The sequence below is a fragment of the Streptomyces laurentii genome (assembly GCF_040635425.1).
GTDB classification, from domain to species: Bacteria; Actinomycetota; Actinomycetes; order Streptomycetales; family Streptomycetaceae; genus Streptomyces; species Streptomyces laurentii.
In genome coordinates this window covers 1-106,573 of sequence record NZ_JBEYHT010000023.1, presented here as the reverse complement: position 1 = coordinate 106,573, position 106,573 = coordinate 1, and the positions used below count along the sequence as shown (strand labels likewise).

General features: G+C 72.5%; 86 protein-coding genes, 1 tRNA gene, 1 rRNA gene and 1 other RNA gene. 51 read left to right on the top strand and 38 right to left on the bottom strand.

Translation table 11 applies throughout. The features are described 5' to 3' along the window. Positions 1–139 precede the first annotated feature (139 nt). Positions 140–256, top strand: a 5S ribosomal RNA gene (rrf, locus tag ABZ693_RS17125). A 108-nt stretch (positions 257–364) separates the two neighbouring features. Here the strand turns inward: rrf and ABZ693_RS17120 are convergent. Genes ABZ693_RS17120 through ABZ693_RS17100 form a run of 5 tightly spaced genes read right to left on the bottom strand, consistent with a single transcriptional unit; the run spans position 365 to position 5,697 of the window. Continuing rightward, a complete protein-coding gene (locus tag ABZ693_RS17120) occupies positions 365–1,660 on the bottom strand; it encodes a DUF58 domain-containing protein (RefSeq protein ID WP_359877403.1) in 1,296 nt (431 codons plus the stop codon). Between the two features lie 12 nt (positions 1,661–1,672). Then, complete coding sequence (locus ABZ693_RS17115) at positions 1,673–2,656, bottom strand: AAA family ATPase (RefSeq protein WP_359877400.1); 984 nt, start codon at positions 2,654–2,656, stop codon at positions 1,673–1,675. Beyond that, positions 2,653–3,849: a DUF4350 domain-containing protein gene (locus ABZ693_RS17110; RefSeq protein WP_359877398.1), complete on the bottom strand. Its 1,197-nt coding sequence runs from the start codon at positions 3,847–3,849 to the stop codon at positions 2,653–2,655. Before ABZ693_RS17110 ends, ABZ693_RS17115 begins: the two co-directional genes overlap by 4 nt. Further along, the gene (locus tag ABZ693_RS17105) at positions 3,846–4,529 is read right to left on the bottom strand and encodes a DUF4129 domain-containing protein (protein ID WP_359877396.1); all 684 of its coding nucleotides are present in this window, start codon (positions 4,527–4,529) and stop codon (positions 3,846–3,848) included. The genes ABZ693_RS17110 and ABZ693_RS17105 overlap by 4 nt, the downstream gene beginning before the upstream one ends. 4 nt (positions 4,530–4,533) lie before the next feature. Then, entirely contained in the window at positions 4,534–5,697 is a 1,164-nt protein-coding gene (locus tag ABZ693_RS17100; RefSeq protein ID WP_359877393.1) for a hypothetical protein, read from the bottom strand. A gap of 535 nt (positions 5,698–6,232) precedes the next feature. Here ABZ693_RS17100 and mtrA point away from each other — a divergent pair. From mtrA to ABZ693_RS17070, 6 genes are all read left to right on the top strand, one after another. Then, positions 6,233–6,910 (top strand): two-component system response regulator MtrA, encoded by a 678-nt coding sequence (gene mtrA, locus ABZ693_RS17095; RefSeq protein WP_197990047.1) that lies wholly within the window; start codon positions 6,233–6,235, stop codon positions 6,908–6,910. A 1-nt stretch (position 6,911) separates the two neighbouring features. Further along, on the top strand, positions 6,912–8,909 hold the full coding sequence (gene mtrB, locus ABZ693_RS17090) for an MtrAB system histidine kinase MtrB (RefSeq protein WP_359877390.1): 1,998 nt from the start codon (positions 6,912–6,914) through the stop codon (positions 8,907–8,909). Continuing rightward, positions 8,899–10,776 carry an LpqB family beta-propeller domain-containing protein gene (locus ABZ693_RS17085; protein ID WP_435842444.1) on the top strand — a complete coding sequence of 626 codons (1,878 nt, stop codon included), beginning with the start codon at positions 8,899–8,901 and terminating at the stop codon, positions 10,774–10,776. Before mtrB ends, ABZ693_RS17085 begins: the two co-directional genes overlap by 11 nt. A gap of 106 nt (positions 10,777–10,882) precedes the next feature. After that, positions 10,883–11,725 carry a ComF family protein gene (locus ABZ693_RS17080; RefSeq protein WP_359877387.1) on the top strand — a complete coding sequence of 281 codons (843 nt, stop codon included), beginning with the start codon at positions 10,883–10,885 and terminating at the stop codon, positions 11,723–11,725. Positions 11,726–12,020: 295 nt separating this feature from the next. Beyond that, complete coding sequence (gene hpf / locus ABZ693_RS17075) at positions 12,021–12,701, top strand: ribosome hibernation-promoting factor, HPF/YfiA family (protein WP_359877385.1); 681 nt, start codon at positions 12,021–12,023, stop codon at positions 12,699–12,701. 257 nt (positions 12,702–12,958) lie between these two features. Beyond that, positions 12,959–13,714, top strand: a complete 756-nt coding sequence (locus tag ABZ693_RS17070) for a response regulator (protein ID WP_359877382.1) — start codon at positions 12,959–12,961, stop codon at positions 13,712–13,714. 87 nt (positions 13,715–13,801) lie between these two features. Here the strand turns inward: ABZ693_RS17070 and ABZ693_RS17065 are convergent, their stop codons facing one another. Together ABZ693_RS17065 and ABZ693_RS17060 are read right to left on the bottom strand one after the other, a co-directional pair. Next, on the bottom strand, positions 13,802–14,983 hold the full coding sequence (locus tag ABZ693_RS17065; RefSeq protein ID WP_359877379.1) for a winged helix-turn-helix domain-containing protein: 1,182 nt from the start codon (positions 14,981–14,983) through the stop codon (positions 13,802–13,804). Between the two features lie 100 nt (positions 14,984–15,083). Next, positions 15,084–15,680, bottom strand: coding sequence for a GNAT family N-acetyltransferase (locus tag ABZ693_RS17060; RefSeq protein WP_359877376.1), 597 nt, complete (start codon positions 15,678–15,680; stop codon positions 15,084–15,086). A 252-nt stretch (positions 15,681–15,932) separates the two neighbouring features. Here ABZ693_RS17060 and secA point away from each other — a divergent pair, with 252 nt between their 5' ends. Continuing rightward, positions 15,933–18,734, top strand: a complete 2,802-nt coding sequence (secA, locus tag ABZ693_RS17055) for a preprotein translocase subunit SecA (protein WP_359877374.1) — start codon at positions 15,933–15,935, stop codon at positions 18,732–18,734. Positions 18,735–18,994: 260 nt separating this feature from the next. Here the strand turns inward: secA and ABZ693_RS17050 are convergent, their stop codons facing one another. Continuing rightward, positions 18,995–19,444: an Rv3235 family protein gene (locus tag ABZ693_RS17050; protein WP_359877371.1), complete on the bottom strand. Its 450-nt coding sequence runs from the start codon at positions 19,442–19,444 to the stop codon at positions 18,995–18,997. Positions 19,445–19,679: 235 nt separating this feature from the next. On the opposite strand from ABZ693_RS17050, the gene ABZ693_RS17045 reads away from it, so the two are divergent. Beyond that, positions 19,680–20,186 carry a DUF6912 family protein gene (locus ABZ693_RS17045; RefSeq protein WP_359877369.1) on the top strand — a complete coding sequence of 169 codons (507 nt, stop codon included), beginning with the start codon at positions 19,680–19,682 and terminating at the stop codon, positions 20,184–20,186. Between the two features lie 120 nt (positions 20,187–20,306). After that, positions 20,307–20,963: an HAD family hydrolase gene (locus ABZ693_RS17040; protein ID WP_359877366.1), complete on the top strand. Its 657-nt coding sequence runs from the start codon at positions 20,307–20,309 to the stop codon at positions 20,961–20,963. Positions 20,964–21,060: 97 nt separating this feature from the next. Here the strand turns inward: ABZ693_RS17040 and ABZ693_RS17035 are convergent, their stop codons facing one another. Beyond that, positions 21,061–21,624, bottom strand: a complete 564-nt coding sequence (locus ABZ693_RS17035) for a DJ-1/PfpI family protein (RefSeq protein WP_359877363.1) — start codon at positions 21,622–21,624, stop codon at positions 21,061–21,063. A 467-nt stretch (positions 21,625–22,091) separates the two neighbouring features. On the opposite strand from ABZ693_RS17035, the gene ABZ693_RS17030 reads away from it, so the two are divergent. Continuing rightward, positions 22,092–27,095, top strand: a complete 5,004-nt coding sequence (locus ABZ693_RS17030; RefSeq protein ID WP_359877360.1) for an NAD-glutamate dehydrogenase — start codon at positions 22,092–22,094, stop codon at positions 27,093–27,095. 147 nt (positions 27,096–27,242) lie between these two features. On the opposite strand, the gene ABZ693_RS17025 is transcribed toward ABZ693_RS17030, so the two are convergent. From ABZ693_RS17025 to ABZ693_RS17015, 3 genes are read right to left on the bottom strand one after another with little or no spacing between them, the layout of a single operon-like run. After that, positions 27,243–28,616: a glycosyltransferase family 87 protein gene (locus ABZ693_RS17025; protein WP_359877357.1), complete on the bottom strand. Its 1,374-nt coding sequence runs from the start codon at positions 28,614–28,616 to the stop codon at positions 27,243–27,245. 26 nt (positions 28,617–28,642) lie between these two features. Further along, complete coding sequence (locus ABZ693_RS17020) at positions 28,643–29,512, bottom strand: ABC transporter ATP-binding protein (RefSeq protein ID WP_359877355.1); 870 nt, start codon at positions 29,510–29,512, stop codon at positions 28,643–28,645. Beyond that, on the bottom strand, positions 29,505–30,365 hold the full coding sequence (locus tag ABZ693_RS17015; protein ID WP_359877418.1) for an ABC transporter permease: 861 nt from the start codon (positions 30,363–30,365) through the stop codon (positions 29,505–29,507). Before ABZ693_RS17015 ends, ABZ693_RS17020 begins: the two co-directional genes overlap by 8 nt. 291 nt (positions 30,366–30,656) lie before the next feature. Here ABZ693_RS17015 and ABZ693_RS17010 point away from each other — a divergent pair, with 291 nt between their 5' ends. Further along, positions 30,657–31,262, top strand: coding sequence for a TetR/AcrR family transcriptional regulator (locus ABZ693_RS17010; RefSeq protein WP_359877353.1), 606 nt, complete (start codon positions 30,657–30,659; stop codon positions 31,260–31,262). A 21-nt stretch (positions 31,263–31,283) separates the two neighbouring features. Here the strand turns inward: ABZ693_RS17010 and ABZ693_RS17005 are convergent, their stop codons facing one another. The 4 genes from ABZ693_RS17005 to ABZ693_RS16990 form a co-directional block, all read right to left on the bottom strand. After that, positions 31,284–32,198, bottom strand: coding sequence for a carbohydrate ABC transporter permease (locus ABZ693_RS17005; RefSeq protein WP_435842443.1), 915 nt, complete (start codon positions 32,196–32,198; stop codon positions 31,284–31,286). Then, positions 32,195–33,463 (bottom strand): carbohydrate ABC transporter permease, encoded by a 1,269-nt coding sequence (locus tag ABZ693_RS17000; RefSeq protein WP_359877414.1) that lies wholly within the window; start codon positions 33,461–33,463, stop codon positions 32,195–32,197. The genes ABZ693_RS17005 and ABZ693_RS17000 overlap by 4 nt, the downstream gene beginning before the upstream one ends. Positions 33,464–33,627: 164 nt before the next feature. After that, on the bottom strand, positions 33,628–34,992 hold the full coding sequence (locus ABZ693_RS16995) for an ABC transporter substrate-binding protein (RefSeq protein ID WP_359877350.1): 1,365 nt from the start codon (positions 34,990–34,992) through the stop codon (positions 33,628–33,630). A gap of 313 nt (positions 34,993–35,305) precedes the next feature. Continuing rightward, positions 35,306–38,725, bottom strand: coding sequence for an FHA domain-containing protein (locus tag ABZ693_RS16990; RefSeq protein WP_359877411.1), 3,420 nt, complete (start codon positions 38,723–38,725; stop codon positions 35,306–35,308). Positions 38,726–39,311: 586 nt separating this feature from the next. Between ABZ693_RS16990 and ABZ693_RS16985 the strand changes: the two genes are divergently transcribed. The 4 genes from ABZ693_RS16985 (at position 39,312) to ABZ693_RS16970 (ending at position 45,204) form a co-directional block, all read left to right on the top strand. Further along, complete coding sequence (locus tag ABZ693_RS16985) at positions 39,312–41,093, top strand: serine/threonine-protein kinase (RefSeq protein ID WP_359877348.1); 1,782 nt, start codon at positions 39,312–39,314, stop codon at positions 41,091–41,093. 185 nt (positions 41,094–41,278) lie between these two features. Further along, positions 41,279–42,541 carry a serine/threonine-protein kinase gene (locus ABZ693_RS16980; protein WP_359877346.1) on the top strand — a complete coding sequence of 421 codons (1,263 nt, stop codon included), beginning with the start codon at positions 41,279–41,281 and terminating at the stop codon, positions 42,539–42,541. Between the two features lie 126 nt (positions 42,542–42,667). Beyond that, positions 42,668–43,783 carry a peptide chain release factor 2 gene (gene prfB / locus ABZ693_RS16975; RefSeq protein WP_359877344.1) on the top strand — a complete coding sequence of 372 codons (1,116 nt, stop codon included), beginning with the start codon at positions 42,668–42,670 and terminating at the stop codon, positions 43,781–43,783. A gap of 635 nt (positions 43,784–44,418) precedes the next feature. Beyond that, positions 44,419–45,204 (top strand): LPXTG cell wall anchor domain-containing protein, encoded by a 786-nt coding sequence (locus ABZ693_RS16970; protein WP_359877343.1) that lies wholly within the window; start codon positions 44,419–44,421, stop codon positions 45,202–45,204. A gap of 222 nt (positions 45,205–45,426) precedes the next feature. Here the strand turns inward: ABZ693_RS16970 and ABZ693_RS16965 are convergent, their stop codons facing one another. Beyond that, a complete protein-coding gene (locus tag ABZ693_RS16965; RefSeq protein WP_359877340.1) occupies positions 45,427–45,612 on the bottom strand; it encodes a hypothetical protein in 186 nt (61 codons plus the stop codon). A 226-nt stretch (positions 45,613–45,838) separates the two neighbouring features. Between ABZ693_RS16965 and ftsE the strand changes: the two genes are divergently transcribed. The 6 genes from ftsE (at position 45,839) to ABZ693_RS16935 (ending at position 51,151) form a co-directional block, all read left to right on the top strand. Next, positions 45,839–46,528, top strand: a complete 690-nt coding sequence (gene ftsE / locus ABZ693_RS16960; RefSeq protein ID WP_359877339.1) for a cell division ATP-binding protein FtsE — start codon at positions 45,839–45,841, stop codon at positions 46,526–46,528. A gap of 19 nt (positions 46,529–46,547) precedes the next feature. Further along, entirely contained in the window at positions 46,548–47,468 is a 921-nt protein-coding gene (gene ftsX / locus ABZ693_RS16955; RefSeq protein ID WP_359877336.1) for a permease-like cell division protein FtsX, read from the top strand. A gap of 110 nt (positions 47,469–47,578) precedes the next feature. Then, complete coding sequence (locus ABZ693_RS16950; RefSeq protein WP_435842442.1) at positions 47,579–48,901, top strand: S41 family peptidase; 1,323 nt, start codon at positions 47,579–47,581, stop codon at positions 48,899–48,901. Between the two features lie 18 nt (positions 48,902–48,919). Further along, on the top strand, positions 48,920–49,462 hold the full coding sequence (smpB, locus tag ABZ693_RS16945; RefSeq protein WP_359877332.1) for an SsrA-binding protein SmpB: 543 nt from the start codon (positions 48,920–48,922) through the stop codon (positions 49,460–49,462). A gap of 119 nt (positions 49,463–49,581) precedes the next feature. Then, positions 49,582–49,950: a transfer-messenger RNA gene (gene ssrA / locus ABZ693_RS16940) on the top strand. Between the two features lie 568 nt (positions 49,951–50,518). After that, positions 50,519–51,151 carry a hypothetical protein gene (locus ABZ693_RS16935; RefSeq protein ID WP_359877330.1) on the top strand — a complete coding sequence of 211 codons (633 nt, stop codon included), beginning with the start codon at positions 50,519–50,521 and terminating at the stop codon, positions 51,149–51,151. Positions 51,152–51,256: 105 nt separating this feature from the next. Here ABZ693_RS16935 and ABZ693_RS16930 read toward each other — a convergent pair whose 3' ends face one another. After that, the gene (locus ABZ693_RS16930; RefSeq protein WP_359877328.1) at positions 51,257–51,649 is read right to left on the bottom strand and encodes a DUF6415 family natural product biosynthesis protein; all 393 of its coding nucleotides are present in this window, start codon (positions 51,647–51,649) and stop codon (positions 51,257–51,259) included. Between the two features lie 442 nt (positions 51,650–52,091). Here ABZ693_RS16930 and ABZ693_RS16925 point away from each other — a divergent pair, with 442 nt between their 5' ends. Beyond that, entirely contained in the window at positions 52,092–53,417 is a 1,326-nt protein-coding gene (locus ABZ693_RS16925) for an NsdA family TPR-like regulatory protein (protein WP_359877326.1), read from the top strand. Positions 53,418–53,436: 19 nt separating this feature from the next. Here ABZ693_RS16925 and ABZ693_RS16920 read toward each other — a convergent pair whose 3' ends face one another. The 3 genes from ABZ693_RS16920 to ABZ693_RS16910 all read right to left on the bottom strand — a co-directional run bounded on the left by ABZ693_RS16920 (position 53,437) and on the right by ABZ693_RS16910 (position 56,189). Next, a complete protein-coding gene (locus tag ABZ693_RS16920; RefSeq protein WP_359877324.1) occupies positions 53,437–54,450 on the bottom strand; it encodes an NAD-dependent epimerase/dehydratase family protein in 1,014 nt (337 codons plus the stop codon). Between the two features lie 75 nt (positions 54,451–54,525). Further along, positions 54,526–54,891, bottom strand: coding sequence for a hypothetical protein (locus ABZ693_RS16915; protein WP_359877322.1), 366 nt, complete (start codon positions 54,889–54,891; stop codon positions 54,526–54,528). Between the two features lie 44 nt (positions 54,892–54,935). After that, on the bottom strand, positions 54,936–56,189 hold the full coding sequence (locus ABZ693_RS16910; RefSeq protein ID WP_359877319.1) for an MFS transporter: 1,254 nt from the start codon (positions 56,187–56,189) through the stop codon (positions 54,936–54,938). 83 nt (positions 56,190–56,272) lie between these two features. On the opposite strand from ABZ693_RS16910, the gene ABZ693_RS16905 reads away from it, so the two are divergent. Continuing rightward, positions 56,273–57,232, top strand: a complete 960-nt coding sequence (locus ABZ693_RS16905) for a LysR family transcriptional regulator (RefSeq protein WP_359877317.1) — start codon at positions 56,273–56,275, stop codon at positions 57,230–57,232. A 6-nt stretch (positions 57,233–57,238) separates the two neighbouring features. On the opposite strand, the gene ABZ693_RS16900 is transcribed toward ABZ693_RS16905, so the two are convergent. After that, the gene (locus tag ABZ693_RS16900; RefSeq protein WP_359877315.1) at positions 57,239–57,613 is read right to left on the bottom strand and encodes an anthrone oxygenase family protein; all 375 of its coding nucleotides are present in this window, start codon (positions 57,611–57,613) and stop codon (positions 57,239–57,241) included. 82 nt (positions 57,614–57,695) lie between these two features. Here ABZ693_RS16900 and ABZ693_RS16895 point away from each other — a divergent pair, with 82 nt between their 5' ends. After that, positions 57,696–58,241, top strand: a complete 546-nt coding sequence (locus tag ABZ693_RS16895; protein ID WP_359877314.1) for a GNAT family N-acetyltransferase — start codon at positions 57,696–57,698, stop codon at positions 58,239–58,241. 29 nt (positions 58,242–58,270) lie between these two features. On the opposite strand, the gene ABZ693_RS16890 is transcribed toward ABZ693_RS16895, so the two are convergent. Continuing rightward, positions 58,271–59,098 carry an MmyB family transcriptional regulator gene (locus ABZ693_RS16890; protein ID WP_359877312.1) on the bottom strand — a complete coding sequence of 276 codons (828 nt, stop codon included), beginning with the start codon at positions 59,096–59,098 and terminating at the stop codon, positions 58,271–58,273. Between the two features lie 425 nt (positions 59,099–59,523). On the opposite strand from ABZ693_RS16890, the gene ABZ693_RS16885 reads away from it, so the two are divergent. The 3 genes from ABZ693_RS16885 to ABZ693_RS16875 all read left to right on the top strand — a co-directional run bounded on the left by ABZ693_RS16885 (position 59,524) and on the right by ABZ693_RS16875 (position 64,448). Continuing rightward, complete coding sequence (locus ABZ693_RS16885) at positions 59,524–61,884, top strand: HelD family protein (protein WP_359877310.1); 2,361 nt, start codon at positions 59,524–59,526, stop codon at positions 61,882–61,884. 515 nt (positions 61,885–62,399) lie between these two features. Then, entirely contained in the window at positions 62,400–63,809 is a 1,410-nt protein-coding gene (locus ABZ693_RS16880; protein WP_359877307.1) for an NAD-dependent malic enzyme, read from the top strand. A 357-nt stretch (positions 63,810–64,166) separates the two neighbouring features. Beyond that, positions 64,167–64,448 (top strand): HU family DNA-binding protein, encoded by a 282-nt coding sequence (locus ABZ693_RS16875; protein WP_331910766.1) that lies wholly within the window; start codon positions 64,167–64,169, stop codon positions 64,446–64,448. A gap of 302 nt (positions 64,449–64,750) precedes the next feature. Here the strand turns inward: ABZ693_RS16875 and murA are convergent, their stop codons facing one another. Next, complete coding sequence (gene murA, locus ABZ693_RS16870; protein WP_359877303.1) at positions 64,751–66,091, bottom strand: UDP-N-acetylglucosamine 1-carboxyvinyltransferase; 1,341 nt, start codon at positions 66,089–66,091, stop codon at positions 64,751–64,753. A 317-nt stretch (positions 66,092–66,408) separates the two neighbouring features. On the opposite strand from murA, the gene ABZ693_RS16865 reads away from it, so the two are divergent. From ABZ693_RS16865 to ABZ693_RS16825, 9 genes are all read left to right on the top strand, one after another. Continuing rightward, positions 66,409–66,969, top strand: coding sequence for a YqgE/AlgH family protein (locus tag ABZ693_RS16865; RefSeq protein WP_359877301.1), 561 nt, complete (start codon positions 66,409–66,411; stop codon positions 66,967–66,969). Positions 66,970–67,258: 289 nt separating this feature from the next. Further along, the gene (locus ABZ693_RS16860; RefSeq protein ID WP_359877299.1) at positions 67,259–67,546 is read left to right on the top strand and encodes a DUF3039 domain-containing protein; all 288 of its coding nucleotides are present in this window, start codon (positions 67,259–67,261) and stop codon (positions 67,544–67,546) included. Positions 67,547–67,792: 246 nt separating this feature from the next. Continuing rightward, positions 67,793–69,622, top strand: a complete 1,830-nt coding sequence (locus ABZ693_RS16855) for a beta-N-acetylhexosaminidase (RefSeq protein ID WP_359877296.1) — start codon at positions 67,793–67,795, stop codon at positions 69,620–69,622. Positions 69,623–69,866: 244 nt separating this feature from the next. Next, positions 69,867–70,754, top strand: a complete 888-nt coding sequence (locus ABZ693_RS16850; protein ID WP_359877293.1) for an FAD binding domain-containing protein — start codon at positions 69,867–69,869, stop codon at positions 70,752–70,754. Beyond that, positions 70,751–72,196: a (2Fe-2S)-binding protein gene (locus tag ABZ693_RS16845; protein ID WP_359877290.1), complete on the top strand. Its 1,446-nt coding sequence runs from the start codon at positions 70,751–70,753 to the stop codon at positions 72,194–72,196. The genes ABZ693_RS16850 and ABZ693_RS16845 overlap by 4 nt, the downstream gene beginning before the upstream one ends. A 17-nt stretch (positions 72,197–72,213) precedes the next feature. Next, the gene (locus tag ABZ693_RS16840) at positions 72,214–74,478 is read left to right on the top strand and encodes a molybdopterin cofactor-binding domain-containing protein (protein WP_359877409.1); all 2,265 of its coding nucleotides are present in this window, start codon (positions 72,214–72,216) and stop codon (positions 74,476–74,478) included. A gap of 467 nt (positions 74,479–74,945) precedes the next feature. Beyond that, positions 74,946–75,368, top strand: a complete 423-nt coding sequence (locus ABZ693_RS16835) for a hypothetical protein (protein ID WP_359877288.1) — start codon at positions 74,946–74,948, stop codon at positions 75,366–75,368. Between the two features lie 10 nt (positions 75,369–75,378). After that, positions 75,379–77,721, top strand: coding sequence for a hypothetical protein (locus tag ABZ693_RS16830; RefSeq protein WP_359877285.1), 2,343 nt, complete (start codon positions 75,379–75,381; stop codon positions 77,719–77,721). A gap of 44 nt (positions 77,722–77,765) precedes the next feature. After that, entirely contained in the window at positions 77,766–78,407 is a 642-nt protein-coding gene (locus ABZ693_RS16825; RefSeq protein WP_359877282.1) for a hypothetical protein, read from the top strand. A gap of 13 nt (positions 78,408–78,420) precedes the next feature. On the opposite strand, the gene ABZ693_RS16820 is transcribed toward ABZ693_RS16825, so the two are convergent. Next, positions 78,421–78,804 (bottom strand): hypothetical protein, encoded by a 384-nt coding sequence (locus ABZ693_RS16820; RefSeq protein ID WP_359877280.1) that lies wholly within the window; start codon positions 78,802–78,804, stop codon positions 78,421–78,423. A gap of 98 nt (positions 78,805–78,902) precedes the next feature. Beyond that, positions 78,903–78,977: transfer RNA gene (locus ABZ693_RS16815), tRNA-Cys, on the bottom strand. Between the two features lie 215 nt (positions 78,978–79,192). On the opposite strand from ABZ693_RS16815, the gene ABZ693_RS16810 reads away from it, so the two are divergent. The 5 genes from ABZ693_RS16810 (at position 79,193) to ABZ693_RS16790 (ending at position 84,402) form a co-directional block, all read left to right on the top strand. Further along, positions 79,193–80,662: an MFS transporter gene (locus tag ABZ693_RS16810; protein ID WP_359877278.1), complete on the top strand. Its 1,470-nt coding sequence runs from the start codon at positions 79,193–79,195 to the stop codon at positions 80,660–80,662. A gap of 123 nt (positions 80,663–80,785) precedes the next feature. Then, positions 80,786–80,980 carry a hypothetical protein gene (locus ABZ693_RS16805; protein ID WP_359877275.1) on the top strand — a complete coding sequence of 65 codons (195 nt, stop codon included), beginning with the start codon at positions 80,786–80,788 and terminating at the stop codon, positions 80,978–80,980. Beyond that, a complete protein-coding gene (locus ABZ693_RS16800; protein WP_359877272.1) occupies positions 80,977–81,384 on the top strand; it encodes a type II toxin-antitoxin system death-on-curing family toxin in 408 nt (135 codons plus the stop codon). Before ABZ693_RS16805 ends, ABZ693_RS16800 begins: the two co-directional genes overlap by 4 nt. Before the next feature lie 105 nt (positions 81,385–81,489). After that, a complete protein-coding gene (locus ABZ693_RS16795; RefSeq protein WP_359877407.1) occupies positions 81,490–83,280 on the top strand; it encodes a DEAD/DEAH box helicase in 1,791 nt (596 codons plus the stop codon). Positions 83,281–83,760: 480 nt separating this feature from the next. Next, on the top strand, positions 83,761–84,402 hold the full coding sequence (locus ABZ693_RS16790; protein ID WP_359877269.1) for an IclR family transcriptional regulator: 642 nt from the start codon (positions 83,761–83,763) through the stop codon (positions 84,400–84,402). Between the two features lie 160 nt (positions 84,403–84,562). On the opposite strand, the gene ABZ693_RS16785 is transcribed toward ABZ693_RS16790, so the two are convergent. Continuing rightward, positions 84,563–85,246: a DUF998 domain-containing protein gene (locus ABZ693_RS16785; RefSeq protein ID WP_359877266.1), complete on the bottom strand. Its 684-nt coding sequence runs from the start codon at positions 85,244–85,246 to the stop codon at positions 84,563–84,565. 119 nt (positions 85,247–85,365) lie between these two features. Next, complete coding sequence (locus ABZ693_RS16780) at positions 85,366–86,382, bottom strand: winged helix-turn-helix domain-containing protein (protein WP_435842439.1); 1,017 nt, start codon at positions 86,380–86,382, stop codon at positions 85,366–85,368. A gap of 94 nt (positions 86,383–86,476) precedes the next feature. Between ABZ693_RS16780 and ABZ693_RS16775 the strand changes: the two genes are divergently transcribed. Together ABZ693_RS16775 and ABZ693_RS16770 are read left to right on the top strand one after the other, a co-directional pair. Further along, positions 86,477–87,577 carry an alpha/beta hydrolase gene (locus tag ABZ693_RS16775; protein ID WP_359877261.1) on the top strand — a complete coding sequence of 367 codons (1,101 nt, stop codon included), beginning with the start codon at positions 86,477–86,479 and terminating at the stop codon, positions 87,575–87,577. An 86-nt stretch (positions 87,578–87,663) separates the two neighbouring features. Beyond that, positions 87,664–88,467: a S16 family serine protease gene (locus ABZ693_RS16770; RefSeq protein ID WP_359877258.1), complete on the top strand. Its 804-nt coding sequence runs from the start codon at positions 87,664–87,666 to the stop codon at positions 88,465–88,467. Here the strand turns inward: ABZ693_RS16770 and ABZ693_RS16765 are convergent. Further along, positions 88,400–89,734 carry an MFS transporter gene (locus ABZ693_RS16765; RefSeq protein WP_359877255.1) on the bottom strand — a complete coding sequence of 445 codons (1,335 nt, stop codon included), beginning with the start codon at positions 89,732–89,734 and terminating at the stop codon, positions 88,400–88,402. The genes ABZ693_RS16770 and ABZ693_RS16765 overlap by 68 nt on opposite strands. Positions 89,735–89,797: 63 nt before the next feature. On the opposite strand from ABZ693_RS16765, the gene ABZ693_RS16760 reads away from it, so the two are divergent. Next, positions 89,798–89,929: a hypothetical protein gene (locus ABZ693_RS16760; protein ID WP_359877253.1), complete on the top strand. Its 132-nt coding sequence runs from the start codon at positions 89,798–89,800 to the stop codon at positions 89,927–89,929. A gap of 18 nt (positions 89,930–89,947) precedes the next feature. On the opposite strand, the gene ABZ693_RS16755 is transcribed toward ABZ693_RS16760, so the two are convergent. The 7 genes from ABZ693_RS16755 to ABZ693_RS16725 form a co-directional block, all read right to left on the bottom strand. Next, entirely contained in the window at positions 89,948–90,145 is a 198-nt protein-coding gene (locus ABZ693_RS16755) for a hypothetical protein (RefSeq protein ID WP_359877250.1), read from the bottom strand. A 125-nt stretch (positions 90,146–90,270) separates the two neighbouring features. Further along, positions 90,271–90,933 (bottom strand): ArsR/SmtB family transcription factor, encoded by a 663-nt coding sequence (locus ABZ693_RS16750; RefSeq protein WP_359877247.1) that lies wholly within the window; start codon positions 90,931–90,933, stop codon positions 90,271–90,273. Positions 90,934–91,018: 85 nt separating this feature from the next. Then, positions 91,019–92,008, bottom strand: a complete 990-nt coding sequence (locus ABZ693_RS16745) for a glycine betaine ABC transporter substrate-binding protein (RefSeq protein WP_359877244.1) — start codon at positions 92,006–92,008, stop codon at positions 91,019–91,021. After that, on the bottom strand, positions 92,005–92,886 hold the full coding sequence (locus tag ABZ693_RS16740; protein ID WP_359877241.1) for an ABC transporter permease: 882 nt from the start codon (positions 92,884–92,886) through the stop codon (positions 92,005–92,007). The genes ABZ693_RS16745 and ABZ693_RS16740 overlap by 4 nt, the downstream gene beginning before the upstream one ends. A gap of 74 nt (positions 92,887–92,960) precedes the next feature. Then, positions 92,961–94,205 carry a betaine/proline/choline family ABC transporter ATP-binding protein gene (locus ABZ693_RS16735; RefSeq protein ID WP_359877405.1) on the bottom strand — a complete coding sequence of 415 codons (1,245 nt, stop codon included), beginning with the start codon at positions 94,203–94,205 and terminating at the stop codon, positions 92,961–92,963. 109 nt (positions 94,206–94,314) lie between these two features. After that, positions 94,315–94,962, bottom strand: a complete 648-nt coding sequence (locus tag ABZ693_RS16730; RefSeq protein WP_359877238.1) for an ABC transporter permease — start codon at positions 94,960–94,962, stop codon at positions 94,315–94,317. 18 nt (positions 94,963–94,980) lie between these two features. After that, on the bottom strand, positions 94,981–95,460 hold the full coding sequence (locus ABZ693_RS16725) for an Lrp/AsnC family transcriptional regulator (RefSeq protein ID WP_359877235.1): 480 nt from the start codon (positions 95,458–95,460) through the stop codon (positions 94,981–94,983). A gap of 121 nt (positions 95,461–95,581) precedes the next feature. On the opposite strand from ABZ693_RS16725, the gene hppD reads away from it, so the two are divergent. Beyond that, on the top strand, positions 95,582–96,727 hold the full coding sequence (gene hppD / locus ABZ693_RS16720) for a 4-hydroxyphenylpyruvate dioxygenase (RefSeq protein WP_359877232.1): 1,146 nt from the start codon (positions 95,582–95,584) through the stop codon (positions 96,725–96,727). A 216-nt stretch (positions 96,728–96,943) separates the two neighbouring features. Here the strand turns inward: hppD and ABZ693_RS16715 are convergent, their stop codons facing one another. Then, positions 96,944–98,398: a hypothetical protein gene (locus tag ABZ693_RS16715; protein WP_359877230.1), complete on the bottom strand. Its 1,455-nt coding sequence runs from the start codon at positions 98,396–98,398 to the stop codon at positions 96,944–96,946. 97 nt (positions 98,399–98,495) lie between these two features. Here ABZ693_RS16715 and ABZ693_RS16710 point away from each other — a divergent pair, with 97 nt between their 5' ends. Next, positions 98,496–99,893: an FAD-binding oxidoreductase gene (locus ABZ693_RS16710; RefSeq protein ID WP_359877228.1), complete on the top strand. Its 1,398-nt coding sequence runs from the start codon at positions 98,496–98,498 to the stop codon at positions 99,891–99,893. A 176-nt stretch (positions 99,894–100,069) separates the two neighbouring features. Here ABZ693_RS16710 and ABZ693_RS16705 read toward each other — a convergent pair whose 3' ends face one another. Next, complete coding sequence (locus tag ABZ693_RS16705) at positions 100,070–100,561, bottom strand: SsgA family sporulation/cell division regulator (RefSeq protein ID WP_359877225.1); 492 nt, start codon at positions 100,559–100,561, stop codon at positions 100,070–100,072. 299 nt (positions 100,562–100,860) lie between these two features. On the opposite strand from ABZ693_RS16705, the gene ABZ693_RS16700 reads away from it, so the two are divergent. The 4 genes from ABZ693_RS16700 to ABZ693_RS16685 all read left to right on the top strand — a co-directional run bounded on the left by ABZ693_RS16700 (position 100,861) and on the right by ABZ693_RS16685 (position 106,483). Then, the gene (locus tag ABZ693_RS16700; protein ID WP_359877223.1) at positions 100,861–102,441 is read left to right on the top strand and encodes an RDD family protein; all 1,581 of its coding nucleotides are present in this window, start codon (positions 100,861–100,863) and stop codon (positions 102,439–102,441) included. Positions 102,442–102,767: 326 nt separating this feature from the next. Next, positions 102,768–103,301: an RDD family protein gene (locus ABZ693_RS16695; RefSeq protein WP_359877221.1), complete on the top strand. Its 534-nt coding sequence runs from the start codon at positions 102,768–102,770 to the stop codon at positions 103,299–103,301. A gap of 346 nt (positions 103,302–103,647) precedes the next feature. Continuing rightward, complete coding sequence (locus ABZ693_RS16690) at positions 103,648–106,026, top strand: immune inhibitor A domain-containing protein (RefSeq protein WP_359877218.1); 2,379 nt, start codon at positions 103,648–103,650, stop codon at positions 106,024–106,026. A 154-nt stretch (positions 106,027–106,180) separates the two neighbouring features. Then, entirely contained in the window at positions 106,181–106,483 is a 303-nt protein-coding gene (locus tag ABZ693_RS16685; RefSeq protein ID WP_359877215.1) for a hypothetical protein, read from the top strand. Positions 106,484–106,573 lie beyond the last annotated feature (90 nt).

Here is a 106,573-nt window from a genome sequence, read left to right as displayed (position 1 = left end):
CGGATGTGGAAGCCCAGTAATGGGTGGAGCTGACCGGTACTAATAGGCCGAGGGCTTGTCCTCAGTTGCTCGCGTCCACTGTGTTTGTTCTGAAGTAACGAACTCGCCTTTTCTGGCTGGAGTTCCAACTTCATAGTGTTTCGGTGGTCATAGCGTTAGGGAAACGCCCGGTTACATTCCGAACCCGGAAGCTAAGCCTTTCAGCGCCGATGGTACTGCAGGGGGGACCCTGTGGGAGAGTAGGACACCGCCGAACTCCTTTTGGGGAAAGCCCCGCACCTTTATGGTGCGGGGCTTTTCTGCGTTTACGGGCTTTTCGGGAGAGGAGGGTGCTCCCTGGCGGGAGCCCTCTCCTCGACATCCGTCAGAGACGGCCGGCGGCCTTCAGGGCCAGATAGGCGTCCGCGAGAGCGGGAGCGAGCGCGTCGGGAACCGCGTCCACGACGGTGACGCCATGGCGTTGCAGCTGTTCCGCCGTACGGAGGCGCTGAGCCTGGGACTGTGTCGCCGCGGCGGCCTCGTAGACGCCCTCGACCGTGCCGCGGGACGCGGCCATACGGGCGATGTGCGGATCGGCCGGAGAGGCCACCAGGACCGTGTGGCGCTGGGTGAGCCGCGGGAGGACGGGCAGCAGGCCCTCCTCGACCGGGGCGGCGTCCAGACCGGTGAGCAGGACGACGAGGGAACGGCGCGGGGCACGGGCCAGCGCGGTGGCCGCGAGGCCACGGGCGTCCGTCTCCACCAGCGACGGCTCCAGCGTGGCGAGAGCGTCCACCACCGCGGGCAGGACCTCGCGGGCGGAGCGGCCCTGGACCTGGGCGCGCAGCCGGCGGTCGTACGCGATCAGATCCACCCGGTCGCCGGCGCGGGACGCCAGCGCGGTGAGCAGAAGCGCGGCGTCCATCGCCGCGTCCAGACGCGGGACGTCGCCGACCCGGCCCGCCGAGGTACGGCCGGTGTCGAGGACGATGAGGAGATGGCGGTCCCGTTCGGGCCGCCAGGTGCGGACGGCGACCGTCGACTGACGGGCCGTGGCCCGCCAGTCGATCGAGCGGGTGTCGTCGCCGGGGACGTACTCGCGAAGGCTGTCGAACTCGGTGCCCTCGCCCCGGGTGAGGACGCTCGTGCGGCCGTCCAGCTCGCGCAGCCGGGCCAGACGCGAGGGCAGATGTTTGCGGCTGGTGAACGGCGGCAGCACCCGGACCGCCCACGGCACCTCGTGACGGCCCTGCCGGGCCGCGAGACCCAGCGGGCCGTACGAGCGGACGGTGACGTGCTCGGCGCGACGGTCGCCGCGGCGGGTCGGGCGCAGGACCGTCGTGACCCGGCGGCGCTCGCCGGCCGGCACGGACAGCTTCTGGCGGGCCGGGTCCTGGGCGGCACTCGGCGCCCACGCGTCGCGGATCAGGGCCCGTAGCCGGCGGCGCGACGGATTGGTGACCGTGAGCTGGACGTCTACACCGTCACCCAGTCGAACGGACGTATCACCGCTTCGGGTGAATCGGAGCGTTCGCACGGGCGCGGCCATCGCGTAATCGCACAGAATTGCCAGCGAGAGCGGGGCGTTCACCGCCAGCATCCCCGTCCAGCTGGGCGCGAGGATGCCGACGGGAAGCGACCCCAGGGCGGCGAGCAGGGCGGTTCGTCCGGTGAGGGCCATGGGGCGCCGTTCTCAGCGGGGGACGGGGACGTGGGCGAGGATCGAGGTGAGGACGGAGTCCGCGGTGACGCCCTCCATCTCGGCCTCGGGCCGCAGATGGACGCGGTGCCGCAGGGTGGGCAGCGCCAGGGCCTTCACATCGTCCGGGGTGACGTAGTCCCGGCCGGTCAGCCAGGCCCAGGCACGGGACGTGGCGAGCAGGGCGGTGGCTCCTCGGGGGGAGACGCCGAGGGTGAACGAGGGGGATTCACGCGTGGCACGACAGATATCGACGACGTAGCCGGCTATCTCGGCCGAGACGGACACCTTGGCCACGGCCTCCCGGGCGGCCGCCAGATCTTCGGGTCCGGCGACGGGGCGCAGACCGGCGGCCTTCAGGTCGCGGGGGTCGAAGCCCTGGGCGTGGCGGGTGAGGACGGCGATCTCGTCCTCGCGTGAGGGCAGCGGGACCGTCAGCTTCAGCAGGAAGCGGTCGAGTTGGGCCTCGGGCAGCGGATAGGTGCCCTCGTACTCGACCGGGTTCTGGGTCGCGGCGACGAGGAACGGATCGGGCAGCGGGCGGGGCACGCCGTCCACGGTGACCTGGCGTTCCTCCATCGCCTCCAGGAGGGAGGACTGGGTCTTCGGGGGCGTCCGGTTGATCTCGTCGGCGAGCAGCAGATGGGTGAAGACCGGGCCGGGCTGGAAGGAGAACTCGGCGGTCCGGGTGTCGTAGACGAGAGAGCCGGTGACGTCACTGGGCATCAGGTCGGGGGTGAACTGGACGCGCTTGGTGTCGAGTTCGAGCGCCGAGGCGAGGGCCCGCACCAGCAGGGTCTTGGCGACGCCGGGGACGCCTTCGAGGAGGACGTGCCCCCGGCAGAGCAGGGCGACGACGAGACCGGTGACGGCGGGATCCTGGCCGACCACGGCCTTCCCGATCTCGGCGCGCAGGGCCTCCAGCGAGGCGCGGGCGGCATCCGAGTTCGGCACGGTCTCGGGGGTCGGGGCGCTCATGAGGTGCGTACCTCTCTTTCGAGGGCGTCGAGTTGGTCCGCGAGGCGGATGAGGGCGGCGTCGTCGGCGGGAACCGGGCCGAAGAGCAGGTCCCCGGCGTCGGCCGGGCCGGCCGGGAGCCGGGTGGAGAGGGCAGGGAGAAGGAGTTCGGGGGAGTGGGCGTCCTGGGAGGGGACGCCGAGGAGCGGGGCGATCCGGGTGCGGGTCGCGGTGCGCAGGACGGTCGCCGCGCGGTCGCGGGCGTCGGCCTTGCGGTAGAGGCGGGCGCGGCCTTCGGTGGCCTCGGCGGCGCGGACGGCGACGGGAAGCCGTTCGGTCACCAGGGGGCCGAGGCGACGGCCGCGCCAGAGGGCGGCGAGCAGGGCCGCGACGGCGAGCTGGAGGGTGCCCCACAACCAGCCGGAGGGGACCAGTTCGAGGAAGCCGGCCATCGGGTCGTCGTCGGCCGCGGCATCGTCGGGCACGTCGGTGAACGAGGGGAGGTACCAGACGAGATGCGGGCGGGAACCGAGGAGTTGCAGGGCGAGGGAGGCGTTGCCGTGCTGGGCGAGACGCTTGTTGGTGAGGAGGTCGGCCGAGCCGAGCAGGACGGTGTCGGCGGTGCCCGGGCCCGGGACGCGGACCAGGGTCGGCAGGCCGTCGGAGAGGTAGCAGGCGTCGGCGGTGGCCGTGCCGGTCCGGTAGCGCGTGCCGCCGAGGTCGGCGTCGCCGGCGCGGGTGGCGGCGGGCAGGGCGCAGCCGGGCTCCAGCGGGGACACCGAGGTGCTCGTCCCGGTGCGGACGCCGGGGGCGAGGACGGCGAGGGACGGGGCGTCCGGGCCGAGGAGGACGGTGCGGCCGGCCGAGCCGGTCATCGCCGCGCGCAGGTCGGACAGCTGATCCTCGGTGAGCAGATCCGGGCCGGCGACCAGCAGGGTGGTGTCGGCGCCGGTGGCGGCGGTCGCCTCGGCGAGCGTGCCGGCCACGTCGACGGTGACGCCGCGGTCCCGGAGGAGTTCGGCCACGGCCCGGCTGCCGCCGGGCGCGGTGGAGCGCGGGTCGAGGCGCCCGTTGTGGTCGGCCGTGTGGACCGTGGCGAAGAGCAGGCCGCCGAGCAGCAGCAGGGCGACGATCAGGAGCGGGACGCGGGCGCGGGTCCACAGCGTCCGGGGGGTGAGCGAGGTCGAGGTGGGGCTCGTGGCGGTCCGGCTCATCGCGGCGCCCGCGTGAAGGAAGCGCCGGCGCCGGCGTCGGCGAGGGACGGCTTGGCCCGCTCCAGGGCGGTGTCCAGCTGCTCGACGCGCCGGTACGCGGATTCGTCGGCGCTGCGGCCGCCGTATGTCACGTCGTCGAAGGCCCGGGCGGCGGAGCGCAGCCCGTCGGCGTGGGCGGGCAGCGAGCGGCCGGCCTCCGCGGCCGCCTCGTCGGCGGTGCGGCCGGGGCGCGGGTCGAGCAGGGTGCGTTCCTCGAGGGAGCGGACGATGGCCCGCATGCGTTCCTGGACGGCCTGGTTCCACTGGCCCGCCGAGGCGTGCCGGGCGGCCGCGGTGCGGTGTTCGGCGGCGGTGCGGGCGCGCTCGCCGAAGAGGACGTCGCCGCCGGACGACGGCGTACGCCGGGGTGTGCCGAGGCGCCACCAGAGGGCGGCGGCCAGGGCGAGCACGACCAGGACGACGGCCACGATGCCGACGACATCGCCGGGGCCCGCCCCGGTGACCGAGTCGAACAGGTCGCCGACCCACTCCCAGAAGCGGTCGATCGCCCGCTGGAGGAAGCCGGGATCGTTCTCGTGGTACATCGGTTGGGACAGTTCCCGCTCCGCCGCCTCCTGGGCGGGGACGCGCGGGATGTCCACCGGAACTCCGCTGCCGGACGTGCCCCCCGTGGCCGTCACCCCATCAGCCGCCGTAGCCGGGGAGGCCGGCCGCGCGGCCGAGTTCGACGTCCAGTGCCTCGCGGCGGATGCGCTGGTCGATGTAGAGGAAGACGGAGACGCCGGAGACGATCGGGTAGACGAGCGCGTTCGTGACGACGCCGCCGATGCCGGTGAGGATCAGGAAGGACCAGTCCTTCTCGAAGGCGCCGGCGTTGGCCAGGTCGGCGAGGCCCTCGACCGAGAAGGCCATCGCGAGGGCGGTGAACGGGATCGCGAGGATCACCGCGACCAGGGCCATCAGCAGGTTGATGAGGACGGTGATGCCGAAGACGCGCCACCAGGCGCCCTGCACCAGCTTCGCCGACCGCTTCATCGACGCGATGACGCCCTGCCGCTCCAGCATCAGGGCGGGCGAGGCGAGGGCGAAGCGGATCCACAGCCAGACGACGACGCCGAGGGCGACGAACATGCCGAGCAGGGTGAGGCCGTCGCTCCCGAGGAGCAGGCCGGGGAGGATGCCGACGAACATGACGACGGCGCATATCAGCGGGACCAGCAGGCTCAGCCCGAGCAGCGGGAGCAGCCGCGGCCGGGCCTCCCGCCACGCGGTGGCGAGGTCGATCGGCTTGCCGAGGACGGCACGGCTGATGACGACGGTGAGCAGCGCGGCGCTCAGCAGCGTGGCGACCGCCGCGATCAAGGAGGCGGGGGCCATCCCGATCGCACTGGTCCGCGCCGCTTCGAGGGTCTGGTCCATGGCCTCGGCGGGGCTCGCCGCGGGATCCAGCGGCTGCTGGTCCGGGATCAGATAGCGCTGACAGAGGATCTGCGCGACCTGCATGATCGCGGCGACGGCTACGGAGACGGTGAGGACGGTCCGCCAGTAGCGGCGCAGGGTCGTCACGGCGCCGTCGAGGATGTCGCCCAGCGTCAGCGGACGGAGCGCGATCACACCCGGCTTCGCGGCCTGGGGCACGTTCCACTGGCCGTACGGCGGCGGTCCGCCCCAGCCCGGGCCGGCCTGCGGCGCGGCCGGGATCGGCGGCGGGGTGCCGGGGGCGGGAGCGGCCGGCGGCTGCCACTGGCCGGCGGGCGGCTGGTTCCGGGACCACTGCGGCGTGGAGCCGGTGGCGTCGCCGTCGGAGGAAGAGGACCCGGGCGAGGCCCAGCCCGGAGTGTCGTTCACGGTCGTCCACCTCGATATCGCTCGCGGTGCCGGATCGCCGAACCGGCTCTGTCACAGCGCCCGCCCGCCCGACGGGGCGGCGGACCGGGAGCCATCGTGCCACGCGCGGCCCTCGCCCCGGGTGGCCTGGGCCTGACCTGGGCGGCTTCTCCCGCTTTCGGGACGCCGTCCCCTCTACGCGCGGGCATGTTCGCGGGGCCGCGTACGTACGAGAGAGGGGAGACCGGTCGTCGTGGGCCCGGGGACGGGCCCGCGTCGAGGCTCCGGACGGGCGTCCTGAGGTCGTCCCTCCGCGCTCCGGGCCGGTCTCCCCGGAGGGACGAGGGGCGGTGAAGGCGGTCCTCCCATGGGCCGTGCGGGGAGCCGCGGGGTACGGTGCAGGGCGGCACGGGGGCCACGGGGGTGACATCCCTGTCTGACATCGACACCGACAGACACCGGCGGTTCTTCGCGGGCCATCACGGACGTCGCCGCAGGTCGGTGAGGTATCTCACCAGTCGCCTAGGGACTGATACGGAAATGGGATGATGTCGATATGAAGGGACGCGTTCTTGTCGTCGACGACGACACGGCACTCGCCGAGATGCTCGGGATCGTGCTGCGGGGTGAAGGTTTCGAGCCGTCGTTCGTCTCGGACGGAGACAAGGCACTCGCCGCTTTCCGTGAGGCCAAGCCGGATCTGGTGCTGCTCGACCTGATGCTGCCCGGCCGGGACGGCATCGAGGTGTGCCGGCTGATCCGGGCCGAGTCCGGGGTGCCGATCGTCATGCTCACGGCCAAGAGCGACACGGTCGACGTCGTCGTGGGTCTGGAGTCCGGGGCCGACGACTACATCGTCAAGCCGTTCAAGCCGAAGGAGCTCGTCGCCCGTATCCGGGCACGGCTGCGGAGGTCCGAGGAGCCGGCGCCGGAGCAGCTGACCATCGGCGACCTCGTCATCGACGTGGCCGGGCACTCCGTGAAGCGGGACGGGCAGTCCATCGCCCTGACGCCGCTGGAGTTCGACCTGCTGGTCGCGCTGGCCCGCAAGCCGTGGCAGGTGTTCACCCGTGAGGTGCTCCTGGAGCAGGTGTGGGGCTACCGGCACGCCGCCGACACCCGTCTGGTCAACGTGCACGTCCAGCGGCTGCGCTCGAAGGTCGAGAAGGACCCCGAGCGCCCGGAGATCGTCGTGACCGTACGGGGTGTCGGATACAAGGCAGGACCGAGCTGACATGAGCCAGGGCAGTACTGCTCCGGACAACGGGGACCGGGCGGTCCGTGCGGGGCGGACTGCCGGACCGGGGCGAGGGAGCCGGCCGCTCGGCCGTCTCCTGCAGGACGGCACGCCGGGCGCGCCCGTGTTCCGGCTGCTCGCCCGCTGGGTGCGCAGGCCGCTGCTGCCCGCCGTACGGCTGTGGCGGCGCAACCTCCAGGTGCGGGTCGTCGCGGGCACCCTCCTGATGTCGCTGGGCGTGGTGCTGCTGCTCGGCCTGGTCGTCATCGGCCAGGTCCGCAACGGCCTGCTCGTCGCCAAGGAGAAGGCCGCGCAGAGCCAGGCGGCCGGCGGGTTCTCCGCCGCGCAGGACCGGGCGGCGACCACGCAGCCCCAGCCGGGCGGCGAGCAGGACGGCGGCGGCCGCGCGGGACCGTCGGTGAACTGGCGTTCCACGCTCGTCGAACAGCTCGCGAGCGGTGGCCAGAGCGCCTTCAACGTCGTCGCGCTGTCCCTGGAGACCGGGGAGACCGCCAGCCGCGGCGCCCGCGCCTCCGGCGAGGTCGACCCGACCACGAGCATCCCCGCCGAACTGCGGCACAGCGTCGCCCAGGGCACCAACATCTTCCAGACGTACGCCCGCATCCACTACACCGGCGGCAAGCTCAGCGAGCCGGGCCTGGTGGTCGGCAAGCGGCTCAACGACGCCGACGGCACCCCGTACGAGCTGTACTACCTCTTCCCGCTCAGCCAGGAGGAGGACTCCCTCGCGCTGGTCAAGACCACCCTGGCGACCGCCGGGCTATTCGTCGTCGTGCTGCTCGGGGCCATCGCGTGGCTGGTGGTCCGCCAGGTCGTCACGCCCGTGCGGATGGCCGCCGGGATCGCCGAACGGCTGTCGGCCGGCCGCCTCCAGGAGCGGATGAAGGTCACCGGCGAGGACGACATCGCGCGCCTCGGCGAGGCGTTCAACAAGATGGCGCAGAACCTCCAGCTGAAGATCCAGCAACTGGAGGAGCTGTCGCGGTTGCAGCGGCGTTTCGTCTCCGACGTCTCGCACGAGCTGCGCACCCCGCTGACGACCGTACGGATGGCCGCCGACGTCATCCACGAGGCGCGGGTCGACTTCGACCCGGTCACCGCGCGCTCCGCCGAGCTGCTCGGCGACCAGCTCGACCGCTTCGAGTCGCTGCTCGCCGACCTGCTGGAGATCAGCCGCTTCGACGCGGGCGCGGCGTCCCTCGAAGCCGAGCCGATAGACCTGCGCCAGGTGGTACGGCGGGTCATCGGCGGCGCCGAGCCGCTGGCCGAGCGCAAGGGCAGCCGGATCGTCGTCGTCGGCGACGAGCAGCCGGTGGTGGCCGAGGCGGACGCCCGCCGGGTCGAGCGGGTGCTGCGCAACCTGGTCGTGAACGCGGTCGAGCACGGCGAGGGCCGGGACGTCGTCGTCCGGCTCGCCGCCGCGGGCGGGGCCGTCGCCATCGCCGTACGCGACTACGGCGTCGGCCTGAAGCCGGGCGAGGCGACCCGGGTCTTCAACCGGTTCTGGCGGGCCGACCCGGCCCGCGCGCGGACCACCGGCGGTACGGGCCTCGGCCTGTCCATCGCCGTCGAGGACGCGCGGCTGCACGGCGGCTGGCTCCAGGCGTGGGGCGAGGCGGGCGGCGGTTCGCAGTTCCGGCTGACGCTGCCGCGCACCGCCGACGAGCCGCTGCGCGGGTCCCCGATCCCACTGGAGCCGGAGGACTCGCGGCGCAACCGGGAGCAGGCGGCCGCGCTCGGCGCCGGCGCCGGTTCCGGGACGCGGCTCACCGAGGTGCCGGCCCAGTCCGGTGCGGGCCGCGGGCCCGTACCGCCGCGGCTGCCGTCCGTACCGCGGCCGACGGCCGACCCGACGGCTCTGCCGGGCAGCGGTGCCCGGGTGGTCGCACGGCCCGCGGGGGCGGCGGACGACGACGCAGGCGAGGCGAGGGCGCCGGGGCGCGCCGAGCGGGAGGACACGACAGGTGGGCGCTGACCTTCGAGGGAAGCGGAAGGCCCGGGGGCGGGGACGGTCGGCACGCGGCGCGGTACTGGTGGCGTGCGGAGCGCTGCTCGCGTCGGCCTGCGCGGGCATGCCCGACAGCGGCGACGTCGAGGCGGTGAAGGCGTCCAACGCGGGGGACTCGCAGGTCCGGGTGTACGCGGTCGCGCCGCGTGACAACGCCGACCCGGAGGAGATCGTCGACGGCTTCCTGGAGGCCATGACCAGTGACGACCCCGGCTTCGCGACGGCCCGGAAGTACCTGACCAAGCGGGCCGCCCAGTCCTGGAAGCCGGAGCAGAGCATCACGGTGCTCACCAACGCGCCCCACCGCGGGCAGGCCGACCGGCCCGGCGACCCCGACAACGAGGGGCGGACGTTCCCGCTCACCGGGCGGCGGATCGCGCAGGTCGACGTCCGGCACGCGTACCGGCCGGAGGTCCCCTCCGCCTTCGACACGGGCATCCACGTGGTGCAGCAGCCGGTGGGCGACGGCAAGACCAAGGAGTGGCGCATCGACAGCCTGCCGCCGGGCCTGGTGCTCGGCGAGGCGGACTTCCTGCGCAACTACCGGGCGGTCAACAAGTACTACTTCGCCTCCGACGAGAACTGGGTCGTCGCCGACCCCGTCTACATCCGGCAGCGCCAGGACCCGGTCACCCGCATGGATCCGGTCACCCAGACCGTCAAGGCGCTCCTGGAGGGCCCGACGAAGTGGCTGGGGCCGGCCGTCGACTCGCGCTTCCCGTCCGGTACGGAGCTGGCCCGGGACGTCCGCTCGCTCGCCCCCGACGACCAGTCGAAGCTGAGGATCCCGCTCAACGGCAAGGCCGACCGCGTGAGCGGGGTGGTCTGCAAGGGCATGGCGGCGCAGCTGCTGTTCACGCTCGGCGACCTGACCTCGGTACGGGTGGAGCAGGTCGAGATCCTGGGCAGTGGCGGCACGTCGCTGTGCCTGCTGACCAAGGGGCAGGCGGAGCAGGAGTACTCGCCGGTCCGCGAGCCCGGCCGGGGCGAGAACCCGTACTTCGTCGACGACCGCCAGCGGCTGATGACGCTGGAGGCGGGCGGCCGGCAGCCGGACAAGCCGGCCGGGGTGCCCGGACCGTTCGGCAAGGGCACGGTGCAGCTGGGCCCGGTGGCCGTGAACCGCACGGAGGACCGCGCCGCCGCGGTCCTGGACAACGGGCACGAGCTGCGGGTCGGCTCCCTCACCTCGGACGAGGAGCTGCCCGAGGCGGTCGTGACCAGCGTCGCGCCGCGGCTGGAGGACCGGCTGTCCGCGCCAAGCTGGGACGGCCGGGGCGATCTGTGGGTCGCCGACCGCAACCCGGTGAAGCCGCGGCTGTGGCTGGTGCCGGGCGGCCAGGGCGAGCGGGTCGAGGTCGGCACGCCCTGGCTGCGCGACGGCACTCGTATCGAGTCGCTGCGGGTCTCCGCGGACGGGGTGCGGATCGCGCTGCTCGTGACCCGGGACGACCGCACCACCCTCCAGATCGGGAGGGTGGGGCGCGGCGTCGTCGACGGGCACGAGGAGATCACCGTCAAGGACCTCCAGGACGCGGCACCCCGGCTCGAATCGGTCACGGCCGTGTCCTGGGCCGGACCCAGCCGGCTCGTCGTGGTCGGCACGGAGGCCGGCGGGGTGCAGCAGGTGCGGTACGTGCAGACGGATGGCTCCACGTCGGCCACGTCCGTGCTCCCGGGCCTGAACGGGGTCACCTCGGTGGCCGCGCCGTACGCCGACCAGAGCGCGCCGGTGGTCGCGGACTCCGGCAACGACGGCGTCGTGCGGCTCGTGCCGGGCGCGAACTGGCAGCCGGTGGCGAAGGGCGGCCGGGTGCCCGTCTATCCGGGCTGACGTCCGGCCCGCGCTTTTCCACAGCCCCCGCGGCCCGTCACGGCCCTTGGCCGTCCGTTGTCCACAGGGGTGGCCGGGCGGGCGGCGCGAGGAGGACAGTGGGGCCGTGCGCGGATGGTGGCGCGAGGTCGCCGGACTGGTGCTGCCGGTCTCCTGCGAGGGCTGCGGGAGGCCGCGTACGGCGCTGTGCGCGGCGTGCGCGGACACGCTGACCGGGCCGGGGCGGACGGGGCCCGGCCGGGTGCGGCCGGCGCCGGAGCCGCGCGGGCTTCCGGTCACGTACGCGGCGGTGCCGTACGAGGGCGTGGCGCGCGCCCTGCTGCTCGCCCACAAGGAGCGCGGCGCGCTGCCGCTCGCCGGACCGCTGGGCGCGGCGCTCGCCGGGGCCGTCACGGCCGTCGCGGGGGCCGCGGGCGCGTCCGGATCCGGTCCGCTGCTGCTCGTACCGGTGCCGTCCTCGCGGCGCTCCGTACGGGCACGTGGCCACGATCCGACGCGGCGCGTCGCGCTCGCGGCGGCCGGACGGCTGCGGCGGGCGGGACGGGCGGCGCGGGTACTGCCGGTGCTGCGGCAGCGTCGTACGGTGGCCGACCAGGCGGGCCTCGGCGCGGCGGAGCGGCGCGCGAACCTGGCGGGCGCCCTCGACGTCGCCCCGGGCGGCGCGTGGCTGCTGCGCGAGGCGGCGCGGACAGGCGGACGCGTGGTGCTCGTGGACGACCTGATGACCACCGGCGCGACCCTCGCCGAGGCGGCGCGCGCACTCGCGGCGGCGCGTCCCGCCGGACACCCCCCGTTCACCATTCCGGGATTCGCGGGCAGCCCGGAAGAAGCGGCAGCGCACCCCCTATTCGAACGCCTGACGGCTGCCGTACTCGCATCATCTCCGGCCTCGTTCGAATTAAACCGGAACTCTCCGAGAACCCGCGACGTTGCAGGTGGTGAGAGGTGAAAGTGCTCGAATGGCGGTAACTGGCCGCACCGGGTGCCGACACCCGTCCGAACGAGCTATGTTCGGTTGTGAGGAATGGCGAATGCCACGGCCTCACCGAATGCACGAGTGCGCCTCCAGAACGGGAGTTCATGAGGAATTCACCTCGGGCCGGTGGGGTGGGGTGCTTGTCGACTGGGGAGGAGGAAGGGCGAGTCGCCAAGTCCGGGGCTCCGGCAAACGCCGGGGTCTGGTGCAAAGGGAGAAGCTCGCCGGCCAAGGAGCCGTACCGAGCGATCCGGGAACGGAGTTCTGCGTGGACATCGTCGTCAAGGGCCGCAAGACAGAGGTGCCCGAGCGGTTCCGGAAGCACGTGGCCGAGAAGCTGAACCTGGAGAAGATCCAGAAGCTCGACGGCAAGGTGATCAGCCTCGACGTCGAGGTGTCCAAGGAGCACAACCCGCGGCAGGCCGACCGGTCGGACCGCGTGGAGATCACCCTCCACTCCCGAGGCCCGGTGATCCGGGCGGAAGCGGCGGCCGCGGACGCGTACGCGGCGCTCGACCTCGCTCACGACAAGCTCGAGGCGCGCCTGCGCAAGCAGCACGACAAGCGGTTCACCCGCCGGGGCGCCGGCCGGCTGTCGGCCGCGGAGGTCCCCGATGTGGTGCCCGGCGCCGCCCAGTTCAACGGCAGCGGCGAACTCGTCGTCGAAGAGGGCGAGAACGTGCCCACCACGATGATGGGCTCGATCGAGGTCCAGGGCGAAGGACCGCTGGTGGTCCGCGAGAAGACCCACAGCGCCGCACCCATGAGCCTCGACCAGGCGCTCTACGAGATGGAGCTGGTCGGGCACGACTTCTACCTCTTCGTCGACTCCGACACCAAGCAGCCCAGCGTCGTCTACCGGCGGCACGCCTACGACTACGGCGTCATCCACCTCGAGAGCGACCCGCTCGCCGAGGGCGGTGGCGCGGGAGGCGCGCTCGGCGGCTGATCCCTCGCCCCGGTCCGTCCGCGGACCGAGGAACCGCGGACGACCACCACACGAACAGTGCCCCCGAGAGCGCCCCGCGCGCTCCGGGGGCACCCCTGTGCGACCGTGCGTGACCCCGCGGGAGCACGGGATCATCGTGTTGTCGCCGCGGCATGAAATCATGGCGGGCACGTCAACCGGTGCTCCCCGAGCAGTGGTTGGGGAAAATTCGCGATTCAGCACACGACTTCAGGCCACGGCCTTCAGGGGGAGGAACGATGGCGGACCGCTTCGGGCCGGTGCACGGCGGGCGACAGCCAGGAAGCACGAGTGCCCCGGAGGGATCGGATTCGGCCATCGGAGCGTCACGGGACGAACCGATCCGGGTCCTCGTCGTGGACGATCACGCGCTTTTCCGCCGGGGCTTGGAGATCGTCCTGCGGCAGGAAGAGGACATCGAGGTCGTCGGCGAGGCCGGTGACGGCGCCGAGGCCGTCGACAAGGCGGCGGATCTGCTGCCCGACATCATCCTCATGGACGTCCGGATGCCCCGGCGGGGCGGTATCGAGGCCTGCACCTCCATCAAGGAGGTGGCTCCCAGCGCCAAGATCATCATGCTGACGATAAGCGACGAGGAGGCGGACCTCTACGACGCGATCAAGGCGGGCGCGACCGGTTATCTCCTCAAGGAGATCTCCACCGACGAGGTCGCCACCGCGATCCGCGCCGTCGCCGACGGCCAGTCGCAGATCAGCCCGTCGATGGCGTCGAAGCTCCTCACCGAGTTCAAGTCGATGATCCAGCGCACCGACGAGCGGCGGCTGGTGCCGGCGCCCCGGCTGACCGACCGCGAGCTGGAGGTGCTCAAGCTCGTCGCGACCGGCATGAACAACCGGGACATCGCCAAGGAGCTCTTCATCTCCGAGAACACCGTGAAGAACCACGTCCGCAACATCCTGGAGAAGCTGCAGCTGCACTCCCGGATGGAGGCCGTGGTCTACGCGATGCGGGAGAAGATCCTCGAGATCCGCTGACCCGGGGAAGACCGGGGGTGGGCCCGGGGCGGCACGGAAGGCGCCGGCCGCCTTCCGGTCTCCCGGGCCCCGGTCTCCCGGCCGGGCTCAGCCGAGGGCCTTCACCAGTGCCGGCGCGAGCTCCGGGGTGTCCACCCGCTCCACGGCGACCGCGTCGCAGCCCACCCACTCGGCCGCCTCGCGCAGCGCCCGCGCCACCGCCGGCACCGCCTTCGGGCCGTCCAGGGACACCTGCCGGGCCACCAGGGTCCGGCCGTCGCGCGCCGGGTCCACCCGGCCGACCAGCCGGCCACCGGCCAGGACGGGCATCGCGAAGTAGCCGTGCACCCGCTTCTGCCGGGGCACGTACGCCTCCAGGCGGTGGGTGAAGCCGAAGATCCGCTCGGTGCGGGCCCGCTCCCAGATCAGCGAGTCGAACGGCGAGAGCAGCGTCGTACGGTGCCGGCCGCGCGGCTCGGTCGCGAGCGCCGCCGGGTCGGCCCAGGCGGGCTTCCCCCAGCCCGCCACGCTCACCGGCACGAGCCCGGAGTCCGCCACCACCGCGTCGAACGCCTCGCCCTTGATCCGGTGGTAGTCGGCGAGGTCCGCGCGGGTGCCGACGCCCAGCGCCTCGCCCGCCTGCCGGACGAGCCGGCGCAGGCATTCCGTGTCGTCGAGGTCGTCGTGCAGCAGCGCGGCCGGGACGGCGCGCTCCGCCAGGTCGTACACCCGCTTCCAGCCGCGCCGCTCGGTGACCACCACCTCCCCGTACATCAGCGCCCGCTCGACGGCGATCTTCGCGTCGGACCAGTCCCACCACTCGCCCTTGTTCTTGGCGCCGCCCAGCTCGGTCGCGGTCCGCGGGCCCTCGGCCCGCAGCTGCGCGATCACCGCGTCGTACGCGGCCGGGGACAGCTCGTGGCCCCAGTGCGGGCGGTCGCGGTAGGCGCGGCGGCGGAAGGCGAACAGCGGCCACTCCTCGGCCGGCAGGACGCACGCGGCGTGCGACCAGTACTCGAAGGCGTGCCCGTCGGTCCAGTACGCGTCCTCGACGCTGCGGCGGCCGACGGCGCCGAGGCGCGCGTACGGGATCAGCTCGTGCGAGCGGGCGAGGACCGAGATGGTGTCGAGCTGGACCTGGCCGAGCCGGCGCAGCATCCCGCGCACTCCGGCCCGCCGGTCGGGGGCGCCGAGGAATCCCTGGGCGCGCAGGGTGATCCGGCGGGCTTCGTCGGCGGTCAGGTCGGCGGCGGGGCGCGGGGCGGCCGGGGTGGGCGTCGCGGTCGTCATGGTCGGCACCCTAGAGGGCGGCACCGACAGCGCGGCAGGCCCCGGCGGGGAATCCGCCGGGGCCTGCCGGGACCGGGAGGGAAGCGGGCCGGGAGACCGCTCAGGAGGCGGCGGAGGGCTCCGGCGGGATCGGCGCGGGCAGGTACGGCAGCGACGACGGCAGGCCCAGGTCGGAGGGGAGCAGCGAGCCGAGCCAGCAGTCGCGGGCGGTGTCGTTGTTGACGATGCCGGCCCGTTCGACGCCCTCGATCGTGAAGCCGGCCCGTTCGGCCACCGCGCGCGAGGGGGCGTTGCCGACCTCGGCGCGCCAGACGAGACGGTGGACGCCGAGCCCGGTGAAGGCCCAGTGGGCGAGGGCGCCGACGACCTCGGTCGTATAGCCCCGGCCGCGGTGCCCGGCGGCGGTCCAGTAGCCGATCTCCCGGACGCCGGGCCCGCAGGCGTGCAGTCCGACGGCGGCGATCAGCGGTCCACCCGCCAGCGGTTCGACGGCGAACGGGAGCTGCCCGTCCTGGCGCCAGCCGTCCGGCGCGATCCGGGTCACGAAGAACTCGGCGTCCTCGCGCGTGTACGGGGTGGGGACGGCGGTCCAGCGCTGGATCTCGGGGTCCTGGCAGATCTCGTACACCAGATCGGCGTCGTCCGGGGTGAAGGGGCGCAGGCGCAGCCGGGCCGTGGTCAGGGTGATGGGCTCCATGACGGAATTCTGGTGACCCGTCCCGAGCCGTGCGAACGGTTTTCGGAAGTGGCGGCACCTTCGGGTGGTCCCGCGCGTTCTCCCTGTCGGGAGCCGTCATGGGCGGAAGCCGGGGTTCCGGCCCTGCGGGCCTCCCTCCGCGAGCGCTGTCTCGCTTACGATGGCCGTTGCGGTGGGGACCACCTGCCGTGCCCGCGCCCGAGTCATGACAAGACCCAGTGCCAGGCCCGACCGGCAAGGAGACCAGCCTCAGTGTCCGTCTTCCAGAAGCTCATGCGTGCAGGCGAAGGCAAGATCCTGCGCAAACTGCACCGCATCGCGGACCAGGTCAACTCCATCGAAGATGACTTCGTCAATCTCTCCGACGCCGAGTTGCGGGCCCTCACCGACGAGTACAAGCAGCGGTACACCGACGGCGAGAGCCTGGACGACCTGCTCCCCGAGGCGTTCGCGACCGTCCGCGAGGCGGCCAAGCGCGTCCTCGGCCAGCGTCACTACGACGTGCAGATCATGGGCGGTGCCGCCCTCCACCTCGGGTACGTCGCCGAGATGAAGACCGGTGAGGGCAAGACCCTCGTCGGCACCCTTCCCGCGTACCTGAACGCGCTGTCCGGCAAGGGCGTCCACCTGATCACGGTGAACGACTACCTGGCCGAGCGCGACTCCGAGATGATGGGCCGCGTCCACAAGTTCCTGGGCCTGGAGGTCGGCTGCATCCTGGCCAACATGACCCCGGCGCAGCGCCGTGAGCAGTACGCGTGCGACATCACGTACGGCACGAACAACGAGTTCGGCTTCGACTACCTGCGCGACAACATGGCGTGGTCCCAGGACGAGCTCGTCCAGCGCGGCCACAACTACGCGTGCGTCGACGAGGTCGACTCGATCCTCGTCGACGAGGCCCGTACGCCGCTGATCATCTCCGGCCCGGCGGACCAGGCCACCAAGTGGTACGGCGACTTCGCCAAGCTGGTCACCCGCCTCGTCAAGGGCGAGCCCGGCAACCCGCTCAAGGGCATCGAGGAGACCGGCGACTACGAGGTCGACGAGAAGAAGCGGACCGTCGGCATCCACGAGTCCGGCGTCTCCAAGGTCGAGGACTGGCTGGGCATCGACAACCTGTACGAGTCGGTGAACACCCCGCTCGTCGGTTACCTGAACAACGCCATCAAGGCCAAGGAACTGTTCAAGAAGGACAAGGACTACGTCGTCATCGACGGCGAGGTCATGATCGTCGACGAGCACACCGGCCGTATCCTCGCCGGCCGCCGTTACAACGAGGGCATGCACCAGGCCATCGAGGCCAAGGAGGGCGTGCCGATCAAGGACGAGAACCAGACCCTCGCCACGATCACCCTCCAGAACTTCTTCCGCCTCTACGACAAGCTCTCCGGCATGACCGGTACGGCCATGACCGAGGCGGCCGAGTTCCACCAGATCTACAAGCTGGGCGTCGTCCCGATCCCGACGAACAGGCCCATGCAGCGCATGGACCAGCCGGACCTGATCTACCGGACCGAGGTCGCCAAGTTCGCCGCCGTCGTCGACGACATCGCGGAGAAGTACGAGAAGGGCCAGCCGGTCCTCGTCGGCACCACCTCCGTCGAGAAGTCCGAGTACCTGTCGCAGCAGCTCAGCAAGCGCGGCATCCCGCACGAGGTGCTCAACGCCAAGCACCACGAGCGCGAGGCCACGATCGTCGCGCAGGCCGGCCGCAAGGGCGCCATCACGGTCGCCACGAACATGGCCGGCCGCGGTACGGACATCAAGCTCGGCGGCAACCCCGACGACCTCGCCGAGGCCGAGCTGCGCCAGGCGGGCCTCGACCCCGTCGAGCACGTCGAGGAGTGGTCGGCGGCGCTGCCGGGCGCCCTGGAGCGCGCCGAGAAGGCCGTGAAGGCGGAGTTCGAGGAGGTCAAGGAGCTCGGCGGGCTGTACGTGCTGGGCACCGAGCGCCACGAGTCGCGCCGTATCGACAACCAGCTGCGCGGTCGTTCCGGCCGTCAGGGCGACCCGGGCGAGTCCCGCTTCTACCTGTCGCTGGGCGACGACCTGATGCGTCTGTTCAAGGCGCAGATGGTCGAGCGTGTGATGGCCATGGCCAACGTGCCGGACGACGTCCCGATCGAGAACAAGATGGTCACCCGGGCCATCGCCTCCGCGCAGGGCCAGGTCGAGAGCCAGAACTTCGAGACGCGCAAGAACGTCCTGAAGTACGACGAGGTGCTCAACCGGCAGCGCGAGGTCATCTACGGCGAGCGCCGCCGCGTCCTGGAGGGCGAGGACCTGCAGGAGCAGGTGCGCCACTTCATGGACGACACGATCGACGACTACATCCGCCAGGAGACCACCGAGGGCTTCGCCGAGGAGTGGGACCTGGACCGGCTGTGGAACGCGTTCAAGCAGCTCTACCCGGTCAAGGTCACGGTCGACGAGCTGGAGGACGCGGCCGGCGACCGCGCGGGCATCACGGCGGAGTTCATCGGCGAGTCCGTCAAGGACGACATCCACGAGCAGTACGACGCGCGTGAGAAGCAGCTCGGCTCGGACATCATGCGTGAGCTGGAGCGGCGCGTGGTCCTGTCCGTCCTCGACCGCAAGTGGCGCGAGCACCTCTACGAGATGGACTACCTCCAGGAGGGCATCGGCCTGCGCGCGATGGCGCAGAAGGACCCGCTGGTCGAGTACCAGCGCGAGGGCTTCGACATGTTCACCGCGATGATGGAGGGCATCAAGGAGGAGTCCGTCGGCTACCTGTTCAACCTGGAGGTCCAGGTCGAGCAGCAGGTCGAGGAGGTCCCGGTGCAGGACGCGGCCGCGCAGGACACCGCCGCGGCCGGTGCCGCCCGTCCGGAGATCCGCGCCAAGGGCCTCGACGCCCCGCAGCGCCCGGACCGGCTGCACTTCTCCGCGCCGAAGGTGGACGGCGACGGCTCGGTGGTCGAGGGCGACTTCGCCTCCGAGGGCGAGAGCGTCCCCGCGGGCGACGGCATGACGCGCGCGGAGCGCCGCAAGGCGCAGAAGAGCGCGGGCGGACGCCGCCGCAAGAAGTAAGGCCGTCCGCGGGTCCCGAGGGCCCGGTGCGTACGTGACGAGGGGGCCGGTCGCCCGGTGGGGCGGCCGGCCCCCTCGCGTATGCCCGGACGCGCCGGACCATGTGCCCGGACGCGGCGGACCGGATCCGCCGGCCGGGCCCCGACGGGCCCGTCCGGTGCGCTCGATCGGGTGGGGAGGGTGTCAAGGGCGGGCGAGGGCGTCCGCCTCCCCACGCCACCCCGCCGCCACCCTCGCCTCCCCCCCGCCCGGCGTGGGCCTCAGCGCGTCCCCGACAGGCCGTCCATCGCCAACGCGGAGCAGCGCCAGCGGAGGTCGGCGCCGCGGTCGAGGCGGAAGGCGAGCGCGCGGAAGCGGTCGCCGGTGGCGACGGTGGCGAAGACCTCGAGGGCGTCGGAGCCGGCGGCGGGCCGGCGGCAGTGGCAGCGGTGGAGCGCGGGGCGCCAGTCGGTGGAGCGGAACGGGGGCTCCGGGGCCAGCCGGACGAGTTCGTCGTACGCCTCGCCGGCCGCGTAGCCCAGCATGCTGTGCACCGGGCGGTCGCCGCTCAGGACGGCCAGCAGGCGCTCGGCGAACAGGATGTGCGGCGGCGCGGTCCGCCGGGGCGCCGTTCCCGCCCGGCCGCGCGGTCCGGTCCCGGCGCGGCCCGCGGGTCCGGTGGGGCCGGCGGGACCGGAAGGGCCGCGGGTGCGCCGGGTGTGTGTGCTCATGGGATCCCCGTTCGTCGCGGTGAGTGACCGGCTTCTACCGGGCGGTAACCCGGCTGGGGATCTTGTACGGGCGGTCCGGAGGGAGCGGCAAGCAGGCCGAGGACCGCTCGCGGTCACCCAGGGTGATTCACCTATCCGAGCGAACCGTACGACCGGTGGCGGTCTCGGCCCCGGCCTCCGGGCAGGTACCGCGCACGTATCCTGAGGGCATCTCCGACTACGAAAGCGGCCAGCCATGCGCGTGTACGTCCCTCTGACCCTCCCCGGTCTCGCACAGGCGCACAAGGCGGGCGAGCTCGGCCCCGGGCCGCTCACCGCCTACGCCGTCACCCCCGCCCTGCGGGAGTGGTACGTGAGCGACGACATCGAGGAGCTCGAGTACGCGGCCCTCAACCGGGCCGCCGCCGCCTCGCTGCGGCTGCTCGCGGGCGACCCGGCGGCCGCCCGGCGGCGCGTGGTCGTCGCGGTCGACGTGGCCGACAAGGACGCCGTCGTCGACCCGGACCGCGGGCTGGACGCGGGCGCGCTCGGCGAGGTCCGGATCGCCTCCGCCGTACCGCTGGCCAAGGCCGCCGCCGTGCACGCCGACGCCGACGACGCCGAGGCGGACGTCGCGGCCGCGGCCGGCGCGCTCGGTGCCGCCGACCAGGGCGACGACGACGCGCAGTTCACCGTCGACGGGGCCGAGGACCACGAGCTGCTCTGGTTCGGCGTCCAGGAGATCCCCGCGCTCCTCGGCTGAGTCACTCCTCGGCCGCGCCCCGTCGGGCCGGTCCCCTCGCGCCGGTCCCGTCGGGCCGGGTGCCCGGCCGAGCGAAACGGCCGGTCACAGTGTCGGAGCGGGCCGGTACCGTGGACGTCCATGGGGAAGCACACGAAGCATCTGGTCTGGGACTGGAACGGCACACTGCTCGACGACATCGGCGCCGTCATCGGGGCGACCAACGCGTCCTTCGCGGAAATCGGGTTCGAACAGATCACTCTGGAGCAGTACCGGGAGCTGTACACGGTCCCGGTGCCGAAGTTCTACGAGCGGCTGATGGGGCGACTGCCCACCGAGGACGAGTGGAACATGATGGACGGCGCGTTCCACCGCCACTACTGGGAACGCGCCGAGGCCTGCGGGCTCACCGAGGGCGCGGCGGACCTGCTCGCCGCCCGGCAGGAGTCCGGGTTCACCCAGTCGCTGCTCTCCCTCGCGCCGCACGAGGAGCTGATACCGATCGTGCGCCGGCACGGGATCGCGGAGCGCTTCGTACGGATGGACGGCCGTACCGGCGGCCCCTCGGGGAAGTCGGGGCACATGGTGCGCCACCTGCAGGCCCTGGGCGACGTGTCCGCGGACCGGGTCGTCGTGATCGGCGACGCGGCGGACGACGCCGTGGCGGCCGCGCACGTCGGCGCGAAGGCGGTCCTGTACACCGGCGGATCGCACAGCAGGGCGTCCCTGGAGAAGGTCGGCGTCCCGGTCGTGGACTCGCTCGCCGAGGCCGTGGCCATCGCCGACGAGCTGGTCTGAGGCCCGCCGAGGGGCCGTACGGCCCCTGACGCGCCATGGCCCCCCGCCGCCCGGGTACGGGACGGCGAGGGGCCATGGCCGGTACGGGGTACGGGGGCTACGCCTCCGCCGCCGTCGCGCGCAGGACCTTCAGGAACTCCCGCATCCACGTCGGGTGGTCCGGCCACGCCCGGGAGGACACCAGCCGGCCGTCCACCACCGCCGCCGTGTCCTGGAAGCTCGCGCCCGCCGCCTGCATGTCCGGCTCCAGGGCCGGGTACGAGGTGACGCGCCGCCCCTCCAGGCTGCCCGTGACCGCCGTCAGGAGCGGTCCGTGGCAGATCTGCGCGACCGGCTTGTCCGCGTCGAAGAACGACTTGAGGATCTTGCGCAGCTCGGGGTCGTTGCGCAGATACTCCGGGGCCCGGCCGCCCGGGATCACCACGGCCGTGTACTCGCCCGGGTCGACCTCCGAGAAGGCCAGATCGGCGGGCCAGGTGTAGCCGGGCTTCTCGGTGTACGTGTCGTAACCCGGCTCGAAATCGTGCACGACGAACCGCAGCTGCTTGCGCGCCGGGGCCGCGATGTCGACTTCGTACCCTTCCTCGAGCAGTCGCTGGTACGGGTACATCACCTCCAGCGATTCCGCCGCGTCCCCCGTCACGATCAAGATCTTCGCCATGGCGGCTCCCACGTCCCGTCTCGTATGGCCGATGCCCGGATGACAGATTCCCGGGCCCTGACGACGCCTTCCCGGGCGGATCCCGGGGGCCGGATGCCGTCGGAGCCCCGGGGAACCATGCGTCGCTGTCCAGATCGTCAAACTTCCGGCCCTGGTTTTGTACACATAAGGCTCATGACGGTCGGGGGGGCGAGAGCGATAGGCTTTCGTCGTGATCAGCGCGATACGCCGAGGGGGCAGCGGAGCCCCCGGCTGCCGCCCGGTCCGCCACAGCGGCCGGGTCGACGGTGCGTTCGCCGATCCTCTCCGTCCGGGCGCGACACCCGCCGCACACGTCGTGGCCGAGAAACGCCCGGACATCTCTCATCGCGGCACAACGTCATCGTCGACCGGTACCACCGCGGCGTGGCGTTGTGTCCTTTCTTCCACCGACGTCACGCAATGGCGCGCGACAGGAGTCAGAGGACATGCAGACCAAGCTGGACGAAGCCAAGGCCGAGCTGCTCGATCGGGCCGCCCGGGTAGCTGAGAACAGCCCGGTCGGGGGGCTACTTCCGACAGGGCCGGAGAAGGGCCGTCGTCCGGACCACGCGACGCTGCTCGACTACCTCCAGCGCTACTACCTGCACACCGCTCCCGAGGACCTCACCTACCGCGACCCCGTCGACGTGTTCGGCGCCGCGCTCTCGCACTACCGCCTGGCCGAGAACCGTCCCCAGGGCACCGCGAACGTGCGCGTGCACACCCCGACGGTCGAGGAGAACGGCTGGACCTGCAGCCACTCCGTCGTCGAGGTCGTCACCGACGACATGCCGTTCCTCGTCGACTCGGTGACCAACGAGCTGTCCCGCCAGGGCCGCGGCATCCACGTCGTGATCCACCCGCAGGTCCGCGTCCGCCGCGACGTGACCGGAAAGCTCATCGAGGTCCTGGCCAAGGACCCGCAGGAGGCCAAGGGCGCCAAGAACGGCAAGGGTGCCAAGGGCGCCAAGGCCGAGCAGGCGCACGATGTGCTCAGCGAGTCCTGGATCCACGTCGAGATCGACCGCGAGACCGACAAGGCCGACCTCAAGCAGATCACCAGCGACCTGCTGCGCATCCTGTCCGACGTCCGCGAGACGGTCGAGGACTGGGAGAAGATGCGCGAGGCCGCGCTGCGCATCGCCGAGGGCCTGCCCGAGGAGCCCACCGCCTCCGACCTGCGTCCCACCGAGGTGGAGGAGGCCCGCGAGCTGCTCCGCTGGCTCGCCGACGACCACTTCACCTTCCTCGGCTACCGCGAGTACGCGCTGGTCGACGGTGACGCCCTGTCCGCCGTCCCCGGCACCGGGCTCGGCATCCTGCGCGCCGACCCGCACCACAGCGGCGACGACAACCACGCGCACCCCATCTCGCCGTCCTTCAGCCGGCTGCCCGCCGACGCCCGCGCCAAGGCGCGCGAGCACCGCCTGCTGATCCTGACGAAGGCCAACAGCCGCTCGACCGTGCACCGCCCCTCGTACCTCGACTACGTGGGCGTGAAGAAGTTCGACGCCGACGGCAACGTCGTCGGCGAGCGCCGCTTCCTCGGCCTGTTCTCGTCGGCCGCGTACACCGAGTCCGTGCGCCGGGTGCCGGTCATCAAGCGCAAGGTCCAGGAGGTCCTCGAGGGCGCCGGCTTCGCGCCGAGCAGCCACGACGGCCGCGACCTGCTCCAGATCCTGGAGACGTACCCGCGCGACGAGCTGTTCCAGACCCCGGTCGACCAGCTCCGCACCATCGCCACCAGCGTCCTGTACCTCCAGGAGCGCCGCCGGCTGCGCCTCTACCTGCGCCAGGACGAGTACGGCCGCTACTACTCGGCCCTCGTCTACCTGCCGCGCGACCGCTACACCACGCGCGTCCGGCTGCGGATCATCGACATCCTCAAGGAGGAGCTGACCGGCACCAGCGTCGACTTCACGGCCTGGAACACCGAGTCGATCCTCTCCCGTCTGCACTTCCTCATCCGCGTCGAGCCGGGCACCGAGCTGGCCAAGCTCACCGAGGCCGACGTCGACCGCATCGAGGCCCGGCTCGCCGACGCCACCCGCTCCTGGGCCGACGGCTTCGCCGAGGCGCTCAACGCCGAGTGCGGCGAGGAGCGCGCCGCCGAGCTGCTGCGCCGCTACGGCAACGCCTTCCCCGAGGGCTACAAGGCCGACCACTCGCCGCGCGCCGCCGTCGCCGACCTGGTCCACCTCGAGGACCTGGTGGGCAGCGGCAAGGACTTCGCGCTCTCCCTCTACGAGCCGGTCACCTCCGGCAGCGGCGAGCGCCGGTTCAAGGTCTACAAGACCGGCGACCAGATCTCGCTGTCCGCCGTCCTGCCGGTCCTCGGCCGGCTCGGCGTCGAGGTCACCGACGAGCGTCCGTACCAGCTGCGCTGCTCCGACGGCTCGGACGACGCCTGGATCTACGACTTCGGTCTGCGGATGCCCGCGGCGACCGCCAACGGCGGCGGCCTCGGCGACGACGCGCGCGAGCGCTTCCAGGAGGCCTTCGCCGCCACCTGGACCGGCGCCGCCGAGAACGACGGCTTCAACTCGCTCGTCCTGTCCGCCGGGCTCACCTGGCGCGAGGCGATGGTGCTGCGCGCGTACGCGAAGTACCTGCGGCAGGCCGGTTCGACGTTCAGCCAGGACTACATGGAGGACACCCTCCGCAACAACGTCCACACCACGCGGCTGCTGATCAACCTCTTCGAGGCCCGCATGGCGCCGGAGCGCCAGCGCGCCGGCACCGAGCTGATCGACGGCCTCCTGGAGGAGCTGGACGGCGCCCTGGACCAGGTCGCGTCCCTCGACGAGGACCGCATCCTGCGGTCCTTCCTCACCGTCATCAAGGCCACGCTGCGGACCAACTTCTTCCAGAAGACCCCGGAGGGCGTCCCGCACGCCTACGTGTCGATGAAGTTCGACCCGCAGGCCATCCCGGACCTGCCGGCCCCGCGCCCGGCCTTCGAGATCTGGGTGTACTCGCCGCGCGTCGAGGGCGTCCACCTGCGCTTCGGCAAGGTCGCCCGAGGCGGTCTGCGCTGGTCCGACCGCCGTGAGGACTTCCGTACGGAGATCCTCGGCCTGGTCAAGGCGCAGATGGTGAAGAACACCGTCATCGTGCCGGTCGGCGCCAAGGGCGGCTTCGTCGCCAAGCAGCTCCCGGACCCGTCCGTGGACCGCGACGCGTGGCTGGCCGAGGGCGTCGCCTCGTACAAGATGTTCATCTCCGCGCTCCTCGACATCACCGACAACCTGGTCGGCGGCGAGGTCGTGCCCCCGGCGGACGTGGTCCGCCACGACGAGGACGACACCTACCTGGTCGTCGCCGCCGACAAGGGCACCGCGAGCTTCTCCGACATCGCCAACGGCGTCGCCGAGTCGTACGGCTTCTGGCTGGGCGACGCGTTCGCCTCCGGCGGCTCGGCCGGCTACGACCACAAGGGCATGGGCATCACCGCCCGCGGTGCCTGGGAGTCGGTCAAGCGCCACTTCCGCGAGCTGGGCCACGACACCCAGACCGAGGACTTCACGGTCGTCGGCGTCGGCGACATGTCCGGTGACGTCTTCGGCAACGGCATGCTGCTCTCCGAGCACATCCGTCTGGTGGCCGCCTTCGACCACCGCCACATCTTCATCGACCCGACCCCGGACGCGGCCACCTCGTACGCCGAGCGCCGCCGCCTCTTCGAGCTGCCCCGCTCGTCCTGGGCCGACTACAACCCGGCGCTGCTGTCCGCGGGCGGCGGCGTCCACCCCCGTACCGCCAAGTCGATCCCGGTCAACGCGCACATGCGGACCGCGCTCGGCATCGCCGACGGCGTCACCAAGATGACCCCGGCCGAGCTGATGCAGGCCGTCCTCCACGCGCGCGTCGACCTGCTGTGGAACGGCGGCATCGGTACATACGTGAAGTCCTCGGCCGAGTCGAACGCCGACGTCGGCGACAAGGCCAACGACGCCATCCGCGTCGACGGCCGGGACGTGCGCGCCCGCGTCGTCGGCGAGGGCGGCAACCTCGGCGCGACCCAGCTGGGCCGCATCGAGTTCGCCCGGTCCGGCGGCCCCGAGGGCGACGGCGGCAAGATCAACACCGACGCCATCGACAACAGCGCCGGTGTGGACACCTCCGACCACGAGGTCAACATCAAGATCCTGCTCAACGGCCTGGTCACCGAAGGTGACATGACCGTGAAGCAGCGCAACAAGATCCTCGCGCAGATGACCGACGAGGTCGGCGCCCTGGTGCTGCGCAACAACTACGCGCAGAACACCAACCTGGCCAACGCCGTGGCCGAGGCGTCCTCCCTGCTCCAGGCCCAGCAGCGGTTCATGCGCCGGCTCGGCCGGGACGGCGCGCTCGACCGCGCGCTGGAGTTCCTGCCCAACGACCGGCAGATCCGCGAGCTGCTCAACGGCGGCCGCGGCCTGAGCCAGCCGGAGCTGGCCGTCCTGCTCGCGTACACCAAGATCACGGTGGCCGACGAGCTGATCGGCACGAGCCTGCCGGACGACCCCTACCTGCGCGGGCTGCTGCACGCGTACTTCCCGACGCTGCTGCGCGAGCAGTTCACCGAGGCCGTCGACAGCCACCCGCTGCGCCGGGAGATCGTCACCACGGTGCTGGTCAACGACACCGTCAACTCCGGTGGCTCGTCCTTCCTGCACCGGCTGCGCGAGGAGTCCGGCGCCTCGATCGAGGAGATCGTGCGCGCGCAGACCGCGGCCCGCGCGATCTTCCGCCTGAACGAGGTCTGGGACGCCGTCGAGGCGCTCGACAACAAGGTGGCCGCCGACGTCCAGACCAAGATGCGGCTGCACTCGCGCCGGCTCGTCGAGCGCGGCACCCGCTGGCTGCTCAACAACCGGCCGCAGCCGCTGCAGCTCGGCGAGACCATCGAGTTCTTCGCGGAGCGGGTCGAGCAGGTCTGGCAGAAGCTGCCGACGCTGCTGCGCGGCGCCGACCAGGTCTGGTACCAGTCGGTCCTGGACCAGCTGACCGAGGCCGGCGTGCCGGAGGAGCTCGCGGTCCGCGTGGCCGGCTTCTCCTCCGCCTTCCCGACGCTCGACATCGTCGCGATCGCGGACCGCACCGGCAAGGACCCGCTGGCGGTCGCCGAGGTCTACTACGACCTGGCCGACCGGCTGAGGATCACCGGCCTGATGGACCGGATCATCGAGCTGCCGCGCGCCGACCGGTGGCAGTCGATGGCCCGTGCCTCGATCCGCCAGGACCTGTTCGCCGCGCACGCCGCGCTCACGGCGGAGGTCCTGACGGCCGGCGAGGGCGAGGCCACGCCGGAGGAGCGGTTCGCCGCCTGGGAGTCCGAGAACACGGCGATCCTGGGCCGGGCGCGCACGACCCTGGACGAGATCCAGGGCTCGGACGCCTTCGACCTGGCGAACCTGTCCGTCGCGATGCGGACGATGCGCACGCTGCTGCGTACGCACAGCTGATCGCCGGATCGCCGGATCGGTGATCGGCTGATCCGCGCAGATGAGTGAGAGGGGGCGCCCCCGCCGGTACGACCGGTGGGGGCGCCCCTTTTTCGCACAGCATATGCGCGCGCTGTTCCGTGTCCGGGGTTACGCGTGCGTCCGGGGTTACGCGTGCGGGGGCACCGCCGACGTCCACAGGCGGCGGGCGGCGAGCGCGGCGGCCGCGACCAGCAGGCCGTTGCGCAGCAGCATGACGACGACGCCCGTCCAGGTACCGGTGACGACGTCCATGTACAGCACCGGGTACGCCAGCACGCTGAGCAGCGCGGCGGGCAGCAGCAGCACCGCGACCGGCCGCATCACGGTGGCGCGGGAGGTGAGGCAGACGGCGGCGAGGCCGAGCAGCCAGATCAGGTACTGGGGACTGATCACCCGGCTGGTGACGGTGAACAGCAGCACCGCCGCGAGCGCCGCGTCCGCCGGGGTGGCCGCCGTCCAGTCGCGGGCCCGCAGCCGCCACAGCAGCAGCCAGATGAAGGCGAGCGCGGTGAGCAGCAGGGCCAGGTGCCCGAGGGTGGACACGTAGGGGCCGACGTACTCGAAGGAGCCGTAGCGCAGTTCGACGAAGCCCCGCCACAGGCCGGTGACGCGCGCGAGGGCGATGCCGGTGCCGACGGTCGACTCGATCTGCACGCCCCGCCCGCTCTGCTGCCGCAGGAAGTCCAGGGAGCCGGTGAAGAACATCGCGAGCGTGGCGAACAGCGCGAGGGCCGTGAGGGCGGCGGCGGCCCATGCCTCGCGAGTGGTGCGTCCGCGCGGGGTGCCGATCAGGGCCAGCGCCGGCCACACCTTGACCATCGCGCCGAGCCCGGCGAGCACGCCGGCGGCGCGGTGCGCGGAGGGTTTGCGGGACTTCAGCGCGAGCAGGGCGAGGACGGCGAGGGCGGTCGTCATCACGTCGTAGCGGGCGAGCGGGAGGTGCAGCAGGAGCGGCAGGCCGAGCACCCAGTACCAGGCGCCGTGGGTGAGGCGGGCGCTGTCGGCGTGGGCCAGGGCGAGCACGACGACGGCGTCGGCGAGCAGCGTGAGCAGGACGAAGGCCTGGAAGTACGTGAGCCAGGGCAGCACGCCGGGCGCCATCACGACCAGGGCGGCGCCCGGCGGGTACTGCCAGGTGACGTCGCCGGGCGGGAAGGTGCCGAGCGCGAACAGGCCGTACCAGTAGTGGTAGAGCGCGTACACCTCGCTGGCGACGCCGCCGATGCCGAGCCGGTCGCGCCACAGCAGGAACAGTATCCCGGCGCGGGTCAGCGCCCAGACGGCGGCGAGCGCGAGCAGCGGGCCGCGGCCGACGGTCACGAACGTGGCGGAGGTGAAGGTCTCCGACTCGAACGGGGAACGGGTGAGGCCCGGCGGCGGGGTGGCGGAGGCGGTACGGGTCGCCGGCGGGCCGACGGCGGGGGCACCGCGCGCGGCGTCGTGCGGGGCGTCGTCCGTGGCGTGGGGCGGGGCGTCGTGCGGAGAGGGCTCGTTCGTCATCCCTCCGCACTTTAGGGCGCTATGCCCTATTTACGGCCGGTCTTGCCCGCCGCGCCGGTGAATTCCTCGTACGCCGCCACGACCTCGCGCGCGGGGCCGTCCCTCCGCAGCGTGCCCGCCTCCAGCCACAGCGCCCGGTCGCAGGTGTCGGTGATGGTCGAGTTCGAGTGGCTGACCAGGAAGACCGTGCCCGCCTCGGCGCGCAGCTCGTCGATCCGCTGCCGGCTGCGCCGCCGGAAGCCCGCGTCGCCGGTGGCCAGGGCCTCGTCGATGAGCAGGACGTCGTGGCTGCGGGCGGCGGCGATGGAGAAGCGGAGCCGGGCGCCCATGCCGGAGGAGTAGGTGCGCATGGGGCGGGAGATGGCGTCGTCGCGCTCGTTGACGCCGGAGAACTCGACGATGCCGGCGTAGCGGGCGGCGATCTCGCGGCGGCTCATGCCCATGGCGAGCCCGCCGAGGATCACGTTCCGTTCACCCGTCAGATCGCCCATGAGCGCCGCGTTGACGCCGAGGAGCGAGGGACTGCCCTGGGTGTACACGCGGCCCGCGCTCACCGGCAGCAGGCCCGCGATCGCCTTGAGCAGGGTCGACTTGCCCGAGCCGTTGGAGCCGATGAGGCCGATCGCCTCGCCCCGGAAGGCGGCGAAGCTGACGCCCTTGACCGCGTGGACCTGGCGGGTGCCGGGGGCCTTGGTGGCGGCAGTAGTGGCGCGGCGGCGGGTGGCGATACGGCTGAGCGCGGCGGTGGCGCCGCCGCGGCCGCCGGCCCGGCCGCCCTGGACGGTGTACGTGACGTGGACGCCGTCCGCGACGACGGTGGGGGTGCGCTCGGGCGTCGCCGCGCGGGCCTGGGGAGCGTACGAGGTGGGCGCGGTGTGCGCGGTGCGGTCAGCCACGGCCGTAGGTCTCCTCTGCCTTCCAGAAGTAGACGAATCCGCCGGCGAAGGCGAGCGCCGCCCAGCCCGCCGCGAGCGCCCACACGTGCGGCGGGAGCTGGGAGGCGTGGAAGCTGTCGACGAACGCGAAGCGGAGCAGGTCGATGTAGACGGCGGCGGGGTTGGACCGGAGCGCCACGATCACGCCGTGCGGCAGGTCGCGGCCCTGGGTGAGGTGCGGGATCGACCACATGACCCCGGAGGCGTACATCCAGCTGCGCAGCACGAACGGCATCAGCTGCGCGATGTCCGGCGTCTTCGCCGCGAGCCGCGCCATGGCGAGCGCGAGACCGGTGCCGAAGAGGGTCTGGCACAGCAGCGCGGGGATCGCGAGCAGCCAGCTCGCGCGCGGGAACTCGCCGAAGCAGAACAGGATCGCCACCAGCGCGCCGAGCGAGAACAGGAGTTGCTGGAGCTGCTGGAGGGCGAGCGCGATGGGCAGGCTGGCGCGCGGGAAGTGCAGGGCGCGGACCAGGCCCATGTTGTCGCTGATGGCGCGGGTCCCCGTCATGATCGTCTGCGAGGTGAAGGTCCACGCGAAGACGCCCGTGAGCAGGAACGGGACGTAGTCCGGGATGCCGCGCTTGACGTTCATGAGGACGCCGAAGATCGCGTAGTAGACCGCCGCGTTGAGCAGCGGGGTCATCACCTGCCAGATCTGGCCGAGCCGCGCCTGGCTGTACTGGGCGGTCAGCCTGGCCGTGGCGAAGGCGGTGATGAAGTCCCGCCGGGACCACAGCTGCCGTACGTACGCGGGGAGCGAGGGGCGCGCGCCGCTGATGGTCAGGCCGTGGCGCAGGGCGAGGGCGCGCAGCTCCTCGGAGGTGAGGGGCGCGCCCGGCGCGGTGGCGGCGGGTCCGGCGGTGGCTCCGGCGGTGGTGCCGGCGGTGGTGCCGGGGGCGGCGGGCGGGGGTGGCGCGAGGGTCCGAGTGGTCACGGGATCCCCTTCGTTCCTGGGGTGGGGGCGCTGGAGGGGTGCGACAGGGCGACGGGACGGGTCCGTATCGTCGCTACGTGGAGCGTAGGGCTGCATGCGTCGGAACGCAACCGTATCGTCGATACGTAGACGTCTTTCGGGAGGAACCCGCTGGTTAAGATCCTGGGTATGACGACAGCCCCGGGAACCCCACGCCGCGCACCCGCGGGAGCCGCCGTGCTCCGCGAGGACGTGACCGACGCGATCCGGGCCGCCGTCTTCGCGGAACTGGCCGCGGTCGGCTTCTCCCGGATGTCCATCGAGGGCATCGCGCGCCGCGCGGGCGTCGGCAAGACCGCCGTCTACCGGCGCTGGAAGTCCAAGCTCTCGCTCGTCGTCGACGTCGTCGGCGCCGTCGCCGTGCAGGGACTGCCCGCCCCCGACACCGGCTCGCTGTACGGGGACGTCCGCGCCCTCCTCGAAGTCGCCTCGCACGCGCTGCGCCACCCGGTCGCCTCGCAGGTCATCCCCGACCTGCTGGTCGAGGCCGTCCGGCACCCCGAGATCGCGGACACCCTGAAGGCCGCCCTGCTCGACAGCCAGCAGGGCGTGGTGGCGCAGATCGTCCAGGCCGCCGCCGGGCGCGGCGAACTGCCCGCGGACACCGACCCCGACCGGGCCCTGGACCTGGTGCTCGGCCCGCTGTACTGGCGCCTGGTGGTCGTCCGTACGGAGCCCCCGCGGGGCTACCTCGACGACCTCGCGCGCGCGACGGTGGCCGCGCTCACCGCGTAACCCCAGGGCTCACCCTCGGGGCTACTTCACCGCGCCCGCCATCACCCCGGACACGAACTGCCGCTGGAACGCGAAGAAGACCACCAGCGGGATCACCATCGACACGAACGCGCCCGGCGCGAGCACGTCGATGTTGTTGCCGAACTGCCGGACCTGCTGCTGGAGCGCCACCGTGATCGGCGGCGACTGGGCGTCCGCGAAGATCAGCGCCACCAGCATGTCGTTCCACACCCACAGGAACTGGAAGATCCCCAGCGAGGCGATGGCCGGCCCGCCCAGAGGCATGACCACCCGCGCGAACAGGCGCAGCTCGCCCGCCCCGTCCAGCCGGGCCGCCTCCAGGAGTTCGCGGGGGATCTCGGCGAAGAAGTTCCGCAGCAGGAAGATCGCGAACGGCAGCCCGTAGGCCGTGTGGAACAGCACCACGCCCAGCGTCGTCTCGAAGATCCCGAGCGTGCCGAACAGCTTCGACACCGGGACGAGCGCCACCTGCACCGGCACCACGAGCAGTCCCACCACCAGCAGGAACCACCAGTCGCGGCCCGGGAAGTCCAGCCAGGCGAAGGCGTAGCCGGCGAACGAGCCGATGACGATGACGAGCAGCGTGGCCGGCACGGTGATCAGGATCGTGGAGCCGAGGGAGCCGGTGATCGTGTCGTTCGCGAGCAGGTCGCGGTAGTTCTCGGTGGTCAGCCGCGCCGGGGCGGTGAACACCTGCCACCAGCCGCTCGCGGCGATGTCGGACGGCGAGCGGAGCGAGGAGAGCAGCAGCCCCGCCGTCGGCATCAGCCAGAACAGCGCGACCAGGACGAGGAAGATCCGGACCGCGCCCGAGGCGGTCCGGGCCGCGATCCGCGCCGCGGTCCGGGACACGCGCCGGGGCTGGGTGGCGGGCTCGACGGCGGCGGGCGCGGTGGTGGCGGACGGGGAGGTCACCGGCGGCTCTCCTTTCGCATCCGGCGGATGTTGACCGCCATCACCGGCAGGACGAGGAGCAGGAGCAGCACGGCGATCGCCGAGCCGACGCCCAGGTCCGCGCCCGTGCCGAAGGACGAGCGGTACAGCTGGAGGGCGAGGACGTTCGCGTCGTCGAGCGCCGAGCCCGGCGCGATGACGAAGACCAGGTCGAAGACCTTCAGGACGTTGATCATCAGGGTGACGAGGACGACGCCGAGCACCGGCGCGAGCAGCGGGACCGTGATCCGGCGGAACACCTGCCACTCGTTCGCCCCGTCGACCCGCGCCGCTTCGAGGAGCTCGCGCGGCAGGCCCGCGAGCCCGGCCGCGATCAGCACCATCGCGAACCCGGCCCACATCCACACGTAACTGCCGATGATCGCCGGGGTGACGAGCGTGGGGCCGAGCCACGCCACCCCGTCGTACTGCTCGCGGAAGTTGCTCGCGGGCAGCCGCAGGACGGCGCCGTCGGCGGCGGCCGGCAGCCGGAAGGTGCCGTCCGCGGCCGCCGTGGTCCGTGCCACCACCCGGCCGTCCTTCACCGCCTCGATCCGCAGTCCGTCGAGGCCGAGTTCCTTCGGGTCGACGGCGTTCGGCCGTCCCCCACCGCCCCGGGTGAAGTCCAGCCACGCGACCCCGCTGATCTCCCCGTGGGGGGAGTCGGCGGGAGTACGGGCAGGGCGCGCGTCCTTCGGCATCTGCGCCGGAGCCACCCCGACGAGCGGCAGCAGGGCCGGCCGCCCGGCGCGGACCGGCGCCTTGGTCTCGTACGCCCCGCCGCCCGCCGCCTTCAGCGGATGCGCCGGCAGCGGCCGGGCGCGAGGGAAGGACGACGACTCGGCGAAGGTGTCGTGCACGCCCACCCAGACGGCGTTCGCGACGCCGCGGTCCGGATCCTGCTCGTACACCAGCCGGAAGATGATCCCGGCGGCGAGCATCGAGACCGCCATCGGCATGAAGACGACCAGCTTGAACGCCGTGCCCCAGCGGACCCGTTCGGTGAGCACCGCGAAGATCAGGCCGAGCGCGGTGGCCACGGTCGGCGCGACGACCACCCAGATCAGGTTGTTGCGGATGGCCGTACGGATCGTGCCGTCCGTGAAGAGCGTGACGTAGTTGCCGAGGCCGGCGAAGGAGTCGCCGCTCTTGTCGAAGAAGGAGCGCTGCACCGAGTAGCCGATGGGGTAGACGACCAGCGCGCCGAGCAGGACGAGGGCGGGGAGGAGGAAGACGGCGGCGGTCAGCGCGGAGCGGGGGCGGAGGGACCGCCGCCCGGACCCCGCGGGTGTGCCGCGCCGGGGGGATCCGGAGGATCCGGCGGAACCGGCGGTCCCCGTGGACCCGCCGGGGCCGCCGGTTCCACCGGACGAGGGGGGAGCGGTGGTGCCGTGCGCGCGGTCCACCGGGATCAGTCCTTGTACGCCTTGGCGGCCTCGGCCTCCAGCGCGGCCTGGGCGCCGGCCACGTCCTTCGGGTTCTTCAGGAAGTCCTGGAGCACCTTCCACTCGCCCTTGCCGGGCGTCCCGCCGAACGACTGCGGCATCTGGTCCGACATGTCGAAGCGGAAGTCGTCGCCCGCCCCGATCAGCGCCGTGGCGATGGTCCGCTGGACGTCGTTCGGGTACGCGGCCTTGTCCAGCGACTTGTTGGGGGAGAGGAAGCCGCCCTCGGCCGCCCAGATCTTCGCCGCCTCGGGCGAGGCCAGGAAGGTGAGGAGCGCCTGCGCGCCCTTGCCGTCCTTCAGCGCCACGGCCGCGTCGCCGCCGGTCACCACGGGCGCCGGGCCGCCGCCGACCGCCGGGAACGGGAACACCTTGGCGTCCGTGCCGATCTTCGCGCTCATCGCCGCGATGTTGACGGCCGAGAAGTCGCCCTCGAACACCATCGCCGCCTTGGACTGGTCGCCGCCGGTGAAGGTCTGGGTGACGGAGACCGGGAACTCGGTCTGCAGCGCGCCGTTCGTGCCGCCCGCGAGCAGCGACGGCTTGCCGAACAGCTCGGCCAGCGTGGTCAGCGCCCGGGCGACGGACGGGTCGGTCCACTTCAGCTCGTGGCGGGCCAGCCGGTCGTACTTCTCCGGTCCGGCCTGCGAGAGGTAGACGTTCTCGAACCAGTCGGTCAGCGTCCAGCCGTCCGCGCCGCCCACCGACACCGGGGTGACGCCGGACGCCGAGATCGTCTCGGCCGTGGAGATCAGGTCCTTCCAGGTCTTCGGCTCGCTCGCGCCCGCGTTGTCGAACGCGGCGGAGTTGTACCAGACCAGCGACTTGTTGGCGGCCTTGAAGTACACCCCGTAGGGGGTGCCGTCGACCGCGCCGAGGTCCTGCCAGCCCTTCCCGTAGTGGGCGGCCAGCTGGGCCTTGGCCTCCGGCCCCAGCGGCTTGAGCCACTTCTGCGCCGCCGCCTGCCGGATCGCGCCGACCTGCGGCAGCATCGCCACGTCGGGCGGGGAACCGCCGGCGATCTTCGTGCCGAGGAAGTTCACGATCGGGTCCTGGGCCGGCACGAACGTGACGGTCGCGCCCGTACGCTTCTCGAACTCCTTCAGGACCTTGGTGAAGTTGGCCTGCTCCGGACCGGTCCAGACGGCGGCGACCTCCAGCTTCTCGCCCTTGAGGGACGGCAGCGTGAGCCCGGTGCCGGCGGAGCCGCCGCCCGCGCTCGCGGAGGGGCGGTCGCCGTCCGAGCCGCCGTCCCCGCCGCCGCACGCCGTCGCGGCGAGGGCGGCGAGCGCCGTCACCGCGGCCAGTCGAAGAGTTCTGCCCTGACGCATCCGAGCCCCGTCTCTCCCGCGCTGTCTGGTCCGTGGGGTCCGGTTCTACGCCCGGTGACCGGGGCCCGCAATACCGCCTTCACTGTCAAGTACGCGATCGTGATGGGCTCGTGACGTGACGTCAGGTCAGACGGGGTCGGGATGCGGCGGGGTGAGGGGGGCGCGGTGGGGCGCGGTGGGGACGCGGGAGGGTGACGGCGAGGCGCCCCCGGGCGCACGCGGGGGCGTGCGACCGGGGCGTACGGACGGCGTGGACGCGCGCGTACGGGCCGGGGCGGCCGGCGGGTGCGGTCCGGGTTCGTGCGGGCGCCCGTCAGGCGGGCGCCGGGGACGTCAGCGGGGGTATGGGCGTGGCGTCGACCGACCGGGCGGCCCGGTCCAGGGCGCTGGCGAGGAGCGCCAGGTCCGTCGGGCCGTTGCCCAGCTCGCGGACCGGGCGGCGGGCCGGCGGGTCGCCCATCCGCTCCCACTCCACCGGGACGACGATGGGCCGCTGGGTCGCCGTCCGCGGGATGCGCCCGGTCACCCGGCCCGTCTGGAACGGGGTCACCCGGCCGTCCGGATGCCCGAGGCGTCCCCGGCCCGGCTGCGGACCGTCCGGGCCGCCGACGGGTGCGGCGGGCGGCGCGTCGAGCACGATCCGCAGCCGCGCGCCGTGCGCCAGCTCCGTGTCGGCCGTCCGCTCCGGCCGCGCCGAGGCCGCGATCAGATGGACGCCGAGCCGCGCCCCTCCCCGCGCCACGGCCTCCAGGGCCCGCATCACCGATCCGGCCGCGGGCCGGCCCGGCGCGCCGAGCGGGGGCGCCACGAGCGCGTCGTAGTCGTCCACGATCACCATCAGCCGCGGCAGCGCCCCGGCCCCGTCGACGGGCACCCCGGCCCCGGCCGCGGCGGTACCGCCCGCGGGCCGGGCGAGCCGCCCACTGACCGTGTCGCCGAGGCTGCCGTCTCCGCCGGTGCGGTACGTGCGGCCGCTGGCCTGGTCGTAGAGGTCGCCGGTGGAGGGGCGGGGCAGCCGTCCGCTGGGTGTGTCGCCGAGGCTGCCGTCTCCGCCGGTGCGGTACGTGCGGCCGCTTGCACGGGCGTGGAGATCGGCCGCCCCGGCCCGGGGCAGGCGCCCGCTCGGGGTGTCGCCGAGGGCGCCGGAACCACCGGCGGGCCCGGGGGTGGCACCCGTACGGGAATCCCCGGGGCGCGCGTCCGGAATCCGCGCCGTCGCACGCGCCCCCGACGGTGCGGACGTGAGAGAGGAGGAGGCGGAGGGGAGCGACTCGGCGGCGCTCGGCGCGCGCGGGCCGACCATCCGGCCGGCCGAGCGCCGGTCGGCGAAGTCCGTGTCCCCGAGCAGCTCGGCACGCCGCTTCAGCTCCGCGCCCAGCGCCTGCGCGAACTCGCGCATCCGCACCGGATCGGAGGCGACCAGATACTCGGTGACGTGCGGCAGCTCCGTACACGCCGCCAGACCCTCGCCGCGGTCGCCGCCCGCGCCGTCGACCAGGAGCAGCCCCAGCCGGTCCGGGCGGCCGCCGGCCGCGAGGGAGGCGGCGATCGAGCGCAGCAGCTCGGTGCGGCCGCTGCCCGCCGGGCCCTCGATCAGCAGATGCGGGCCCTCCTTCGTGAGGTCCACGGCGGCCGGCCCGTGCGGACCCGCGCCCAGCACCGCCGTGCCCTCCGCGGCCGAGGCCCAGCGGGCCATCAGGGACGCGGGGGTGGCCCGGGCCAGGCCCAGTTCGTCGAGGAGCCGGGACGACGGCGGCAGCGCGGCGGCGGTCCGGCCGCCCGCCCCGCCGGAGAGCGTCTCGGTGCGCAACGGCGCGAGGGCGCGGCCGAACCGCTCCGCCCAGGCGACCGACACCGCGTCGAGCACGCCGACCGTGCCGTGCCCGGCGACCCGCCCGCCCGCCGTCCGCAGCAGCCGCAGCGCGGTCGCCACGTCCCCGCTGAGCAGGGTGGCCGCCCCGCACTCGCGGAAGGCGAGGGAGGCCGCGCACGCCGCCTCGTACGTCGCCGCGACCGGGGAGGCCGGGGACGCGGCCGGCGCCTCGGCCAGACAGATCAGATGGATGCCGGCGGCGGCGCCCGCCCCGGCGAGCCGCGCCGCCGTCTCGCGCAGCGCGGAGGAGCCCGGGTCGCCGTCGACGACCACGACCGTCACCGGCCCGGTGTGCCGGGCGGCGGCCTCGGCGATCGTGGTCCGGTCGGCACTCGGCCAGGCCGGGCCGAGCGGCCCGTCGTCGAGCCGCCGGGTCAGTTCGGTCAGCCGCGCGTGGGCCTGGTCGCGGTCGTACGCGAGGAGCAGCCGGCAGTCCTGGCCGTGCGCCGGACGGGTGTGCGGCAGCCAGCCGAGCCAGCCCCAGTCCCGCCGCCGCTCCTCCAGGGGGCGGTTCCGGTCGGCGCTGACCAGCACGATCTCCAGGTCGCCGGGGGAGTGCAGGGCGGCGAGCTGGGCCACCACCGAGCGGGCCAGGCCGGCCAGCCGGAGCGCGGGACCTGCGAGGCCCAGCGCGCCGGCCTCGCGCAGCCCGACGGTGACGGGCACGCCGGACAGCTCGGCCCGGTCGGTCGTGCCGAGCCGGACCACCAGGGCCTCGGGATGGTCCAGGCCCCGCTCCCACAGGCGCGGGCCGGGGCCGAGCGCGGTGAGCAGGACGGCCGCCGGGTTGGGCCAGCTGTCGGACGGGGCGCCGCCGGGGCCGCCCGGGCCGCCGGTGAGGCCCTCGGGGAAGGCGGGCACCGGCGCCACTCCGTACTCCGCCTCCGGCTCCTCCCGGCCGCCCGCGAGCCGCCGCGCCCAGGCGCCGAGGCCGCGCTTGCGGGTCTGCCGGGTCCGGGCGTGGGTCTCGATCTCGCCGTGCGGTTCGTCGGACTCCGTCACGCGCGTGTGGCCGTCCGCGTCGGCGTGCCCGTGCCCGTCGGCGTCGACGGGGGTGCCGTCGAGACGCCGGTTGCCGCCGTGCGTGGGCGACTCGGAGGCCGCCGCCCCGCCGGAGGGCTCGTACGGCGGCTCGTAGGCCGGGTGACCGACGGGCGCGCCGCCGGCACCGGTCGGATCCGCCGGGGTCCCGGCGCGGGCCACCCGCAGATGGCCGTCGCCGTCCGAGGCGGTGGCCAGGGTGTCGTCCGGGCCGCCCGCCGGGCCGGTCAGGCGCAGCGCGGACTCGCCGACGCGCAGCAGCGCGCCCGGCGCGAAGCGGACCGGCCGCGGGCCGACGGGGGTGCCGTCGAGGAGCGTGCCGTTGGTGGAGCCCTGGTCCTCGACCGTCACCCGGCCGCCGGGGGAGACCGTCACGGTGCAGTGGGTCCGGGAGACGTCGGGGTCGTCGAGCGGTACGTCCGCGTCCACAGAACGGCCGATTCTGATCGCTCCACCGTGCAGCAGATGGACACCGCCGGCGTCCGGACCCGCGACCACGTGGAGCCGGGCCGGGATGCCCGCGTCGGCGTGCTCGTCCGGTCCGGGCGGGCCCGGTACGTGGAGGGACAGCACGGCGCCGTCGACCAGCGGCGGTTCGCCGAGCAGACAGCGGCGGGTGTCGAGCCGCTCCCCGCCCGCGTACAGCACGGCCGTTCCGGACGAGGGGGTCTCCGGGCCGGAGACGGCCGTGGCGAGCGCGGAGGCCACGGCGGCCAGCTCGGTTCCCGCGGGGGCGGTGACGAGCACGTCGCAGGTGCGCCCCGCGCCGTGGTCGGCGTGGCCGGCGTGCGGTGCGAGGACGGTCAGCCGGATCTGCATCGCCGTCAGCGGTCCCTTCTGCGCGGCGCGCCGGGCAGGGGAATCACCCACTCGCTCCCCCCACCCGTCGCGGACGCGTCGTCCGGTCAGGTCGGCACGGTGCGCGGGCTCCCTACCCTCGACACGACGTGCTGTACGCATCCTCGCACCTGCCACTGACAACCCGCCCCCGGGTGGCCATCAAACGATCTTGTTCGGTCGTCGATGGGCCGGAATGCGCCTGGTTACGTACGTACGCGGTCCTGACCGGGGCGGTCGATCCAGGGCCGCACCGAGGCCCGCCCCGGCACCCGCGCCGGGGCCCGCCGCCGTCCGGGCCACCGATCCCGGGGCACGTATCCGGCAACCTTGGTTCCGTTTCCGGCGTCTTGCCGAGCGGACACGGGTGTCCCTCCGGGGCCCCACCCGCCGGGCGTCGCGGGCCCGGCCATGATCCGCCGGACAGGCCCTAAAGTGGGGCGGACACCCGGACGAGCCCCGGACACGTCGTCCCGGACGAGTCCCGGGCGGGTCATGGAACACACAGCGACCACGGGGGCACACGGCGACAGCCCCCGGGGACCACGATCAGCAGGGAGCGCGTGACGTGCGGCCTATCGGCAGCAAGTACCTGCTCGAGGAGCCGCTCGGCCGCGGCGCCACGGGCACCGTCTGGCGAGCCCGCCAGCGGGAGACGGCCGGCGCCGAGGCGGCGGTGCCGGGCGAGCCCGGCGAGACCGTCGCGATCAAGGTCCTCAAGGAGGAGCTCGCCAACGACGCGGACATCGTGATGCGCTTCCTGCGCGAGCGCTCCGTGCTGCTGCGGCTCACCCACGCCAACATCGTGCGCACCCGCGACCTGGTCGTGGAGGGCGACGTCCTCGCCTTGGTCATGGACCTCGTCGACGGCCCCGACCTGCACCGTTACATCCGTGAGAGCGGCCCGCTCACCCCGGTCGCCGCCGCGCTGCTCACCGCGCAGATCGCCGACGCGCTGGCCGCCAGCCACGCCGACGGCGTCGTCCACCGCGACCTCAAACCCGCGAACGTGCTGCTCCGGCAGGACGGCGACGCCCTGCACCCGATGCTCACCGACTTCGGCATCGCGCGCCTCGCCGACTCCCCGGGCCTGACCCGCACCCACGAATTCGTCGGTACGCCCGCGTACGTGGCGCCGGAGTCCGCCGAGGGCCGCCCGCAGACCTCCGCCGTCGACATCTACGGCGCCGGCATCCTGCTGTACGAACTGGTCACCGGACGGCCCCCGTTCGGCGGCGGCACCGCCCTGGAGGTGCTGCACCAGCACCTCACCGAGGAGCCGCGCCGCCCGTCCACCGTGCCCGCCCCGCTGTGGACGGTCATAGAGCGCTGCCTGCGCAAGAACCCGGACGAGCGGCCCAGCGCCGAGAACCTCGCCCGCGGCCTGCGCGCCGTCGCCGCCGGCATCGGCGTGCACGCCACCCCCGACCAGATCGAGGCCGCCGAGGGCGTCGGCGCGCTGCTCGCGCCCGACCCGGCCCCCGCGCCGGTCCCGGGCAGCCCCGCCGCGGCCGATCCGGCCGGCGCCACCCAGGTGCTGCCCACCGGTTCCGCCGCCCCGGCGGGCATCGGTCAGCAGGGCGCGTACGACCCGGCCGCGCCCACCAGCGTGCTGCCCGCAGGCGGTCCGGCCGGTGCGGCCGACCCGACCGCCGTGCTCCCCGCGGGCGGCCCCGGCGCCGATCCGACCCGGGCCATGCCGCCCGTACCGCAGGATCCGCCGGGCGAGCAGCCACACCCCTGGCAGAGCCAGCTGCGCGCGGCCCGCGACCGCAACGAGCCGACGCAGATGCAGTACCTCGACCCGAGCGAGGACCCGTTGCGCCGGCGCCCGCAGCGCCGCCCCCAGCAGCCCCCGCACCCGCCGCAGCAGTACCAGCAGCCGCAGCCGCAGCCGCAGCAGTACCAGCAGCCGCAGCAGTACCGGCAGCAGCCTCCGCAGGCCCCGCCGCCGGCGCCGTACCAGCAGCAGCCGCATCCGCCGCAGCAGTACGCCCCCCAGCCGCCGCCGCAGCAGCAGTACGCGCCGCCGCAGCCTCCGCCGCCCCCGGCGCCCGCACCCGCCCCCGCGCCCGCCCGCGCGCCGCGCGAGCCCCGTCCGCCGCGGCAGCGCAGCGCCAACCCGATGCGCATCCCGGGCCTCGGCTGCCTGAAGGGCTGCCTCTTCACGATCGTGCTGTTCGTGGTCGCGGGCTGGCTCGTCTGGGAGCTGACCCCGCTCCAGGACTGGATCGCCCAGGGCAAGGGCTACTGGGAGGCGATCGGCGACGGCATCTCCTCGCTGACCGACTGGATCTCGTCGCTCACCGAGAGCACGGGGACGGGCGGCGGCGGTACCGCCGGGCAGTGACACCCTGGCCTCTCGGAACCCCTCGTTCCACCGGTAACCGAAGGTAACCGGCGGGGCGGGGTGCCCGGAGAAGGGCCAGGTCATCGACATGTCGACTTCCGCGGGGTGTTTTCCCCTCGGAAGTGCCGGCCGGAGTCCTCGGACGCGTAACTTTGTCGCGAACCGCAGCCGCTGAGGGAGCAGTCTTGGCACGGAATATCGGCAGCCGCTACACGGCCCACCAGATCCTCGGCCGGGGCAGCGCCGGCACGGTGTGGCTCGGCGAGGGCCCCGAGGGCCCCGTCGCCATCAAGCTGCTGCGCGAAGACCTCGCCGCCGACCAGGAACTCGTCGGCCGCTTCGTCCAGGAACGCACCGCCCTGCTCGGGCTCGACCACCCGCACGTCGTCTCCGTCCGCGACCTCGTCGTCGACGGCAACGACCTCGCGCTCGTCATGGACCTGATCCGCGGCACCGACCTGCGCACCCGTCTCGACCGCGAACGCCGGCTCGCGCCCGAGGCCGCCGTCGCGATCATCGCCGACATCGCCGACGGCCTCGCCGCCGCGCACAAGGCCGGCGTGGTCCACCGGGACGTCAAGCCCGAGAACATCCTGCTCGACATGGAAGGCCCGCTGGGCCCCGGCGGCGCCCACCCGGCGCTGCTCACCGACTTCGGCGTCGCCAAACTCATCGACACCCCCGGCCGCACCAAGGCCACCCGGATCATCGGCACCCCCGACTACCTCGCCCCCGAGATCGTCGAGGGCCTGCCGCCCCGCGCCGCCGTCGACATCTACGCGCTCGCCACGGTGCTGTACGAACTGCTCGCCGGGTTCACGCCGTTCGGCGGCGGCCACCCCGGCGCCGTACTGCGCCGCCACGTCACCGAGACCGTCGTCCCACTGCCCGGCATCCCCGAGGAGCTGTGGCAGCTGATCGTCCAGTGCCTGGCCAAGGCCCCGGCCTCCCGGCTGCGCGCCTCCGAGCTGGCGACCCGGCTGCGGGACGTCCTGCCCACCCTCAAGGGCATCCCGCCGCTCGACGTCGACGAGCCGGACGCGGACCCGGCGGCCGAGGCGGCCGGCGGCGGTGCGGAGGACCCGTACCCCACCCAGCCGGGCGGCGGCGAACCCGCCCCGCGCCGCGCCGCCGTCCCGCTGGTACCGGGCGCCTCGACCGACTCCAACCGCGACACCCACACCTCCATGCGGGTCCCCGGCCCCGACGAGCTGTCCGGCGGCCCCCTCGGCACGGCCCGCGCCCCGCGCTCGGCGAGCGCCCGCCGGCCCGGCTCGGCCCGGCACAAGTCGGAAGCGGTCCGCAAGCGCCGGATCACGCTGGGCGTCGCGGCCGCCGTGCTCGCGGCCGTGCTCGGGATCGGCGGCTACCTGGCGTCCTCCGGGGACGGGGACGCGGACGCGCCGCCGCAGGACTCGCGGGAGACGACGCAGGGCGCGCAGCCGTAGGGGCCCCGCCATGGCGGCCTTCGGGGCTCGCGGGGGCCCTGGTCCGCGCCGTCCTGGCGCGGTCCGTGCGGCACCCGCGCGAATCCGTGGGTCCGGCTTCGCGCCGTGAGCCGTTACGCTGGACGCGTGGCAGTCGTCGATGTATCCGAAGAGCTGAAGTCCCTCTCCTCGACCATGGGGTCGATCGAGGCCGTCCTGGACCTCGAGAAGCTGAGGGCAGACATCGCCGTGCTCGAAGAGCAGGCCGCGGCCCCGTCCCTGTGGGACGACCCGGAGGCGGCGCAGAAGATCACGAGCCGTCTCTCGCGCCTCCAGGCCGAGGTCCGCAAGACCGAGACCCTGCGCGGCCGCATCGACGACCTCGCGGTCCTGTTCGACCTGGCCGAGGAGATGGACGACGCGGAAACCCGCGTCGAGGCCGAGGCCGAGCTGGTCAACGTCCGCAAGGCGCTCGACGAGATGGAGGTCCGCACCCTCCTGTCCGGCGAGTACGACGAGCGCGAGGCGCTGGTCAACATCCGCGCCGAGGCCGGCGGCGTCGACGCCTCCGACTTCGCGGAGCGCCTCCAGCGCATGTACCTGCGCTGGGCCGAGCGCCACGGCTACTCGACCGAGATCTACGAGACCTCGTACGCGGAAGAGGCCGGCATCAAGTCGACCACCTTCGTGGTCAAGGCCCCGTACGCGTACGGCACCCTCTCCGTCGAGCAGGGCACCCACCGCCTCGTCCGCATCTCGCCCTTCGACAACCAGGGCCGCCGCCAGACGTCCTTCGCGGGCGTCGAGGTGCTCCCGGTCGTCGAGCAGTCCGACCACGTCGACATCGACGAGTCCGACCTGCGCATCGACGTCTACCGCGCGTCCGGCCCCGGCGGCCAGGGCGTCAACACCACCGACTCGGCGGTGCGCATCACGCACCTCCCGACCGGCATCGTGGTCTCCTGCCAGAACGAGCGCTCCCAGATCCAGAACAAGGCGAGCGCCATGAACGTCCTCCAGGCCAAGCTCCTCGAGCGCCAGCGCCAGGAGGAGCGTGCCAGGATGGACGCGCTCAAGGGCGACGGCGGCAGCTCCTGGGGCAACCAGATGCGCTCCTACGTCCTCCACCCGTACCAGATGGTCAAGGACCTGCGCACCGACCACGAGGTCGGCAACCCGCAGTCCGTCCTCGACGGCGAGATCGACGGCTTCCTGGAGGCCGGCATCCGCTGGCGCAAGCAGCAGGATCACGCGGAGGCGTAACCAACGCCGACGCATATGCCCGTGTACGACCCGGGGCCCCGCTCATCGATTGAGCGGGGCCCCGGCGCGTACCCGGGCGTAGGACCCTCTGCGAGCCTCCTCCTTGCCCCCGTCCGCCCCGGCCACGAGCCCTTCGTCGAGACGAGCTTCACCAACGTCCGCGGAGGTTCGAGGGTCCACTCAGGGGTCGTCAAGCTGGACGCCCTGAAGGGCGTGCGACTACGAGATGGCGAATACATGACGTGGGCCGGAAAAGTCCCCATGGTGCGGACGCGGGAGCAGATCGACGCTCAGCGCAAGTGCCGTTGACGGCCGACGCGTTCGGAGATTCGCGGGCGCAAGCGGTGGAGTGATCGAACTGGCGCTTTGTCGACAAGGTAACTGGCCTGATAGGGGCTGGAGTTCAGGTTTACGTCACAGTTGCATCGCCGCAGGGCGGGCGGATCGGGATCTTTCCGGCATCGCACGCGCAACGGCCTTGACGCGTTCTTGGAAACTCGGAAGGGTGGCACGCGGCACGCGTGTACCGGGGCGTGTGTGGACGGGGGCGGGTCCGGTTACACGTGATCGCCCCCAGTGCCCGGGCCCCGGCCGCGGCTCCACAGACAAAATGAGCTACTGGGGGTAGCGAGCATATGACGAAGAAGACGCGGATCCGCATCGCGCGGATCGCGGCCGGTGCGGTGATCGCGGCCGGTGCGTCGCTGACGGCGGCCGGTGTCGCGTCGGCGACCGGGGTGGGGGTCGGCTTCACCTCCGAGGTGACCGGCGACGAGCCGCCCACCTGTGAGATCGACCCGACGCTCTGCGAGACGACTCCGCCGACGAACCCGCCGACCACGCCGCCGGAGACCACTCCGCCGACGACGCCGCCGACCACGCCGCCGCCGACGACTCCGCCGACCACTCCGCCGACCACGCCGCCGCCGACGACTCCGCCGACGACTCCGCCGACCACGCCGCCGCCGACCACTCCGCCGACCACGCCGGGTAACCCGGGCGGCGGCAACAACGGTGGCAACAACGGCACCGGTGGCAACAATGGCAACGGTGGCCAGAACGGCAATGGCGGCAACCACGGCAATGGTGGCAACACCGGTGGCGGCCAGGACAACACCACCGGCAGCGGCACCGGCGGCAACAGCAACACCGGCAACGGTGGCGACAACGCCGGCGACGCCAACTGCACCGTGACCGTCGACGGCGCCGAGTGCGCCGGCGGTACCGGTGGTGGCAACGACAACAACGCCAACAACGCCGGCTCGCAGCCCGTCGAGCAGGGCCAGGCCAAGGAAGAGCTGGCCGAGACCGGTGCGGCGGAGACGTCGTTCCTGATCATCGGCGCCGCCACCATGATCGCCGGTGGCATCGGCTTCCGCTTCCTGCCGCGCCTCGTCGGCGGCGGCCGCGCCGCGGTCTGAGCCGTACGAGATCTACCGGCCTAGAGGGCCGATAGGCCCATAAGGGACGCGAAGGGCCGGGGTGCTTCACCAAGCACCCCGGCCCTTTCCCGTATCCCGGACGTCCCCGCGTACGTCCCTCCGCGTCTTCTTCGCACGCCGTCCACGCGGCGCGCCATACGCGCGCACACGCCTCTCGCGCGCCTCCGGCGCTCCCAGGTGCCTCTTCGCACCTCTACGGGCTTACAGCCCGCGCACCGCCACCAGCAGAGCCATCGCCGCCACCAGGGCGACCACCACCGCCAGCAGCATCGCCGGCGTCAGCCCCGTGGGCTGCGGCAGGCGCTCGCGGTTCGCGCGGCAGACGGGGCAGCGGCCCTCCGCGACGGGCGCCGCGCAGTTGGCGCACACCAGTCGGTCATAGGTCATGCGCTCTCCTCCTCCCGCACCGGGCTCCTGTCTCGAAGAACGCTCGGGGCGACCCCGGCGTTCCCTCTACCACTGTGCCAGCTCCGGCGCGTTTCGGCGCGCCCCGGGCCGGTCCGCCTGGAAGGACGAAAAGGATAAAGGACACAAGCGCGGTCCGCGACTGCGCGGGCCATGCCCGTTCGCGTATGGTCACGCACACCTACTCCCGGCCGACCGTGGTGCATTCGTGATCCGATTCGACAACGTCTCCAAGTCCTATCCGAAGCAGAACCGCCCCGCGCTCCGGGACGTTTCCCTGGAGATCGAGAAGGGGGAGTTCATCTTCCTCGTCGGTTCCTCCGGCTCCGGAAAGTCGACCTTCCTGCGACTGATCCTGCGCGAGGAGCGCGCCAGCCAAGGGCAGGTGCACGTCCTGGGCAAGGACCTCGCCCGCCTCTCCAACTGGAAGGTGCCGCATATGCGCCGCCAGCTGGGAACGGTGTTCCAGGACTTCCGTCTGCTGCCCAACAAGACCGTCGCCGAGAACGTCGCCTTCGCGCAGGAGGTCATCGGCAAGCCGCGCGGCGAGATCCGCAAGGCCGTCCCCCAGGTGCTCGACCTGGTCGGTCTCGGCGGCAAGGAGGACCGCATGCCCGGCGAGCTCTCCGGTGGTGAGCAGCAGCGTGTCGCCATCGCCCGGGCCTTCGTGAACCGCCCCATGCTGCTGATCGCGGACGAGCCCACCGGCAACCTCGACCCGCAGACCTCGGTCGGCATCATGAAGCTGCTCGACCGCATCAACAGGACAGGTACCACCGTCGTCATGGCGACCCACGACCAGAACATCGTCGACCAGATGCGCAAGCGCGTCATCGAGCTGGAGAAGGGCCGACTCGTCCGCGACCAGGCGCGCGGCGTCTACGGCTACCAGCACTGACGGGCGGGAGAACAGTCATATGCGCGCTCAGTTCGTGCTCTCGGAGATCGGTGTCGGTCTCCGCCGCAACCTCACGATGACCTTCGCCGTCATCGTCTCCGTCGCCCTCTCGCTGGCCCTCTTCGGTGGCGCCCTGCTCATGCGCGAGCAGGTCAGCACGATGAAGGACTACTGGTACGACAAGGTCAACGTCTCCATCTTCCTCTGCAACAAGAGCGACGCGGCCTCCAGTGCCAAGTGCTCCAAGGGCGCGGTCACCGCGCAGCAGAAGAAGCAGATCGAGGCCGATCTGAAGGAGATGACGGAGCTCGTCGAGACGGTCCACCACGAGACGGCCGACGAGGCGTACAAGCACTACAAGGAGCAGTACAGCGACACGGCGATCGCCTCCGTCGTCACCCCGGACCAGATGCAGGAATCCTTCCGGGTGAAGTTGAAGGACCCGGAGAAGTACAAGGTCATCGCCACCGCCTTCGCGGGCCGCGACGGCGTCGAATCGATCCAGGACCAGCGGTCGATCCTGGAGACCCTCTTCAACATGATGCGCAGCGTCAACTACGCCGCTGTCGCGCTCATGTTCCTGATGCTGATCATCGCGTTGATGCTGATCATCAACACGGTCCGGGTGTCCGCGTTCAGCCGCCGCCGTGAGACCGGCATCATGCGTCTGGTCGGCGCGACCAACTTCTACATCCAGATCCCGTTCATCATGGAGGCCGCCTTCTCCGGCCTCATCGGCGGTCTTTTCGCGTGCGTGCTGCTGCTCGGCGGGCACTACTTCCTCGTCGACCACGGCCTCGAACTGGCCCAGCAGATGCCGCTCGTGAACTTCGTCGGCTGGGACGTCGTCCTCGCCCAGCTCCCGCTGGTACTCGTCATCGGACTGCTGATGCCGTCCATCGCCGCGTTCGTCGCGCTGCGCAAGTACCTGAAGGTCTGATTCCCGCGCCCTGGGAGCCACAGGGGCATCAGCGTCCACCGATGGCGTCGTCCGGCCAAGGGCCGTTCGGCGCCATCGGTTTGTCCCCGGACAGGTCCTAGAGTGGCCGCATGCGTGCCGGTGCCGACTCCGAGTTCTGTCGACGGCCCCGCGGAGTTCTCCGTGGGGCCGCCTTGACGCTGGTGTTCGCCGGGGTGATCGGTACGGCCGCCGCCACCGGCTCCCTGCCGCGCCGCCCGGACGCCCAGGAGCCGCCCGCCGCGGCCGGGGCGGGGACGGAGGCGGGAGTGGGTACGGGAGCGGGCGCCGCCGGGTTCGCGGACCGGTCCCCGTCCTCCCGTACGGCCCTCGGCGTCGCCGCGTTCGACCCCGGCTCCGCAGCCCAGGGCCCCTCGCCCTCCCCCACCCCCGTCGACCGGGACGCGCTGGCCCGCGCCACCGCCGACGCGGTCGCCGACGGCAAGTCCGGCAAGCAGGCGGCCGAGGAGTTCGTCTCGCGCAGCGGTGACCGCTGGAGCGCGGTGTACGACCCGCGTGAATACGCCGAGTTCGAGCAGACCCTGGACGGCTCGTACACCGGGGTCGGGTTGTCCGCCCGCCGGTCGGGCGCGGACGGGGTCGAGATCAGCCGGGTGAGGCCCGGCGGCCCCGCCGACCGTGCCGGACTGCGCGCCGGCGACCGGATCACCGCCGTCGACGGGCGGCCGGTCGCCGGCCGTTCCGTCTCCGAGGTCGTCTCGCTGCTGCGCGGCGAGGGCGTCACCGGCTCCACCGTCACTCTCGGCGTCGTCCGCGACCGGGCCACCTGGACCCGGACCCTGCGCCGGGCCCGGCTCACCACGGACCCGGTCACTGTCCGCCGCCTCGACGACCGCGCTGTCCTCGTCCGCGTGACCGCCTTCACCAAGGGAACGGGCGAGCGGATACGTACGGCCGTGCGCTCCGCCCCGGCCGGCACCGGGATCCTGCTCGACCTGCGCGGCAATTCCGGCGGCCTGCTCGCCGAGGCCCGTACCGCCGCCTCCGCCTTCCTCGACGGCGGTCTGATCGCCACGTACGACATGGACGGCACCCAGCACGCCGTGTACGCGGAGGGCGGCGGCGACACCGCGCGGCCCCTGGTGGCACTGGTCGACGGCGGCACCATGAGCGCGGCCGAGCTGCTGACCGGCGCCCTGAAGGACCGCGGCCGGGCCGTCACGGTCGGCTCGCGCACCTTCGGCAAAGGCTCGGTGCAGATGCCGAGCGAGCTGCCCGACGGCTCGGTCGCCGAGGTCACCGTCGGCCGGTACCGCACTCCCGCCGGGCACGCCGTCGACGGCGAGGGCATCACCCCGGACGTACTGGTGCAGCAGGCGGCGGGCACGCGGGCGGAGCGCCGGGCCGAGGAGCGGGCCCGCACGGTATTGAGTGGCCTCGGAGGGGGCTCGTAGTGCGAAAATGGCAGCACTATGGCTAAGGGACTCGTCAACGTGCAGGGCAAGCCTGCGAAGAAGAAGACCCAGGACAAGGGGCCGGAGCGCAAGCTCATCGCGCAGAACAAGAAGGCGCGGCACGACTACCACATCCTGGACACCTACGAGGCCGGTGTGGTCCTCATGGGTACGGAAGTGAAGTCGCTCCGGATGGGGCGGGCGTCGCTGGTGGACGGATTCGTCCAGATCGACGGCCATGAGGCGTGGCTGCACAACATCCACGTCCCCGAGTACGTCCAGGGCAGCTGGACCAACCACTCGGCGAAGCGGAAGCGCAAGCTGCTGATGCACCGCGCCGAGATCGACAAGCTGGAGCAGAAGGCGTCCGAGACCGGTCACACGATCGTGCCCCTGGCGCTGTACTTCCTGGGCGGCCGGGTGAAGTGCGAGATCGCGCTCGCCCGGGGCAAGAAGGAGTACGACAAGCGGCAGACGCTGCGCGAGCAGCAGGACACCCGCGAGGCGAGCCGCGCGATCTCAGCCGCCCGGCGCCGTCAGCGGGCCGCCAAGCTGGGGTGACGCCCCTGGGTGACGCCCAGGAATACGCTGGCACCCGCGTGCGTTGGTCACGTACGATGGGCCGTGCACCCCACAGAGGGCGCACGATTTGAGCAGTTTTTAATTGAATACAGCAACATGGGGATGATCGGTTTCGACAGCGGATGTCGAAGCAGGGGAAGCGTGTCGAGGAAGCGGCAATGATCTCGTTAACCACGCGCCGAAACCTATAATCGCCAACACCAAGCGCGATTCCTTCGCCCTCGCTGCCTAAGTAGCGACTTGCGAAGTGTCAGCCCGGGGCTGTTCCCGACCCGGATCCTGGCATCATGAAGGGAACTAAACCTTGATCCCGGTCACGGGGTGAAGAGGGAAATCAAACAGTGACTGAGCCCGTTCCGGACTTGTCTGGGTGATCCGGAGGGCTGAGAAAATCGCACCAGACTGCACACGGAGAAGCCCTGGTTCCGCACCGTTGGACGCGGGTTCGATTCCCGCCATCTCCACTCATCCCATGTGGGCGAAGGCCCGGTGGTCCCCAGGACCGCCGGGCCTTCGTCATGTCCGGGGGCCGTTTGCCCGCGGGTCCGTCCCGCTCCCGCCCGGGGTGCCCTGCGGCCGTACCTCGGCCACGCCGCCGGGCCCGCCTTCCGTGTCCTCGGCCCCTGGGGGCCTGCGGGCCGGGTGCGGACCCGACGCTCCCGGTCATCAGGGAGACCGTCCGTGGGTGGCTGAGGTGCCTCCGCACCCCGTCGTGCACGCGGCGGCGCCGCTGGGGCCGGCGTTCCGGGGTTGCCGTCGAAAGAAGGGGGGAGTGGAGACGCGGCTGTCGGGGGCCCGCTGTTCTTTAATAAGGGGCACGCGCTCTGGCCTGCGGCTTCCGGGGCGATGTGTCAGGAAAACCCGAACACTACTAGACGGTAACGTTAGGAATCACAAACACACACTTCTCCTCTCTCTGAGGCCGCGCGCGGGGTATCGAAGGTTCGATCAGTCGGGCGTCATGTGTCAGTGGATCGCTGACGCAGGTTCGTCGAATGTCATGGTTTCGCTGACGTTTCCTCGTATAGTGCGCTCATGGCCAGCGCACGTCAGGACGCAGGACGCCGTCGTCGGATCCGGGTGCCTCAGGACCTCGAAAAGGTCGTGGAGGAGGCAGGCAAGGTCTGCCGCCCTGGTGAAGACGTGGACGTCACGATCAGGAAGAGGAGCCCGTACAGAATGCTGGCGACTGATCCCATGGAAGACGTGTTCGAGAATCAGACCGAGTCCATGCATGTCGTGGTCTCGCTGGGCTTCATCTCCCGGTTCCCGCGGTACAACCTGCCGAGCCTTTCCAAGGACCTGTTCTGGACCATCGTCGGATTGCTGGCCGAGAAGGACGATCACGGCCAGTACGTCCACATCAACCGGCACGGCGAGATCGCGGTCACTCAGGATCAGCTCGCCCGGATGCTCGGGGTCAAGAGGCCCACCATCAACGTGGCCATAGGGCATCTGATGGCCCGGAACTTCTTGTGGAAGACAGCCCGGGGCAAGTACCAACTGCACCCTCTCCTGCTGTACTTCGGCAGCGCTACCCGGCAGGACGAGGCGATCGGCTACGCCAAGGCTCATTTCGAAGACAAGGCGCTTCCCGTCGTACCGGAGCCGGGGGCTGTGATCGCCCACGAGCTCACCAAGGACGGAGTTACCGACCTCCGTGCCTGACGGTGGTGACCCTTCAGAGCTCTCGGGTCCCGGAGCGACTGCTCCGGGATCCGAGAGACGCAGATCGTCAGGGGAGGGTGGGCGCCGCAGATGGTCGTACGACTGTCAGGCCGGCGGGGCCGGTGTGGCTTGCGCCGGACCCGTGTGGGGAGAGTGGCCCGTGCTTCGCTGCCGCTGGGTCTGGAAGACGTATCGCATCAGCCAGGAAACGCTCTTGGCGAGAAGGCGGAGTATGGCTGCCGGGTCGCCGTGCTGGTCACGGAGCAGGCCGCGGGCGTGGCCCACGGTGGCGGTCGCGATGTCCCGGGCCCGGGAGTCGGCGAGGTGTTTCGCGTACTCCTCGGCCGGATCGACGAGCAGCCGAAGGTAGATGCGGAGCCGCTTGCGGACCTCGTCGGCTGCCGGACCGGTCGGGCGCCCCTGGGCGAGCGCGAGTGCCAGTTCCACGTCGCGGCTCATGTCCATCCAGGTCGGGTTCGCTTCGGTCGGGGGGTTCACCACCCGGCCTCCTTTTCCGTCCGGGGGAGCCCCGCGTCTTCGGATGCGTCCCAACGAGCCAGGAACCTGGCCCATCCGTGTCCGGCGCGCTCCAGGAGATGCGCGGACGGCCGGCCGCAGGGCTCGTGTCCGTCCGGCGCGCGAGTCGGTGGTGGGGGCGCGGGTGGGGCGGGCTGGGTGTTCATGCCGGTGTCTCCATCGTGGGTGAGTACCGCTGACCGCGTCTGCGGGGAACGCGGTCTGCCGAGGCTGCGCCAGAGTCCTCCCGGCCCGGGTGTCGTCGCCATACCGCCGGAGGTGTCGTCCGGGTGCACCGGAGGGTGGCGGGGGCGTCACCTGGGTAGCGCGCAGATGTCATCCGGCCGGGTTCCGTTGTGCCGTGCGGGCATCGACCGGTAGGGATCGAGCGGGGATATTCGTCCCCTGATCCGAGGGAGCGAGCGTGACGACCGATCCGGCGACGCTTCTACGCGTGCTGGTCGCCCAGCGCCAGTGGCGATACCGCGACTTCGCCACGGTCTTCGGCCGAGCAGCCGAGCGCCTGGGCTTTCGCGGCCTGACGGTTTCCGAAGCGCAGTTCCGGCGCTGGACATCGGGCCGGGTCAAGACGCTGCCGGGTCCGGAGGCGTGCCGAGTCCTGGAGGACCTGTTCGGCCTGGAAGCAGCGGCCCTCTTCGGCCCGCCACCGGAGTTCCCGGCGGCTGCGACGGAGGCTCCCACCCCGTTCGACATCGAGAGTGAAATCGCCATGACCGCTCGGGACGCCGCCGACGAGGCAGGCTCCGCAGCCGCACAGTCCGTGTCCGACACCACCATCGATCAACTCAGAGACGATCTGGCCGCCCTTGCCCGCGCCTACTCGGCCACGTCGCCGTTCGAGGCGTTCCGGCGGGCCAGGCAACTGCGCGCCGGCGCCGAGCACCATCGTGGTCTGACACAGGTTCCGGCGCAGCAGCAGGAACTGCTGATTCTCTGTGGACAGTCGTGTTCCCTGTTGTCCACCGCCGCGTTCGACCTCGGTGTACTGGACGAATCCGCGCGGCTCGCGCGAGCGGCTGTCCTGTACGGGGAGACCGCACGCTTTGATCCGTTGCGGGCGTACGCGACCGGCAGTCTGGCCGTCTGCGCCTACTTCGCCGACCGCCCCGGCGACGCGGTCCGGCACGTCCGGACCGCCCTGGCCTTCGGAGGCTTGGGCGACACCGCCCGTCGTCGTCTGTTGTCGATCGAAGCCCGCGCCCACGGACACCTCGGCGACCGGAAGCGCGCCGTCGGCGCTCTGGCGGCCTCCCTCCAGCAGGACACCGGAGCCCGAGACCTCCTCCACGACGACGTCGGGGGCGAGTTCGGCTTCCCCGAGGAGCGGCTGGTGATGTCCAACGGGACCACGGCCCTCCTCGTCGGCGACACCGAAGGGGCCGAGAAGTCGGCGCGGCGGGCCCTGGAGATCGTTGTGGCGCGGCCGGCGGCGCGCCGCCCCGTGACCGTCCAGGGGAAGGCCGCCGCCGACTTGGCGTCCGCACGCGTTCTACGCGGGGACTTGGATGGAGCGGCGGAGTCCCTGGAGACCGTGTGGGAAATTCCGGGGGAGTGGCGCAGCGCCGGTCTGCTGCAACGGGTCGTCGGCCTGCGGGTGGCACTCACCGCCCCCGCGTTCCGCGGAGCCCGGCTCGCCACCGAACTCGGGGAGCGTATCGAGGACTTCAGAAGCCGATCCGCCCCGCGAACGCTCGGCACCGATCGGGGTCTGCTCGCGCTCGAATCCTGACAGTTCGGTTCCGTAGTCGTCAGCCGAGGGCCGCGAGGACAGCGGCCTCCTTCTCCGGCCCGATGCCGTGCTCCGCCCACCGAGGGTGTTCCACCGGCCGGCCGTCCGCCCGCAACCACGCCCATGTGTCGGCGATCGTGTCAGCGAGCGGACGGCACTGGAGACCAGCCGCGACGGCACGGGACGGATCGACCGACCACACCCCGGCATGGGTACGCCACAGCGGCAGCTCGGTCCACTGCTTCACCCCGTGCGCGGACAGCGCCGTCGGCGCTGCCCACACCGGGGTTCCGTCGCCTCCGGTGATCGCGAGGCAGGTGGCGAGAAAGTCGGCGAAGGTCATGCCGGTGGGATGGGCGATGTTGAAGGCTCCTCCGCTGACGGCGGCGGCCTGATCGAGTGCGAAGGAGGCGACGTCACGGACATCCACGGGCTGGATCACCCGGCCGGCCGGTGCGGGGGCGATCATCGCGCCGCCACGCCGGGCACGGGAGAGCCAGAAGGGAAGCCTGCCGACGTATTCGCCGGGGCCGAGGATGACGCCGGGCCGCAGCAACACCGCGTCCTCGCCGAAGGCGCGGAGAACGGCCGCCTCGCCACCTGCCTTCTGGAATCCGTACTTCGTCGGCGATCCGTCGGGACCCGTGTGACCGAACGTCTCGTTGGCGTCGGGCGGGCACACGAGGACGGGAGAGTCCTCAGTCAGGGGCAGGTGCGGCCAGCCCTCGTAGACGGACACGGTGGAGACGTGAACCCACCGGGTGGCCACCGGCCGCAGTGTGTCGACGGCGAGAGCCACGTCCCGAGGCGGGAACTCGCCACTGGAGGTATCCACCACCGCGTCCCAGGGGCCGGATTCCGCGAGTCGTTTGAGATCGTCCCGGCTGGTCCGGTCTCCCCGGACGGTCTCCGCGCCCTCGACCACGCCGGAACGGCCACGGTTGAACACCGTCACGGCCGCCCCGCGGCGCAGTGCCTCTTCCACGACCGCGCGGCCGAGGAACCACGTACCGCCCATTACCAGAATCCGCATGGGGCGACCCTGCCACGGCCGATCCCGGGCGCACCATCCCGACCTGCGTGTGGGGTTGCGCCGTGACGCAGGTGGTCAGGAGAGGGGCGGTGACGACTCCTCGGCGGCCTCGTCATCCCGGCGCAGCTCGGCGAGAATCGCCGCGTTCTTCTCGTGGCTGGTGCCGGTGATGGTCGCGGCGTGAGCGTGGACGGCGGCCGAGAAGGCCGCATCGACGGGGGCAGGCCCGGCTGCTCCTCCGGCGAGGAGCGGCAGGAGCCCGGCGGGCGCGAGGGCGGCGACCGGCTGACCGTAGCGGGTGAGGGAGGTGACCTGGCCGGTGTGTTCGGCGAGCGTGACCAGCTTGGAGAGCTGAGCTCCAGCCTCGGTCAGCGGGACGGACGGCAGCGTGCCCGGGGGAGGGGCGGCATCACCGGAGGTACGGGTCGAATCTTCGCTCACGGCTCTTTTTCTATCGCGCTCGCACTCGGGCTCCCGTTCCCCGCTCAGGCGCGGGACCGGGCCGTGACGCGGGCCGTCAGGGCGAGGGCCGCCGCCACCGGCGGGAGGAGGAAGCCGTACGTGGGGGAGGGGGCGTGGTCGACGAGCCAGCCGCCCGTGGCCGAGCCGATCGCGATGCCGCCGAGGAGGGCGGTCACGGCGAGGGTCATGCCCTCGTTGAGGCGGCCCTCCGGGGTCAGCCGCTGCACCGTGCCCATGCCCGTGACCATCGTCGGCGCGGTCGCCATGCCCGCCAGAAGCAGCGCGCCCGCGAGGGCGGGCAGCGAGCCGGTGAGGGCGGCGGCCGGCAGGGGCAGGGTCATCAGGGCGGTCATCGCGGCGAGGCAGGCCGCGAGCGGGACGGCGCGCCGGACGCGGCCGTAGACCAGTCCGGCCACGCAGGAGCCCGCCGCCTGGAGGGCCAGGACAGGACCGGCGCCCGGACCGTCGACGTACGCGAGCGTGGAGACCTCCATCGAACCGAAGACCGCGCCCGTGGCCAGGAACATCGCGAGCAGCGCCGGCATCCCGGGCGCGCGCAGCGGCGACGGGCCGGCGGTGGCCGTGCGCGGTGCGACGGGCGGTTCCGTGGCGCGCTGCGCGGCGAACAGCAGCGTGCCGGTGAGCAGCAGCGCCGAGCCGGTCAGGGCGCCGGCCGCCGGGAACAGCGCCGAGCACAGGAGCGCGGCGAGCACCGGGCCGAGCATGAAGCACAGCTCGTCGGCGGCCTGCTCGAAGGCGTTGGCGGTGTGCAGGGAGTCCGGGTCGTCCTTCAGCAGGTGTGCCCAGCGGGCCCGGGACATGCCACCCAGGTTGGGGGCCGTGGACGTGAGCAGGGTGGTGGCGACGAGGGCCCAGGCGGGCGCCCGTTCGTGGACGCACGCCACCAGGGTGAGCTGCCCGAGGACCGCCCAGAGGACGGCGGGCAGCGCCACCCGGGCCTGCCCGTACCGGTCGACGAGCCGGGCGATCCACGGCGCCGTGAGCCCGCTCGCGACCAGGCCGGCGGCGCTGACCGAGCCGGCCAGGGCGTACGAGTCGTAGGAGCGGGCGATCAGCAGGACGATGCCGACGCCGAACATGCCTACCGGCAGCCGGGCGATCAGGTTGCCGAGGACGAAGGCACGGGTGCCGGGGAGGGCGAACAGACGGAGGTACGGGTTGGCGGGGGCGGGGCGGTCCGCGGGCTCCCGGTAGCGGGGGGCGAGGGCCGGGCCGGTGGGCGTCAGCGTCACATCGGGCATCGTCGCGTCGGGCATGGGGAAAGGCTCGGTCGGCGCGGTCCGGCCGGTCCAACACCAATCCGGTGGTGATTCACGCACTTCTGTTGTTGACTGCCGCGGTGGCCTCCGTGAACGACCTCGACCCCCGGCTCCTGCGCGCCTTCACCGCCGTCGCGGCGGAACTCCACTTCACCCGCGCCGCCGCCCGCCTGTACGTCGCCCAGCAGGCGCTCAGCCGGGACATCCGGCGGCTCGAACGCGACCTGGGCACCGAGCTGTTCGTCCGGTCCACCCGGCAGGTCCAGCTCACCCCCGACGGCACCCGGCTGCTCCCGTACGCGCACCGGGTGCTGGCCGCCCACGACGAACTCGCCGACGCCTTCCGCGGCGCGCCCCGCCCGCTCCTCGTCGACCTCAACACCGAGGGCCTCGCCCACGACCGGGTGCTGGCCCGCGCCCGGGAACTCGCCCCGGACGTCGAGCTGATGCCCCGCTTCGAGAGCGGACTGACCGGCGCCGTACGGGAGATCCTGGCCGGCCGGCTCGACGCCTCCTTCGGGCGGTACGGCGGCCTGACGCCGGATCTGCGGGCCCGCCTGGGGACGCAGTTCGTGCGGTACGTGCCGATGGCCGTCCTGCTGCCCGAGGGCGACCCGCTCGCCGGGCTCGACGAGGTCCCGCTCGGCGCGCTCGCCGGCCGCCGGGTCTACGCGGGCGCCGGCAACGACCGTACGCCGGAGTGGACCGACCTGGCCGCGCGCCTCTTCGCGGGGCGGGGCATCGAGGTCGCGCCGCCCGCGCCGCTGGTCATCGGCAAGGAGGAGTTCCGGCGGATCATGATCAAGGCCCCCACGCCCGTGCTCGCCGGCGTCGACTTCCCCTCCATGCCCGGCAGCGTGCTGCGGCCGCTCGTCGACCCCGTACCGCTGTCACCGGTGAGCCTGGTGTGGCGCAAGGGGCTGCGCCATCCCGGCCTCGACCCGCTGCGCCGCGCCGCCGCCGAGCTCGGGGCCCGGGAGGGCTGGCTGACCCGCCCGGCCGGGGCCTGGCTGCCGGAGGGGGAGCCGGGGCTGCCGTAGCGCCGCTCATCGGCTCTCGTAGTCCAGGTGACGGGCGGAGGCCCCGGGCCCTGTCCGGCGGGTGGCGAAGGCGCCCAGCAGGCAGCCGAACGCGGCCACCGTCAGCACCGTACGGACGTCGTTCCAGAACACCCACGGCACCTCGAACGCGGCCCGTGCCCGCACCGGGTCCGCGGTCGCCGCGAGGGCGTCGTCGAGGGGGACGTTCGCGGCCGACGTGACCAGGAGGACCGCCGCGTACAGGACGAACGCCGCCGGCGTCCACCCGCGCGCCCGCCCGGCACGTCCGTGCTGCCAGGCGGCCGCCCCGGTCAGGAACAGCGCCCCGAAGAAGGGGGTGAAGAACACCGGGTTCTGGATCAGGTCGTTGATGTTCCGCATCACCTCGGCATATGCCTGGTCGTCGCTGCGCGCCTCGCACCCGTATACGCGCGCGTCTCACGCGTGCGTCTAGGGTGCGCGGATGAACCCCATAAAGATCAGGCCCGCCGTTCCCGACAGCCCCGCCGACGCCGCCGCGCTCGCCGCCGCCGTGCTGCGCAACCGGACCTACATGCGGCCCTGGGAGCCGTATCGGACCGAGGCGTACTACACCCCCGCCGGGCAGGCGGAACGCCTCGCCGACGGCGGCCGGCGCTGGTTCGCGGTGGACGAGACGGAGGACCGGGAGACCGGCGGGCGGATCGCCGGCGTGGCGACGCTCTCCGGGATCGTCCTCGGGCCCTTCCGGAGCGGCTCGCTCGGCTACTGGGTCGACCCCGCGTACGGCGGCCGGGGCCTGGCCACCGCGCTGACCGAGGAGGTCTGCCGGGCCGCCCGTGAGGACCTGGGCATGCACCGGGTCGAGGCTGGCACCCTGCTCGACAACCACGCCTCCCAGCGAGTCCTCACCAAGTGCGGCTTCGAACGCATCGGCACCGCGCCCCGCTGCCTTCACATCGACGGGGAATGGCGCGACCACCACCTCTTCCAGCGGATCCTGCACGACGACCCGCCGCCGCGGGGCTGAGCCGGTCCGAGGCCGGAGGGCCGCCGGTCCTACGTCCGGGCGCGCAGCATCGGCGCGCGGGCGTGGGACTTCCGGGGGCCCGGGCGGAAGATCATGATCAGCAGCCGTGCGCCCGGCGCGGTGAGCGGCTGCGCCGCGCAGATCGAGACATGCCCGGCACCCCGCAGCGCGTGATGGATCGGGCGCTCGTCGCCGTCCGGATGGATGTGCGCCCCGCCCGCCTCCCACAGCGGCCCGAGATCGGGATCGGCCCGCACCTCCCGTTCGATCTGCCGCAGCGTCGCGTCGTCGCGGCGCGCGGCCAGCGCGGCGTGCAGCTGCGGCAGCACCAGCGGCGCCCAGCCCTCGCGCCAGTCGACCAGGATCGTGTCCCGGGCGGACGTGTCGAGCAGCATCCAGCGCATCATGTTCGCCGGGGGCACCCCGCCCGGGTACATCTCGGCGAAGTGCCGGTTGTGCGCGAGCAGGTTCCAGGAGGCATCGGTCACGTACGCCATGTGGGTGATGCCATCCACGGCCTCCTGCCACACGCCCGGCACCTCGAGCCCGGACGACGGGTGCAGCGGCCCGGGCGGGTCGCCGATCCCCGCGTACCGGCACAGCGACACCCACTCCTGCTCGTTCAGCCCGAAGAGCCGGGCGACCTGCCGCAGGTAGTCGGCGGGCGGGTTCGGATAGCGGCCCGTCTCCAGGCGGTTGTACGTGTCGACGGCGCGGTTGGTCAGCTCGTCGACCTGCTGCTGCGACAGCCCGCGGGCGCGCCGGCCCCGGCCGGTCGGGCGGGAGAGGCCATGGGCCTCGGGGGCGATCAGCTCGCGGCGCTCCTTGAGCAGGGCACGCAAGGCCGTCTTGTTCATCGCACCCCCGTGTGCCCCGGTCGTTCCGGGTCTGAATTCGTAGGAAAAACGATTCGTAGATATTAAACCGTTCAACGTTCATGCTGTGGGTGCCCCCGGCTTGACCTGCGGGGACACCTGACAACCGGACCGGCGACCCCCCGAGCCGCTCCGGTTCCGGCCGGCCCGGGCGACTCCCCCGTACGCCCGGGCCGGCCCTTTTCTCTGGGGCTCGGTTCTCCTCCGGGGCGCCGGTGCCGAGCCCACAGGGCCGTACACGCCCGGCCCCTCGCCCCTTGGGTACGGACGGCATCGCGCCCCGCTCCCGTCACCCTGCCTCCCGCGCCCGCGCTTCCTCCCGCGTGCCGACCGGGCCCAGGACTGACACGGCGCCCCGGGTGGCGTACGCTCGACGGCTGCCAAGTGCACGTCAGAAGGGGGCCCCGGTGGCCGCGCAGGAAGCCGTCGACACGGTCAGAGACCGTGAGATCGGTGTCGAACAGGAACATCTGGATCAGGTCTACCGCCGCCTGGAAGAGAAGATCCACGAGGCGGAGTTCCTGATGAACGACGCGGCCCAGCGGGGCCATGTCGGCACACCAGGCGCACTCGCCGAGCGTGACGCCCAGGTCTTCCGGGCCGGCATCCATCTCAACCGGCTCAACAACGAGTTCGAGGACTTCCTCTTCGGCCGGATCGACCTCCTCTACGGAAAGGACGGCGAGAAGGGGCCCGACGGCGCGTACACCTCCGTCGAACCCGCCGAGGACGCCCTCCGCGCCGACGACTCCGGCACGTACGCGGAGATCGGCGAGACCCTGCACATCGGCCGCATCGGCGTCCTCGACGCCGACTACGCCCCGCTCGTCATCGACTGGCGCGCCCCCGCCGCCGCCCCCTTCTACCGGTCCACCCCGGTCGACCCGGGCCGGGTCGTGCGCCGGCGCGTGATCCGCTCCAAGGGGCGCAAGGTCCTCGGCGTCGAGGACGACCTGATGCGCCCCGAGCTGACGGCCACCCTCGACGGCCACGAGCTGGCCGTCATCGGCGACGGCGCCCTCATGGCCGCGCTCGGCCAGGCCCGCAGCCACACCATGCGGGACATCGTCTCGTCCATCCAGGCCGAGCAGGACCTGGTCATCCGCGCCCCCGCCGCCTCCGTCACGTACGTCGAGGGCGGCCCCGGCACCGGCAAGACCGCCGTCGCCCTGCACCGCGCCGCCTACCTGCTCTACCAGGACCGGCGCCGCTACTCCGGCGGCATCCTCATCGTCTCGCCGACCCCGCTGCTCGTGTCGTACACCGAAGGCGTGCTGCCCTCGCTCGGCGAGGAGGGCCAGGTCGCCATCCGGGCCCTCGGCTCGCTCGTCGACGGGGCCGAGGCCGACGCGTACGACGAACCCGCCGTCGCCCGGGTCAAGGGCTCCTCGCGGATGCTCGCCGTGCTGCGCAAGGCCGCCCGCGGCGCCCTGGAGACGCCCGCGCCGAAGGCCGTACAGGCGGAACTCGGGGACGAGGAGGACGAGGGCGGCACGGCCGCGCCCCAGGGCACCCCGACGCTTCTGCGCGTCGTCGCCTTCAACCGCCGCCTGGAGCTGAACGCCGACGAGCTCAAGCGCATCCGGCACAACGTGCTCGGGGGCACCGCGCCCGTCAACCTGCTGCGCCCGCGCGCCCGCCGGCTGCTGCTCGACGCGCTGTACACCAAGTCCGGCGCCGCCGGCCGGCACAGCGACCCCCAGCTCGCCGCCGAACTGCGCTCCTCCTTCGACGAGGACGTGTCGACCGAGGACTCCTTCCTCTCCTTCCTCGACGCCTGGTGGCCCGAGCTCACCCCGCGCCGGGTCCTGGACGCCATGGCCGACGAGAAGCGGCTCGGCCGCTGGGCCCGCCGCGTCCTCAACCCCGGCGAGACGCGCCGGCTCGCCCGCTCGCTGCGCCGCCCCGGCCTGTCCGTGCACGACGTGGCGCTGCTCGACGAGCTGGCCACGCTGCTCGGCACCCCGGCCCGGCCGCGCAAGAAGCGCGAGTACGACCCGCTGGACCAGCTCACGGGCCTGGAGGAGCTGATGCCGGTACGGGAGGAGACCCAGCGCGAGCGCGCCGAACGGCTCGCGGCCGAGCGTGTCGAGTACGCCCACGTCATCGTCGACGAGGCGCAGGACCTCACGCCCATGCAGTGGCGCATGGTCGGCCGCCGCGGCCGGCACGCCACCTGGACGGTCGTCGGCGACCCGGCCCAGTCCTCCTGGTCCGACCCCGACGAGGCCGCCGCCGCCCGCGACGAGGCCCTCGGCACCCGGCCGCGCCGCCGCTTCGAGCTGACCGTGAACTACCGCAACCCGGCCGAGATCGCCGAGCTGGCCGCGAAGGTGCTGGCGCTCGCGATGCCCGGCAAGGAGTCGCCGCGCGCGGTGCGCTCCACGGGCGTGGAGCCCCGCTTCGTCGCGCTGGCGGAGCCGGGGACGGCCGCGATGGCCGCCGCCGTACGGGCGGAGGCCGAGCGGCTGCTCGGCGAGGTCGACGGCACTGTCGGCGTCGTCGTCGCCATGGACCGCCGCAAGCAGGCGGCGGGCTGGCTCGGCGGGCTCGGCGACCGGGTGGTGGCGCTCGGCTCCCTGGAGGCCAAGGGTCTGGAGTACGACGCCACCGTGGTCGTCTCGCCCGCCGAGATCGCCGACGAGTCGCCGGCCGGCCTGCGCGTCCTGTACGTGGCCCTGACCCGGTCCACGCAGGCCCTCACGGTGATCGCCGGCGAGCGCGACCTGCCGGACGCGGACGGTGTGCCGGATCTGCTCCGGGACTGAGTGGCCGGAGCGGCCGGAGCGGCCCGTACGCGCGCGGGGCGAGGGAGAACCCGCCCCCGCGCGCGTACGCCCGCCAAGGCCGCTTCCCGGCCCGTACCGCACCCGCTCCTGCGGCCGTCCGGGGCCGGTTCGACGTCAACGCGCGCTTCGGGAATCACGTACCAGGGTGGTTTGTTAGCCTTGTCGTGGCACCGGCTCGATCCAAGCCCCCGGGCCCAACCTTCGTCCCTTAGAGGGACCACTTGCCGCGAGGCGAGCATGGCGGGTCGGTGCCACTTGAACTCGATACATCGACACGTCGATCCGTCGATACACAGTCGAGGCCCCTGTCACCTCCAGGTGACCGGGGCCTCTTCTGTTTCCCTCCGGTCTCTCGTATGGTGGAAAAAGATTTCCGAAAACGAAATGACCGCATTACCTGCTACTGGCAGGTAGGTGCGACGATCGGAGGACGCCGCCGGGCGACCAGTCCGTCGGCGTGGCAGCACGACCAGGGAAAGCAGAGGAACACGGTCATGGCAACGGCGCCCAGCGTCTCGTACTCGATGACGGTCCGCCTGGAGGTGCCCGCGAGCGGCACGGCGGTCTCCCAGCTCACCACGGCGGTGGAGACCCACGGTGGCTCCGTCACCGGCCTCGACGTGACCGCCTCCGGCCACGAGAAGCTGCGTATCGACGTCACGATCGCCGCGACCTCGACCGCGCACGCCGAGGAGATCGTCGAGCAACTGCGCGGCATCGAAGGCGTCGTGCTCGGCAAGGTCTCCGACCGTACGTTCCTGATGCACCTCGGCGGCAAGATCGAGATGGCGTCCAAGCACCCCATCCGCAACCGTGACGACCTGTCGATGATCTACACCCCGGGCGTCGCCCGCGTGTGCATGGCCATCGCGCAGAACCCCGAGGACGCCCGTCGCCTCACCATCAAGCGCAACTCCGTCGCAGTCGTGACGGACGGCTCCGCCGTCCTCGGCCTCGGCAACATCGGCCCGAAGGCCGCGCTGCCGGTCATGGAGGGCAAGGCGGCCCTCTTCAAGCGCTTCGCGGGCATCGACGCGTGGCCGCTGTGCCTGGACACCCAGGACACCGACGCGATCGTCGAGATCGTCAAGGCGATCGCCCCCGGCTTCGCGGGCATCAACCTGGAGGACATCTCCGCGCCCCGCTGCTTCGAGATCGAGGCCCGGCTGCGCGAGGCCCTCGACATCCCGGTCTTCCACGACGACCAGCACGGCACCGCCATCGTCGTGCTCGCCGCGCTGACCAACGCGCTGCGCGTGGTGGGCAAGGACATCAGCGGCGTACGGGTCGTCATGTCCGGCGCCGGCGCCGCCGGTACGGCCATCCTCAAGCTGCTCATCGCGGCCGGCGTCAAGCAGGCCGTCGTCGCCGACATCCACGGTGTCGTGCACGCGGACCGCGCCGACCTGGTCGACGCCGCCCCGGACTCGCCGCTGCGCTGGATCGCCGACAACACCAACCCCGAGGGCGTCACCGGCACTCTCAAGGACGCCGTCGTCGGCGCCGACGTGTTCATCGGCGTCTCCGCCCCGAACCTCCTCGACGGCGACGACATCGCCCGTATGGCGGACGACTCGATCGTGTTCGCGCTCGCGAATCCGGACCCCGAGGTCGACCCGGCCGCGGCCCGCCAGACGGCCGCCGTGGTGGCCACCGGCCGCTCGGACTTCCCCAACCAGATCAACAACGTGCTGGTCTTCCCCGGTGTCTTCCGCGGCCTCCTGGACGCCCAGTCCAAGGCCGTGAACACCGAGATGATGCTCGCGGCCGCAACGGCGCTCGCCGACGTCGTCACCCGGGACGAGCTCAACCCGAACTACATCATCCCGTCGGTCTTCAACGACAAGGTCGCGGGAGCCGTCGCCGGAGCCGTCCGCGACGCCGCGCGGGCGGCCGACGCCTGACGGGTACGCCGCCGGGCCCAGGGGTGCGTGTCGCGGGTCGCCGCACCCCAAACCCGCCTTTAGGGTGGTAGTTCGGCTCCGCCGCGTCGTCACCGGCGTGCGGAGTGGACGTGACGTCACCAGGGCGGGAACCGGCGCTTTTCGTGTGACCCCAGAGGGTGCCGGATTGGCGTTCCCGCCGCTGGTGGGGGCAGGATGCGGTCTGGGCGCGTGGTCTGGGACCGGACCCGGGTCCAGGGAGTGTCCGAGGGCCCTGGCAGCATCGGCTTCGCAGTGCCCACTCATGCGGCCCCGGCCGCATGGACCGCCTCACAGGCAACCCGCCTCACAGGCAAGAAGAAACACGGGAGTAACGAAATGAACCGCAGTGAGCTGGTGGCCGCCCTGGCCGACCGCGCCGAGGTGACCCGCAAGGACGCCGACGCCGTTCTGGCCGCGCTCGCCGAGACCGTCGGCGAGGTCGTCGCCAAGGGCGACGAGAAGGTCACCATCCCCGGCTTCCTGACCTTCGAGCGCACCCACCGTGCCGCTCGCACCGCCCGCAACCCGCAGACCGGCGACCCGATCAACATCCCCGCCGGCTTCAGCGTGAAGGTCTCCGCGGGCTCGAAGCTCAAGGAAGCCGCCAAGGGCAAGTAAGGCCTGGAGGCAGCGCGCCGAGGGCCACTGAGGCCGCCGACCACCGTGGAAGCGGCCCAGGCGGGCCCTCAGGAGCGCTCAGGCAAGCGAAGAGGGCGGCCACCCTGTCAGGGGGTGGCCGCCCTCTTTTCCGTCCCTGAGAAGCCCGGGAAGCTCCCGGAGGCCTCAGGGCCCGGGCCCCGTCCAGGAGTGCCCCCGAGGCGCCCTGGGAATCCCCCGGAAAGCCCACCGCCCGGCCTCGCGCGCCGAAGGGCGGTGCGAGGCCGGGCGGATACAGGGCGGATACGGGGGAGGGGCAGGCGTCAGACCAGCGCGCTGCCCGGCAGCTCGACCTTGGCGCCCAGCTCCACGAGCTTCTCCATGAAGTTCTCGTAGCCGCGGTTGATCAGGTCGATGCCGTGCACCCGGCTGGTGCCCTGCGCCGCCAGGGCCGCGATCAGGTACGAGAAGCCGCCGCGCAGGTCGGGGATGACCAGGTCGGCGCCCTGGAGCTTGGTCGGGCCGCTGACGACCGCCGAGTGCAGGAAGTTGCGCTGGCCGAAGCGGCAGGCCGAGCCGCCCAGGCACTCGCGGTACAGCTGGATGTGGGCACCCATCTGGTTCAGCGCCGAGGTGAAGCCGAGCCGCGACTCGTACACCGTCTCGTGCACGATCGACAGGCCCGACGCCTGCGTCAGCGCGACCACCAGCGGCTGCTGCCAGTCGGTCTGGAAACCGGGGTGCACGTCCGTCTCGAGCGCGATCGCGTTCAGCGAGCCGCCCGGGTGCCAGAAGCGGATGCCCTCGTCGTCGATCTCGAAGGCGCCGCCGACCTTCCGGTACGTGTTGAGGAAGGTCATCATCGAGCGCTGCTGCGCGCCGCGCACGTAGATGTCGCCCTCGGTCGCCAGCGCCGCCGACGCCCAGGACGCCGCCTCCAGGCGGTCGGAGAGGGCGTGGTGGTTGTAGCCGCCGAGCTGGTCGACACCGGTGATCCGGATGGTCCGGTCGGTGTCCATGGCGATGATCGCGCCCATCTTCTGCAGGACGCAGATGAGGTCCTCGATCTCCGGCTCCACGGCCGCGTTGGACAGCTCGGTGACGCCCTCGGCGAGGACGGCGGTGAGCAGGACCTGCTCGGTCGCGCCCACGGAGGGGTACGGGAGAGCGATCTTGGTGCCGCGCAGCCGCTGCGGGGCCTCCAGGTACTGGCCGTCGGCGCGCTTCTCGATCGTGGCGCCGAACTTGCGCAGCACGTCGAAGTGGAAGTCGATCGGCCGGCCGCCGATGTCGCAGCCGCCCAGGCCGGGTATGAAGGCGTGGCCGAGGCGGTGCAGCAGCGGGCCGCAGAAGAGGATCGGGATCCGGGAGGATCCGGCGTGCGCGTCGATGTCGGCCACGTTGGCGGACTCGACGTGCGTCGGGTCCATGATCAGCTCGCCCGGCTCGTCGCCGGGGCGGACGGTCACACCGTGCAGCTGGAGCAGCCCGCGGACCACGCGGACGTCGCGGATGTCGGGCACGTTGCGCAGTCGGCTCGGCCCGCTGCCGAGAAGTGCGGCGACCATCGCCTTGGGCACGAGGTTCTTCGCGCCTCGGACGCGGATCTCGCCCTCCAGCGGGGTGCCGCCGTGGACAAGCAGGACATCGTCAGTGCCGGTCATGAATCTCGCGTTCCGGGTCGTAGGTCGGATGGGCCAGTCAAAAGAGTAAGGGGCGTGGAGACCCCACTCGGGTGGGTGAGGGGGGCCCGCGAATGTAATGAATTCGGCACAACACCCTCTGTTCTCGTGATCTTGCGGAGTGTTACCGTCCGCTTCTTCCGGTTCCTCCTCCGGGGGCACGTGACGGCGCACGGCTGACCTGCGGTGGCGTACGCCTGCCCCGGACCGGCCCGGGCAACCCCCGCGCGTCCCCGCGATCCCCGCGCATCGCCGCGATCCCCGAACGCGGGCGGCTTGGATGCGGGATCATGTCCCGCATGACGGAGGTGTCCTCGCTCACAGGCCGGCTGCTCGTCGCCACCCCCGCGCTCGCGGACCCCAATTTCGACCGCGCGGTGGTCCTGCTGCTCGATCACGACGACGAGGGCTCCCTCGGCGTGGTCCTCAACCGGCCCACCCCTGTGACGGTCGGCGACGTCCTCGCCGCCTGGGCCGGACTCGCCGGCGAACCCGGCGTCGTCTTCCAGGGCGGCCCCGTCTCGCTCGACGCCGCCCTCGGCATCGCCGTCATCCCCGGCGACGAGGGCCCGCTGGGCTGGCGCCGGGTGCACGGGGCGATCGGGCTCGTCGACCTGGAGGCCCCGCCCGAGCTCGTCGGCCCGGCCCTCGGCGCCCTGCGGATCTTCGCGGGGTACGCGGGATGGGGCCCGGGCCAGCTGGAGACCGAGCTGCGCGACGGCGCCTGGTACGTGGTCGAGTCCGAGCCCGGCGACGTCTCCCACCCGCGCCCGGACACGCTGTGGCGCCAGGTGCTGCGGCGGCAGCGCGGCGAGCTGGCGATGGTGGCCACGTACCCGGACGACCCGTCCCTCAACTGAGGCGTCCTCCAACTGAGGCGTCCTCGTCGACCGCTGTCGGAGGACGCGGTTCCGGGTGATCGCGGCCGGCGCGTCCTGGAGGTTCGCGAAACCTTTCGGGGGTGGATCGCACGGTGAGGATCGGTCGTAGCCCTTGGTGATGAACCGTGGCGATGGCAGGACGGCGCCCCGGGCGGAGAAAGGGGCGCACGGAAGCGCGACGGCTCGCCGGGAGCGGGGCGTTCGCCCGCTCGGAGGGGCGCACGCGGGCGGGTCTGGGGGCGCCCCGTACCCAGTACCCTTGGGTCCCATGAGCACTCTCGAGCCCGAGCGCGGGGCAGGTACGGGGATCCTCGTCGAGCCGACGCCGCAGGTGTCCCGCGGCGACGGCGACCACGAGCGCTACGCCCACTACGTCCAGAAGGACAAGATCATGGCGAGTGCCCTCGAGGGCACTCCCGTGGTGGCACTGTGCGGCAAGGTCTGGGTGCCCGGCCGCGACCCCAAGAAGTACCCGGTGTGCCCGATGTGCAAGGAGATCTACGACTCCATGGGCGCCGGCGGCGACAAGGACAAGGGCGGCAAGGACAAGAAGTAGTCCTCCGACGCCAGGCCGGACCGGCCGCGAACGGCCCTCGGCGGGCGCCCCTGAAGGGGTGCGCCCGCCGGGGGCCGTTTGTCATATGCCGTCGAGGCGGGGTGCGGGCGCCGTCCTATGCCGCCGATGCGGGACGCGGGTGCACTTGTGGCCGCCCCGGGAGCGCCCCTACGCTCACGCGTGTTGTGCAGTGCGGAACGCCCGTTGCGCATGATGCAACGACTCGTGTGGCGGAGGACGGACCCGATGAACGCTCACCCCCCGTACCGTGACCTCGACCTGATCCCGGCGCCCCGGGAGGCGGCCCGCCGGGGCGGCGCGCCAGGAGCGTTGGACGCCTCGGGCGCACCGGGGTACGTCACCCTCGACGAGCGCACCACCGTCGACGCCGGCCCCGGCACCCACCGCACCGCCCGCTGGCTGCGCGCCGTGCTCGGCGCCGCGACCGGGCTGCCGCTGGCCGACGGCGCGGGACCGCACGCGATCCGGCTGCGGATCAGCGCCGACGTGGAACGGGAGCACGGTCCGGAGGGGTACGTCCTGTCCGCGGACGGCTCCGTCGCGGACGCGGCCGTCGTCATCGAGGGCGGCGGCCCGGCCGGGGTGTTCTGGGCGGCCCAGACGCTGCGTCAGCTGCTCGGCCCCGAGGCCCACCGCGCGGCGCGCGTCGCGCCCGCCGGGCACGCCTGGGACCTGCCGTCCCTCACCGTCACCGACGCCCCCCGCTTCCGCTGGCGCGGCCTCATGCTCGACGTCGCCCGCCACTTCATGCCCAAGACCGATGTCCTGCGCCAGCTCGACCTGATGGCCGCGCACAAACTGAACGTCCTGCACCTCCACCTCACCGACGACCAGGGCTGGCGCGTCGAGATCGAGCGCCACCCCCGGCTCACCGAGGTCGGCTCCTGGCGGGCCCGCAGCAAGTGGGGCCACCGGGAGTCGTCGCAGTGGAACGAGACCCCGCACGGCGGCTTCTACACGCACGACGACATCCGCGAGATCGTCGCCTACGCGGCCGACCGGCACATCACGGTCGTCCCCGAGATCGACCTCCCCGGCCACTCGCAGGCCGCCATCGCCGCGTACCCCGAACTCGGCAACGGCGACGTCGTCGACACCACCGCCCTGCCCGTCTGGGACACCTGGGGCGTCAACCCGAACGTCCTCGCCCCCACCGACGCCGTCCTCCGCTTCTACGAGGACGTCTTCGAGGAGATCCTCGGCCTCTTCCCGTCGCCCTACGTCCACATCGGCGGCGACGAGTGCCCCAAGGACCAGTGGAAGGCGTCGCCCACCGCGCGGGCCCGGATCGAGGAGCTGGGCGTCGGCGACGAGGACGGTCTCCAGGCGTGGTTCGTCCGGCACTTCGACCGCTGGCTCGCCGCGCGCGGCCGCCGGCTCGTCGGCTGGGACGAGATCCTGGAGGGCGGCCCGGCCGCCGGGACCCCGCTCGTCCCCCTGGCCGAAAGCGGCACTGCGGCCGAGAGCGGCGCCGTGACCGAAGGCGGCACCGTGACCGAGAGTGGCGCCGACGCCGGTCCGGGCGGGACCACCGGGCTCGGCCTCACCCCCGGCGCGACCGTCTCGTCCTGGCGCGGCTACGCGGGCGGGATCGCCGCCGCCGAGGCCGGCCACGACGTGGTCATGTGCCCCGAGCAGCAGGTCTACCTGGACCACCGTCAGGACCCGGGCGAGGACGAGCCGATGCCCATCGGATACGTCCGCACCCTGGCCGACGTCTACCGCTTCGAACCCGTCCCGCCCGGCCTGTCCGAGGCAGCCGCCGCGCACATCCTGGGCACTCAGGCCAACGTGTGGACCGAGGTGATGGAGAACCGGTCCCGGGTCGACTACCAGACCCAGCCCCGGCTCGCCGCCTTCGCCGAGGTCGCCTGGTCCGAGCTGCCCGCGCCCGACGCCCGTGACCTGGCCGGATTCGAGCGCCGGATGACCGCCCACTACCGGCGCCTGGACGCCCTCGGCGTGGAGTACCGCCCGCCCGGCGGACCGCGCCCCTGGCAGCGTCGCCCCGGCGTGCCGGGTCGCCCTCTGGAGGGAACGCCCCCGAACGTGTGAGACCCGCCCGCGCGGCGACCCGACGCGCCCCGCCCGGCGCCGCCGTGACACGGTGAAACGCGGCTCCGGCCCGTTCCGCGCGCCGTCCCGCGCGGAACCTCTCATTCACGGACCCTCGCGACGTACGGTTCGGAAGATGTGCCAGAGTTGCCACGTCCAGGCCGTGAGCACGTACCGTACGCCCACACAGGCGTGACAGCCGGGACGATCGGGGAACTCCGGGACACCGGGAAGGGGCAGCGGGTTGACCACGCACGCACCACAGACGGCACCACACACGGCGCGGTCCGTGACGTTGCCCGCCTCGCTCGACGAGGCCGTGGCGGCACTCACGGCCATGCCGGCCGCCGTTCCCGTGGCCGGCGGCACCGACCTCATGGCCGCCGTCAACCACGGCCGGCTGCGCCCCGCCGGACTCGTGGGCCTCAGCCGTATCAACGAGATCCGCGGCTGGCAGTACCAGGACGGCCACGCGCTGCTCGGCGCCGGCCTCACCCACGCCCGTATGGGCCGCCCCGACTTCGCGGCCCTCATCCCGGCGCTGGCCGCCGCCGCGCGCGTCGCCGGCCCGCCGCAGATCCGCAACGCCGGCACCCTCGGCGGCAACATCGTCTCCGCCTCGCCCACCGGCGACTCGCTGCCCGTGCTCGCCGCCCTGGAGGCCGACCTGGTCGTCGTCGGCCCGCTCGGCACCCGCGAACTGCCCGTCAGTCACCTGCTGGCCGGCCGCGACATGCTGGCACCCGGCGAACTGGTCGCCTTCGTCCGCGTCCCGCTGCTGCACGCCCCGCAGGTCTTCCTCAAGGCCACCGGCCGCACCGGCCCGGCCCGCGCCACCGCCTCCGTCGCCGTCGTCCTCGACCCGGCGCGGCGCGGGGTGCGCTGCGCGGTCGGCGCGATCGCGCCGATGCCGCTGCGGCCGCTGGAGGCGGAGCAGTGGATCGCCTCGCTGGTGGACTGGGACGGCGAGCGGGGGCTGGCGCCGGAGGCGCTGACGGCGTTCGGCGAGTACGTGGGCGCCGCCTGCGTGCCGGACCCGCAGGGGGACGAGAAGGTGCCGCCGACCGTACTGCACCTGCGGCGGACGGTCGCCGCGCTGGCCCGACGGGCACTGGGGAGGGCGCTGTCGTGAGTGACGCACACAAGGACCACACGGACCACACGGAATACGCGGGTCACACGGACCACACCGGTCACACGGAATACGCGGGTCACCCGGACTACCCGGGGCACGCGAACCACCAGCCCCCTACGGGTGGGTGGGAGCCGGTTCCGCAGGGCGAGGGGTACGACGGAGACGCGACCGCGTTCGTCCAGCTGCCGCCCGAGTTCATGCTGGAGGGCACGCCGCTGGAGGCCCCCGGCCACGGCTACGTGCCGCCGATGATCACCCCGCTCACCCCGCTCGCCCCCCTCACGCCGACGACGCCGCTGACCCCGTTCACGACGCCGGACCAGGCCGGGGACCCGATGGCGACCGGCAGCTGGGAGGTCCAGCCGCCGGTGGTCGCCGAGCAGACGGCGCCCGAGACCTGGGGGACGCAGGCGGCCGGACCGGCCACCTACCCGGGGGCGACGGACACGCTGCCGGGGGGCGCGCCCGCGCCGTGGGCGGAGCACGTACGGGAGCAGCCGACACCGGAGCACGTACGGGAACAGCCGGCACCGGAGTACGTCCCGGAGCCCGTACGGGAGACGACGCCCGAGCCGGTGATCGAGCAGATGCCCGAGCAGATGCCCGCGCCGATGCCCGCGCCCGAGCCGGTCACCGCCCCCGTACCGGACACCGTGTTCGTACCGGAGCAGGCGCCTCCGCCGGCCCCGGTACCGGACGCGCCGCTTGCGGCCGACGTGCTGGACGTGCCCGACGCACCCGACGTCCTCGACCTGCCCGACGTACCCGAGGTGCTCGACGTACCGCCCGAGGCGCCCGTCGTACCGGAGGCGCCCGACGCGCCCGCCGTCCTGCCGCCGATGGGCAACGACGAACACCCCCACACCTCCTACGTGCTGCGCGTCAACGGCACCGACCGCCCCGTCACCGACGCCTGGATCGGCGAGTCGCTGCTCTACGTCCTGCGCGAGCGGCTCGGCCTCGCCGGCGCCAAGGACGGCTGCTCGCAGGGCGAATGCGGCGCCTGCAACGTCCAGGTCGACGGCCGGCTCGTCGCCTCCTGCCTGGTCCCGGCGGCGACGGCGGCCGGCAGCGAGGTACGGACCGTCGAGGGCCTGGCGGAGCACGGCGAACCGTCCGACGTCCAGCGGGCCCTCGCCAAGTGCGGCGTGCAGTGCGGTTTCTGCATCCCCGGCATGGCGATGACCGTCCACGACCTGCTCGAAGGCAACCACGCCCCGACCGACCTGGAGACCCGGACGGCCCTGAGCGGCAACCTGTGCCGCTGCTCCGGCTACCGGGGCGTCCTCGACGCCGTCCGCGAGGTCGTCGCCGGACGCGCCGCCCACCCCGACCCGCAGGCCGCCGACGGCCACGGGGCGGCGGGCGGCCACGCCGGCGACGACGCCGCCCGCATCCCGCACCAGATCCCCCACCCGTACGACGGAGGCACGGCGTGAGCAGCGACCCGACGACCATGGATCCCGAGGGCGGGCACGTCCACGGGATCGGCGTCTCGCTCCCGCAGGCCGACGCGCGGGCCAAGACCGAGGGCACCTTCCCGTACGCCTCCGACCTCTGGGCCGAGGGCCTGCTGTGGGCGGCGATCCTGCGCTCCCCGCACCCGCACGCGCGGATCGTGTCGATCGACACGTCGGGGGCGACCGAGATGCCGGGCGTACGGGCCGTGGTCACCCACGCCGACGTGCCCGGCGCCTCCACGTATGGCCGCCGGGTCGCCGACCGCCCCGTCTTCGCCGGCGAACTCGTCCGCCACCACGGCGAGGCCATCGCCGCCGTCGCCGCCGACCACCCGGACACGGCCCGGCTCGCGGCGGCCGCCATCGCCGTCCAGTACGAGGTCCTCGAACCGGTCACCGACCCCGAGGCGGCCTTCGCCGCGGAGCCGCTGCACCCCGACGGCAACCTGATCCGGCACATCCCGCTCCGCTTCGGCGACCCGGACGCCGCCGGCGAGGTCGTCGTCGAGGGCCTGTACCGGATCGGCCGTCAGGACACCGCCACGGTCGGCGCGGAGGCCGCGCTCGCCGTACCGCGCCCCGACGGCGGCGTCGAGATCTACACCGCCTCGACCGACCCGCACACCGACCGCGACCTCGCCGCCGCCTGCTTCGGCCTGCCGCCCGAGCAGGTCAAGGTGGTCGTGACCGGCGTCCCCGGCGCCACCGGCGACCGCGAGGACCCCGGCTTCCAGATCCCGCTCGGCCTGCTCGCGCTGCGCACCGGCTGCCCGGTCAAGCTCACCGCGACCCGCGAGGAGTCCTTCCTCGGCCACGCCCACCGGCACCCCACCCTGCTGCGCTACCGCCACCACGCCGACGCCGAGGGGCGCCTGGTCAAGGTGGAGGCCCAGATCCTGCTCGACGCGGGCGCCTACGCCGACTCCTCGTCGGAGTCGCTGGCCGCCGCCGTCTCCTTCGCCTGCGGCCCGTACGTCGTCCCGCACGCCTTCGTCGAGGGCTGGGCGGTCCGCACCAACAACCCGCCGTCCGGCCATGTGCGGGGCGAGGGCGCGATGCAGGTGTGCGCCGCGTACGAGGCGCAGATGGACAAGCTGGCCGGCAAGCTCGGCCTCGACCCGGTCGACCTGCGCATGCGCAACGTCCTGGCCACCGGCGACATCCTGCCCATCGGCCAGACCGTCACCTGCCCGGCCCCGGTCGCCGAACTCCTCGCCGCCGTACGCGACTTCCCGCTGCCCGAACTCCCCATGGACGCCCCGGAGGAGGACTGGCTGCTGCCCGGCGGACCGGATGGCGCGGGGGAGCCCGGCGCGGTGCGCAGGGGCGTCGGCTACGCCCTCGGCATGGTGCACATGCTGGGCGCCGAAGGCACCGACGAGGTGTCCACGGCCACCGTCCGCGTCCACGACGGCGTCGCCACCGTCATCTGCGCCGCCGTCGACACGGGCTCCGGCTTCTCGACCCTGGCCCGCCAGATCGTCCAGGAGACGCTGGGCATCGACGAGGTCCACGTGGCCTCCGTCGACACCGACCAGCCCCCGGCGGGCCCGGCCACGCACGGCCGGCACACCTGGGTCTCGGGCGGCGCGGTCGAGCGGGCGGCGAAGATGGTCCGTACGCAACTGCTCCAGCCGCTGGCCCACACGTTCGGCATGTCCACCGAACTGCTCCAGATCAACGACGGCCGCATCACCTCGTACGACGGCGTCCTGTCCACCACGGTCGCCGAGACCCTGGAGGGCAAGGAACTCTGGGCCACCGCCCAGTGCCGCCCCCACCCCACCGAGCCGCTCGACGACTCCGGGCAGGGCGACGCCTTCGTCGGCCTCGCCTTCTGCGCCATCCGCGCCGTGGTGGACGTGGACGTGGAACTGGGCACCGTACGGGTCGTGGAGATGGCCGTCGCCCAGGACGTCGGCCGCGTCCTCAACCCGGCGCAGCTGGCGACCCGGATCGAGGCGGGCGTCACCCAGGGCGTGGGCGCGGCCCTCACCGAGAACCTCCGCACCTCACGCGGCCTGGTCCGGCACCCCGACCTGACGGGCTACGCCCTGCCGACCGCCCTGGACGCCCCCGACATCCGCATCGTGAAGCTGATCGAGGAGCGGGACGTCGTCGCCCCCTTCGGCGCCAAGCCGGCGAGCGCGGTCCCGGTCGTCACCTCTCCGGCGGCGGTGGCCTCCGCGGTCCGCGCGGCCACGGGCCGCCCGGTCAACCGCCTCCCGATCCGCCCCCAGGCGGCGGTGGTCACCGCCTGACGTCCCCGACGCTCCTGACGTCCCCGGCACCCCGGACGCCCCTGTCGTCCTTGACGCCCCGGCCCGGACCCTGAAGCAGGGCCCGGGCCGGATCGCCCGATGGGTGGCCGTTCCCCGGGGATCCGCCACGCTCCGAAGCGTCGTGAGCCGTACCCCCGCCGGGAATTCTGTGGCGGAGACGGAGCCGGGAGCGTGTTCCGGTCAGCCTTTGACCCGTGTTGACCGGCCGCGTACGGAGTGATCTCGGGCGGGCGGGCCGGCGCGAGTCCTCTGCCAGGGGTGTCGGTCACTCGGATGGCTTGGCGCCCGAGCGGCGCCGCCCTCGGATCCGGCCATCCTGTTCGCGCACCAGCCCCGCTGCCAACTCCCCCCGCGTTTCGTTGCATTAGCATCGGCAGCCACCAGAGGTTCCCAGGGGAACGGAGCCGACGGGCGGCGGCGTCGCGCCGGTCGGGGGAGGAGAAGCCGTGTCTTTCGACGAGGAGTGGGCGGCTGCCCGCGAGGCCGCGCAGGAGCGCATCGCGATGTGCCTCAACCAGTCGGACCCGTCGCGCGGCGGCGCCAGTGACGCGGATCTGAAGGTCCGGCAGGACCATCTCGGCGCCCTCGGGCACGCCGCCTACGAACTGCACGGCCGTCTCGCCAAGGACGGCAAGCACGCGAGCGCCACCACCGAGGAGGCGGGCGGAGATCTGACGGACAAGGGCTTCCTCACCGGCATCGCGATGAACACCGTGCAGCGCATGTGGAGTTCGCAGCTGCGCACGCTCGTCGACGCGTGCGCCCACATCTCCAACCACCTGGACTACAGCGCGTCCACGCATGCGCGGAACGACCAGGACATCCGTACGTCGATCAGCCAGTCGAAGATCGACCAGTACCTGAAGTAGGGGGCCGGCCATGCTGACGTACGCCAGTGTCATGGAAGCGTCGCTCGCCAAGCTCAAGGCGGCGGTCGACGACTGGGCGGAGATGAAGACCAGGCTCGACCGTCTCACCGAGGACGCGCGGACCAGGATGGCCGCGAAGGCCAAGGACGAGGACTGGCAGGGCACGAACGCCGGAGTCGCCAAGCCGTTCATCGACAAGACCGCCAAGGAGTTCGGCGACGCGGCGAAAGCCGCCGACGGTATCCACAAGATCCTTCAAGAGGGCTACCAGGCGTTCAAGAAGGCCCAGGACGACCTCAAGAAGATCACCGATACCGACGCACCCGCCCAGGGGCTGGTCGTCCGGTTCAACGGAACGGTGGAAGCCGTCCACCCCGTCGCCGAGACGAGCGATCCAGGGGCACGGAACGATCCGGACCACCGCGACCTGGTCCGCCGGGAGGAACAGGCCATCGGTGCCGTGCGGCGGCGCATCGACGCCATCCTCGATACGTGCAACGAGGCCGACGTCGCCTGCTCCAACGCCCTGAAGGCGGACGTCACCACCGACCAGCACGACTTCAGCACCCCGAAGTACACCAGTCTCGACGCCGAAGAGGCGGACCGTGCACTGGAGTTGGCGAAAAAGGGCAAGGAGCTCACGCACAAGGAGCTGGAACGCCTCAACGAACTGCTGGCGGACAACAGCGGATCCAAGGCGTTCGCGCGGGCGTTCTACGACGGGCTGGGGCCCAAGGGGGCGCTGGAGTTCTTCGGCCGGTTGTCGGTGGACACCAGGAACGACGACGGCGAGCTGGACAAGCAGCGGGTCGCCGACGTGCAGGACCTGCAGAAGAACCTCGGCCTCAACCTGGCCCAGGCGACGCAGGGCGGGGACCAGTGGGCCGAAACCTGGTCCAGGGACCTGCGGAAGCTCGGCGCGCAGCCCGTTCCGCTCGGCAGGAACGACTTCAACCCGCCCTACGGGTACCAGCTGCTCGGCGGCATCCTGCGCAATGGCGACTACAGCCCCGCGTTCCTCAAACCGATCGCCGAGCACGTCACCCAGCTGCACGCCAAGGACCCGAACATGTTCGGCAACAACGTGACGAACGGCTGGATGAAGAACCCGTACAACCCGGCGGGCGAGAACGGAGCCGGCTTCGACCCGATGATCTCGGTTCTGGAGGCCCTCGGCCACAGCCCGGAGGCGGCGAAGCAGTTCTTCCTGGCGGACCCGCCGACGGCCTACAACGAGGACGGATCGGTCAACCGCAAGGCCGTCACCCCGTCCACGTCACCCGTGGACCTCTACCCGGACGACGAGGGCAAGTCGTTCAGCGGCTACCTCGACTTCTTCCAGGACGCCGGCTACAAGTCCTTCCCCGACACCCCCGGACGGACCCAGGACGACTCGGCGACCTACCTGCCGGACGCCCTGGGCCACGCCCTGGAGGCGGCCACGACGGGCCACGCGTGGGACGACCCGGGCGCGGGCCTGAAGCGCGACGCCGACACGGCGAAGATCATGAAGGAAGTCATCGAGGACTACGGCTCCGACAGCGAGCTGATGGAACGCCACGAGGCCCTGACGGACAGCCTGGGCCGCATGGGGGCGGCGTACATCGACGACCTCGACTACTCCATCTTCAATTTCGGCGGAACCGGAGATTTCGTCAGGCGTGACGATTTCTTCGCCAACAGCAGTGACGGCAGCTCGCGAACTGACTTCGGTGAGACGGAGAGTGCTGCTTTCATGAGGGCTGTGGCGGGCGACAGTGAGGGGTATCGCACTATTTCGGCGGCCCAGCAGCTTTATGCGGCAAGCGGCATGCATGCCCTGGCGAATGAAAGCGACAACGCCATCCAGTTCGGACTCAACACCGTCAAGGTTCATGGAATTCTCGATGATGCAAGAGGTTTCCATGTCGGGTCGGGATATACGGATGTCGAGGATGCTCGAAATCTGGAACTCGAGAAGGATGCCGAGTGGCGAAAAGCTGCTGTGAGTGGCGCCGTCGGCGCCGTCGTCGGTCTGGGTACGGGGGCGTTGGTGGGTCCGGCTGCCGGAGTGGTGACGGCCACCGTGGTGCCGATGGTCGTGGAGAACGTGGGTGGAGCGGTCAACACCGCGTATGCCACGGATACGCTTCAGTATCTCAAGGATAATGAGTTCGACAACGACGAGGAAGCGCGGAATGACCTTTCCCAGCTGTACAAGCAGGGGCAGGTAAGGGCTGTCCTGCCGCTCACGAACTATGCCGAGTCTCTCGATCTGAGCTCAGCGGAGCGGGCTGACCTCGTGAGTCGGGCGGAATCTGCGTACGGTAACGGAGCGCGGATGATTTCCGGCACCGAGGGAAAGGTCAAGTGATGGGAGCTCACGCCTTCCCGGTCGTACTCAGGGCTGGATCGGTAGTGGCGTTGGTGCTGCTGGCCACTGGATGCACGGGGGATGGAAAAAAGGAGAGTGCGGCCGCCCGGGAGTCGCTGCAGGTTTGTCAAGAGGCTCTCGGAGCTGACGACATCGAAACCTTGGATGTGAAGCTGGGCGGCGACATGCACACGGAATCGCGGCCTTCCCCGGATCTGCGCCGGGCCATGCTCAAGGCCGCACGCGCATGGAACCCGGACTCGGACAAGAATGCACTCCGTGACGTGTTCCCTCGTTGCGTGCTGAAGTGGGATTCCGGCGGGAAGGTGAATGCGGTCGTGAATGGCACCGTAAGGTGGTCGACCGTCAGCCTGGACATGGCACGCAGAGGCGTCGCTCATTGGGGGAAGGTCGCGGATGACATCTACGTGGCCCCTATCGGGGGTTATGGTCATTCCATGGTCGTCCCCTGTGAAGTGGCCGATACGGCCTCAGGGCAACGTGCGCAACTGCTCGTGGAGACCCAGCTGTGGGGTAGCGGGTTGGAGAACGCCGACCCGGCTTTGAGGGCGCGCATGCTCGCTTCCTTTGGTCGTGACATGCAGAAGCTTCTCGACTGCGCATCCTCGCCGAGGATTCCGGACGGGCTGCGGCTCCCCGAAACATCGCTGGCCGGGCCGGCCTGAGGGTACTCAGGGCTCAGGGCTCCGGGGTGGGTTTCGGGGAGAGCAGTTGGTGGATCAGCAGGGTGGTCGCGCGGGTGATCAGGGCTGCCAGCAGGATCGTGCCGAGGCCCGTGACGTGGAGGGTGGAGATCTTCGGGCCCAGCCAGGACAGCAGCCACCAGATCAGGGCGTCCTGGGCGAAGCCGAGGGAGCCGAAGGCCAGGAGTGCGGGCAGGGGGACGCGCTGCGAGGGGCCGATGAAGATCAGTTGGGTGAGGACCGCGAGGACGGCGGCGGCCACGACGAAGGAGAGCAGCGCGTCCGCGGTCTCCGTGCCCAGGGTGATGCCGGGCAGCGTGCCGGCGGCTATGCCGACGCCGACGAGGATGCCCAGCTTGCGTCTGCCTTGATCACTCATGCGGGGACTGTCGCACGGCCGTGAGGCGGACGGGAAGGGGCGTAGGCGGGGGCGTTCCGGACTCCTGGATTCCATCCGAATCCGGGAGTCCGGGCGCGTGGAGACCGTGATCGGATTCGAACCGACGTTGCTCGCTTTGCAGGCGAGTCCCTGGACCACTCGGGTACACGGTCGTGGTGGTGACGGGAACGACGCTACGGCCCGGCCCCCGGGGCGTTCAACGGATGCGGCCGGGCTGCCACACGGACGTCATATGCCTGCCACACGCCTGCCATAAGGCGAGGTCACGGCGGCCGAGGGGCGTACGAGGGGCGTACGACCAAGGGGGCAGCACGGATCCGACTCCGGACAGGGGTCACTACGTCATACGGCCCTTACTCTTGGGCGTATGAGTGCCCTTGAACCGCGCGACGCCGACGTCGCATCCACCCCCGCCGCCCTACCGCCTCTCCCGGCCGGCGGCGGATCCGTGCTGGACCGGGCTCATCGGGCGCTCAGCATCGGCATCGTGTCCGTCGTCCTGCTGATCGCCTTCGAGGCGACCGCCGTCGGCACGGCCATGCCCGTCGCCGCCCGCGAGCTGGACGGCGTCTCGCTGTACGCCTTCGCCTTCTCCGCGTACTTCACGACCAGCCTCTTCGGCATGGTCCTGGCCGGACAGTGGTCCGACCGCACCGGGCCGCTCGCGCCGCTCGCGGTCGGGATGAGCTGCTTCGCCGCCGGTCTGCTGCTGTCCGGGACGGCCGGGACGATGTGGCTGTTCATCCTCGGCCGGGCCGTGCAGGGGCTCGGCGGCGGACTGGTGATCGTCGCGCTGTACGTGGTGATCAGCCGGGCGTACGAGGAGCATCTTCGGCCCGCGATGATGGCGGCGTTCGCCGCCGGCTGGGTCGTGCCGTCCGTCGTCGGACCGCTCGCCTCCGGGACGATCACCGAGCACCTGGGCTGGCGCTGGGTGTTCGTCGGCATCCCCGTCCTGGTCGTGTTCCCGCTGGCCCTCGCGCTGCCCGCGATACGCCGGACCGCCTCCGGCCCCGCCGACCCCTCGGCGCCGGTCCCCGGCTGGGACCGGCGGCGGATCCGGCTCGCGCTCGCGATCTCGCTCGGCGCGGCCCTGCTCCAGTACGCGGGCCAGGAACTGCGCTGGCTGTCGCTGCTGCCCGCCGTCGCCGGTGCCGCGCTGCTCGTCCCCGCCATCCGCGGGCTGCTGCCGCACGGCACCTGGCGGGCCGCGCGCGGGCTGCCGTCCGTGATCCTGCTGCGCGGTGTCGCGGCCGGTTCGTTCATCGCCGCCGAGTCCTTCGTGCCGCTGATGCTCGTCACCGAGCGCGGGCTCAGCCCCACCCTCGCCGGCCTCTCGCTCGCGCTCGGCGGTCTGACCTGGGCGCTCGGCTCGTGGGTGCAGTCCCGGCCGGGCACCGAGCCGTACCGGGAGCGGATGGTCGTCGGCGGCATGGTGCTCATCGCGCTGAGCATCCTGGTCGCGCCGAGCGTGCTCATCCACGGCGTGCCCGTGTGGACGGTGGCGGTCGCCTGGGCCTTCGGCTGCTTCGGCATGGGCATCGCGATCTCCTCCACCAGCGTGCTGCTGCTCAAGCTGTCCGCGCCGGAGGAGGCCGGCGTGAACTCCGCCGCCCTCCAGATCTCCGACGGCCTGTCCAACGTCCTGCTCCTCGCGGCGGGCGGCGCGGCCTTCGCGGCGCTCGGCGGGGGAGCGGTGGGGGACACCGGCGTGGAGTCGGTGGTGCTCGAATCGCACCCCTCGGCCTTCGTGGCCGTCTTCGTGCCCATGGCCGTGGTGGCGGCGGCGGGCGCGTGGGTCGCGACGCGACTGCGGGCGCCGGAACCGGTGGCCTGACCCCGGTCCGCGTCCCGCGATGACCATGTGGCACTGCCCCCGCCCCCGACCAGGGACGGGGGCAGTGCCACGCCCGCCGAAAACCGGTCGCCCCGGCCTTCCTCCCCCGCCTACGGTCGGCGCGTGGACCGTGACACCGTGACGCTGCCCGTCACCCCCGACCTCGCCGATCTCGCCGACGCCCGCGGCCTCGGCGCCGACGAGCTGGCCGCCGAGGCCGTACGGCGGTACGTCGACGGTGAGGCCACCCGCGTACGCATCCAGGCCATGCGGCTCGCGAAGCGCCACCAGCGCCTGCTGGAGAGGCTCGGCGCATGAGCGCGGCGCGGACCACGACCCGGTTCCTGACCGTCGCCGAGGTGACCGACATCGCCCGGATCGCCTTCACCGGCGAGGGCGATCCGGAGCTGCGCGCGCCCGGACTGCTGGAGTCCGCGGTGCACCGGCCGCGGGCGCGGATGTTCGGCGAGAGCGCGTACACCGACCCGTACGAGCAGGCGGCCGTCCTCCTGCACGCCCTCGCCGCGAACCACCCCTTCGTCGACGGGAACAAGCGCGCCGCGTGGCTCGCGGCGGCCACGTTCCTCGCCGTCAACGGGATCGATCTCGGCGACGTGGACCTCGATGCGGCATATGACCTGGTGGTGGACGTAGCGAGCGGAAAAGTGGCGGATATAGAGGACATTGCGGGGCGATTGCAACGTCTTTGTCCGGCCGTGTGAGGACTCTCTCACGGCCCCGCGGCACCGGCTCGTTCATGCGGGATCAGGGTGGCGGCACCGGTAAGGTGGCCCGGTTGTCATATCTGGACGAGCGTCGAACCGGAGATCGTGACTACTACCACCGCCTCCCATCACCTCTCTCCCGCCTTCCCCGGACGTGCCCCCTGGGGCACCGCCAACAAGCTGCGCGCATGGCAGCAGGGCGCGATGGAGAAGTACATCCAGGAGCAACCCCGTGACTTCCTCGCGGTCGCCACGCCCGGCGCCGGCAAGACCACCTTCGCCCTGACCCTCGCGTCCTGGCTGCTGCACCACCACGTGGTGCAGCAGGTCACGGTCGTCGCCCCCACCGAGCATCTGAAGAAACAGTGGGCGGCCGCGGCGGCGCGCGTGGGCATCAAGCTCGACCCGGACTACAGCGCCGGGCCGCTCAGCAAGGAGTACGACGGGGTCGCGATCACGTACGCCGGCGCCGGCGTACGCCCCATGCTCCACCGCAACCGCTGCGAGCAGCGCAAGACCCTCGTCATCCTCGACGAGATCCACCACGCCGGCGACTCCAAGTCGTGGGGCGAGGCGTGCCTGGAGGCGTTCGAGCCCGCCACCCGGCGGCTCGCCCTCACCGGTACGCCCTTCCGCTCCGACACCAACCCGATCCCCTTCGTGACGTACGAGGAGGGCAACGACGGGATCCGGCGTTCCTCCGCGGACTACACGTACGGATACGGGAACGCCCTGGGCGACGGCGTCGTCCGCCCGGTCATCTTCCTCTCCTACAGCGGCAACATGCGCTGGCGCACCAAGGCCGGCGACGAGATCGAGGCCCGCCTCGGCGAGCCGCTGACCAAGGACGCCGTCTCCCAGGCCTGGCGCACCGCTCTCGACCCGCGCGGCGAGTGGATGTCCAACGTGCTGCGCGCCGCCGACCGGCGGCTGACCGAGGTCAGGAAGTCGATCCCGGACGCCGGCGGCCTGGTCATCGCCACCGACCAGGACTCCGCGCGGGCCTATGCCAAGCTGATCCGCGAGATCACCGGAGTCAAGGCCACCGTCGTCCTCTCCGACGATGCCGGAGCCTCGAACCATATCGACGAGTTCAGCGAGGGCACCGACCGCTGGATGGTCGCGGTCCGGATGGTGTCGGAGGGTGTCGACGTCCCGCGGCTCGCGGTCGGCGTGTACGCGACGACGATCTCGACCCCGCTGTTCTTCGCCCAGGCCGTCGGCCGCTTCGTGCGGTCCCGCCGGCGCGGCGAGACCGCGTCCGTGTTCCTGCCCACCATCCCCAGCCTGCTCGGCTTCGCCACCGAGATGGAGGTGGAGCGCGACCACGTCCTCGACCGGCCGAAGAAGGAGGGCGAGGAGGACCCGTACGCCGAGTCCGAGAAGGAGATGGCGGAGGCCGAGCGCCAGCAGGACGAGGACACCGGCGAGCAGGACATGCTGCCCTTCGAGGCGCTGGAGTCCGACGCCGTCTTCGACCGGGTGCTCTACAACGCCGCCGAGTTCGGCATGCAGGCCCACCCGGGCAGCGAGGAGGAGCAGGACTACCTCGGCATCCCCGGACTGCTCGAACCCGACCAGGTGCAGCTGCTCCTCCAGAAGCGGCAGGCCCGGCAGATCGCGCACAGCCGCAAGAAGCCGGACGCCGAGGCCGACCTGCTGGAGCTGCCCGCCGAACGGCGGCCCGTGATCTCCCACAAGGAGCTGCTCGAACTGCGCAAGCAGCTCAACACCATGGTCGGCGCGTACGTGCACCAGAGCGGCAAGCCGCACGGGGTGATCCACACCGAGCTGCGCCGGGTGTGCGGCGGCCCGCCGAGCGCCGAGGCGACCGCCGGACAGATCCGGGAACGGATCAAGAAGGTCCGGGAGTGGGCCACCCGCATGCGGTGATTCGTCCCCTTCCGATTCCCCTCCGCGACCCCCTCCGCGACGCCCTCCGCGACCGCGTCCGTGACCCCGTTCACGACGCGGACGCGAGGCGGCCGCGCGTGTGAGTGAGGCCCGTACGCCGACGGCGTACGGGCCTCACTCATGGCAAGGCGCGGCCCCCACGGTCGGCCTCGCACAACCCACACGGTACGGGGACGAACCGGGCGTCGTTGTCCGCCAAAGTCCCTTGTTCAGGCGACTTAGGTCCCGAACCGCGCGTATCAGGTCGCACACGCCCGGATTCTGGACGAGGTCTTCCGCTGAGCGGAGCAGCTCGCTACTCTCCCGGCTCAAGCAACCGCCCCGTGGCAACGCCGCCACGGAGCGCAGCCGGTGCAACCCCGTCCTGCCGGCGGCCGCTGACGTGCGTCGCCGATGGGACCGGTGCCGCGCCCTCCGTGAGCGCCGCCCGCCGTCACTCACTCCGAAGGAGAGGGCGTCGTGACCGCGGAGACCTCCCAGACGCTCGACCGGGGACTTCGAGTCCTCAAACTGCTCGCCGACACCGACCACGGCCTGACCGTCACCGAGTTGTCCAACCGACTCGGCGTGAACCGGACCGTCGTCTACCGCCTGCTGGCCACCCTCGAACAGCACGCCCTCGTCCGCCGCGACCTCGGCGGCCGCGCCCGCGTCGGCCTCGGGGTGCTGCGCCTCGGCCGGCAGGTGCACCCCCTCGTACGGGAGGCCGCGCTGCCCGCGCTGCGCTCGCTCGCCGAGGACATAGGGGCGACGGCCCATCTGACGCTCGTCGACGGAGCGGAGGCGCTCGCCGTCGCCGTCGTCGAGCCGACGTGGACCGACTACCACGTGGCCTACCGGGCCGGCTTCCGCCACCCGCTGGACCGGGGCGCCGCCGGCCGCGCGATCCTCGCCGCCCGCCAGGGCGAACTCGCCGAAGCCGGGTTCACGCTCACCCACGGCGAGCTGGAGGCGGGCGCGAGCGGTGCCGCCGCCCCGCTGGTCGGCGTGACCGGCATAGAAGGCAGCGTCGGCGTCGTCATGCTGTCGGACGCGGTGCCGGAGCGGGTCGGCCCGCGGGTCGTGGACGCGGCCCGCGAGGTCGCCGACGCCCTGCGCTGACGTCGTAGGCACGCCCGAACAGGCCGGCCCGGTCAGGGGGTTGGCGGGCGGCGGGATACGGCTCCGGGGGCGGGCCCGTGATCCCGGCGCCGCCGTCGCTCCCGTCGCTCCCGTCGCCTCGGCCGCTCCCGTCGCCGTACGCCATGGACGCGCGGCCCGCTCAGCCGTCGTGACCGAGCCGCCCCCGCGCCGCCGGCACCGCCCGGGACGCACGCGCCGCGCGGTCGGTCAGACCGTGGACGCCGACGGACAGCACCCAGGCCAGCAGCGGCAGTGCGGCAACCCGTTCCATGCCGCCCATGCCGAGGCCGAGGTAGGTGCGGGACAGGAACAGTCCGAACGCCGCGATCGCCACCACGCCCCACACCACACCGCCCCACCGCAGCGTCGCCGGGACGCCCCGCACCAGGACGAACCCGGTGAGCACAAGACCGGCGTTGCCCAGCAGCATGATCAAGAGGGCGCCCAGGACGTGCGTGTTCTCGTTGACGTCCGCCGGGGCCAGTCCGGCCAGCGCGAACCCCGCGCCCGCCCCGGCCAGCAGCACCCGAGCCGCCATGGCGGCCGGACCCCGGCGCCACAGCGCCCCGCCCGTCAGCACCACGCCGAGCAGGAACAGCACGCCGAGGGCGATGAACGACCCGTTCATCAGACCGTGTTCGGGTGAGCAGATGTACCGCGGCTCGGGCTCCGACCGGAGGGCGCACACGGCGTTGCCCAGGTCGCTGATGTTGTTGTGCGCCCAGCTGTACGGGGTGGTCCACGCCGACTCGGCGATCCCGTGGACGACGAAGAACTGCACCACCCCCACGATCCACGCCGCGTACCCGATCCGGACTCTCATCGTCCACCCTCCGCCGACCCGTATCCCGCATCCCGTGTCCCGTATCGCCACGAGCAGTCGATCACGTTGCTCCGCCCCGTGGCACTGCCGCAACCCTCAGGAACGAAGTAGGGATTTCCCTACGCGGACCCCGGCCCGGCGGGGCGCGTGCCCGCCGTCAACTCCCCCAGCGCCGTGCGCTCATGGCGTACGGAACGGCCCGCGCGGGCCGTCCGGACCAGGCCCGCCGCGCGCAGCGCCGCCGCGTGCTCGGACGCCGTCGCGTTGCTCACCCGCAGCGCGCGGGCCAGCTCCGTCGTCGAGCGGGGCTCGGCGAGCAGCCGCAGCAACTCCGCCCGGGTACGGCCCAGAACGGGCGCGAGCGGATCGTCCGAGGCGGTGGATCCGGTGCGGGAGCCGACGCCGGAGCCGGAGCCGTCCGGTGACGGCGGGAGGCCGGTGCCCGACGGGTAGGTGAGCACCACGGGACGGCCCGGACGGTCCTGGAGCAGTGGGCCCGCCGGGTGGCGGAAGGTCGGCAGCAGCACCAGGCCCCGGCCGTCGAGCCGGACATCGCGTCCGGCGGCCCGCGGCGAGGACGCCGGCCACCGCCAGACGGTGCCGTCGAAGCGGGAGCCCGGGGCGAGGGCCGTCAGCGCGGCGGCCAGTCCGTGTTCGGCGGCCGTCAGGGCGTGCCGGGCGAACGCGTCGCGGTGCAGATCCCGTACCAGCGGCCACACCGGGGCGAGGACCGTCTCGTACGCGGCCCGCTGGGCCCGGCGCACGGCGCGCCAGGACGCCTCCTCGCCCGCGTGCAGGCCCCGCACCCAACGGGGCGGCGCCCCGGCTCCGTACACCCGCTCCAGCTCGGCGCGGACCGTCTCCGGGCGGGTCGCGCGGATCTGCTCGAAGCTGTCGTCGAGGGTGTCGGCGAGGACGTCCAGGAAAACCGGCGGGCGGTCGGCCGGCACCAGGTCGGCGAGCGGGTCCGCGGCGGCCGGCAGGGCGCGCAGGACCCGGCCGCGCCAGTGGTCGAACAACGGGTCCCGGCCCGGCATGACCGCCGTCGCCAGGGCCGCGTGCAACTCCTGCAGCGGCGCCGGACGCGGCGCGAAGCGGACGCGGGCGACATCGGCCGCCGTGAAATGGATACGCAAGCCCGGCACTACCGCGACTCCCCCTCTTCCGCCCGCCTTTCGGACAGGGCCTGAAGCGTCGTGCCACCCCGGCCCCCGGACCCAGGATGCCCGCATGACCTCTCGACGCACTCTCCTCCAAGGCGCCGTGCTCGGCGCCGCGACCGCCCTCCTGCCCACGGCCGCGCGGGCGGCGACGGCGCCGACGGCCGGGCCCGTGCTCCGGCTGCCCGCGCCCACCGGGCCCCACCCCGTCGGCCTGCGCACCGTCCACCTCACCGACCCGACCCGCACCGACCCCTGGGAGGGCGGAGCGCGGGAGGTGATGCTCACCGTCCTGTACCCGGCCCGCGACATCCAGGGCCGCCCCCGCGTCCCCCAGCTCACCCCGGCGGCCGCCTGGGAATTCGCCGACCTGGCACCCTTCGTGCACCCCGGCCTGCCCGCGCCCGGCACGGTGGACTGGGGCGCCGTCCTCACCCACGGGCACCTGGCCGCGCCGCCGCTGCCCGGGCGCCTGCCCGCGCTGCTGTACAGCCCGGGCGGCGGGGACTCCCGCACCCTCGGCACGAGCCTCGCCGAGGACCTGGCCAGCCACGGCCGGGTCGTCGTCCTCGTCGACCACCCCGGCGACGCCAGCCAGGTGGACCTGCCCGGCGGAATGCGCTACACCGTGCTGCGCGGCGAACCGGACCCGGCGACCTTCCGCACCATGATCGACACGCGGGTCGGAGACCTCCGCCTCGTCCTCCACCGGGTCCTCGGCGACGGACTCGCCGGCCTGCCCCCGGCCACCACCACCGGGATCTACGGCCACTCGGCCGGCGGCACCGCCGCCGTCTCGACGGCCCACGCCGACCGCCGCGTCCGCGCGGTGGCGAACCTGGAGGGCTACCTCGACCTCGACCCCCTGGACGGCTTCGACCGCCCCCTCCTCCTCTTCCGTACGGACGGCTTCGACGGTGCCGGCCGCCTCACCCGCTCCTGGGCCGGGCGCGCCGGAGAGCGGGCCCTGCTGGCCGGCAGCGGCCACTGGGCCTTCACCGACTACGCCGCCCTCGTCCCCGCTCTCCAGGCCGCCGGGCTCGTGACCTCCGCCACGCGGGCCGCGCTCGTCGGCACCGCCGACCCGGCCGCCCGCCTGGCCGCGCTCCGCCGGCGCCTGCGCGCCTTCTTCGACGCCCACACGGGGTGCGCCCGGAGCGCCCGGCGCTGAGGAAACGCCCCGCCCGGCCTCGCGGCGGGCCGGGGCCCTGGCGGGTGTGCGGGCGGCTTCCGGCGGGCGACCAGTAGATTGGGGGCGTGTTCTCCCGACTCGCCCGTCTTCCCCGCGCCCGTGCCCTCGCGCTGTGCGCGCTGCCCGTCGCCGGACTGTTCGCCGCCGCCGGGTTCGCGCCGCTGCCGTTCGCCATCGCGCAGCCCGGCACGACCGCCGACGTGCTCGGCAAGGACCAGGGCCGCGAGGTGATCACCGTCTCCGGCGCCCCGGTCCGCCCGACCGAGGGCCAGCTGCGGATGACCACGATCCTGGCGACCGGGCCGTCCGCGTCCATCGGCTTCTCCGAGGTGGCCGACGCCTGGTTCCGCACCGACCGGGCGGTGCTGCCGAAGTCCTCCGTCTATCCGACGGGGGAGTCCGATCAGGAGATCCAGAAGCACAACCTCGGCGAGATGAAGGAGTCGCAGGACGCCGCCTCCCTGGCCGCCCTCGACTATCTGAAGCTCGACCCGAACAAGGTGAAGGTGAACCTGCACCTCGCCGACGTCGGCGGCCCCAGCGCCGGACTGCTCTTCTCCCTCGGCATCGTCGACAAGATCGACGGCAATGGGAAGGGCGGCGATCTGACCGGCGGCCGGACCATCGCCGGTACGGGCACGATCGACCCGGACGGGACGGTCGGCGCCGTCGGCGGTGTCGCCCTGAAGACGCAGGCCGCCGCCCGTGACGGCGCCACCGTCTTCCTGGTGCCGAAGGGCGAGTGCTCCCAGGCGCAGAGCGAGCTGCCGAAGGGCCTGCGGCTCGTCCCCGTCACCGCGCTCAGCGACGCGGTGTCGTCGCTTCACTCTCTGGAGCAGGGACAGGAGTCGAAGGTCCCGAGCTGCTAGCCGGGCCGGCCGCACCGCCGTCCTCGGAGATCTTGGCCGGGGCGTCCAGCTCGCGCCAGACCGGGAACACCAGCGGCGACAGGGTGGCCAGGAAGAACGACCCGCCGACCAGGAGCAGCGCCGCCGTGATGCCCAGGCTGTCGACCAGGAGGCCGGCGACCAGGCCGCCGAGCGGGGTGGTGAGCAGGACGGCGGCCGTGCTCGCGCCGCCGACGCGGCTGCGCAGCGCGTCGGGGACCACCTCGTAGAAGGCGGTGCTGAGGATCGGGTTGAGCACCCCGGCGCCGAGCCCGCCGAACGCCGCCGCCACGACCATCGGCGGGATGGTGTCGGTGAAGGCCGCGGTGAGGATGGGCGCGGTGGATATCAGGAAGCCGACGGTGAAGACCGGCCGGCGCGGGACGTGATGGCCCAGCACACCGTAGAGCAGCGCGCCGGCGAGGGCGCTGCCGCCGAAGACGGCGACCAGCAGGCCCTGCGCGGACGCTCCGCCGAGCTCCTCGCGGGCGTGGATCGGCATCAGGACCGAACTCCAGCTCATGGCCAGCCCGTTGGTGACCATCACCATGAGGTTGACGGCGAGCAGCAGCCGGTTGCGCAGCAGGAAGGAGTAGCCCTCGCGCAGGTCGGCGCGGTAGGCGGTGAGGTTCAACGCCGGTGCGTCGCGATGGGGTTCGGCCGACGGGATGCCCCGCAGGCCCGCGAGGACGAGCAGCGCCGAGACCAGGAACGTGGCGCCGTCGACGTACAGCACGGTGTCGGCGCCCAGCGCCGCCACCAGCAGACCGCCGACGGCGGCGCCGATCATCCGGGCGCCGCGCGAGACGGCGTCGTAGAGGCTGGCGGCCCGGCTGAGCGGGGTACCGGCGTGCCGGGCGAGGTCGGGGATGAGGACGTTGCGGGCGGTCTCGCCGGGGGCGTGGAAGAGACCGGTGACCGCCATCAGCGCGCACAGCATCCAGAACCGCAGCACTCCGGCCTGGTTGAGCAGCGGGATCGCGGCGAGCGCGAGGGCGCAGACCAGGTCGGAGGCGATGGAGACCCGGCGGCGGCCGATCCGGTCGATGACGGGTCCGCCCGCGAGAGCGGAGACGACGACGGGGGCGGCGGCGCAGAAGGCGACCAGACCGGCCTTGCCGGCGCTCCCGGTGGTCTCCAGGGCGAACCACGGGACACCGATCAGGGTGAGTGAGTTCCCGCTGATCGAGACGGTGTTGGCCGACAGGACGGTGACCAGCGGTGTGCGGGCATGGGTGAGTAGGCGCACGATGCTTCCCCCGGATGCAATGGGTGCGATGAAGGCGATGAAGGCGATGAAGGCGATGAGGTGATGCCGGCGATGGAGGCGCGGCTCGGCCGGGCCGGCGCGTGGGCCGGCGCGTGGGCAGGCGGGACGGCGGACGGGCGGCGTGACGAGCGGAAGCCGGGCGACGGTCAGGCGGACGAGCGGGAATCCGGGTGACGGTCAGGCGTCAGGGCATCAGGCGGACAGCGCGCGGCCGGCGAGCGCGGCGCGCGACGTCCCGGGAACGGCGAGCTTGAGGCCGAACTCGACGAGCTTCCAGCCCAGTTGGACCCGTACCGGAGCGGACGGAACCATCGGGGCGGCGGTGTCGGCGGTGTGCCGGAGCTCGGTGGCGGTCAGACGGTGCAGGGTGAGGTGGACGTCGGAGTGCATGGCTGAAGGACCCTTCCGGTCGGCTGTGGTGCGACGGGGTGTGGTGGATCGGCTGTGCGGGGGAGTGGACGTCGTGCGGTGGAGGCCGTGGCGTACGGGTCAAACGAACGCCACGGCCCGGCTGGTCAGTTGACGCCGTCCTGCGGGAAGGCGTGCAGGTGCATCCGTATCCGCTGGGTCGCCGGGTCCTCGGCGCCGGCGCTGTCGCGGTACCCGTCGATCAGGTCGTGGATCTTCTGGTTGAGCTCGGCCGCGCGCTCGGCCGAGAGGTGGAGCGTGAAGTCGCTCATGTCCGAGGAATCCCGCCATATCTCGTCCCAGTGGTCGCGGGTGCCGAGGTAGGTGTTGAGCTCCTGGGTGTGGATGTTCGCGATCTCGTGGAGGTAGACCTCGACGGCGCCCTGGACCTCGGGGTTGGGGTCCTTGTCGAGCGCTCCGTCGAAGGTGGTGCCTCTGACCGCCGCCTTCCACCAGCGCTCTCGTCCCTTGCCGAGCTCCGGCGCGTCCTCGACGAAGCCGTGGGCGGCGAGCTGGCGCAGGTGGTAGCTGGTGGCACCGCTGGACTCGCCCAGTTTCTCCGCGAGTTGGGACGCGGTGGCCGGTCCTTGGTGCCGCAGGGCGCGCAGCATCTGGATGCGCAGGGGGTGGGCGAGGGCTCGCAGGGAGCGCGGGTTGAGGACGTGGTTCTCCGGCGGCGCGGGCGCGCCCTCGGCGGAGGAGGGCTTCCCCTGCTCGCTCTGCGGCGCGTGCGCGGTCTCGTTCACCTTCTCGTTCTCGTTCTCGGGCATGACTCCACAGTAGAGTTGCAAAGGACTCTCTGCAAGGCTTTTTTGCAGAACTTCTTTGCAACTCGCTCCGGAGGGGCCCGACGGCTCAACCCGCCTTGATGAAGCCCTCCTTGAGCAGCCACTCCTTCGCCACGTCGTGCGGGTCCCGCCCGTCCACGTCCACCTGCGCGTTCAGCTCCCGCGCCACCGCCGTCGACAGCTTCGCCGTCACCGGGTCGAGCAGCTTCGCGAGGGCCGGGTACTTCTCGTACGTCGCCGCGTGCACCACCGGCGCCGCGTTGTAGTGAGGGAAGAAGTGCCGGTCGTCCTCCAGGACCGTCAGGTCCATCGCCCGGATCCGGCCGTCCGTCGTGTACACCTCGCCCAGCAGGCACGCGTGCGACTGCGAGACCTGCGTGTAGATGATCCCGGCGTCCATCTTCTTGATGCTCGCCGCCGGCAGGCGCATCCCGTACGCCTTCCGCATGCCCAGCAGGCCGTCGTCGCGCGAGGCGAACTCGTTCTCCACGCACACCGTCACCGCCGACGGGTCCTTCCGCGACAGCGCGGCCGCGTCCGAGAGCGTCCGCAGGTGGTACTTCTCGTTGTTCTTCCGGCTGACGGCCAGCGCGTACGTGTTGTCCATCGCCGCCTGCGGCAGCCACACCACCCCGTTCCTCCGGTCCGCGTCGCGCACCGCCTCCCACTGCCGCCGCGGGTCGGGGATGGGCGCGGAGTTGCCGAGGTACGTGATCCAGCCGGTGCCCGTGTACTCGTACATCGCGTCGGCGTCGCCCTTCACGATCGCCTCGCGCGCGCTGATCGAACCCGGAAGGTTCGTCCGGTCCAGGACCTCGGCGCCCGCCGCCTTGAAGACGAGCCCGATCATCTGGCCCAGGATGATGTTCTCGCTGAAGTTCTTGGAGGTGACCGTCAGCGAGGCGCCCTTCAGCGGCTCGCCCTGGCCGAGCTTGCCCGGTGTCACGTCGTCCACCATCGGCGATCCGCTCTTCAGCCCGCAGCCGGACACCGCGAGCGCCGCCAGGACCAGTGCCCCCGCCAGTCCCGCGGCGCGTACCCCCGCCCCGCCCCTCATGCCCCGGCCTCCAGCCCCCGCGGCGTCAGCACCACTTCCGCGAGCGAGGCCAGCCAGTCCACGATCAGCGCGAGTGCCACCGTCAGGACCGATCCGAGCACCAGGACCGGCATCCGCTGGGTCTGGATGCCCGAGGTGATCAGGTCGCCGAGCCCGCCGCCCCCGCCGAAGGTCGCCAGCGTCGCCGTCCCCACGTTGAGGACGAGGGCCGTGCGCACCCCCGCGAGGATCAGCGGCACGGCGAGCGGCAGTTCGACCCGGCCGAGCGTGCCGAACGCCGACATCCCGATGCCCCGCGAGGCCTCCACCAGCTGCGGGTCGATCGCCCGCAGCCCGGCCACCGTGTTGGAGAGCACCGGCAGCACCGCGTAGATCACCATGCCGAGGATCGCCGTCGACGGACCGATGCCCAGCCAGATCACAAGGAGTGCCAGCAGGCCGATCGCCGGGGTCGCCTGCCCGATGTTGGCGAGCGTCGTGAAGACGGGAGCGGCCCGGCGCAGGCCCCGGCGGGTGAGCGCGATGCCGAGCGGGATCGCGAGGAGCAGCACCCAGAAGGTGGAGATCGCGGTCAGCCGTACGTGCTGCCACAGCCGCAGCTGCACATTGCCGCCCGCGAGCGCGTTGCGGGCGATGGAGTCCAGGTTCGCCTGGGAGATCCACAGGACCGTCGCCAGCACGATCGCCATCACGAACAACGGCACGAGGAGGAGCTTGGGCCAGGTGATACGGCGCCGGGGCGCGGCCGGCCGCGGGGCGGGCTCCTCCTCGGCCGGGCTCTCCACCACCACGGCCGCGTGCCCGCCGTGGTGGAACGCCTGCCCCCGGACCTCGTGTTCGCCCGGCGGCCGCACCCCCGCCAGGCCCCTGCCCCCCAAGGCCCCGCCGCCCGGCCCTGGTCCGGGCCCGGATCCGGCCCCGGGGCCGCCCCCCGGCTCCGTACCGTGCCCGTTCACTCGCCGCCCTCCAGCTCCTGCTCCGTCAGGTGGGCCCGGTGTTCTTCCAGATCGTGCTGGTGCTCGATCGCGGTGAGCCGGTCGGCTTCGAGGAGTTCGTGGACGGAGTTCATCAGGGTCTCCATGTCGACCACCCCGGTGAACTCCCCGCGCCGCCCTGTCACCGCGACCCGCCCGCCGCTGTCGATCAGCACCGCCTCCAGCGCGTCGTGCAGCGTCGCGTCCCGGGTCACCGTGTCGTGGACGAGCGTCCCCGCGCGCGCCAGCGAGCCCTTGGCCCGCATCAGATCGCCGCGCCGCAGCCATTTGTACGGCCGGCCGCGCCGGTCCAGCATGAGCAGCTCGTTGTGCGGGCCCTGGCGCAGCGCGTTGAAGATCGACTGGAGCGGGTCGTCGACCGTCACCGTCGGGAAGTCGGCGACCCCCACGTCCCGGACCCGCGTCAGGTTGAGCCGCTTGAGCGCCGCGCCCGCGCCGACGAAACCGGAGACGAAGTCGTCCGTCGGGTTGGTGAGGATGGCCTCGGGGGTGTCGAACTGGGCGATGTGCGACCGCTCCCGCAGCACCGCGATCCGGTCGCCCAGTTTGATGGCCTCGTCGAAGTCGTGGGTGACGAAGACGATCGTCTTGTGCAGCTCGTGCTGGAGCCGGATCAGCTCGTCCTGGAGGTGGTCGCGGGTGATCGGGTCGACCGCGCCGAACGGTTCGTCCATCAGCAGGACGGGCGGATCGGCCGCCAGCGCCCGGGCCACGCCCACCCGTTGCTGCTGGCCGCCGGACAGCTGGCGCGGGTACCGGTCGTGGAACTCGCGCGGGTCGAGCCCGACCAGGTCCAGCATCTCCTCCACCCGGTCCTTCACCCGGGACTTGGACCAGCCGACCATCTTCGGGACGAGCGCGATGTTCTCCGCGACGGTCATATGCGGGAACAGGCCCGAGGACTGGATGGCATATCCCACCTTGCGGCGCAGCTTCACCGGGTCGATGTCGGTGACGTCCTCGTCGCCGATCCGGATGCGGCCGCTGGTCGGCTCGATCAGCCGGTTGATCATCTTCAGGGTGGTGGACTTCCCGCAGCCGGACGGGCCGACGAAGATCACTGTCTCGCCCGCCTTGATCTCCATGCTGACGTTCTCGACGGAGGGGTACGGGTTGCCCGGATAGCGCTTGGTCAGCTCCTCCAGCTCGATGGACGCCCCCGACGCGGAGTCCGGTACGGGGTGCGGTACGTACCCGGGCATGGTGGCGGTGGCCGGTCCCGCGCCCGCGGCGCCCGAGGTCCCGGCGGCGCCCGCGGTCCCGGCGGTGCCCGCGGTCCCGGCGGTGCCCGCGGTCCCGGCCGGGGAGGGCTCAGACACGGATCCCCCTCGGAATCGTCAGCCGGCCGAGCAGGACGTACGCCGCGTCGAAGAGCAGCGCGAGGATCACGATCCCGATCGTGCCCGCCAGCACCTGGTTGATCGCGTTGGCGCTGCCCAGGGAAGCGATGCCGCGGAAGATCTCGTTGCCGAGCCCCGGCCCCGAGGCATAGGCCGCGACGGCGGCGATCCCCATCAGCATCTGGGTCGACACCCTGATCCCGGTGAGGATCGGCGGCCAGGCGAGCGGCAGTTCGACCCGCAGCAGCCGTGCCGCCCGGGACATCCCGATGCCCGTCGCCGCGTCCACCAGGTTCGGGTCCACCCCGCGCAGCCCGACGACCGCGTTACGGACGACCGGCAGCAGCCCGTACAGCGTCAGGGTGATCACGGTGGGCGGCACCCCGAGGCCGACCAGCGGGATCAGCAGACCGATCGCCGCGAGCGACGGGATGGTGAGCAGCGAGGCCGTGGACAGGATCGCCAGATTGCCCGCCCACATGCTGCGGTACGTGAGGACGCTGAGGGCGACGCCGAGCGCGGTGGCGATCACCATGCACTGGAAGACGGCGCTGGCGTGCTGGTACGCGTCCGTGAGCAGCTGCTGGTGGCGGCTGACGAGGTACTCCCAGAAGCTCACGCGCCGCCTCCGGCGGGATCACCGCGGCGGCTGGTCCTCCGCGGCCTGTTCCACCAGCGGGATGATCCGCAGGGGGACCGGGTTCTCCATGACGATCGCCGTGGAGGCCCGGACGATGCCATCAAAACCGACGACCCGGTCGATCACCCGCTGGAGATCGGCGTTGGAACGGGCCACGAGCCGGCACAGCATGTCCCCGTGCCCGGTCGTCGTGTGCAGCTCCAGGACCTCCGGCACGGTCGACAAGTGCCCCCGCACGTCCGCGCCTTGCCCCTGTTTGATCTCCAGGGTGGCGAACGCCGTGACCGGATAGCCGAGCGCCGCCGGCTCGACCTGCGGGCCGAATCCGCGGATGACTCCGTTCGACTGAAGCCGGTCCAGCCGCGCCTGCACCGTGCCACGGGCCACGCCGAGCCGCCGCGACGCCTCCAGGACCCCGATCCGGGGCTCCCGGGCGAGGAGCACGATGAGCCGCCCGTCCAGATGATCGATCGCCACGACGGCCTCCTGATGGTCATCATGTACAAGTCGCCTGCCCATACTGGCCGGTCGCTGCGCACATTGACCAGAGGAACTGCAAACTATTGCGCACCTTGCCGGTCGGCGGGACTCTGCTGTCATGACTGAGACCCTGGATCACACCCCTGGTACCGAGCGTGACGCCGACGCCTTCCCGGTGAAGGGAATGGACGCGGTCGTCTTCGCCGTCGGCAACGCCAAGCAGGCCGCGCACTACTACTCCACGGCCTTCGGCATGCAGCTCGTCGCCTACTCCGGACCGGAGACCGGCGTCCGCGAGACCGCCAGCTACGTCCTGGCCAGCGGCGGTGCCCGCTTCGTGTTCACCTCCGTCATCAAGCCCTCCACCGAGTGGGGCACCTTCCTCGGCAAGCACGTCGCCGAGCACGGCGACGGCGTGATCGACCTGGCGATCGAGGTCCCGGACGCCCGCGCCGCGTACGAGTACGCCATCGGCCAGGGCGCCACCAGCGTCACCGAGCCGCACGAGGTGAAGGACGAGCACGGCACCGTCGTCCTCGCCGCCATCGCCACCTACGGCGAGACCCGCCACACCCTCGTCGAGCGCTCCGGCTACGACGGCCCCTACCTGCCCGGTTACGTCGCCGCCAAGCCGATCGTCGAGCCGCCGGCGAAGCGTTACTTCCAGGCCATCGACCACTGCGTCGGCAACGTCGAACTCGGCCACATGGACGAGTGGGTCGGCTTCTACAACAAGGTCATGGGCTTCACGAACATGAAGGAGTTCGTGGGCGACGACATCGCGACCGAGTACTCGGCGCTGATGTCGAAGGTCGTCGCGGACGGCACCCTCAAGGTGAAGTTCCCGCTCAACGAGCCGGCGATCGCGAAGAAGAAGTCGCAGATCGACGAGTACCTCGAGTTCTACGGCGGCGCCGGCGTGCAGCACGTCGCCCTCGCCACCAACGACATCGTCGCCTCCGTGCGCGCGATGCGCGCCGCCGGCGTCGAGTTCCTCGACACCCCGGACACCTACTACGACACGCTCGGCGAGTGGGTCGGCGAGACCCGCGTCCCGATCGACACCCTGCGCGAGCTGAAGATCCTCGCCGACCGCGACGAGGACGGCTACCTGCTGCAGATCTTCACCAAGCCGGTCCAGGACCGCCCGACCGTCTTCTTCGAGATGATCGAGCGCCACGGCTCCATGGGCTTCGGCAAGGGCAACTTCAAGGCCCTGTTCGAGGCGATCGAGCGCGAGCAGGAGCGCCGCGGCAACCTCTGACCGCTCCCCTGAGGGCATCCACCAGGACGCCCTTCCGCGCCGCCTTCCCTGAACCGGCGCCTCCCCTACGAGGGCCTGCCCGGGCCATCCCCGCCCTGGGCAGGCCCTCGTACGCCCCGGGCGGGCGGCTACGGGGGGCTCGCCCGGGGTGCCACGCACGTCATATGCCCCCTTCCCGACCCCCTCCCCGACCCCCGCGCCACCCACCACGAGACCTCACCGCCCCGCACCCGCCTTCCGCGGCGCCTTCTTCCCCTTCCGCTTCGCCACCTTGTCCGGCGCGCTCGGCCCCTCCGACCCCACCAGATCCGGCAGCTCGTCCGACGGCTCACCCAGCTCCGCCAACGCCCCCCGCGCCCGCGCCGCCCACAGCGGCGAGAACGCCGGATCGGTCCGCACCGCCTCCGTCAGACGCCGCCGCGCCGCCCCGCTCTCGCCCAGCGCCCGTTCGATCTCCCCCCGGTGGTACGCGAACAGCGCGCTGCGCAGCCCTTCCTCCGTGGCCCGTCTCGCGTACGGCAGCGCCTGCTTCGGCTCGCCCGCCCGGTACAGCGCCCAGCCCAGCGCGTCCGCCACCCGCACCGACCGGTGCCCCCGCGCCCACGCCACGCGCAGCCGCCGCACCGCCTCCGCCGGATCGCCGTGGTCCGCCTCGAACAGCCCGAACACCGCCTCCGCCCGCTCCCACGACCGCCCCGCCCCGGCCGCCCGCAGCCGCCCGTACAGCGCCTGCGCCTCCGCGTCCCGGCCCAGCGCCTCGGCGAGCTCGCCCGCCTCCAGGAGGTACTCCGGCAGTGGCAGCCGCGCCACCGCCGTCCGCCAGTCGGCCATCGCCTCCGCCGTCCGGCCGAGCGCCGCCCGCGCCCGCGCCCGGCCCGCGAGCGACGGCCCGTGCTCCCGTACGAGCCCCAGCGCCGCCCCGTACTGCGCGAGCGCCTCCGCCGGCTCGCCCCGCTCCGCGGCCAGATCCCCCGCCCGCGCCAGCGCGTCCGCCTTCTGCGCGGGCGTCCGGGCCAGCGCCACCGCGTCCACCGCCGCCGCGCCCGCGTCCTCGCGCCAGCCACGCACGCGATAGAAGTCCGCCGTGCGCCCCGCGCCGACCGCCGACCCCGCGTGCAGGGAGGTCAGCGTCCCGGTGGCCCGCTCCGCCGCCTTGTAGTCGCCGAGCCCGTCGTACGCGTCGATCAGCACCGGATACACCGACCAGCGTCTCGGGGCCGCCTTCCGCACCCGCTCGCCCCACTCCCGGCCGGTCGCCCAGTCCCCGCGCGCGTTGGCGAGCGCCGCGAGCCCCTGCTGGGCGTCCAGGTTGCCCCGGGCGGCCGGCAGGACCGTCAGGGAACGTTTCAGCGCCCGCTCCGCCCGCGGGAAGTCCGCCGGATCCGCGCGCCGCAGCCCGCGCTCCGTATACGCCGTGCCGAGCACCGCCCATGACGCGTCGTCAGCGGGGTGCCTCCGCACCCACCGCTCCCGGTCGCCGATCAGCGCCACCAGATCGGGCAGCTCCGCCCGCGCGCCCGCCCCCGCCGCGAGCTCCGCCCGCCGCGCCGGTCCGGGCGGGGCCGCCGGGGACCAGACGATCAGCTCGGGCACGTACGCCAGCGCCGCCGCCGCGAGGACCGCGCCCACACCGGAGGCGAGGACCGTCCGCGACACGTTCTCGGGTCTCATGGCGCTCACTGTGCAACCGCCCGCCGCCGCGTGAAGAGCACACCGGCGGCCGATCCGGCGGGTTCACACCGATGGCCCCGGGTGCCAGGCTGGACCCATGGACGATCTTCACGAGGGACCCGGCCGGACGGACGGACTCCACACCCGGCTGCGCGCCGGACTTCCCGCCGACGCCGTGCTCACCGACCCCGACGTCATGGCCTCCTACGCCCACGACATGGCGAGCTTCTGCACGGCCGGCGCCCCCGCGGCCGTCGTGCTTCCGCGCACCGTCGAACAGGTCCAGCACGTCCTGCGCACCGCGACCGCGCTCCGTGTCCCGGTCGTCCCGCAGGGTGCCCGCACGGGTCTGTCCGGCGCAGCCAACGCCTCCGACGGCTGCGTCGTGCTGTCCCTGGTCAAGATGGACCGGATCGTGGAGATCGACCCCGTCGACCGGATCGCCGTCGTCGAACCCGGTGTGGTCAACGCCGTGCTGTCGCGGGCCGTCGCCGAACACGGCCTGTACTACCCGCCGGACCCCTCCAGCTGGGAGACGTGCACCATCGGCGGCAACATCGGCACGGCGTCCGGCGGTCTGTGCTGCGTGAAGTACGGGGTCACCGCCGAGTACGTCCTCGGTCTCGACGTCGTCCTCGCCGACGGGCGGCTGCTGCGCACCGGGCGGCGCACCGCGAAGGGCGTCGCCGGGTACGACCTGACCCGGCTGTTCGTCGGCTCCGAGGGCAGCCTCGGCATCGTCGTCGGGGCGGTGCTCGCGCTCAAGCCGCAGCCGCCCGCGCAGCTCGCGCTGGCCGCAGAGTTCCCCTCGGCGGAGGCCGCCTGCGAGGCCGTCTGCGCCATCATGGAGCGGGGCCACACCCCGTCCCTCCTCGAACTGATGGACGGCACCACGGTCCGGGCCGTCAACCGGCTCGCCCACATGGGTCTGCCCGACACCACCGAGGCGCTGCTGCTGTGCGCCTTCGACACCCCGGATCCGGCCGCCGACCTGGCCGCGGTGGGGGAGCTGTGCCGGGCCGCCGGGGCCACCGAGGTCGTCCCCGCCGACGACGCCGCCGAGTCCGAACTCCTCCTCCAGGCCCGCCGGCTCTCGCTCAACGCCCTGGAGACCATCAAGCCGGCCACGATGATCGACGACGTCTGCGTGCCGCGCACCGAGCTCTCCGCGATGCTCACCGGGACCGCCGAGATCGCCGCCACGTACGGGCTGACCATCGGCGTCTGCGCGCACGCGGGCGACGGCAACACCCACCCGGTCGTCTGCTTCGACCCCGACGACGAGGACGAGTCGCGGCGCGCCCGGGAGTCCTTCGACGAGATCATGGCGCTCGGGCTCGCGCTGGGCGGCACGATCACCGGGGAGCACGGGGTGGGCGTGCTCAAGAAGGAGTGGCTGGCGCGCGAACTCGGGCCGGTGGGACTCGAACTCCAGCGCGGTATCAAGCGGACCTTCGACCCGCTGGGCCTGCTGAACCCGGGCAAGCTCTTCTGACGTACGGGCGCGGGCACGGGCGCAGGCACCGGCACGGGCGCAGGAACCGGCATGCCCACGGGCACGGGTACGCGCGCGTGGTGCCGTACGCGTACGACCACGGGTACGCGCGCGTGGTGCCGTACGCGTACGAGTGCGGGTACGCGCGCGTCGTCCCCGGACCGCTCCGGCGCGCCTCACCGGTCGTCCTCGGCGGACTCGTCCGTCACCCACGGGTCGCGCAGCCACAGTTCGTCCACGACGACCGTGGCGGCGAGCAGCGCGGCGAGCCCGTCGTCGATGCCGAGCCGGTCGGTCTCGGTGCCCGGCGGGACGGCGCGCAGCGTCCGCTCCAGCCAGGTGGACACCTGCGCGGACGGGGCCTCCAGGAGGGCGTCGCCGTCGGGGGAGGACAGGGCCATCAGGATCACGCTGCGGCCGTCGACCTTCGTCGGCCAGATCCGGACGTCGCCGTGCCCGCAGGGCCGGAACACGCCCTCGACGAGGAGTTCACGGGCGAAGGTCCAGTGCACCGGGTACTCGGAGCCGGTGTGGAACTCGATGTGGATCGCGTACGGGTCGTCGGTCCGGTAGGCCAGCCGGGCCGGGACGGGGACGGAGCACTCGGGGGACACCACGAGCTTCATCTCCAGCTCGCGCTCGACCACGGTGGCGTCGGTGTTCTGCATGATGGTTTCGCCTCTCTCCGCGCGGCCCACGGCGGGCCGTCACATGGAGAGAGCGGGGTCGGGCCGGACTATGACGCGACTTCGGAGAATTTTCCGAAGAAATTTTTCCGGGCCTCCGCCGACCGCCGGAGACGCGGGCCCGAGGATCACTGTGCGTCACCTTTTCGCGCGGGCGTCCCCCGGAAGCGGGCTTTCTGGCGGGCTCCTTGTCCCCGCGGGGGCGTTCTTCGTTACTGTCCTCCCTGGGGCGCCGGGCGCCCGCGCGGATCAAGACCTTGTGACTGAACGGAGTCGGGGCAGTGGCTACTCCACCTGGAGGCGGCGGGGACGTACCGCAGGCGGGCTACTACCCCGACCCGTCCATCCCCGGTTACATCCGCTACTGGAACGGCGGCGCGTGGGTCCCCGGTACGAGCCGGCCGGCTCCCCAGGAGGGCGAGACCCCGCCCGCCCCGCCGGCCTCCGGCGCGCCGATGCCGGGCCCGGCCGCCCCGGCGGAACCGGAGCCCGCCGCGGCCCCCGTGGCTCCCGCGACCCCCGCCGTGCCCGCGGTCGAGGAGACCGGGCCCCTCTTCTTCGACGAGGACCCCGAACCCTCCTCCGCCTGGCAGGCCACCACCTCCGGCCAGACCGGCTTCGGTGGCGAACGCGACCAGAAGGTCTCCTGGGGCCACCCCGACACCGCCGACCCGCGCATGGCGCCCACCGCCTGGCCCGCCGCCGGCGGCCAGGCCGAACCGCCCGCGGCGTCACCCGCGTCCGCGTCCGCGCCCCTGCCCGCCCCCGCGCCGACGCCCGAGCCCGCACGCGACCACGCCACCACCACCCTGAAGGCCCCCGGCCCCCGGGCCACCCCCGCCGCGGCCCCGGCGACGCCCGCCTGGCCCGCCGCGGGCGACCACGCCGAACCGGCCGCCGCCCCGGCCTGGCCCGCCGCCGGAGCCGCTCCGGCCGCCGCCGACAGCGGGCACGGCGCGGGTACGGTGCCGCCGCAGACCGCCCGTCCGACAGCCGGCGCGCCGCAGGACCGGCCCGCCCCCGCGACCCCGGCCCCCGCCCGCCAGGAGGCCGCCCCGGCCCCCGCGCCCGCCTGGCCCGAGGGGCACCAGGCCGCCGCGCCCGGACCGCTCGCCGGCGGAGCCGTCAACTCCGCGCCCGCGTCTTCACCCTGGGCGCAGCAGTCCCCTCCGACTCCCCGGACTCCGCAGGTTTCCCGGACCCCCGGGGTCGCGCAGCCGGCGCGGCAGGCCCAGCCGTCGCCCGTGCCCCAGGCGGCTCGCCCCGCCCCGGCCCCGCATCCCGCGCAACCCGCCCAGGCCGGCGGGCAGCAGCCCGTCACCCCCTGGAAGCCGCCGGTCGAGGACCCGTTCCTGGCGGCGGTACGGGAACAGGCCGCCGCCCGGCCCGCCGGCCTCGGCCGCCGGCTGCTGGCCCGGATCGTGGACGGCGTGGTGTTCGGCGCGGCCCTCGGGGCCGTCGCGTACCCGCTGGGCCGTGCCGCCCTCGACCACATCGACGAGAAGATCGAGACGGCCCGCCAGTCCGGCGTCACCGTCCAGGTCTGGCTCGTGGACTCCACGACGGCCGCGCAGTTCGGCATCATCCTCGCCGCCTTCCTCCTCCTCGGCGTCGTCTACGAGGCGCTGCCCACCGCCAAGTGGGGCCGCACGCTAGGCAAGAAGCTGTGCGGGATCCAGGTCCGGGACATCGAGGCGCACGAACCGCCCACGTTCGGCGCGGCCCTGCGCCGGTGGCTGGTCTACGGGGTGCTCGGGCTGCTCGTGATCGGTGTGGTCAACGTGCTCTGGTGCCTGTTCGACCGGCCGTGGCGGCAGTGCTGGCACGACAAGGCGGCCGGTACCTTCGTCGCCGCCGGGTAGCGGTCGTCCGGAGGTCTGTCCGGAGACCTCAGGGGGCCGTTCACCCGGACGGGGGCCGATTCGTTGCGGGGCCCGACCGCCCGGGATGCACTGCCCCCATGAGCAACGATCAGCCGCCGCCGCCCCCGGGGCAGCCTCCCGAAGACGACCCCTTCGGCAAGAAGCCCCCGGGTCCGCCGTCCGGCCCGCCCCCCGGTGGATCCACGCCCGGCGGCCCGCCCCCCGAGGGCCCGCCCCCCGAGGGCCCTCCGCCCGGTGGCCCTCCGCCTGGCGGACCGCCCCCGGCCGGACCGCCGCCGCCCGGCAACCCGTACGACAGCCCCGGCATGCCGCCCCCGCCCCCGCAGTACGGGGGCTACGGCGGCTACGGCGCCGACCCCCTCGCCGGGATGCCCCCGCTCGCCGAGCCCGTGCGCCGTATCGCCGCCCGTGTCCTCGACTGGCTGATCGTCGCGATCCCGCTCGCCATCATCGGCATCCCGTTCCACATCTACGAGCGGGTCACCCGGAACGACGACTGGAACAACGCCGTCAACAGCTTCAACGGCGGGAGTCAGTTGATCTTCCAGCTGATCACGATCGTCGCGTACGTCGGGTACGACGCGGTCATGGTCGCGCAGAAGGGGCAGACGCTCGGCAAGAAGTGGCTCAAGCTGCGGGTCGCGATGCTCAACGACGGCTCCACGCCGCCGATGAACGCCTCCCTCGTCCGCGCGTTCGTGCTCTGGCTGCCCGCCCTGATCTGCTGCGCCTGTCTGTGGCCGCTGCTCCTGCTGATCCTGATCCTGCTGGACAAGCCGTACAAGCAGGGCCTGCACGACAAGGCGGCCAAGACCGTCGTGGTGACGGTGCCCCACTGACCGTGCCCCGCTGACCGCGTCTCGCCGACCGTCTTTCTCCTCTTCCCCCTCCCTCCCCCCGCCGACCGCGCTCTCGCTGCCCCGCCGCGCCCCGCGCCGGCCGACGGGCGGCCTCTCGTGCCGCCCTATACACCTCCTGTGCGTCCGTGCGAGTGATCGTCAGAGGCCTGCGGGAGTCCGACTATTGAAAAAACGGTCCTGCATAGTGCACTTGGCCTGTTCAAGTCAAGATCTGGTTTTTCTTCGTCAACTCCGGTCGAATGTCGTCACTTGTGACGCGCACAACCGCCTGGGCGGACACCCCACCGATTCCGCCGGGTGAGCGCGCCGGGGAGGACGAAGACAAGTGACCAACAGACGACGGACGATCATGGCGTCCGCAGTCGTCGTGGCGCTCGCGGCCACCGCCGCCACCGCCTCGACCTTCGGAACGGCGTGGGCTGCCGACTCCGACACCACTCCGGCGGCCGTGGCCGCCAACCGGGCCAAGGCCGTCGACAAGACGGAGGTCGACCACGACCTCGAGGGCCCGTACAGCAAGCAGCGCGAGCAGCAGCGCAAGGCCGCCCTCGACGCCGTCCTCAAGGGCGACGCCAAGGTCGAGAAGCGCAATGGCTCCAGCGTCGTGAAGCTCGGCAACAAGAAGTACGTCGAGCTGGGCCGCGAGAAGACCGACAAGATCTTCACGATCCTCGTCGAGTTCGGCGACCAGGTCGACCCGAAGTACGGCGGCACGCCCGGCCCGCTGCACAACTCCATAGCCAAGCCGGACCGTGCGAACGACAACTCCACGGACTGGAAGGCCGACTACAACCAGCAGCACTTCCAGGACCTGTACTTCGGCACCGGCAAGGACAAGGCCACCGGCCAGCCGAAGGAGTCCCTGAAGACGTACTACGAGCAGACCTCGTCCGGCCGTTACTCGGTCGACGGCACCGTCACCAGCTGGGTGAAGGTTCCGTACAACGAGGCCCGCTACGGCTCGAACTACTGCGGCGAGAGCAACTGCCTCAACGTCTGGGACACGGTCCGCGACGGCGTCAACGCCTGGGTCGCCGACCAGAAGGCCCAGGGCAAGACCGACGCGCAGCTGAAGGAAGAGCTCGCCTCCTACGACCAGTGGGACCGCGACGACTTCGACGGCGACGGCAACTTCAACGAGCCCGACGGCTACATCGACCACTTCCAGATCGTCCACGCGGGCGAGGACGAGTCGGCCGGCGGCGGCGCGCAGGGCGAGGACGCGCTGTGGGCGCACCGCTGGTACGCGTACGGCACGGACAACGGCAAGACCGGCCCGTCGCAGAACCGCTCCGGTGGTACCCCGATCGGTGACACCGGCATCTGGGTCGGCGACTACACGATGCAGCCCGAGAACGGCGGCCTCGGTGTCTTCGCCCACGAGTACGGCCACGACCTCGGTCTGCCGGACCACTACGACACCGCGGGCGGCGAGAACTCGACCGGCTTCTGGACTCTCATGTCCTCCGGTTCGTGGCTCGGCACCGGCAAGGACGCGATCGGTGACCTGCCCGGCGACATGAGCGCCTGGGACAAGCTGCAGCTCGGCTGGCTGAACTACGACAAGGTCAGCGACGCGCAGCGCTCCAAGAAGACCACCCACAAGCTGGGTGTCTCGGAGTACAACACCAAGCTCCCGCAGGCGCTCGTCGTCGAGCTGCCCAAGGAGAAGATCACCACCGAGGTCGTCGCCCCCGCCCAGGGTGCCACCCAGTGGTGGAGCGGCATGGGTGACAACCTCAAGAACACCCTCACCCGCTCGGTCGACCTGACCGGCAAGTCCTCCGCCTCCCTGGACCTCCAGGGCTGGTGGGACATCGAGCAGGACTACGACTTCCTGTACGCCGAGGTCTCCACCGACGGCGGCGCCAACTGGAACGCCCTCGACGGCACCGCCGACGGCGTCGCGCTGCCGAAGGACGCCTCCGGCGCCACCGCGCTGACCGGCGCCTCCACGTCGTACAAGAAGCTCTCGTACGACCTCGGCGCCTACGCGGGCAAGAAGGTCGACCTCCGCTTCCGCTACCAGACGGACGGCGGCGCGGGCGGCAAGGGCTTCGCGGCCGACAGCCTCGTGGTGAACGCCGATGGTGCCCCGGTCTTCTCGGACGACGCCGAGAACGGTGACAACGGCTGGGCCACCAAGGGCTTCTCGCGGGTCGGCGCCTCCTTCACCAAGGAGTACGAGCAGTACTACATCGCCGAGAACCGCCAGTACGTGTCGTACGACAAGACCCTCAAGGTCGGCCCGTACAACTTCGGCTTCACCGGTGACAAGGCGAGCTGGGTCGAGCACTACGCGTACCAGAACGGCCTGCTGATCTGGAAGTGGGACCTGTCCCAGAAGGACAACAACACCTCCCAGCACCCGGGCAAGGGCCGCGTCCTGCCGATCGACTCTCACCCGGCTCCGCTGAGGTGGAACGACGGCACCCTGATGCGTGGTCGCATGCAGGCGTACGACTCGCCGTTCACGATCGCGCGGACCGACGGCATGACCCTGCACAAGCAGGACAAGGCCACGGTCGTCCCGTCGCTCAAGGGCAACCCGGTCTTCGACGACCGCAAGGGTTCCTACTGGACCTCCGAGAACCCGCGGGCCGGTGTCCTGACCACGGACACCAACACCAAGATCGAGGTCGTCAAGGAGCCGAAGAACGGCCAGACGATCACGGTCGAGGTCGGTCCGTCGACGAAGAAGTAACCCTGATGGCCTGAGCATCAGCCCAGGTCAGCGCATGATCGGCCGTCGCCCCCTAGCGGGCGGCGGCCGATCGTGTTTAGGTGCCTCGTGCGGCCCGTCGACCACGGCCGCAACTCGTTTCACCGACAGTCGTTCCACGGGGGAGTGGTTCCGCATGTCCACTGGAGGTTTCTGCCGCCTGCCCACAGGCAGCGTCGTCGTCGCCATCGGCCTGCCCAGTCCGGCGGGCGACGGCGCCACGGTCCGCTTCCTGGTGCACGCCGCGAACCGCGCCCGCGCCCTCACCCGGCTGCGGAACCTCGGCCTGCGGTCCGTCTACCTGCGCGGCAACACCGAGCCGCCCACCCCCGACGAGATCACCGCGGTGCTGCACCACCCGGACGGGCTGCTGTGGCGGACGACCGCGCAGGAGCTGTGGCACTCCATACGGATGCTGCCGAAGGCGCCGGCGGTCTAGGGCGTGTGTCGAAAGTAGCTCCGTCCGCCCGGAGGGCGGGGCCTGCGGCGTCTGGTGCGTGCGATCGCAAGGCGGAGGATCATCCTCGTA

What these genes read in the sequence shown, in the direction of transcription:
- ABZ693_RS17120 (WP_359877403.1), bottom strand. Translation starts at nt 1,660, where the DNA reads ATGGCCCTCACCGGACGAACCGCCCTGCTCGCCGCCCTGGGGTCGCTT.
- ABZ693_RS17115 (WP_359877400.1), bottom strand. Translation starts at nt 2,656, where the DNA reads ATGAGCGCCCCGACCCCCGAGACCGTGCCGAACTCGGATGCCGCCCGC.
- ABZ693_RS17110 (WP_359877398.1), bottom strand. Translation starts at nt 3,849, where the DNA reads ATGAGCCGGACCGCCACGAGCCCCACCTCGACCTCGCTCACCCCCCGG.
- mtrA (WP_197990047.1), top strand. Translation starts at nt 6,233, where the DNA reads ATGAAGGGACGCGTTCTTGTCGTCGACGACGACACGGCACTCGCCGAG.
- mtrB (WP_359877390.1), top strand. Translation starts at nt 6,912, where the DNA reads ATGAGCCAGGGCAGTACTGCTCCGGACAACGGGGACCGGGCGGTCCGT.
- ABZ693_RS17070 (WP_359877382.1), top strand. Translation starts at nt 12,959, where the DNA reads ATGGCGGACCGCTTCGGGCCGGTGCACGGCGGGCGACAGCCAGGAAGC.
- ABZ693_RS17065 (WP_359877379.1), bottom strand. Translation starts at nt 14,983, where the DNA reads ATGACGACCGCGACGCCCACCCCGGCCGCCCCGCGCCCCGCCGCCGAC.
- ABZ693_RS17060 (WP_359877376.1), bottom strand. Translation starts at nt 15,680, where the DNA reads ATGGAGCCCATCACCCTGACCACGGCCCGGCTGCGCCTGCGCCCCTTC.
- ABZ693_RS17050 (WP_359877371.1), bottom strand. Translation starts at nt 19,444, where the DNA reads ATGAGCACACACACCCGGCGCACCCGCGGCCCTTCCGGTCCCGCCGGC.
- ABZ693_RS17045 (WP_359877369.1), top strand. Translation starts at nt 19,680, where the DNA reads ATGCGCGTGTACGTCCCTCTGACCCTCCCCGGTCTCGCACAGGCGCAC.
- ABZ693_RS17040 (WP_359877366.1), top strand. Translation starts at nt 20,307, where the DNA reads ATGGGGAAGCACACGAAGCATCTGGTCTGGGACTGGAACGGCACACTG.
- ABZ693_RS17035 (WP_359877363.1), bottom strand. Translation starts at nt 21,624, where the DNA reads ATGGCGAAGATCTTGATCGTGACGGGGGACGCGGCGGAATCGCTGGAG.
- ABZ693_RS17030 (WP_359877360.1), top strand. Translation starts at nt 22,092, where the DNA reads ATGCAGACCAAGCTGGACGAAGCCAAGGCCGAGCTGCTCGATCGGGCC.
- ABZ693_RS17025 (WP_359877357.1), bottom strand. Translation starts at nt 28,616, where the DNA reads ATGACGAACGAGCCCTCTCCGCACGACGCCCCGCCCCACGCCACGGAC.
- ABZ693_RS17010 (WP_359877353.1), top strand. Translation starts at nt 30,657, where the DNA reads ATGACGACAGCCCCGGGAACCCCACGCCGCGCACCCGCGGGAGCCGCC.
- ABZ693_RS16995 (WP_359877350.1), bottom strand. Translation starts at nt 34,992, where the DNA reads ATGCGTCAGGGCAGAACTCTTCGACTGGCCGCGGTGACGGCGCTCGCC.
- ABZ693_RS16990 (WP_359877411.1), bottom strand. Translation starts at nt 38,725, where the DNA reads ATGCAGATCCGGCTGACCGTCCTCGCACCGCACGCCGGCCACGCCGAC.
- ABZ693_RS16970 (WP_359877343.1), top strand. Translation starts at nt 44,419, where the DNA reads ATGACGAAGAAGACGCGGATCCGCATCGCGCGGATCGCGGCCGGTGCG.
- ABZ693_RS16965 (WP_359877340.1), bottom strand. Translation starts at nt 45,612, where the DNA reads ATGACCTATGACCGACTGGTGTGCGCCAACTGCGCGGCGCCCGTCGCG.
- ftsX (WP_359877336.1), top strand. Translation starts at nt 46,548, where the DNA reads ATGCGCGCTCAGTTCGTGCTCTCGGAGATCGGTGTCGGTCTCCGCCGC.
- ABZ693_RS16950 (WP_435842442.1), top strand. Translation starts at nt 47,579, where the DNA reads ATGCGTGCCGGTGCCGACTCCGAGTTCTGTCGACGGCCCCGCGGAGTT.
- smpB (WP_359877332.1), top strand. Translation starts at nt 48,920, where the DNA reads ATGGCTAAGGGACTCGTCAACGTGCAGGGCAAGCCTGCGAAGAAGAAG.
- ABZ693_RS16935 (WP_359877330.1), top strand. Translation starts at nt 50,519, where the DNA reads ATGGCCAGCGCACGTCAGGACGCAGGACGCCGTCGTCGGATCCGGGTG.
- ABZ693_RS16920 (WP_359877324.1), bottom strand. Translation starts at nt 54,450, where the DNA reads ATGCGGATTCTGGTAATGGGCGGTACGTGGTTCCTCGGCCGCGCGGTC.
- ABZ693_RS16910 (WP_359877319.1), bottom strand. Translation starts at nt 56,189, where the DNA reads ATGCCCGACGCGACGATGCCCGATGTGACGCTGACGCCCACCGGCCCG.
- ABZ693_RS16900 (WP_359877315.1), bottom strand. Translation starts at nt 57,613, where the DNA reads ATGCGGAACATCAACGACCTGATCCAGAACCCGGTGTTCTTCACCCCC.
- ABZ693_RS16895 (WP_359877314.1), top strand. Translation starts at nt 57,696, where the DNA reads ATGAACCCCATAAAGATCAGGCCCGCCGTTCCCGACAGCCCCGCCGAC.
- ABZ693_RS16890 (WP_359877312.1), bottom strand. Translation starts at nt 59,098, where the DNA reads ATGAACAAGACGGCCTTGCGTGCCCTGCTCAAGGAGCGCCGCGAGCTG.
- ABZ693_RS16880 (WP_359877307.1), top strand. Translation starts at nt 62,400, where the DNA reads ATGGCAACGGCGCCCAGCGTCTCGTACTCGATGACGGTCCGCCTGGAG.
- ABZ693_RS16875 (WP_331910766.1), top strand. Translation starts at nt 64,167, where the DNA reads ATGAACCGCAGTGAGCTGGTGGCCGCCCTGGCCGACCGCGCCGAGGTG.
- murA (WP_359877303.1), bottom strand. Translation starts at nt 66,091, where the DNA reads ATGACCGGCACTGACGATGTCCTGCTTGTCCACGGCGGCACCCCGCTG.
- ABZ693_RS16865 (WP_359877301.1), top strand. Translation starts at nt 66,409, where the DNA reads ATGACGGAGGTGTCCTCGCTCACAGGCCGGCTGCTCGTCGCCACCCCC.
- ABZ693_RS16860 (WP_359877299.1), top strand. Translation starts at nt 67,259, where the DNA reads ATGAGCACTCTCGAGCCCGAGCGCGGGGCAGGTACGGGGATCCTCGTC.
- ABZ693_RS16855 (WP_359877296.1), top strand. Translation starts at nt 67,793, where the DNA reads ATGAACGCTCACCCCCCGTACCGTGACCTCGACCTGATCCCGGCGCCC.
- ABZ693_RS16840 (WP_359877409.1), top strand. Translation starts at nt 72,214, where the DNA reads ATGGATCCCGAGGGCGGGCACGTCCACGGGATCGGCGTCTCGCTCCCG.
- ABZ693_RS16830 (WP_359877285.1), top strand. Translation starts at nt 75,379, where the DNA reads ATGCTGACGTACGCCAGTGTCATGGAAGCGTCGCTCGCCAAGCTCAAG.
- ABZ693_RS16820 (WP_359877280.1), bottom strand. Translation starts at nt 78,804, where the DNA reads ATGAGTGATCAAGGCAGACGCAAGCTGGGCATCCTCGTCGGCGTCGGC.
- ABZ693_RS16810 (WP_359877278.1), top strand. Translation starts at nt 79,193, where the DNA reads ATGAGTGCCCTTGAACCGCGCGACGCCGACGTCGCATCCACCCCCGCC.
- ABZ693_RS16800 (WP_359877272.1), top strand. Translation starts at nt 80,977, where the DNA reads ATGAGCGCGGCGCGGACCACGACCCGGTTCCTGACCGTCGCCGAGGTG.
- ABZ693_RS16785 (WP_359877266.1), bottom strand. Translation starts at nt 85,246, where the DNA reads ATGAGAGTCCGGATCGGGTACGCGGCGTGGATCGTGGGGGTGGTGCAG.
- ABZ693_RS16775 (WP_359877261.1), top strand. Translation starts at nt 86,477, where the DNA reads ATGACCTCTCGACGCACTCTCCTCCAAGGCGCCGTGCTCGGCGCCGCG.
- ABZ693_RS16760 (WP_359877253.1), top strand. Translation starts at nt 89,798, where the DNA reads ATGCCGGCGATGGAGGCGCGGCTCGGCCGGGCCGGCGCGTGGGCCGGC.
- ABZ693_RS16755 (WP_359877250.1), bottom strand. Translation starts at nt 90,145, where the DNA reads ATGCACTCCGACGTCCACCTCACCCTGCACCGTCTGACCGCCACCGAG.
- ABZ693_RS16750 (WP_359877247.1), bottom strand. Translation starts at nt 90,933, where the DNA reads ATGCCCGAGAACGAGAACGAGAAGGTGAACGAGACCGCGCACGCGCCG.
- ABZ693_RS16745 (WP_359877244.1), bottom strand. Translation starts at nt 92,008, where the DNA reads ATGAGGGGCGGGGCGGGGGTACGCGCCGCGGGACTGGCGGGGGCACTG.
- ABZ693_RS16735 (WP_359877405.1), bottom strand. Translation starts at nt 94,205, where the DNA reads ATGCCCGGGTACGTACCGCACCCCGTACCGGACTCCGCGTCGGGGGCG.
- hppD (WP_359877232.1), top strand. Translation starts at nt 95,582, where the DNA reads ATGACTGAGACCCTGGATCACACCCCTGGTACCGAGCGTGACGCCGAC.
- ABZ693_RS16715 (WP_359877230.1), bottom strand. Translation starts at nt 98,398, where the DNA reads ATGAGACCCGAGAACGTGTCGCGGACGGTCCTCGCCTCCGGTGTGGGC.
- ABZ693_RS16710 (WP_359877228.1), top strand. Translation starts at nt 98,496, where the DNA reads ATGGACGATCTTCACGAGGGACCCGGCCGGACGGACGGACTCCACACC.
- ABZ693_RS16705 (WP_359877225.1), bottom strand. Translation starts at nt 100,561, where the DNA reads ATGCAGAACACCGACGCCACCGTGGTCGAGCGCGAGCTGGAGATGAAG.
- ABZ693_RS16695 (WP_359877221.1), top strand. Translation starts at nt 102,768, where the DNA reads ATGCCGCCCCCGCCCCCGCAGTACGGGGGCTACGGCGGCTACGGCGCC.
- ABZ693_RS16685 (WP_359877215.1), top strand. Translation starts at nt 106,181, where the DNA reads ATGTCCACTGGAGGTTTCTGCCGCCTGCCCACAGGCAGCGTCGTCGTC.